The 115,343-nt window shown below is 71.7% G+C and carries 86 protein-coding genes (2 of these 86 only partly in view); 50 read left to right on the top strand and 36 right to left on the bottom strand.

Annotated elements, in window-relative coordinates; genetic code table 11:
• The 3 genes from AC07FA_RS07475 to AC07FA_RS07465 form a co-directional block, all read right to left on the bottom strand.
• Positions 1-1,480: the 5' portion of an AbfB domain-containing protein gene (locus AC07FA_RS07475; protein ID WP_479074251.1), read on the bottom strand. Its footprint begins 797 nt before the window's first position; 1,480 of the gene's 2,277 nt are visible here — the first part of the coding sequence; it begins with the start codon at positions 1,478-1,480; the stop codon falls past the left edge of the window.
• A 154-nt stretch (positions 1,481-1,634) separates the two neighbouring features.
• Positions 1,635-4,502, bottom strand: a complete 2,868-nt coding sequence (locus AC07FA_RS07470; RefSeq protein WP_479073765.1) for an RICIN domain-containing protein — start codon at positions 4,500-4,502, stop codon at positions 1,635-1,637.
• A 444-nt stretch (positions 4,503-4,946) separates the two neighbouring features.
• Positions 4,947-8,150 (bottom strand): glycosyl hydrolase family 95 catalytic domain-containing protein, encoded by a 3,204-nt coding sequence (locus tag AC07FA_RS07465; protein ID WP_479073764.1) that lies wholly within the window; start codon positions 8,148-8,150, stop codon positions 4,947-4,949.
• A gap of 458 nt (positions 8,151-8,608) precedes the next feature.
• Here AC07FA_RS07465 and AC07FA_RS07460 point away from each other — a divergent pair, with 458 nt between their 5' ends.
• The 3 genes from AC07FA_RS07460 to AC07FA_RS07450 all read left to right on the top strand — a co-directional run bounded on the left by AC07FA_RS07460 (position 8,609) and on the right by AC07FA_RS07450 (position 11,074).
• On the top strand, positions 8,609-10,009 hold the full coding sequence (locus AC07FA_RS07460) for a glycoside hydrolase family 76 protein (protein ID WP_479073763.1): 1,401 nt from the start codon (positions 8,609-8,611) through the stop codon (positions 10,007-10,009).
• 258 nt (positions 10,010-10,267) lie between these two features.
• A complete protein-coding gene (gene panD / locus AC07FA_RS07455) occupies positions 10,268-10,693 on the top strand; it encodes an aspartate 1-decarboxylase (RefSeq protein WP_479073762.1) in 426 nt (141 codons plus the stop codon).
• Positions 10,694-10,720: 27 nt separating this feature from the next.
• On the top strand, positions 10,721-11,074 hold the full coding sequence (locus tag AC07FA_RS07450) for a GNAT family N-acetyltransferase (protein WP_479073761.1): 354 nt from the start codon (positions 10,721-10,723) through the stop codon (positions 11,072-11,074).
• 368 nt (positions 11,075-11,442) lie between these two features.
• On the opposite strand, the gene AC07FA_RS07445 is transcribed toward AC07FA_RS07450, so the two are convergent.
• The 5 genes from AC07FA_RS07445 to AC07FA_RS07425 form a co-directional block, all read right to left on the bottom strand.
• Positions 11,443-11,778, bottom strand: coding sequence for a hypothetical protein (locus AC07FA_RS07445; RefSeq protein WP_479073760.1), 336 nt, complete (start codon positions 11,776-11,778; stop codon positions 11,443-11,445).
• Between the two features lie 113 nt (positions 11,779-11,891).
• Positions 11,892-12,383, bottom strand: a complete 492-nt coding sequence (locus AC07FA_RS07440; protein ID WP_479073759.1) for a MarR family winged helix-turn-helix transcriptional regulator — start codon at positions 12,381-12,383, stop codon at positions 11,892-11,894.
• Between the two features lie 36 nt (positions 12,384-12,419).
• Positions 12,420-13,805, bottom strand: coding sequence for a type III PLP-dependent enzyme domain-containing protein (locus AC07FA_RS07435; protein WP_479073758.1), 1,386 nt, complete (start codon positions 13,803-13,805; stop codon positions 12,420-12,422).
• 109 nt (positions 13,806-13,914) lie between these two features.
• Positions 13,915-15,540 (bottom strand): PucR family transcriptional regulator, encoded by a 1,626-nt coding sequence (locus AC07FA_RS07430; RefSeq protein ID WP_479073757.1) that lies wholly within the window; start codon positions 15,538-15,540, stop codon positions 13,915-13,917.
• A gap of 183 nt (positions 15,541-15,723) precedes the next feature.
• Complete coding sequence (locus tag AC07FA_RS07425; protein WP_479073756.1) at positions 15,724-17,022, bottom strand: helix-turn-helix domain-containing protein; 1,299 nt, start codon at positions 17,020-17,022, stop codon at positions 15,724-15,726.
• A gap of 321 nt (positions 17,023-17,343) precedes the next feature.
• Here AC07FA_RS07425 and AC07FA_RS07420 point away from each other — a divergent pair, with 321 nt between their 5' ends.
• A complete protein-coding gene (locus AC07FA_RS07420) occupies positions 17,344-18,753 on the top strand; it encodes a M64 family metallopeptidase (protein ID WP_479073755.1) in 1,410 nt (469 codons plus the stop codon).
• Between the two features lie 24 nt (positions 18,754-18,777).
• Here the strand turns inward: AC07FA_RS07420 and AC07FA_RS07415 are convergent, their stop codons facing one another.
• From AC07FA_RS07415 to AC07FA_RS07400, 4 genes are all read right to left on the bottom strand, one after another.
• Positions 18,778-19,575 carry a family 1 encapsulin nanocompartment shell protein gene (locus AC07FA_RS07415; RefSeq protein WP_479073754.1) on the bottom strand — a complete coding sequence of 266 codons (798 nt, stop codon included), beginning with the start codon at positions 19,573-19,575 and terminating at the stop codon, positions 18,778-18,780.
• Positions 19,572-20,645 carry a Dyp-type peroxidase gene (locus AC07FA_RS07410; RefSeq protein WP_479073753.1) on the bottom strand — a complete coding sequence of 358 codons (1,074 nt, stop codon included), beginning with the start codon at positions 20,643-20,645 and terminating at the stop codon, positions 19,572-19,574. The genes AC07FA_RS07415 and AC07FA_RS07410 overlap by 4 nt, the downstream gene beginning before the upstream one ends.
• Positions 20,646-20,753: 108 nt before the next feature.
• Positions 20,754-22,196 (bottom strand): NADP-dependent phosphogluconate dehydrogenase, encoded by a 1,443-nt coding sequence (gene gndA, locus AC07FA_RS07405; RefSeq protein WP_479073752.1) that lies wholly within the window; start codon positions 22,194-22,196, stop codon positions 20,754-20,756.
• Positions 22,197-22,283: 87 nt separating this feature from the next.
• Positions 22,284-22,793 carry a DUF5709 domain-containing protein gene (locus AC07FA_RS07400; RefSeq protein WP_479073751.1) on the bottom strand — a complete coding sequence of 170 codons (510 nt, stop codon included), beginning with the start codon at positions 22,791-22,793 and terminating at the stop codon, positions 22,284-22,286.
• 162 nt (positions 22,794-22,955) lie between these two features.
• On the opposite strand from AC07FA_RS07400, the gene AC07FA_RS07395 reads away from it, so the two are divergent.
• The 4 genes from AC07FA_RS07395 (at position 22,956) to AC07FA_RS07380 (ending at position 27,922) form a co-directional block, all read left to right on the top strand.
• Positions 22,956-23,108, top strand: coding sequence for a hypothetical protein (locus AC07FA_RS07395; RefSeq protein ID WP_479073750.1), 153 nt, complete (start codon positions 22,956-22,958; stop codon positions 23,106-23,108).
• Between the two features lie 239 nt (positions 23,109-23,347).
• On the top strand, positions 23,348-24,823 hold the full coding sequence (locus AC07FA_RS07390) for a UDP-N-acetylmuramoyl-L-alanyl-D-glutamate--2,6-diaminopimelate ligase (protein ID WP_479073749.1): 1,476 nt from the start codon (positions 23,348-23,350) through the stop codon (positions 24,821-24,823).
• A gap of 139 nt (positions 24,824-24,962) precedes the next feature.
• Complete coding sequence (locus tag AC07FA_RS07385) at positions 24,963-26,474, top strand: carboxylesterase/lipase family protein (protein ID WP_479073748.1); 1,512 nt, start codon at positions 24,963-24,965, stop codon at positions 26,472-26,474.
• 158 nt (positions 26,475-26,632) lie between these two features.
• Positions 26,633-27,922 carry a transglycosylase family protein gene (locus tag AC07FA_RS07380; RefSeq protein WP_479073747.1) on the top strand — a complete coding sequence of 430 codons (1,290 nt, stop codon included), beginning with the start codon at positions 26,633-26,635 and terminating at the stop codon, positions 27,920-27,922.
• Here the strand turns inward: AC07FA_RS07380 and AC07FA_RS07375 are convergent.
• Positions 27,892-29,049, bottom strand: coding sequence for a DMT family transporter (locus AC07FA_RS07375; protein WP_479073746.1), 1,158 nt, complete (start codon positions 29,047-29,049; stop codon positions 27,892-27,894). The genes AC07FA_RS07380 and AC07FA_RS07375 overlap by 31 nt on opposite strands.
• Before the next feature lie 232 nt (positions 29,050-29,281).
• Between AC07FA_RS07375 and AC07FA_RS07370 the strand changes: the two genes are divergently transcribed.
• Positions 29,282-29,989 (top strand): (2Fe-2S)-binding protein, encoded by a 708-nt coding sequence (locus AC07FA_RS07370; RefSeq protein ID WP_479073745.1) that lies wholly within the window; start codon positions 29,282-29,284, stop codon positions 29,987-29,989.
• A 21-nt stretch (positions 29,990-30,010) separates the two neighbouring features.
• Here AC07FA_RS07370 and AC07FA_RS07365 read toward each other — a convergent pair whose 3' ends face one another.
• Both AC07FA_RS07365 and AC07FA_RS07360 read right to left on the bottom strand, forming a co-directional pair.
• Positions 30,011-30,466, bottom strand: a complete 456-nt coding sequence (locus tag AC07FA_RS07365) for an ATP-binding protein (RefSeq protein WP_479073744.1) — start codon at positions 30,464-30,466, stop codon at positions 30,011-30,013.
• Between the two features lie 127 nt (positions 30,467-30,593).
• Complete coding sequence (locus AC07FA_RS07360; RefSeq protein ID WP_479073743.1) at positions 30,594-31,508, bottom strand: RNA polymerase sigma factor SigF; 915 nt, start codon at positions 31,506-31,508, stop codon at positions 30,594-30,596.
• 202 nt (positions 31,509-31,710) lie between these two features.
• Here AC07FA_RS07360 and AC07FA_RS07355 point away from each other — a divergent pair, with 202 nt between their 5' ends.
• Complete coding sequence (locus AC07FA_RS07355; RefSeq protein WP_479073742.1) at positions 31,711-33,195, top strand: SDR family NAD(P)-dependent oxidoreductase; 1,485 nt, start codon at positions 31,711-31,713, stop codon at positions 33,193-33,195.
• Between the two features lie 360 nt (positions 33,196-33,555).
• Positions 33,556-33,729: a hypothetical protein gene (locus AC07FA_RS07350; RefSeq protein ID WP_479073741.1), complete on the top strand. Its 174-nt coding sequence runs from the start codon at positions 33,556-33,558 to the stop codon at positions 33,727-33,729.
• 62 nt (positions 33,730-33,791) lie between these two features.
• Here AC07FA_RS07350 and AC07FA_RS07345 read toward each other — a convergent pair whose 3' ends face one another.
• The 3 genes from AC07FA_RS07345 to AC07FA_RS07335 are packed head-to-tail and all read right to left on the bottom strand — an operon-like array spanning position 33,792 to position 36,598.
• The gene (locus AC07FA_RS07345) at positions 33,792-35,222 is read right to left on the bottom strand and encodes a lipase maturation factor family protein (protein WP_479073740.1); all 1,431 of its coding nucleotides are present in this window, start codon (positions 35,220-35,222) and stop codon (positions 33,792-33,794) included.
• 33 nt (positions 35,223-35,255) lie between these two features.
• Positions 35,256-35,765: a DUF1990 family protein gene (locus tag AC07FA_RS07340; protein ID WP_479073739.1), complete on the bottom strand. Its 510-nt coding sequence runs from the start codon at positions 35,763-35,765 to the stop codon at positions 35,256-35,258.
• Positions 35,762-36,598 (bottom strand): YndJ family protein, encoded by an 837-nt coding sequence (locus AC07FA_RS07335; protein WP_479073738.1) that lies wholly within the window; start codon positions 36,596-36,598, stop codon positions 35,762-35,764. The genes AC07FA_RS07340 and AC07FA_RS07335 overlap by 4 nt, the downstream gene beginning before the upstream one ends.
• A gap of 177 nt (positions 36,599-36,775) precedes the next feature.
• Here AC07FA_RS07335 and AC07FA_RS07330 point away from each other — a divergent pair, with 177 nt between their 5' ends.
• The 7 genes from AC07FA_RS07330 (at position 36,776) to AC07FA_RS07300 (ending at position 44,846) form a co-directional block, all read left to right on the top strand.
• The gene (locus AC07FA_RS07330) at positions 36,776-37,882 is read left to right on the top strand and encodes a DUF6777 domain-containing protein (protein WP_479073737.1); all 1,107 of its coding nucleotides are present in this window, start codon (positions 36,776-36,778) and stop codon (positions 37,880-37,882) included.
• A gap of 89 nt (positions 37,883-37,971) precedes the next feature.
• Positions 37,972-40,041 (top strand): SpoIIE family protein phosphatase, encoded by a 2,070-nt coding sequence (locus AC07FA_RS07325; RefSeq protein WP_479073736.1) that lies wholly within the window; start codon positions 37,972-37,974, stop codon positions 40,039-40,041.
• A gap of 158 nt (positions 40,042-40,199) precedes the next feature.
• Complete coding sequence (locus tag AC07FA_RS07320) at positions 40,200-41,597, top strand: wax ester/triacylglycerol synthase family O-acyltransferase (RefSeq protein WP_479073735.1); 1,398 nt, start codon at positions 40,200-40,202, stop codon at positions 41,595-41,597.
• A 147-nt stretch (positions 41,598-41,744) separates the two neighbouring features.
• Entirely contained in the window at positions 41,745-42,752 is a 1,008-nt protein-coding gene (locus AC07FA_RS07315; protein ID WP_479073734.1) for an aldo/keto reductase, read from the top strand.
• A gap of 1 nt (position 42,753) precedes the next feature.
• Positions 42,754-43,065, top strand: a complete 312-nt coding sequence (locus tag AC07FA_RS07310; RefSeq protein WP_479073733.1) for an L-rhamnose mutarotase — start codon at positions 42,754-42,756, stop codon at positions 43,063-43,065.
• Between the two features lies 1 nt (position 43,066).
• Positions 43,067-43,930 (top strand): amidohydrolase family protein, encoded by an 864-nt coding sequence (locus tag AC07FA_RS07305; protein WP_479073732.1) that lies wholly within the window; start codon positions 43,067-43,069, stop codon positions 43,928-43,930.
• A gap of 55 nt (positions 43,931-43,985) precedes the next feature.
• Positions 43,986-44,846, top strand: a complete 861-nt coding sequence (locus tag AC07FA_RS07300; protein ID WP_479073731.1) for an Fpg/Nei family DNA glycosylase — start codon at positions 43,986-43,988, stop codon at positions 44,844-44,846.
• Between the two features lie 19 nt (positions 44,847-44,865).
• On the opposite strand, the gene AC07FA_RS07295 is transcribed toward AC07FA_RS07300, so the two are convergent.
• Positions 44,866-45,522 (bottom strand): zf-HC2 domain-containing protein, encoded by a 657-nt coding sequence (locus AC07FA_RS07295; protein ID WP_479073730.1) that lies wholly within the window; start codon positions 45,520-45,522, stop codon positions 44,866-44,868.
• Positions 45,523-45,639: 117 nt separating this feature from the next.
• Between AC07FA_RS07295 and AC07FA_RS07290 the strand changes: the two genes are divergently transcribed.
• The 4 genes from AC07FA_RS07290 to AC07FA_RS07275 all read left to right on the top strand — a co-directional run bounded on the left by AC07FA_RS07290 (position 45,640) and on the right by AC07FA_RS07275 (position 49,489).
• Positions 45,640-46,392: a LytR/AlgR family response regulator transcription factor gene (locus AC07FA_RS07290; RefSeq protein ID WP_479073729.1), complete on the top strand. Its 753-nt coding sequence runs from the start codon at positions 45,640-45,642 to the stop codon at positions 46,390-46,392.
• Positions 46,393-46,455: 63 nt separating this feature from the next.
• Positions 46,456-46,818: a hypothetical protein gene (locus AC07FA_RS07285; RefSeq protein ID WP_479073728.1), complete on the top strand. Its 363-nt coding sequence runs from the start codon at positions 46,456-46,458 to the stop codon at positions 46,816-46,818.
• Positions 46,815-48,305, top strand: coding sequence for a sodium/solute symporter (locus tag AC07FA_RS07280; protein WP_479073727.1), 1,491 nt, complete (start codon positions 46,815-46,817; stop codon positions 48,303-48,305). Before AC07FA_RS07285 ends, AC07FA_RS07280 begins: the two co-directional genes overlap by 4 nt.
• Entirely contained in the window at positions 48,302-49,489 is a 1,188-nt protein-coding gene (locus AC07FA_RS07275) for a sensor histidine kinase (protein ID WP_479073726.1), read from the top strand. Before AC07FA_RS07280 ends, AC07FA_RS07275 begins: the two co-directional genes overlap by 4 nt.
• Before the next feature lie 17 nt (positions 49,490-49,506).
• On the opposite strand, the gene AC07FA_RS07270 is transcribed toward AC07FA_RS07275, so the two are convergent.
• Entirely contained in the window at positions 49,507-50,016 is a 510-nt protein-coding gene (locus AC07FA_RS07270; RefSeq protein WP_479073725.1) for a hypothetical protein, read from the bottom strand.
• A gap of 111 nt (positions 50,017-50,127) precedes the next feature.
• On the opposite strand from AC07FA_RS07270, the gene AC07FA_RS07265 reads away from it, so the two are divergent.
• Positions 50,128-50,325: a zf-HC2 domain-containing protein gene (locus AC07FA_RS07265; RefSeq protein ID WP_479073724.1), complete on the top strand. Its 198-nt coding sequence runs from the start codon at positions 50,128-50,130 to the stop codon at positions 50,323-50,325.
• Here the strand turns inward: AC07FA_RS07265 and AC07FA_RS07260 are convergent.
• A complete protein-coding gene (locus AC07FA_RS07260) occupies positions 50,259-50,828 on the bottom strand; it encodes a sigma-70 family RNA polymerase sigma factor (RefSeq protein ID WP_479073723.1) in 570 nt (189 codons plus the stop codon). The genes AC07FA_RS07265 and AC07FA_RS07260 overlap by 67 nt on opposite strands.
• Before the next feature lie 258 nt (positions 50,829-51,086).
• Between AC07FA_RS07260 and AC07FA_RS07255 the strand changes: the two genes are divergently transcribed.
• Positions 51,087-52,298 (top strand): CapA family protein, encoded by a 1,212-nt coding sequence (locus AC07FA_RS07255; protein ID WP_479073722.1) that lies wholly within the window; start codon positions 51,087-51,089, stop codon positions 52,296-52,298.
• Here the strand turns inward: AC07FA_RS07255 and AC07FA_RS07250 are convergent.
• Positions 52,285-55,191, bottom strand: coding sequence for a glycoside hydrolase domain-containing protein (locus AC07FA_RS07250; RefSeq protein WP_479073721.1), 2,907 nt, complete (start codon positions 55,189-55,191; stop codon positions 52,285-52,287). The two genes, AC07FA_RS07255 and AC07FA_RS07250, sit on opposite strands and share 14 nt — an antisense overlap.
• A gap of 97 nt (positions 55,192-55,288) precedes the next feature.
• Between AC07FA_RS07250 and AC07FA_RS07245 the strand changes: the two genes are divergently transcribed.
• The 4 genes from AC07FA_RS07245 to AC07FA_RS07230 all read left to right on the top strand — a co-directional run bounded on the left by AC07FA_RS07245 (position 55,289) and on the right by AC07FA_RS07230 (position 60,154).
• Positions 55,289-56,428, top strand: coding sequence for an ROK family protein (locus AC07FA_RS07245; RefSeq protein ID WP_479073720.1), 1,140 nt, complete (start codon positions 55,289-55,291; stop codon positions 56,426-56,428).
• Positions 56,429-56,522: 94 nt separating this feature from the next.
• Entirely contained in the window at positions 56,523-57,551 is a 1,029-nt protein-coding gene (locus tag AC07FA_RS07240; protein ID WP_479073719.1) for an ABC transporter permease, read from the top strand.
• Positions 57,548-58,468, top strand: a complete 921-nt coding sequence (locus AC07FA_RS07235) for a carbohydrate ABC transporter permease (protein WP_479073718.1) — start codon at positions 57,548-57,550, stop codon at positions 58,466-58,468. The genes AC07FA_RS07240 and AC07FA_RS07235 overlap by 4 nt, the downstream gene beginning before the upstream one ends.
• A gap of 45 nt (positions 58,469-58,513) precedes the next feature.
• Positions 58,514-60,154 (top strand): type 2 periplasmic-binding domain-containing protein, encoded by a 1,641-nt coding sequence (locus AC07FA_RS07230; protein ID WP_479073717.1) that lies wholly within the window; start codon positions 58,514-58,516, stop codon positions 60,152-60,154.
• A 55-nt stretch (positions 60,155-60,209) separates the two neighbouring features.
• On the opposite strand, the gene AC07FA_RS07225 is transcribed toward AC07FA_RS07230, so the two are convergent.
• Positions 60,210-60,671 carry a universal stress protein gene (locus AC07FA_RS07225; RefSeq protein WP_479073716.1) on the bottom strand — a complete coding sequence of 154 codons (462 nt, stop codon included), beginning with the start codon at positions 60,669-60,671 and terminating at the stop codon, positions 60,210-60,212.
• 164 nt (positions 60,672-60,835) lie between these two features.
• On the opposite strand from AC07FA_RS07225, the gene AC07FA_RS07220 reads away from it, so the two are divergent.
• Entirely contained in the window at positions 60,836-61,678 is an 843-nt protein-coding gene (locus AC07FA_RS07220; RefSeq protein WP_479073715.1) for a polysaccharide deacetylase family protein, read from the top strand.
• Between the two features lie 28 nt (positions 61,679-61,706).
• Here the strand turns inward: AC07FA_RS07220 and AC07FA_RS07215 are convergent, their stop codons facing one another.
• Positions 61,707-62,366, bottom strand: coding sequence for a class F sortase (locus AC07FA_RS07215; protein ID WP_479073714.1), 660 nt, complete (start codon positions 62,364-62,366; stop codon positions 61,707-61,709).
• A gap of 347 nt (positions 62,367-62,713) precedes the next feature.
• Here AC07FA_RS07215 and AC07FA_RS07210 point away from each other — a divergent pair, with 347 nt between their 5' ends.
• Positions 62,714-63,256, top strand: coding sequence for a hypothetical protein (locus AC07FA_RS07210; RefSeq protein WP_479073713.1), 543 nt, complete (start codon positions 62,714-62,716; stop codon positions 63,254-63,256).
• Positions 63,257-63,351: 95 nt separating this feature from the next.
• Here the strand turns inward: AC07FA_RS07210 and AC07FA_RS07205 are convergent, their stop codons facing one another.
• Together AC07FA_RS07205 and AC07FA_RS07200 are read right to left on the bottom strand one after the other, a co-directional pair.
• Positions 63,352-63,909: a hypothetical protein gene (locus tag AC07FA_RS07205; protein ID WP_479073712.1), complete on the bottom strand. Its 558-nt coding sequence runs from the start codon at positions 63,907-63,909 to the stop codon at positions 63,352-63,354.
• 202 nt (positions 63,910-64,111) lie between these two features.
• Complete coding sequence (locus AC07FA_RS07200; RefSeq protein WP_479073711.1) at positions 64,112-64,879, bottom strand: bestrophin-like domain; 768 nt, start codon at positions 64,877-64,879, stop codon at positions 64,112-64,114.
• Between the two features lie 796 nt (positions 64,880-65,675).
• On the opposite strand from AC07FA_RS07200, the gene AC07FA_RS07195 reads away from it, so the two are divergent.
• From AC07FA_RS07195 to AC07FA_RS07185, 3 genes are all read left to right on the top strand, one after another.
• Entirely contained in the window at positions 65,676-66,638 is a 963-nt protein-coding gene (locus AC07FA_RS07195; RefSeq protein WP_479073710.1) for an SCO0930 family lipoprotein, read from the top strand.
• A gap of 203 nt (positions 66,639-66,841) precedes the next feature.
• A complete protein-coding gene (locus AC07FA_RS07190; RefSeq protein WP_479073709.1) occupies positions 66,842-67,660 on the top strand; it encodes an SAM-dependent methyltransferase in 819 nt (272 codons plus the stop codon).
• Positions 67,657-69,834, top strand: coding sequence for a putative bifunctional diguanylate cyclase/phosphodiesterase (locus AC07FA_RS07185; protein ID WP_479073708.1), 2,178 nt, complete (start codon positions 67,657-67,659; stop codon positions 69,832-69,834). Before AC07FA_RS07190 ends, AC07FA_RS07185 begins: the two co-directional genes overlap by 4 nt.
• Before the next feature lie 114 nt (positions 69,835-69,948).
• Here the strand turns inward: AC07FA_RS07185 and AC07FA_RS07180 are convergent, their stop codons facing one another.
• Positions 69,949-70,863 carry a LysR family transcriptional regulator gene (locus AC07FA_RS07180; RefSeq protein WP_479073707.1) on the bottom strand — a complete coding sequence of 305 codons (915 nt, stop codon included), beginning with the start codon at positions 70,861-70,863 and terminating at the stop codon, positions 69,949-69,951.
• A gap of 96 nt (positions 70,864-70,959) precedes the next feature.
• Here AC07FA_RS07180 and AC07FA_RS07175 point away from each other — a divergent pair, with 96 nt between their 5' ends.
• The 3 genes from AC07FA_RS07175 to AC07FA_RS07165 are packed head-to-tail and all read left to right on the top strand — an operon-like array spanning position 70,960 to position 74,361.
• On the top strand, positions 70,960-71,667 hold the full coding sequence (locus AC07FA_RS07175; RefSeq protein ID WP_479073706.1) for a succinate dehydrogenase: 708 nt from the start codon (positions 70,960-70,962) through the stop codon (positions 71,665-71,667).
• Position 71,668: 1 nt separating this feature from the next.
• On the top strand, positions 71,669-73,618 hold the full coding sequence (locus AC07FA_RS07170; RefSeq protein ID WP_479073705.1) for a fumarate reductase/succinate dehydrogenase flavoprotein subunit: 1,950 nt from the start codon (positions 71,669-71,671) through the stop codon (positions 73,616-73,618).
• Entirely contained in the window at positions 73,615-74,361 is a 747-nt protein-coding gene (locus AC07FA_RS07165; RefSeq protein WP_479073704.1) for a succinate dehydrogenase/fumarate reductase iron-sulfur subunit, read from the top strand. Before AC07FA_RS07170 ends, AC07FA_RS07165 begins: the two co-directional genes overlap by 4 nt.
• A 96-nt stretch (positions 74,362-74,457) precedes the next feature.
• On the opposite strand, the gene uvrA is transcribed toward AC07FA_RS07165, so the two are convergent.
• Both uvrA and AC07FA_RS07155 read right to left on the bottom strand, forming a co-directional pair.
• Entirely contained in the window at positions 74,458-76,881 is a 2,424-nt protein-coding gene (gene uvrA / locus AC07FA_RS07160; protein WP_479073703.1) for an excinuclease ABC subunit UvrA, read from the bottom strand.
• Between the two features lie 82 nt (positions 76,882-76,963).
• Complete coding sequence (locus tag AC07FA_RS07155) at positions 76,964-77,968, bottom strand: MsnO8 family LLM class oxidoreductase (protein WP_479073702.1); 1,005 nt, start codon at positions 77,966-77,968, stop codon at positions 76,964-76,966.
• 82 nt (positions 77,969-78,050) lie between these two features.
• Between AC07FA_RS07155 and AC07FA_RS07150 the strand changes: the two genes are divergently transcribed.
• On the top strand, positions 78,051-78,539 hold the full coding sequence (locus AC07FA_RS07150) for a phosphatase domain-containing protein (RefSeq protein ID WP_479073701.1): 489 nt from the start codon (positions 78,051-78,053) through the stop codon (positions 78,537-78,539).
• On the opposite strand, the gene AC07FA_RS07145 is transcribed toward AC07FA_RS07150, so the two are convergent.
• Positions 78,540-78,755 carry a dodecin gene (locus AC07FA_RS07145; RefSeq protein WP_328907291.1) on the bottom strand — a complete coding sequence of 72 codons (216 nt, stop codon included), beginning with the start codon at positions 78,753-78,755 and terminating at the stop codon, positions 78,540-78,542. It lies immediately after the preceding gene.
• Positions 78,756-78,956: 201 nt separating this feature from the next.
• Between AC07FA_RS07145 and AC07FA_RS07140 the strand changes: the two genes are divergently transcribed.
• From AC07FA_RS07140 to AC07FA_RS07125, 4 genes are all read left to right on the top strand, one after another.
• Entirely contained in the window at positions 78,957-80,210 is a 1,254-nt protein-coding gene (locus AC07FA_RS07140; RefSeq protein ID WP_479073700.1) for an extracellular solute-binding protein, read from the top strand.
• 225 nt (positions 80,211-80,435) lie between these two features.
• A complete protein-coding gene (locus AC07FA_RS07135; RefSeq protein WP_479074250.1) occupies positions 80,436-80,915 on the top strand; it encodes a nitroreductase family deazaflavin-dependent oxidoreductase in 480 nt (159 codons plus the stop codon).
• 282 nt (positions 80,916-81,197) lie between these two features.
• On the top strand, positions 81,198-81,989 hold the full coding sequence (locus tag AC07FA_RS07130) for a GNAT family N-acetyltransferase (RefSeq protein ID WP_479073699.1): 792 nt from the start codon (positions 81,198-81,200) through the stop codon (positions 81,987-81,989).
• On the top strand, positions 81,986-82,882 hold the full coding sequence (locus AC07FA_RS07125; RefSeq protein WP_479073698.1) for a lysophospholipid acyltransferase family protein: 897 nt from the start codon (positions 81,986-81,988) through the stop codon (positions 82,880-82,882). The genes AC07FA_RS07130 and AC07FA_RS07125 overlap by 4 nt, the downstream gene beginning before the upstream one ends.
• Here AC07FA_RS07125 and egtD read toward each other — a convergent pair.
• The 4 genes from egtD to egtA are packed head-to-tail and all read right to left on the bottom strand — an operon-like array spanning position 82,825 to position 87,204.
• Complete coding sequence (egtD, locus tag AC07FA_RS07120) at positions 82,825-83,787, bottom strand: L-histidine N(alpha)-methyltransferase (protein WP_479073697.1); 963 nt, start codon at positions 83,785-83,787, stop codon at positions 82,825-82,827. The two genes, AC07FA_RS07125 and egtD, sit on opposite strands and share 58 nt — an antisense overlap.
• Positions 83,784-84,539, bottom strand: coding sequence for an ergothioneine biosynthesis protein EgtC (gene egtC, locus AC07FA_RS07115; protein WP_479073696.1), 756 nt, complete (start codon positions 84,537-84,539; stop codon positions 83,784-83,786). The genes egtD and egtC overlap by 4 nt, the downstream gene beginning before the upstream one ends.
• A complete protein-coding gene (gene egtB / locus AC07FA_RS07110) occupies positions 84,539-85,897 on the bottom strand; it encodes an ergothioneine biosynthesis protein EgtB (RefSeq protein ID WP_479073695.1) in 1,359 nt (452 codons plus the stop codon). The genes egtC and egtB overlap by 1 nt, the downstream gene beginning before the upstream one ends.
• A complete protein-coding gene (gene egtA, locus AC07FA_RS07105; protein ID WP_479073694.1) occupies positions 85,894-87,204 on the bottom strand; it encodes an ergothioneine biosynthesis glutamate--cysteine ligase EgtA in 1,311 nt (436 codons plus the stop codon). Before egtA ends, egtB begins: the two co-directional genes overlap by 4 nt.
• Positions 87,205-87,352: 148 nt before the next feature.
• Here egtA and AC07FA_RS07100 point away from each other — a divergent pair, with 148 nt between their 5' ends.
• Positions 87,353-88,189, top strand: a complete 837-nt coding sequence (locus tag AC07FA_RS07100) for a TIGR02452 family protein (protein ID WP_479073693.1) — start codon at positions 87,353-87,355, stop codon at positions 88,187-88,189.
• Here the strand turns inward: AC07FA_RS07100 and AC07FA_RS07095 are convergent.
• Positions 88,174-88,641: a type II toxin-antitoxin system PemK/MazF family toxin gene (locus tag AC07FA_RS07095; RefSeq protein ID WP_479073692.1), complete on the bottom strand. Its 468-nt coding sequence runs from the start codon at positions 88,639-88,641 to the stop codon at positions 88,174-88,176. The genes AC07FA_RS07100 and AC07FA_RS07095 overlap by 16 nt on opposite strands.
• Before the next feature lie 50 nt (positions 88,642-88,691).
• Here AC07FA_RS07095 and AC07FA_RS07090 point away from each other — a divergent pair, with 50 nt between their 5' ends.
• From AC07FA_RS07090 to AC07FA_RS07075, 4 genes are all read left to right on the top strand, one after another.
• The gene (locus AC07FA_RS07090; protein ID WP_479073691.1) at positions 88,692-89,864 is read left to right on the top strand and encodes a glycosyl hydrolase family 18 protein; all 1,173 of its coding nucleotides are present in this window, start codon (positions 88,692-88,694) and stop codon (positions 89,862-89,864) included.
• Positions 89,865-89,961: 97 nt separating this feature from the next.
• Positions 89,962-90,984, top strand: coding sequence for a LacI family DNA-binding transcriptional regulator (locus AC07FA_RS07085; protein ID WP_479073690.1), 1,023 nt, complete (start codon positions 89,962-89,964; stop codon positions 90,982-90,984).
• A 61-nt stretch (positions 90,985-91,045) separates the two neighbouring features.
• The gene (locus AC07FA_RS07080) at positions 91,046-91,312 is read left to right on the top strand and encodes a hypothetical protein (RefSeq protein WP_479073689.1); all 267 of its coding nucleotides are present in this window, start codon (positions 91,046-91,048) and stop codon (positions 91,310-91,312) included.
• Positions 91,313-91,381: 69 nt separating this feature from the next.
• Entirely contained in the window at positions 91,382-91,804 is a 423-nt protein-coding gene (locus AC07FA_RS07075; protein ID WP_479073688.1) for a helix-turn-helix transcriptional regulator, read from the top strand.
• 105 nt (positions 91,805-91,909) lie between these two features.
• Here AC07FA_RS07075 and trxA read toward each other — a convergent pair whose 3' ends face one another.
• Positions 91,910-92,293, bottom strand: a complete 384-nt coding sequence (gene trxA, locus AC07FA_RS07070; RefSeq protein WP_479073687.1) for a thioredoxin — start codon at positions 92,291-92,293, stop codon at positions 91,910-91,912.
• A 115-nt stretch (positions 92,294-92,408) separates the two neighbouring features.
• Between trxA and AC07FA_RS07065 the strand changes: the two genes are divergently transcribed.
• The 4 genes from AC07FA_RS07065 to AC07FA_RS07050 all read left to right on the top strand — a co-directional run.
• Positions 92,409-93,848 carry a dihydrolipoyl dehydrogenase family protein gene (locus AC07FA_RS07065; RefSeq protein WP_479073686.1) on the top strand — a complete coding sequence of 480 codons (1,440 nt, stop codon included), beginning with the start codon at positions 92,409-92,411 and terminating at the stop codon, positions 93,846-93,848.
• A gap of 461 nt (positions 93,849-94,309) precedes the next feature.
• The gene (locus tag AC07FA_RS07060; protein WP_479073685.1) at positions 94,310-94,528 is read left to right on the top strand and encodes an MbtH family protein; all 219 of its coding nucleotides are present in this window, start codon (positions 94,310-94,312) and stop codon (positions 94,526-94,528) included.
• A 386-nt stretch (positions 94,529-94,914) separates the two neighbouring features.
• Complete coding sequence (locus AC07FA_RS07055; RefSeq protein ID WP_479073684.1) at positions 94,915-109,407, top strand: amino acid adenylation domain-containing protein; 14,493 nt, start codon at positions 94,915-94,917, stop codon at positions 109,405-109,407.
• Positions 109,404-115,343 carry the 5' portion of a non-ribosomal peptide synthetase gene (locus AC07FA_RS07050; RefSeq protein WP_479073683.1) on the top strand. It continues 1,623 nt past the right edge of the window, so 5,940 of the gene's 7,563 nt are visible here — the first part of the coding sequence; its start codon is at positions 109,404-109,406; its stop codon lies off the right edge, out of view. The genes AC07FA_RS07055 and AC07FA_RS07050 overlap by 4 nt, the downstream gene beginning before the upstream one ends.

The raw sequence follows: 115,343 nt of genomic DNA, 5'->3' as shown, positions 1-115,343 counted from the left end.
CGGTCGGTGTGGTGGTGCCCGGACCCACGTAGATGTGGTTGTCGATCACGTCGCCGTTGCCGCCGTCGACGGAACCGCAGCAGTTGACGCCACTCATGTTGTTCACCAGCCGCGAGGGGTCGTACGCCTTGACCTCGTCGGCGATGCGCGCCTGGTCGTACTGGCCCCAGCCCTCGTTCTGGTTGACCCACATCACCACGGACGGCGAACTGCGGTGCTGGTCGATGATGCGGTCGTACTCCGCCTCCCACTGGGTACGCGACGCGCTGTCGGAGGGGGTGTTGTCCATGGACGGCATGTCCTGCCAGACCAGCAGGCCCAGCTTGTCCGCCCAGTAGAACCAGCGCTGCGGCTCCACCTTGATGTGCTTGCGGACCATGTTGAAGCCGAGGTCCTTGTGCGCCTGGAGGTCGTACTTCAGCGCGGCGTCCGTCGGCGCGGTGTAGATGCCGTCCGGCCAGTACCCCTGGTCGAGGGTGCCGGTCTGGAAGACGAACCTGCCGTTGAGCAGGGTGCGTTGTACCCCGTTGACCTTGCCGACGGAGATGGAGCGCATACCCGCGTAGCTGCCGACGGTGTCGACGGTGGCGCTCCCGGAGAGCAGGTCGGCCTTCACGTCGTACAGGAACGGGTCCTCGGGGGACCACAGGTGGGGGTCGGGGACCGGCACCGGGATCTGGCTGCCGACCGGGCCGGTCGCGGTGGCCACGGGGCTGCCGCCGGAGGTCACCGTCACACGCGCGGTGTGGCCGCTGACACCGGCGCCGCGGACGGTGACCTTCAGGGTGCTGTCGGAGAGGCTGGGCACCATGTCGAGCCGCTCGATATGGGCCGAGGAGGTGGGCTCCAGCCACACCGTCTGCCAGATGCCCGACGCGGCGGTGTAGAAGATGCCGCCGCCGGGATGCGGCGCGACATCGCGGATCCGCTGCTTGCCGACAGCCTGGCTGCCCGTCTCGGTGGGGTCGTAGACGGAGACCACTACGGTGTTCGTGCCGCCGTTCAGGAACGGCGTGATGTCGTGGCGGAAGGAGTCGAACCCGCCGCTGTGGACGGCCCCGGCCTGCTGACCGTTGACCCACACCGTCGTACGCCAGTCACTGGCGCCGAAGTTGAGCTGGACGCGACGGCCGTTCCAGGCCGACGGGACGGTGAAGGTGCGCTTGTACCAGAGCTTGTCGTTCTGGGTGATCTTCCGCTGGATGCCCGAGAGCGCCGACTCGGCGGCGAACGGGACACGGATCTGCTCGGGGAACACCGCCGGCGGACCGGCGTCCGCCCCGGTCACGGCGAAGTCCCAGATGCCGTTGAGGTTCGTCCAGTCGGGACGGGTCAGCTGCGGGCGCGGGTACTCGGGCAGCGGGTTGTCGACCGACACCTGGCTGGTCCACGGTGTGGTCATGGGGGAGGGCTTGGGGGTCCAGGCAGCGAGGGGCGCCGCCTGCGCGGTGCCGTCGGTGGCCAGCAGGCCGAAGCACATCAGGACGAGCGCGCTCAGCCACGCCGTCGCGCGGGACCACCGCATTCTGTGGTGCGACGATGGCAGAAGGTGCATCAGGGCTCCTCGGTCTCGGTCGGATGGGGCAGTGCGGGTGCGGAGCAGGTACGAAGGAGTGCGGGGCCGCGCCCGCGCGTCAGCGCAGGCGCCACAGATGGTCGGCGGTGCCGTTGTCGGCGTACTGCACGATGTGGGCGCTGTCGGCCTGGGACATCCCGTCCACGCCCAGCACCTTGCCGCTGTGCCGGTTGCGGATACGGAAGTAGCCGCCCCCGTCGTGCAGCAACCGCCACTGGTGGTCGGGGGTGCCGTTGTCGGCGTACTGCACGACGTGGGCGCTGTCGGCCTGGGACATCCCGTCGACGCCCAGCACCTTGCCGCTGTTGCGGTTGCGGACGCGGTACCAGCCGTCGGCGTCGGGCACGAACGTCCACAGATGGTCGGCGGTGCCGGTGTCGGCGAACTGCACGATCTGCGCGCTGTCCGCCCCCGACATACCGGCCACCGCGAGGACCTTGCCCGAGTGCCGGTTCTCCAGGCGGAGTTCGCCGTCAGGCAGCCATCGCCACAGGTGTCCGGCGGAGCCGTTGTCCGTGTACTGGACGACGGGTGCGCTGTCCGCGCCGGAACCGCCGAGCACCGCCAGCACCTTGCCGCTGTTGCGGTTGCGCAGCCGGAAGAATCCGTCGTCCGTGTCGACCACCTCCCACAGATGGTCTGCGGTGCCGGTGTCACCGAACTGCACCACCCGGGCGTCGTCGTCCTTCGACATCCGGTCGACGCCCAGCACCTTGCCGGAATGGACGTTGCGCACCCGGTACCAGCCGGCACCGTCGTCCACCAGCCGCCACAGGTGGTCGGCGGTCCCCGTGTCACCGAACTGGACCACCTGCGCACTGTCCGCCTGGGACATGCCGTAGACGCCGAGCACCTTCCCACTGGACCGGTTGGCGATCCGGAAGGCCGCACCCGGTACGGACCAGGGGAGCCCGGTGGGCGAGGCGAGCGGAAAGGCGGAGATCCGGAGCCGTGCGGCGCCGAGCGGCACCAGGGTGACGTTCTCCACCACGGCTTCGGAGCGTGCCGGGCTCTGCTGCAGCGGGCTGACGACATGCTGGCTGTCGGCCTGCCACTCGGCGATCCGGCGGGCGGGCGCGGTGATGCGGTACGGGGTGGTGGCGTGGGTGAACGGGTTGGCCGCCAGGGCCCCCGCGGTCGCGGAGAAGGCGAGACCCGCCGTGAGATCACCGGGGTCCAGGGCAAGGCCGTAGTTCCACGGAGTGGTCGCGTGGACGTCGTACTCGGGAAAGCTGTCGCTGCCGCCGGTGCGCGCGTACTCCTCACCGATGCGCAGCGAGTAACTCAGCGGGCCCCGGTCGACGGTGACCGAGCCGCCGTTGGCCGTCCAGGTGCGGACGGCGATGCGCTGCGGCAGCCGGAGCGTGACGGTGTCGCCGGATGACCAGGTGCGCCGTACGACGGTGAACGCCGGACCTGCCGGAGCGCTGGCGGACTGCCCGGCCACGGTCAGCACCGGCTTGTCGCACCAGCCCGGGATACGCAGGGCGAGCGGGAAAGCCACGGGCCCGGGAGTGGTCACGGTGAAGGTGACCGTGTCGCCGAAGGGGTAGTCCGTGTCCTCCCGGACCGTGACCGCGACACCGTCGGCGACCTCGGCGGTGACCGAGCTGGGGGCGTACATCGTGGCGCACAGCCCGTTGTCGGGGGTGGCCGCCCACAGCTCCTGGGCGAACCAGGGCCAGCCCATGCCGTAGTTGTGGGGGCAGCACCGGTACTGGTCGATCCCGGGCCGGTAGGACTGCATCGCGAAGCCGTTCTGGAACTGACCGAGGGACTTCGGCACGTTGTCCAGGTCGACGCTGTTCGCACTGGTCACGTAGTGGACTGCCTTGCCCTGCGGGTCGAGCGAGGGGGGCAGTGAGTTGAAGGCCAGCTCCTCGCAGCGGTCCGCCCACACCGGGTCGCCGGTCAGCCGGGTCAGCAGTTCGTGGCTGGCCATGAACTCGACGACGCCGCACGTCTCGAAGCCCTGCCGGGGATCGGTACGGCCTTCACGGATGTTCTCGTCCCCGGCGAATCCGCCACCGGGGAACTGCCCGTAGCGGCGCATGACGTTCTCGTACGTCGTGTACGTGGCCCGGGTGTCGGCGGACGCTCCGGAGCGCAGGGCGAACTGGGCGGGTTCTCGGAAGCCCTGGGCGATGTTGACGTTGTGCGGGTCGGGCAGGGCGCCGGTCCAGTCGGCGCCATGGGTGTGGATCTTGTCCATGAGCGCGAGGAGGAAGGCGTCGCCGGTCCGGTTGTAGAGCCAGACCGCGGTGTCGAGACCGTCTCCCCAGCGCAGGGAGACCCAGCTCTGGTTGAACGCCGAGGGGCCCTGGGCGTTCATGAAGCGCAGGAAGCGGGTCAGGAAGGGCACGATCACGGTGCCCTGGGTGTGCTCCTGCCAGGAACGCAGTGCCTGGAGCAGCGGCAGGAAGGGCCAGAAGTCGGGACCGCCGCCCAGCGCGGTGCGCAGTGACTCGGGTCCGAAGAAACCGTCCGCCCGCTGGGTCGCGAGGATGCCGTCGATCCAGCGGCGGGAGGTGGCCAAGGCCTCGGGGTCCCGGGTGACGATCGCCAGGTCGACATAGCCGCGCAGCCAGTAGGGCACCTCCTCCCAGCCGGCCCGTTCAGGGTGCACCCAGCCGGAGTCGTCGAAATCGAGGAAGTGCGAGATCTCCTCGAAACGCCCGCACAGGCCGTCGAGTTGCAGACGCAGCTGGCCTGCCAGCCAGCCACGGGGGGTGACGGCGGTGGTCGGGAGTCTGAGCAGAGCGGTGGGCCCAAGAGGCGCCGCGTTGGGGTGGTACCGGCCCCCGGGCGCGGGGCTCAGCCCGGGGGCGGCGGCGTGGGCGGGAGAGGCCGGTGCCAGGCCGAGGCCACCGGCGGCGGCTGTCGTCAAGGCGGCCAGCTGGACGAACTGGCGGCGGCTCAGGGGCATGGAGGTCTCCGTGGGGGGCTGGGATTCGGGCCCGCGCAAGAGGGCGCGCGGTGGCGGAGCCGCGGTGCGGAGGTGGGGGCCGAGACGGGGGGACTCGGATTCCAACGTTGGAAAGAGGTGTCATGCGGAATGACAGCACGCTCTTTCTGGCGTGTCCATGCCTCGCGCAGAGATTCGTCGAGCGCCGAGCGCGACTCAACTGCTCTGTGGGGCCCCGGACTTCACATGGGTCCGGGGCATGACGGCGCGATATGAGCGAGGAAACTGGGTGTGCCCTCCGCGCGCGTGGCAGGGCAGCGGACAGCACCGCGACTGCTGCCATGTGCATGGCAGGGCGGCGGACAGCATCCCCACTGCTGCCAGACGCGCGGCGAGTCGGTCAGGGGACACGACACCTCGACCGACCACGCCCGGTCCGCGGTCCGCAGGCCGCGGACCATATCGTCACGGCTTGAGCGGCCGCACCTTGGTGTCGGTGCCGTTCACCCGCACGGCGACGCTCCCCTGACCGCGTGCCCGGTCGGCCACGATCCGGTAGGACGTCACCTTCCCGTCGCGCCACCGGCAGCTGACCTCGTAGCCGCCGCGGGCGCGGAGCCCCGTGAAGGAGCCCTCGGCCTTCCAGGCGTCCGGGCAGGCGGGCAGGAGGTGGATGACACCGTCGTGGCTCTGGAGGAGCATCTCCGACACGGCACCCGAGATGCCGAAGTTGCCGTCCATCTGGAAGGGCGGGTGGTTGCAGAAGAGATTGGGCAGGGTGTTGTAGGCAAGCAGTCCGCGCAGCATGGTGTGGGCGCGCTGCCCGTCACCCAGCCGGGCGAAGAGCGCGGCTCGCCAGGGCCAGGTCCACGAGCGACGGCTGTCGCCCGACACGGTGCCCGCCGTGAACGGGACACCCTCCTTCTCTCCGCACCGCGCCTTGAGCGAGACGAGCGCGGCGGCAGCGAACGCGGGGGTGCGTGGCGTGATCTGGCGACCGGGGTAGACCGCGAAAAGGTGCGAGGTGTGGCGGTGGATGTCCTTGGGGTCGTCGATGTCCGCCTGCCACTCCTGCAGTTGCCCCCACCGGCCGATCCTGTTCGGCGCCAGGCGGGCCTGCATCTCGGCGACCTTGGCCCGGTAGGCGGGGTCGGTGTTGAGAACCGCCTCGCAGTCGAGGTAGTTCTGGAAGAGGTCCCAGATGATCTGCTGGTCGTACATGACTCCGTCCTCGCGAGGGCCGTGCTCCGGCGACCACCCGTTCGGCGCGACGAGCAGACCGTCCGGCCGCTCCTTGAGCTGGTCTTCCCAGAACTCGCAGATCTCCTTGATCATCGGGTACGCGACGGCGCGGAGATAGCGCTTGTCCTGCGTGAACGCCCAGTGCTCGTAGAGGTGTTGCGCGTACCAGGCGCTGGCTACGGTGTTCCATTCCCACGCGTTGCCGCCGAAGACGCTTTGGCTGGTGCGCGCGGTCCACCCCCGCGTGTCCTGGCCGAAGGCATTGCGCGTCGCTGCGCGGCTGGGCACCGCCACCTGCTCGATGAACCCGACGAGCGCCTCGTGACACTCCGGCAGATTCGTCGTCTCCGCAGCCCAGTAGTTCATCTGTACGTTGATGTTGGTGTGGTAGTCGCAGGCCCAGGGAGGCTGGTTGCTGTTGTTCCACAATCCCTGGAGATTCGCGGGCAGGCCGTTCGCCCGTGAGGAACTGATCAGCAGGTAGCGACCGTAGTCGAACATCGTCTGTTCAAGCGTCGGGTCGTCCCCGCCTGCCGCGTAGCGCTCCAGCCTGGCATCGGTCGGCAGGGCGAGGACGGCATCGCCGGTCGTGCCCCAGCCCACGGACACACGTGACATGAGCGCGCTCATCTCGGCGGTGTGCTCGGTCCGCAGATCGCCGTAAGGCCGCCCGGCCACCGCGGCGAGGGACTGCGCCACGGCCGGCACGGGGTCCTCGCCGCGCCAGCCGGCGGCTGCGTCGAGTGCGTAGTCGGTGCGGGCGTCGAGGAGCAGGGTCAGTGTCGTGCAGCCGTCGAACCGTAGGCGCGACCCCTCGGTGCGGACGCTTCCGTCGGCGTGCACGACCTTGACGGTGCACGCGTACCTGAGGCCGTTGCCCAGGGCGCCGTGGAAGCCGACCTCTCGGGAGACGGCGTCGGCGGTCGACGGTGCTCCGTCCTGCCCGGACGTCAGGGAAACCGTTCCCGTCAGCCCCTGGACGCTGTCGGTGGTGTAGCGGAAGACCATGACGTCCGCGGACCGGCTCGCGAAGGCCTCGCGCAGGACGCGTCCTCCCGGGGTACCGAAGCGCGTGACGTGCATGCCTTCGACCGGGTCGAGCGCGCGCTGATAGTCGATGACCGAGCGCTGCGTACGGGAGTCGAATCCACCGGCGCCCGCGAGGGCGATCTCCGCGATCTGGAAGCCGTCGGAGGACGCGCCGCAGGTGAAGGCGAGCCGGTAGGAGCGGTATGCCGTGGTGTTGGCGAACGCGAACGTACGGTTCTCGCCCCTTCCCGCGAAGGGTGCTCCCGGGCTCCGCTCGTCGAGGACCACCCAGGTGCTCCCGTCCTGGGATGCCTCGAGCGTCCAGCCCAGGGGGTCCTCCTGCGGTGCGTCCGGCGCCGCCGTCAGCGCGTAGGAGGTGACGGCGACCGGGCGTGGCAGATCGGCCTGCCAGACGACCGCCGACGCCGGGGCGTCTACGCGCCACACCGTGGCCGGATCCCGGTCCACCGACCGCGAGAGGTCGGTGGACCGGGACTCGGAACCACCGGAATGCCCGCTCGGCGACGACAGGTACAGGGGGCTGGGCGCGCCGAGGTCGACGCCTGCCAGGCCGATCTCCGCCACTTGGAAGTGGCTCACTCCGTGTGCCGGGACGAAGTCGAACCGGTAGAAGCGGTAGGCCGCGGTGCCGGCGCACACGAACTCCTTCGTCTGGCGCCGGCTTTCGAAGGGGGCTGCCAGTGTCCTCCGGTCCAGCGTCACCCACTCGAATCCGTCGGCGGACCCGGTGAACGTCCACTCCCGTGGGTCCCGCTCGGGCACGTCGTCGGCGCTCGTCAGACGGTAGCTCGCGACCACGACGGGCTCCGGCAGCTCGACCTGCCAGTGCACGGTGGGGCCGGGGTCCACGACGCACCATTTGGTGCCCGGGTCTCCGTCGCACGCCTGGCCGAAGCCCTCCGTCGATGAGGTCTGGTACGGCCCGCCCGGCGCCGTCACCTTCGGTCCGGGCGCGAAGGAGACGACGACGTCACCGAAGGTGCGGTACGAGCCGAAACCGGTCATGCCGGTGTCGAAGGCGTCGTCGGGCACACCGGCGAGGGCGTTGTCGTAGTTGTTGCGACCGCCCCACAGGCTCTGCTCGTTGAACTGGACGCGTTCCTCGTCGGGGCCGGCGAAGAGCATCGCCCCGAGTCGTCCGTTGCCGATCGGCAGGGCCTGTGACTGCCAGTCGGCGGCAGGGGCGAGATACCGAAGGGCCTTGCGCGACAGGGACGGCCACCGCACCGCGGCCGGCACGAGACCGGCTTCCGGGGCGGCACCGAGGGCCTGTGCCGCGGGTGTCCCGCCGACCAGCTGACTGATCACAGGCGTGAGCGCGAGGGCGCCGCCGAGCTTGAGGATGTTCCGTCGCTGCGGTCCGTCTTCGGTGGTCAAGGCGAGGCCTCCCGAGCTGATTGATCGGCTCTTTGATGCGGTTGATCACGGCAGCACTGGCTCTTTTGGTGGGTCAACGCCATCTTTGCGGGCAAGGCATCCGATGTCTAGGCCCCTGCATCCGTGAGGCGCTCGAAGCCCTCATGGGCGGGCGCGACCTGGCCCGGACGCTCCTCCGCGGGCTCCCTCAAGCGGTGGGTGTGAGTGTGACCTTGCCGTCGGCCGAGTGTCGGGTATCGCGTGGGGTGCCCCGGCCCGGCGGGTTCGAACGACGTCGGGGAGCTGCTCCATTAGTCCAGACAATTGACGTGTACATTACTTTCGGTTAGCGTCTGCGCACGCCCTTTCCAAGGAACAGCCCCTGTGCCCCACCGCAGTGTTCGGCAAGCCTCGGGAGTCCTTCCATGCGCGCCAAGCGATCACTATCAGCCGCACTCCTGCTCACCGTTCTGACAACGATGTCAGTCTTCCTGGCGCCGACCGCCTCGGCAGCCGCCGAAGCGGCGGTGTGCAACACGTACTGCGACGCGCGGGACCCGGCCCTCAGCGGCCAGGACCGCACGCCCGTCACCGCCACGCTCTTCTCGCGCACCTTCGTGCTGCACTTCGACGACGCCGACGCCATGGGCTGGGCGTCCATAGGCAACGGCAGCTCCGGCGACGAGGTGTGGCTGGACCGCTCGTTCGACGGCGGTCGCAGCTGGTCCTCGGGCAGCAGAATCGGCGCCACCACCATCCCGGCGGGCCGGACCGGCTGGCGGACCATGATGTACAACGTCGACGACTGGGCGAACCACGGCGTCGGTGCCCTGCGCGCCTGCGGCAAGGCCGCCGACCGCTCCGACATCGTCTGCACGCCCTGGGCCCGCTCCACGTGGAACGCCGCCGACCGGCGCACCGCGGCGGCCACCGCGCAGATGCAGTTCTACGACTACGGCACCGGCCTGTTCAGCACCACCGGCTGGTGGAACTCCGCCAACGCGCTGCACGCCGTCATCGACAACGCCCGCGTGACCGGCATGAAGAGCTACACCTACGCCATCGGCCGCACCTACGACCTGCAGATCAACGCACAGGCCGGACAGTTCCGCAACGACTACATCGACGACACCGGGTGGTGGGGTCTGACCTGGATCGCGGCCTACGACCTGACCGGTGACAGCCGTTACCTGGCCACGGCCCGGGCCGACGCGGACCACATGGCCTCCTACTGGGACGGCACCTGCGGCGGCGGGGTGTGGTGGAGCACTGCGAAAACGGTGAAGAACGCCATCCCCAACTCCCTCTACATCGAGCTCAACGCCGCCCTGCACAACCGCATCCCGGGCGACACGACGTACCTTGCGCGGGCGAAGGCGGACTGGACCTGGTTCCAGGGCACCGGCATGGTCAATTCCGACAGCACGGTGGGCGACGGCATCAGCCTGAGCACATGCAAGAACGACAACGCCACCGTGTGGTCGTACAACCAGGGCCAGCTCGTCGGAGGTCTGACCGAGCTGTACAAGGCCACCGGCGACTCCTCCGTGCTCGCCGCCGCCCGTCGGACAGCCGACGCCAACACCACCTCCAGCAGGCTCAACACCTCGGCTGGCATCCTCAAGGACCCCTGCGAGAGCGGTGACTGCGGCGCCGACGGGCCTTCTTTCAAGGGCGCCGACGTACGCGGCCTGGCCAAGCTCAACGCGATCCTGCCCGACCGCCCCTACTCGGCGTACCTCACCAAGCAGGCCGCCCAGGCCTACGCCTCCGACCGCAACGCGCTCGACCAGTACGGCGTGCACTGGTACGGCCCCCTGGACAAGACCGACGCCGCCCGCCAGCAGAGCGCCCTCGATCTGATGAACGCCGCCTCCTGACCCCGCACCAGCCGCCGGCGCCCCCGGAGAAGAACCCCCAGGGGCCGACATGCGAGGAGTCCGCGAGATGCCGCAGTGACGGTAGTCACGGAGAGCCCGCGGGGGACGTTGCGTAGGCTTGGGCCGTCGCGACGGTGGGGGAGTGACTGGGTCGGCGAGACCTTGTGATCCCCTGCCCGGCGATGCGTCAGGAAAGTCGGGAAACAGCACTTGACCTGCAAAAACGCAGGCAGGTAGCCAACTGCCAGGAGTACCTCGATGATGCGAACCATGTTCAAGTCCAAGATTCACCGTGCCACCGTCACCCAGGCCGACCTGCACTATGTCGGCTCCGTGACGGTCGATGCCGCGTTGATGGAGGCCGCCGACTTGCTGCCCGGCGAGCTCGTGCACATCGTGGACATCGACAACGGTGCCCGCCTGGAGACGTACGTCATCGAGGGCGAGCGCGGCTCCGGCGTCATCGGGATCAACGGTGCGGCCGCCCACCTCGTCCACCCCGGCGACCTGGTCATCCTGATCAGCTACGCCCAGGTCGACGACGCCGAGGCCCGCTCGCTGACCCCGCGCGTCGTCCACGTCGACGCGGACAACCGCGTCGTCGCGCTCGGCGCGGACACCTCGGCGCCGGTGCCGGGCACCCGGACCGAGCGCGCCCCGCACGCCGTCCCCGCGCACCCCTGACCCGAACGTACGAGGGAGCAGTCCGCCATGGCAGAGAACGCCGCACCCGACATCCGTGACGACCGGGGCCGCGGCCGTCTCGTGGCCTACGAGGGCGGCGAGGCGGCCGGGGTCATCGCGTACTTCGTGACGGACCCGGCTCCCGGCGCTCTCGTGGCCGTCCACACGGTGGTCGAGCCGGAGCACGAGGGCAAGGGAATCGCGGGCGCTCTCGTGCGGGAGTTCTACGCCATGGCGGCGCGGGAGGGCGTGCCGGTCGTGCCGCTCTGTCCGTATGCGGCGAAGTGGGCGGCGCGCCACCCCGACGACGCCCCCGAGGCACCGGCCGAGCTGGTGCGGGAGGCCGAGCGGCAGCTCGGGTCGCACCCGGAAATGTTCTGAGACCGCCGGTTCACGTGTGTGGACTCGGCAGGCGCGGGCAGCCGCTCCGGGAGACGGTGGAGATGAGTTCCACCCGTACGAATCCGGAGGCTGAGGACCGAGATGACCCATCCCTACCCCGACCCGCTGCCGCCCCCGCCGACGCCCAACCCCGTCCCCGGCCCGCCGGGGCCGCTGCCGGGCCCGCCGCCCACTCCGCCCGCTCCGCCGGCGCCCGGACCGCCGGCCCCCGGCCCCACGCCGCCCAGTCCCACCCCGCCCGGTCCGGCGCCGGACCCGATTCCGCAGCCGCCCTCGCCCAATCCCGAGCCGGTGCCGGACCCCGAGCCCTCACCCCAGCCGGCCGGCTGAGGGGGAGTGCGGGCCGGTCACACGGCCTCGGCGAGTACGGCGTTCGCCCGCGCCGTCACCGCGGTGAGCACGCGGCCCGCCACTGCCAGCTCCTCCGCCGGCAGGTCGGCGTACAGCCGGGCGGTGACGGCCGCGGTTCCGGCCCGGATACCCGCCTGACGTTCGCGGCCGCTCTCGGTGAGCGCGACACGGGTCCCGTCGCCGGGCGCTTCGTGGAGCAGTCCGGCCGTGGTCAGTTCCGCGAGGGTGGCCTCGGCCGTCGCCGGGTCGATCTTGAGTGTGCCGGTCATCCGGGTGACGAGCCCGGCACGTTCGGTCGTGCCGCCGTCGTCCGCGGTCGCGTTCAGCGCCACGCACTGGTGGAACGTCGTCCCTGACCCGGCCAGCAGCCGTTCGAGAACGGCCCGGGTGGCCTAGTGGGCCTGGCCGATGATCTGGCCGTTGACGGTGGATGTGCTGGACATGGCTACTCCTCGTTCGTTGATGGTGCCTGCGGAGGTACGTCGAGCAGGGCGGTCAGATCGCGGGCGAAGGCGGCGGTGTCTGGGCCGCCAAGGCCGCCCAGCGGTTCCAGCAGCCGGTCCATGAGCTGCTGGACGAGCACCACCGCGCGCGAGACGAGCGCGCGCCCCTGCTCGGTGAGCGACAGCTGCACCGCCCGGGTGTCGGCCGGGTCCGGAGTGCGCTCCAGAAGGCCGGCGGTCTCCAGTGCCCGGGCCAGCTTCGACACGTAGAGCGGTTCCAGGCCGGTATGGTCCGCCAGCCGGCGCTGGCTGGGCCGGGTCCCGTCCCGCTGGAGTTCCAGCAGGGAACCCAGCAGCGAGTACTGCGCGTGGGTCAGCCCCAGGGGTGCCAGCGCGCGGTCCATGGCGACGCGCCACTTCATCGAAAGACGCCAGACGAGGAAACCAGGGGTCGGGCCCGCGGGCGGCCGGCTCGCGCCGTCATTGCTGCTCATGAGGAATAATGTACATGGATACTATGTACATGGCTACTAAATATGTGGCCCCCCGGCTCCGAGCCCGGTCAGCGCATCGGCATGCGCCAGCCCGCTCTCCGCCGCGATCGAGTCCAGCGACTGCGCGTCGCGCACGGGAGCGAAGCGCACCGTCTCCCCGCCCGCCCCACGGCTGAAGCCGTACACGGCGGGCCTGGGCAGGCTGTTGTACGCCCACGGGGTGGAGAAGTAGTACGCCCCGGTGTCGTACAGCACGACGAAGTCGCCCTCCCGCAGCTCGGGCAGTTCCCGGCCGTGCGCCACGACGTCTCCGGCGAAGCAGCACGGTCCCGCGATGTCCTGGACCACGAGCGGCCCGGTGGCGGGACGCCCCTGCGCGTCGAAGGCCCCGACGCGCAGCGGCCAGGCGCCGGGCATGAAGACCGTACGGGTGGCGGTCTGCGCACCCGCGTGGGTGAGGGCGATCCTGCGTCCGCCCGCGTCCTTCGTGTACTCCACGAGAGCCCCGATGAAGCCGTTCTTGGCAAGCAGCGACCTGCCGAATTCGGTGACCAGCTCGTAGCGGCCGTCGAAGAGGCCGGGCACCGCTTCCCGGAGCGCGGCCACGTAGTCGGCGTACGAGGGCCGGACCGTGTCGTCGGTGAAGTTGACGGGCAGCCCGCCGCCGATGTCGATGCTGGTGATCTGCTGGGTGCGCAGCGAACCGTTGATCTCCTCGGCGAGCGCGTACGTCTCCGCGATGCCCCGTGCGATCAGCTCCAACGGGCAGCCCTGGGAACCGACATGGGCGTGCAGGCGCGTCAGCCATGGCCGCCCGGTGAAGGCCCGTACGACGGCTTCGCGGGCACCCTCGTCGCGGAGCGCCACACCGAACTTCGAGGTCGCCGTCGCGGTGCTCATCGCTCCGATGGACCCGCTCCCCACCTGCGGATTGACCCGCAGCCCGAGGACGGACACCGAGTCCGGGGTGCGCAGTTCGTCGATCCGGCGCAGCTCGTCGAAGCTGTCGGCGTTCACGGCCACCCCGAGGGCGAGCGCGAGCCTGATCTCCTCACGGGTCTTGGCGGGGGAGTCGAGCACGATGTCCGCGGGGGCGAATCCGGCGTCGAGCGCGATCCGCAGTTCACCGGGGCTCGCGACCTCGCACCCCATGCCGCAGTCGGCGAGCAGGCGCAGGACGGGGATGAGGGAGGCGGCCTTCGCGGCGAAGGTGTGGAGTGTGCCGGGCAGGGCGGGGAAGGCGTCCCGCAGCGCCGCGACGGACTCGCGTACGCCGTCGGTGTCGATGAAGCCGGCGACGGGCTGATGTTCGCCCAGCAGGCCTCCCGACACGGCCTGGCGGACCGCGTCGGCGAATCGGGCGGAACCGGAGCCGGCTGGAGCGACCGGACCGACAGGAGTGAGAGGAGTCATCTGCGTCATACCGCGAGCGTCGTTGATGGCGGCCCCACAGGTCTTTGTCCAACGGGCCAAGAGTCGCGCCGAACCTTGGCCGTACGGGCAACGCCCCTGTCAAATCCTACCGAAACGCTCAGTTCTCCGCCGTCAGGCGGACGGCGAGCGTGAGGAGCAGCCGGGTGTCCGGGTCGTCGATGTCCACGCCGAAGCGTTCCCTGGCGCGCCGCAGCCGGTAGCGCAGGGTGTTGGGGTGCAGGACGAGGCGTTGCGCCGCCCGGGCGACATCGCCCGAGACGTCGAGATAGGCGGCGAGGGAGCGGACGAGCTCGCCGCCGGCCGCCAGATCGGTCCGTACGAGATCGTGCACGGGCCCGCTGCCCGCCTCCCACAAGGGCCGTACGGCGTCCAGGACCCGCAGGACGTCGAGCGAGGGACCGACCTCGGCGGCCGTCGCACAGCGCGGTTCGTCCTCCGCCCGGCCTCGGCTCTCACGCGCGCGCAGCACCCGTACGACGAGGACCGCCTCCTCGCACGAAACAGCGGCCGCCAGGGCGGAAGCGACGACGGAGCCCGCGCCCACCCGGACGGGGACGCCTCCGGGCAGCGAGACCGCGAGCGCGTCGAGTTCCCTGGCCATCCGTACGACATCGCGGTCCTGGGCGTTGCCCACGGGCAGCAGGATCAGTAACCGTTCCCGTTCGCGGAGCACCAGCACCGTGGAACGGTAGGAGGCCGCCTGCAGGGACAGCACGTCCAGGGTGCGATCGGCGGACGGCCGGGCGCCGTCGGCCCGCTCCACGACCAGCACCGCACAGGGGGCGTCGGGGGAGAGGCCCAGCGACCAGGCGTGCGTTCGCTGGTCACCCCGGCCGTACAGCAGTCCGCGCAGGGCGTGGTCGCGACGGCGTACGGCCGCGCTCTCGCGCAGCCGGTGCCGGACCAGATGCGGGGCCGCGACCTCAGCCGCCCGGCGCAGGGCGTCCGGCGCCTGCGGGGAGAGGCTGCGGCCGTCGGCGGCCACCCAGATCGAGCCGAGCACCTCCGGCCCGCTGCGGACGGCGATGATCAGACGTTCGGGGCTGTCGCCGTGTGCGGGGCGGTGGATCACGTCCCGGGAGGTCCACAGCGCGTGCAGAATCCCGCTGCGGCGCAGCTCGGCCACCCGCCACTCGGGGACGCGGCCGCCGAGAATCGTGGACCGGCGGACCCCGTCGGCCTCGGGCCGGGTGGCGGAATGGGCCAGTACGCGGAACCGGGTGTCCTCGATGGTGATCGCACCACCCGTGTACTCGGCGATGGCCGAGGCGAGCGCGCTCAGACCGCCCGCCGTGCCCTCGGATTCCCCGGGTGGCTCCTCGGCACGTGCCGTCCCCGCGTACGACAGCGCGGAGCGCAGCAGCGCCGAGGTGTCGGTCCAGTCCGCCCACGCGGCCCGGGTCAGCAGGGCGAGCCCCGACTCCTCGGCCGCCGCCAGGACTTCGGGCGCCGGGGGCCCGCCCTCCGTCTCGCGCAGCACCACGGCCGCCGCTCCGCGCCTGGCCGCCTCGCGCACGGGCGCCACGGCCTCGGCGGAGGAGACCGGCGGGCCGACCGCGAGCACGGCACACGCCTCGGCCGACTGCGCGCCCTCCTCGTCGCCGAACACCACACCCCGGACGGCGACGTCCTGGCCGGCGGGCGCGAGCAGGAGCCGCAGCGTCCCGCTGTCGTCGAACGCGAGAACGTCCCGAAGGGTGCTGCCGCGAGGCTGGCTTGTCACGCTCCCGAGCATAGGAGCGCGGCAGGGGCGGGGACCAGGAATGGCGACAGGCCGAGCGTGGAGAGTGACCGTGCACCAGCGGGGGCCCGCCCCGCGACAGGATGAGCGCGGAGAGCGGCCCGTGCGCCAGTCCCGGGGGCCCGCCCGGCGGTGGGCACACCGGGCAGCGGGGCCCGACCTGCTTCAGGGAGCGCCGTAGGGCTGCGGCTGCTGCGGGCGTACGGGCGCGGGGCCCAGGGTGGTGCTCCCCGGTGAGGCCCGGTGACCGAGCCCCGTGCGGTACGCGTCGAGGGCCGCCTCCGTACGGCCCGTTCTGCGCAACAGGTCGCCCAGCAGACGGCAGATGTCGGCGAGATCGCCTGCCGCCCCCGCCCGTTCCAGCAGCGCCAGCGCGTTGACGTAGTGCTCCTCGGCCGCTTCGAGCGCGTCGCTCTCCTCGCAGATCAGCCCGAGGAGCCGGTGCGCTCCGGCCGCGTGGACCGATCCCCGGTCCGGGTGGAGTTCCCCGATCAGGCGCTCCAGCAGCTCCTCGGCGTCCCGCGCCCGGCCCTGTCTGCGGAGCACGTCGGCCAGCTCGACCTCGACCTGCGCGGTGTAGAGCGCGGCGCGCTTGGACGCCAGCATGTCGCGGGCGGCGCGCAGTTCGCTCTCGGCGCCGTTCAGATCGCCGTCCTGGGCGCGGACGTAGCCGCGCATCCAGTGGCAGTGCGCCATCTCCGTCCGGATCTGGAGCTGTTGGTAGATCTCGGCCGCCTTGGCCAGTGAGGCGTCGGCCTCCGCGATACGGCCTGCCGCGATGAGTGTCCGGGCGACCCCGCGATGGAGCCCCGCGACCAGCTCCGGATCGGAGACCCGCGGAGCCAGGGCCAGCGCCAGTTCGCCCGCCTGGGCGGCGCGGGCGTGGGCGCCCATGTCCATGTACGGCGCGATCGCCGCCGTGTAGAGGAGCAGGAGCGCGCCCGGGTCCTGAAGGCCGGAGTGGTTGAGCTCGTCGATCGCGCTCTCCAGCAGATAGCAGGCGTACCGGAGTTCACCCGCCAGCAGATGGGCGACCGCCCGTCCCCGTACGGCCGGGGCCCGCTGGGGCAGCGGAGCACCGGCGAGCGCCTTCTCGGCCGCCTCGAAGTGCCGGCGGGCGGCGGGCAGATCCCCGGTCTCCAGTGCGCACTGCCCGAGCCCCAGCAGCGCGGTGGCACGTTCCGGGTCGAGCCGCAGCCGTCCGGCCTCGCCCAGCAGTACCGTGTACTCCTCGGCCGCGTCCTCGGCCGCTCCGGTGGCCAGGGTGCGCTGGGCCTCCACGAGCCTCAGCCGGAGTCCGGTGGCGAGATGGGCGGGGCGGCCCGTGGCCAGCTCGTCGTACGTGACTCCGAGGCGCTCGGCGAGATGGCGGACCGCGGCCTCCGAGGGGCGGACCCGGCCGGCCTCCAGGGTGGAGATGTACGCCGGTGTGTACGCGGGCTCCGCCAGTTGACGCTGCGTCAAGCCCCGTTCGGCGCGCAGGCGTTGAACGCGCCGACCGATGGCTCCCGGATCGTCGGAATGGTTGCGGCCGGGACCCTTCCCTGCCGTGTGCTGCTCGCCCACTGCGTCACCCTTCCCGCCCTGTCCCGCGTCCCGCCCCCGAGTGAGGACACCGCCCCCGGGGGTCAACCCCCTTGCTCCCAGGTCTTGTTCCGCGCCGCCACGGCCTCTAGGTTAAGCGGCACATTAAATCAGATTAACTCGCCGGTTACATGCCGGGACTTTCCGCTTCCCGTGCCCACTCGCCGCGCCGAACACCGCGGGGACTTGAAGGAGTTGTACATGCGCATACGCCTCGGCACGCGCCGAACCGCAGGATTGACGGCAGGATTCGCCCTCGCCGGTCTCCTGGCCACGGCCGCGGTCACAGCCGCCCCCGCCGCCTCGGCCGCCCCGTCGGACCGTGCGGCCCTGGCCGCCGGGGACACGTCGGACCGGCTCAGGGCCGAGTACTTCCCCGAACCCGGCGGCGAGGGCCGCACCGTGGAGGTGCCGGCGGACGGGCACGGACAGAGCCGACACGGCGGTCAGGGGGCTCGCACCACCGCACCGCTCTCCGCCGCGGAGGCCGCCGCGGACGGCACGGCGGGAGAGCTCGCGGTGACCGGCGGCACCGAGGACCGCCTCGACATCGTGATCGTGGGAGACGGCTACACGGCCGGCCAGCAGGACGACTTCCACGCGGACGCCACCGCCAAGTGGGCCGCCATCACCGCCATCGAGCCGTACAAGAGCTACCAGGGGCTCTTCAACGTCTGGACCGTCGACGCGGTCTCCAACGAGTCGGGAATCACCGGCGACCCGGCCGCCGGCCAGGTCAAGGACACCGCGCTCGGCAGCTACTTCTGGTGCGAGGGCATCGAACGTCTGATCTGCGCCGACATCGACAAGGTGGCGTCCTACGCGGCCGAGGCCCCGGCCGCGGACCTCGTGGTGGTCGTCGCCAACTCCACCAAGTACGGTGGCGCGGGCTACTCCGGCCTGACCGACGAGGGCTACCCCTTCAACGGCGTCTCCACGCTCTCCTCCGACCACGCCTCGTCCAGCCTGATCGCCGCCCATGAGATCGGCCACTCCGTGGGCCTGCTCGACGACGAGTACACGTACGACGCCTACGGCACGTGGACCGGCGGCGAGCCGGCCGGCATCAACTCCACCACCTACACACCGGCCCAGCTCACCGCCAAGCGGGCCAAGTGGTACCGCTGGCTGGGCCGCCCCGACCCCACCGGCGGCACGGTCGGCACGTACGAGGGCAGCTCCTACTACCCGTACGGCATCTTCCGGCCGACCGGGACCTCGATCATGCGTGAGCTGAGCAGCACCGAGTTCAACCTGCCGGGGCGCGAGGCGATGATCGCGGGCTTCTACCGCGCGGGCAACGCGCTGAGCAGCACCGTCGGCACGGACTTGGCCGTCGGCTCCGCACAGCGCATCACGGTGGGCGTGGCCCCGCTCGGCGCGATGGCCAGGCCCGAACTGCGTTGGTACGTCGACGGTGTCGAGAAGGCCGCAGCCCGGGGACGTACCACCGTCACGCCCGCCTCGCTCGGCGTACGCAAGGACGGCCGGGGCCACCGGGTGACCGCGGCCGTCACCGACCGCACGGACGCCGTCCGCGACCCCGCGGTCCGTGACCTGGCCACCAACCGGCTGAGCTGGACCGTCGCACCGCGCGCCCGCAGGGGCTGAGCCACCTTCCGACGGCCGTGGTCCTCACGCGATGAGGGGGACCACGGCCTCCGGCGTCAGCAGCCGGAAGGTGAACGCCTGGTGGAAGTAGAGATGGATGCTGGTCGCGTCGTGGGCCTCGTAGCCGATCGACAGGTCCTGGGCCAGGCGCAGTTCGAAGTCACCGCCCCGGGTGGACAGCAGCACGCCGCCGGTCACGGCGGGTGCCCACAGGATCTGGTCGTCGAGCAGCCGGCCCAGATGCGTCGCGACCGGATAGCCGTGGTCGGAGGTCTCCGTTGCCTCGGTGAACGCGTCCGCCCCCAGCAGCAGCCGGTACGGCCCGTCGACACCCGCCAGCCGCAGCCGGGTCAGCGCCTGGCTGACCGCGGCCGGATAGTCACGCGCATCGGCGGGCAACGGCTGCGGGGCGTGCGAGGAACCGGAACGCAGACCAGTGATCCCGGCCGCCTCGTACCCGTCGATGACGGCCATGTCCTCGGCGAACGCGCAGGTACGCGCGGCGTCCTTGACCGGCTGCCAGTCGCTGTCGTCGGAACCGCGCTCGACGTCGTCGACGGCGGCCCGGGTCACGGTGAACGGCACCCGCCACTCGACGACCGGCGTCGAGGTGCGGGCCCTGGCCAGTACGTCGGGAGCGGGCGGATCGATGTCGCGCAGATGACCGTCGCCGACGGCTGCCAGCGTCGGCCCGTCGGGGCCGGTGACATCGACGACCCGGCGGCCGGCCACATTGCGGCGGAAGGTGCGCCGGGCCTCCTCTTCGATCTGTTCCCAGGCGGCTTCCGTGACGGGGGCGAGTTCGCGGTGGAGGTTGTTCATCGCGGGGCGCTTTCTTGCAGGCTGCCGATTCGCAGCGAGCCCTCGTCCGGCACCGCCGGGGCCGTGGACCGCGGTTCCGGCGCGGACGCCGGTTCCGGCAGGGCCTCGGTCCCGGCGAGGGCGGGCGGGGGCGGCGGGGCGTCGAAGAAGTCGGCGCCAGGAGCGTAGAAGTTGGATCCGGTGATCGCGGTCGAGAAGTCGAGAATGCGGTCGTGCGTGGCGGGGGGCTTTCCCAGGAACATATTGCGGAGCATCTGCTCGGTGATATCGGGATCGGCCGCGTAGGAGATGAAGTACGTCCCGAACTCGCCCTCCTCGAAACTGCCGAACGGCATGTTGGCCCGCAGGATGTCGTGCTCGGTCCCGTCCGGATCGGTGATGGTGTTCAGGGCGAGATGGGAGTCGGCCGGCTTGACGTCGTCAGGCATCTCGATGTCGGTGAGTTTCGTGCGCCCGATGACCATTTCCTGCTGTTCGACGGTCAGTGAGTTCCAGGACGCCAGGTCGTGCACGTACTTCTGCACGATGATGTAACTGCCTCCCGCGAACTCCGGATCACTGTCCCCGACGATCGCCGCCGAGCGCGCGTCGGCACCGACCGGATTCTCGGTGCCGTCGACGAAGCCGAGCAGATCGCGGTGGTCGAAATAGCGGAATCCCTGCGTCTCGTCGACGATCCGCACCGCCCCGCCGAGCCGGTCGAGCAACTGCGCCGCCCACTCGTAACAGACGTCCATCCGCTCGGCCCGGATATGGAAGATGATGTCGCCCTCAGTCGCCGGTGCGTGGTGACGGGGCCCGCGCAGCTCACGGAACGGATGCAGTTGTGCGGGCCGTGCCCCTGCGAACAGCCGGTCCCACGCCTCGGACCCGAACCCCATCACACAGACCAGCCCCGAGTCCGGGTAGCGGAAGCCGAGCGACCGCGCCACCGCCGGGAGATCCGGCAGTATGCCGCGTACGGCGTCCTCGCCGCCCGGTTCGATCGTGGCGACCAGAATCAGCGCGGCGTTCGTGAGCGGGGCCACGACGGGCTGGACCGCCACGGGGTCGGGGACGGCGTCGGGCATGCGCGCACTCCAGGGGTCGTGTCGGCGGGACGGACAGCGGCACTCGTCTGCTACTAACGCACGCCCGGCGCCCGCCCGCACCCCGGGCGGGCCGCCCGGACGAACCGCTCAGCCCGCGGAGACCTCCGAGCGGTCACCGCCCCAGAGCGTGTGGAAGGCCCCCTCCCGGTCCGTGCGCCGATACGTGTGCGCGCCGAAGAAGTCCCGCTGGCCCTGGGTCAGTGCGGCGGGCAGCCGGTCGGCGCGCAGCCCGTCGTAGTACGAGAGCGCGGCCGCGAAACCGGGCGTCGGCACGCCCTGGCGCACCGCCTCGGTGATCACCGTCCGCCAGTCGTCCTGGGCGGCCCCGATCTCCTGGGCGAACTGCTCGTCGGAGAGCAGGCTCAGCAGCCCGGGGCGCGCGTCGTACGCCGCCCTGATCCGGTCGAGGAACGCCGCCCGGATGATGCACCCCGCCCGCCAGATCGCCGCGACGGCCCCGAGGTCGATGTCCCAGCCGTACGCCTCGCTGCCGGCCCGGATCTGGTGGAAGCCCTGGGTGTACGACACGATCTTCGAGGCGTACAGGGCCTGCTCGACCCGGTCCGCGAAGGCCGCGGCCGCCGCCCGGCTCAGCGGTACCGCCGTCGGGCCTTGCAGGCCCCGGGCGGCCTCACGGAGATCCGCGTGGCCGGAGAGCGACCGCGCGAAGACGGCCTCGGCGATCCCGGACACGGGAACGCCCAGGTCGAGGGCGATCTGCACCGTCCAGCGCCCGGTGCCCTTCTGCTCCGCCCGGTCCTGCACGATGTCGACGAAGGGCTTCCCGGTCGCCGCGTCCGTGTGGGCGAGGACATCGGCCGTGATCTCGATCAGATACGAGTCGAGGCGTCCGGTGTTCCAGGTGCGGAACACCTCGGCGATCTGCGCGGGGGAGTACCCCCCGACGGTGCGCAGCAGGTCGTACGCCTCCGCGATCAGCTGCATGTCCGCGTACTCGATGCCGTTGTGGACCATCTTCACGAAGTGCCCGGCGCCGTCCGGCCCGATATGGGTGGTGCAGGGGGTGCCGTCCTCGGCGCGGGCGGCGATCTTCTCCAGCATCGGGCCCAGGGACGCGTAGGACTCCGTGGAGCCGCCCGGCATGATGCTCGGCCCGTTCAGCGCGCCCTCCTCCCCGCCCGAGATGCCGACGCCGACGAAGTGGATGCCCTGCTCGCGCAGCTCCTTCTCGCGGCGGCGGGTGTCCTCGAAGTGGGCGTTGCCCCCGTCGATGATCACGTCACCCTCGTCCAGGAGCGGGGCGAACTCCTTGATCACCGCGTCGGTCGGATCGCCCGCCTTCACCATGACGACGAGGCGGCGCGGTCGCTCCAGCGCGGCCACGAACTCCTCCGGCGTGCGCGCGGGGACGAACGTGCCCTCGTCCCCGAACTCCTTGACCAGGTCGTCGGTCCTGGCGGTCGTGCGGTTGTGCACGGCGACGGTGTAGCCGTTCCTGGCGAAGTTGCGGGCGAGATTGCGGCCCATCACCGCGAGTCCCGTGACGCCGATCTGCGCAGTGCCGGTCATCTGTGGTGTGCTCCTGAGCTCTCTGGGGTTCCCGGTGGGTCTTGTGCCGGGACAGCCGAATGGATACGTGCGGGGGCGACGACGGGTTCAGTACGCCGTCACCTCCCCCGCGGGCGGGGACTCGTCGTCGAGCGGGGTGCCGTCGAGGGGTTCCTCGTCGTCCTCGACGACATGCATGGCGGCTTCCTCGGCCGAGGCGGCGGCCCCGTCGATCCCCACGTCCCGGGCGGTCAGCGTGGCGGGCACGCTGCCGTCCGCCTGCTGGGTGAGCCGGCCGGCACGGACGACGCCGACCTCGGCGTCCCAGAGCTCCCCGTCGCCCTCGACCAGGTCGCCGGGGCCCCGGTCCGCGTCGGAGACGTCGGGCAGCTCCCGGGTCAGTCGCCGGTCCAGGGACTCCCCGTCGTGCTGTTCGGACGCCGTGGTCCCCTCCTCGTCGACGGCCCACGGCCGCTCAGGCGGCGAGTAGCCCGCATCGAGGACATCGGTGACGCCCGAGGTGTCCAGGGTGTCCTCGACATCGAGAAGATCGTCGGGGTCGGAGGCCTCCGGTCCCTGGGGCTGGTAGACGTCGTCCCCCCGGTCGCTGTCAGTCATGGCATGTCCTTTCGGTCCGAGGGCGACGTTCCCCCTGTATGCAATTCCACTCCGGTCTAGGAGGAGCCGCCAACGGAAGGGCTCGGCATCCCCCGCTCCGTGGCGAGGGCAGCGGGACCGGGAGCGGAACCGGAAAGGTCCTACCGGACGTACACTCGGCCCATGGGTCGTACACGTGCCACGAGGGAGAGCCTGTCGCAGGCCGCCTCCGTGCTGCGCCCGGCCATGGCCCGTCCGGTGTGTACCGGAGCGGTGGACACCGCCGGCACCGGCACACCAGGGACCGGCCGGACCGCTCTGCACGGTCACGGCTAGCGATCTTCTCCCTCCGGTCACGTTCCGTGGCCACCAGCGGTTCATGCGGGGGCTCCGCCCCTGACCGCTGCCCCTCCACGAACACGGCGGGCCTCCTGTCCCGCTGAACTTCCGCGTCCCGTTCTCCGGACGCGCGATCCACCACCGGCTCCACATCACCACGCAGCCCCCGGAACACCGCCGGTGCTGCTGTCCGGCGACGGCCGCACCACGGGCCGAGCCACTTCGAAGGGATCACTGTGAAGCTGAGCGAGCTGCTGGCCGGACAGGAACACCAGATTCTCCAGGGCGACCCCGCGCAGACGTCGATCACGGCGGGCACCACCTTCGACGCCGAACTGGCCGCGCCGGGCTCGCTGTTCGTCGCCGTTCCCGGCTACCGGGGCGGCGGCCCCGAGGCTGTCGCACCGGCGGTCGCCCGAGGCGCGGCCGCGGTACTCGTCGGCGTCGGCACACCGGAGCAGCCGGCGCCCTCGGCGGACGTGTGTGTGGTCAGGGTGCCCGACATCCGGGCCGCGGCGGCCGTCGTCGCCTCGCGCTACTTCGGTGAACCCGGCCGTCAGATGGACATGATCGCGATCACCGGAACCAACGGGAAGACGTCCGTCTCGTACATGGTGGAGTCCGTGCTCCGGATCGCCGAAGGTGTGAAGGCGGGCGTCATCGGCACGGCGGGCAGCCGGATCGGCGACGAGCTGATCCCCATGCCGCAGTCGGTCCTGACCACACCGGAGACGCCGGACCTCCAGTACCTGCTGGGCCACATGCGGGACCGCGGTGTCGCCACCGTGGTGCTGGAGGCCACCTCGATGGGCCTGCTGACGCACCGCGTGGACCGCACCTTCATCGACGTCGGGGTCTTCACCAACCTGACCCAGGACCACCTGGACGACCACGGAACGATGGAGAACTACCGCGACGCCAAACTGCGGCTGTTCCAGGGGCTGTGCCGGCACGCCGTGATCAACGTCGACGACCCGGTCGGCGCCGCGATCCGGGACGCGGCGCCCGGCGCCGTGACCACGTACGCCCTCGACGCCGAGGCCGACTACCGGGCCACCGATCTCACGGTCGACGCCTCGGGCACGCGGTTCACCCTGCATCACGACGGCCGCAAGTATCCGGCCGCGATCCCCTCGCCGGGCCGCTTCTCGGTGGCCAACGCACTCGCCACCGTTGCCGCCTGCCACGTCCTCGGCCATGACCTGGCCGGACTGGTCGCCGCCCTCGAACAGATGCCGCAGATCCCGGGCCGCTTCGAGCGGGTGACGACCCCCGCCGGGGCCTCGGTGATCGTGGACTACGCCCACTCCCCGGACTCCCTGAGCAAGGTCCTGACGACCATTCGCGGATTCGCCCGTGGGCGGGTCATCACCGTCTTCGGCTGCGGAGGCGACCGGGACACCACCAAGCGGGCCGACATGGGAACGATCGCGGGGGCCGGCTCCGACCTCTGTGTCCTCACCTCGGACAACCCCCGCCACGAGGACCCCGAAGGCATCCTCGACCAGATCGCCCCGGCCCTCACGGCGACCGGGACCCCCTTCGAACGGTTCGTGGACCGGCGCGAGGCGATCGCGTTCGCCCTCGCTGCCGCAGGCCCGGACGACATCGTCCTGATCGCGGGGAAGGGGAGCGAACCGCACCAGATCGTCGGCGACGCGCTGCTCCCCTTCAGCGACATGGCGACCGTGCACGAGCTCACCGAAGCGTAGAACGCGCCGCGCCACGGGCCGACCCACAACCCGGATGCGTCAATCGCGACGATCAAGGTGTTGGCCGCCGCGCCCGGCCCCCTGACATGCTGATCCGGCGCCCGGGGGTGGCGCACGGGTGGTGAGTGGGGGAGTGGCGATGACGGTGTTCACGACGGCGGCCGGGCAGGTACGGGGAAGGCCGGCGGCCCCCGGCAGCGGGATCGTCGCCGTGCTCGGCATCCCGTACGCGGCACCGCCGTTCGGCGCCGGCCGTTTCCGGGCGCCGCGTCCGGCCCCCGCGTGGCACGGCGTACGGGACTGCGCGGAGTTCGGCCCCGTCGCACCGCAGTCGGCCGAACTCCCCGGCGCGCCCAGCTGGTCGCCCGGAGACGAGGACATCCTCACCGTCAACATCTGGACCCCGGGAGGAGCGGGCGACGCGCTCCCGGTCCTGGTCTGGATCCACGGAGGCGCCTACGTCTTCGGCTCCTCCGCGCAGCCCGACTTCGACGGTGCCGCGCTCGCCGGGCAGGGGCTGGTGGTCGTCACCCTCAACTACCGTCTGGGCTTCGAGGGATTCGGCCATGTTCCGGCCGCCGAGGGCGAGGACGCCTGCCCGGACAACCGGGGGCTGCTCGACCAGATCGCCGCACTGGAGTGGGTACGCGACAACATCGCCGCGTTCGGCGGAGCCCCCGGCCGGGTCACCGTGGCCGGTCAGTCCTCGGGCGCGACAGCGGTCGCCTGTCTGATGGTGATGGACCGGGCGCGCGGGCTCTTCCACCGTGCCATCGCCCACAGCGCCGTCAACGCCTGCGCCCCGTTGGACGCCGCCGCGCGGACCACCGCCGAGGTGGCCGCCGCGGCAGGCGTCTCCCCGTCCCGTGCGGGCCTGCTCGCCGCATCCCCGCAGGCACTCGTCGCCGCCGCCGACCAGGTCGTCGACGCCTACCGTCGAAACCCCGGGTCCGGGCAGCGCCACTACGATCCGGCGATCTACGGGCCGGTCGTGGACGGCGACTGGCTGCTCACCGACCCCCTCACCGCGATCGCCGCGGGGGCCGGCCGCGAGGTGGAGCTGATGGTCTGTCATACCGCCGAGGAGTCCTGGCTGCTCGATGCCGTGGGCAGCAGCGCGAAGATCACCACCGAAGACCGACTGGCCGCGTTCGCGACGGACTTCGGACTGGCGGCCGAGCTGATCGACGGCTACCGCACGCTCCTGCCGGGCGCTCCCGTCCTCGACGTCTTCCTCGCGGTGTACGGCGATCTGCTCTTCGCCGAATACAGCAGCAGACTGGCCGAGTCCCACGCCCGGGCGGGCGGCACGGCGTACATGTCGCGCTTCGCCCGCCGCCGCGGCGGCCGGGGCGGTCCGGTCCGGGCCTGGCACTGCGCGGACGTGCCCTTCGCCTTCGGCACCCTCGACGAGGAGAGCGTCCACTTCCTGATCGGCGGTCCTCCCGGTCCTGGCGACCACGCGCTGTCCGGGCGGATGATGCGGGCCTGGTCCGACTTCGCCGCCACGGGTGACCCCGGATGGGCCAGGACCGGCCCCTCCACCGGCGCGGTGATGGTCTGGGGGGCCGAGGACGACGCGGGTGAAGCGCCCGGCGACGCGTTCCGCGAACTGTGGCGCACGGCGGGATACCCCCTGCTGGCACCGTGAGCGCGTGCGTACGCCGACCCGTTCCGGAAAGGCGCCTCCATGAGCCGGGCGTGCGGGGAGCGGGCCACCGCGCGCCCCTGGCTCCCTTGTCATCACCCGTCCCGTGCGCCTAAGTTGGCCGATTGCGACATGTCCTTCTGTCAGTGGGGGAGCCACGTATGGCCGCGAACGGACGGCACCGCAGATATCAGCCCAGCCGCATCAACCGTGCCTCGCTCACGGTGACGGCGGGCGGCGCGGGCATCGCGCTCCCGCTCATCACCGCCGCGTCCGCGGGTGCGGCCCCGACGGATGTGTGGGAGAAGGTCGCCGCCTGCGAGTCGACCAGCAACTGGCACATCAACACCGGCAACGGCTATTACGGCGGCCTGCAGTTCAGCGGGTCCACCTGGGCCGCGTACGGCGGCACCGCCTACGCGCCGCGCGCCGACCTGGCCACCAAGGACCAGCAGATCGCGGTCGCCGAGAAGGTGCTGGAACGGCAGGGGCCGGGAGCCTGGCCGACCTGTTCCGTACGCGCGGGCCTGACCCGCGGGGGCGACGCCCCCGACATCGCTCCGCAGTCGCTGGGAACCAGGCCGGCCGACGCGCCGAAGAAGACCACCCCGCGCGCGCAGCCGAAGGCAGCCGCCCCCGCCACACCGACGACGGTGCCCGGTCAGTGGGAGTCGTACACGGTCGCCCGCGGCGACTCCCTGTCCGGCATCGCCACCACCGAACAGGTCCGAGGCGGCTGGCAGCGCCTCTACGCGGCGAACCGGCAGGTCGTCGGGGACGACCCCGACCTCATCCTCCCCGGACAGCGGCTCAGCCTGGACGTGACCACGGCGCCCGGCGCAGCCCCGAGACCCGCGGCGGCCGCCCCGAAGCGCTCGGCCGCTCCTGCGGCGAAGGAACAGGCGAAGCCCGCACCGAAGCGGTCGGCGGCCCCCAAGGCGAAGCCGGAAACGAAGCCGGAAACGAAGCCGGAACCGAAGAAGGAAGCCAAGCAGGAGCCGAAGAAGAACGCGCGTTCGGACCGGTCGTCGGACCGTGCCGAGAAGCAGTCCGGCCTCAGCGCGCCGGTGGCGGCCCGCACGGGCACGCCGTACCGCCAGTCCGGCTCCTGGGCCAGCGGCTACCACACGGGCGTCGACTTCCCCGTCGCCACCGGTACGTCGGTGAAGGCGGTCTCCGCCGGAAAGGTCGTCTCGGCCGGCTGGGCGGGGGCGTACGGCTACGAGGTCGTCATCCGGCACGGCGACGGCAGGTACAGCCAGTACGCGCATCTGTCGGCCCTGCACGTACGCGCGGGCCAGCAGGTCGGCACCGGCCAGCGGATCGCCCGCTCGGGCTCCACCGGCAACAGCACCGGCCCGCACCTGCACTTCGAGATCCGTTCGGGCGCGGGGTACGGCTCCGACATCGACCCGCTGGCCTACCTCAGGGCGGGCGGCGTCAAGATCTGAACCGAGCCGGCCTCCTGCCGGGTGCTCCCGGTCGGCGGCCCGCCGCCGAACTTCACGCTCCCCACACCGCGCCCCGGTGGCAGCGTCAGGGTCAGCGGCAGTGAGTCCGGCGCCGGAAAGGAACCCGCGGACGCCACCTCGGAAGATCTACGGCCGGAAGCTCCGGGGCGAGTGCCGACGGGCGACGACGGCGCGGGCGGGTCCACGGGCTCCGGCAGGCGACCCGCACGGCTCCGGGGCGTGGGCAGGGCCTCGCCCGGGTCGCCCGGCAGTGCGTCCGGCATCGCGTTCTTCCGTTCCGCCCCGAGCCGCTCCGTGGTCAGCAGGATCAGCCCGCCCGCCGTGACCGCCCCGGAGACCAGGGCGAGCACGGTGCCCGTCATGCCGTAACGGAACTGCTCCCCGAAGAGGGTGATGCCCACCGCCGCCGCGACCACCGGATTCACCACCGTCACGATCGCCAGCGGCGCGGTCAGGCCGGCGCCCCGGTACGCGGACTGGGACAGCAGGAGCCCGGCCGACGCGAGACCCGCGATCACCAGCAGGGTCGGCAGCCCCGAACCCACCGAACCCGACGTCCACTCCACGGCCACGGTCTTGGTGAACACCGAGCCCATGCCGAACGCGATTCCCGCACCGGTGGCCAGCAGGACGCTGCGCACCATCGGGCTGCGCAGGCCCTTCGCGAGGAGGAAGAGCGCCGCCACCCCGCCGAACGTCACCGTGGCCAGCATCACCTGCTCAGGTCCGCCCAGCGTGTGCGACCCGGCGCTCCCGGTCAGGGCCAACAGGCCGGCGAGGCCGACGGTGGCCATGACGGCGCCGCGCCAGGCCGTCGACCCCGCCCTGCGGCGCACGAACAGAGCGGCCATGGGCAGCGCGAAGACGATGGTCAGGGCACCGAGGGGCTGGACGAGGCTGAGGGGGCCGTACGCCAGGGCCACCACGTGGAGCACCGCGCCCACCCCGTTCAGAGCGACAGCGGCCCACCAGGCGGCGTTGCGCAGCAGGGCGGCGTACGAGCGGCCGTCCCGGCCCGCGGCGACGCGCTCCTGGACGATCGCCCCGGCCGCGTAGGCGACCGCGGAGACCAGTGACAGCAGCACAGACAGCGCGAGGGAGCTCATGTGGACCACGATGTCCTGTCGGGGCCGCCGAGTCGTCGTCCCAGAGGCGGCGATTCGACGTACTGCTCTAGTAGTACGAAAGCGGGTCCTGCGTCCTCCTCCCGACGGTAGTCCTCCTTGCCCAGGACCTCAGAAGTTCGCGCCCGGCGGGTACCGTGAGCTCCGGACCCGGCACAACGGGTGGCCGAACGGGGACGGACCGACAGGAAACGGGTCCGAGGGGGAGCAGACGATGGACCGGACCGAAGCGCCCGCGCCCGGAGGCTTCTTCGCCCTGCGTACCGCACCGGTACCCGGCGGCGCCCACCGTCCGCTGGCCGACCTCTACGCGGGGGACCTGGCACCCCTCACGGCCCGTGTCGACACGGTCGCCGGCCGGCTGCGCACCCCCGAGCGCAGAGTCGCCGCGTCCATCGCCCACCTGGGACTGGCCGCACGGCTCTGGTCCATCGCGCTGGGCCCCGCGGCCCTGACCGGCAGCCTGCCGGACCTCTCGCCCGCCCGGCTCTCCTGGGACCCGGCGCACACCTCGCCCGACGATCTGTGGCTGTCGGGCACCGTCACACTGGAGGGCACCGCCGAGCGGATCAGGGAAGCCGTCCAGTTCGGGCACCTCGTGCCGCTCTCCGACGCGCTGCGCGCCGAGGGAGCCATCTCCCCGCGCCTGTTGTGGGGCAACGCGGGCTCGGCGCTCGGCGGCGCCGTACGGGAACTGGTCGGGTGGGCGCGCGTACACGGGCGCCCCGACGTGGCGGCGCGGGCGCGGGCCCTGGCCGCCGAACTCTTCGGCCATCCGGACCTGTCCTCCAGCGGAGCCCCGCACGGTCCGGCGTTCCGGCGGCGCAGCTGCTGTCTGTACTACCGGTGCCCGGACGGGGGACTCTGCGGCGACTGCGTCTTCGACAGCAGGCCGGGGACCGCGATCACCGCGCGTGGGTGATCCGGTCCCCGGTCCGGCGTCTCACGTACTGAGCTGGAACTCGGCGCGAATGCGCTTGCCCACCGGCACGCGCTCGGCGGTGAGCCGGTCGCACAGGGCCACCACGATCTCCATCCCGTGGCCGCCGAGGCGGGCGGGGTCGGGAGCGTAGAGGACGGGAAGGGCGGTGCTGCTGTCGTACACCGTCACGCTGATGCTCTCCGCCGTGCCTTCCAGCTCCAGCAGGTACGGGCCGTGGCTGTAGCGTTCGGCGTTGGTGATCAGCTCGCTGACCGCCAGCATCAGATCGCTGCGCGTGTGCTCACGCAGCACCGCGCACCACTCCGCCACGAGACGGGTCAGGAAACGGTCTGCCAGCGCACGGGCCTGCGCTATGCAGCCCGGCTCGCCCGCGAACACCTCGGCGGTGTGCAGTACCTCCGTGCACCGCAACCCCTGACCGGGGTCGTCCGGCCGAGAGGTGGCCTGTTCATTCATAGCTCCAGCCAAGGCGCCGCAGGGAGGTCGGAGACCTTTTCTCGGCGTTCGTCTACCCGCGTCGAGAGATCCCACTCCGGGGGATGTCCCCAGATCTTAGACGGTTCACACGTGATCGCGCCGCTGTTCAGGCCTCCACGCACATTCCCGTACGCAGCCGCTTCACGATCCGGTTCAGCAGACGCGACACATGCATCTGGGAAACGCCGAGATGGTCACCGATCTGGGACTGCGTCATCTCCTGGCCGAAGCGCATCTGCACGATCTTGCGGTCACGGTCGTCGAGCTGCTCCAGCAGCGGCGCCAGCGTGTGGAGGTTCTCCACCGTCTCCATGCCGGGGTCGGGCTCGCCCAGCACATCGGCGTACGCCCGCTGGTCCTGACCGGAGTCGCTGTCCGCCGAGGGCGTGTCCAGGGAGCCCGCCGAGTAGCCGTTGGCCGCGACGAGACCCTCGATGATCTCCTCCTCGGGGAGGTCCAGATGCGCGGCGAGCTCCGCGACCGTGGGATCGCGGTCCAGCTCCGCCGACAGCTGCTCCTTGGCCTTCGCCAGATCGACCCGCAGCTCCTGGAGGCGGCGCGGCACATGCACGGCCCACGTGGTGTCACGGAAGAACCGCTTGATCTCGCCCACGATGTACGGCACCGCGAAGGTCGCGAACTCGACCTCCCGGGAGAGGTCGAACCGGTCGATGGCCTTGATCAGACCGATCGTGCCCACCTGGATGATGTCCTCGGCGTCGTCACCGCCGCGGTTGCGGAAGCGGGACGCGGCGTAGCGCACCAGGGAGAGATTCATCTCGATGAGGGTGTTGCGCGCGTACTGGTGCTCGCGCGTCCCCTCTTCGAGGGTCTGCAGCTCGTCGAAGAACATCCGCGACAGCGCACGGGCGTCCTGCGGGGCCACCTTGCCGGTGTCCTCGATCCAGGGAAGTACCCCTGTACCGGCAGCTGTTGCGGCATATGTCCCCGAACCTGCCTGGTGGTTCTCCGGCATCGCTGCGCCGACCGTTCCAGTGGTTCGCACTGACATCGCCGTCATGGTGTCACCCTCCTCGTTGCCGATCGTGTGGAACGGCGTATGCCCGCCCCAAACGAAATCATGCCTTCCGGATTCAAAGTTGTTCTCGGAGCGCGAAACGGAGCCGCGTCCGGCCGTGGCAAACTTGATCGGGGCGTTCGGCCCGTAGTAACGCGGCCTGGCGCAGCCTGTGGCCGGCATCTCCGAGTACAGAGGAACGGCCATGACGGTAACAGTGGACAGCCCGGAGCTCGATTCCGGTGCCGGGGAGTTCGGTCCCGGTATCGATCCGGAGCGGCTCGCCGTCTGTCTGAGCGTGCTCGACGAGCTCGACACCATCGACATCGACCACCCGGACGCGATCGCCGTACGCCGGGCCACCGCCGGTGTCTACCGCACGGTGAAGCAGCGCCGCCGCCAGGAGCGCAGGGCCGCCAAGACCGCCCACGACAAGGCGGTCACCGAAGCCACCGCGACCGGCTCCGCCGAGCGCATCGACGACGAGACCCAGGGTGTACTGCCCTCGTCCTCCGCCTCCGCCGAGATCGCCGGGATACTCCAGCGCCCGCGCTCCTGCTACATCTGCAAGACGCGGTACGTCGAGGTCGACGCCTTCTACCACCAGCTCTGCCAGTCCTGCGCCCGCGAGAACCGCGCACGGCGCGACGCCCGCACCGACCTCACGGGGCGACGGGCGCTGCTCACGGGCGGCCGGGCGAAGATCGGCATGTACATCGCGCTGCGGCTGCTGCGCGACGGCGCGCACACCACCATCACGACGCGTTTCCCCAATGACGCGATCCGCCGCTTCAAGGCGATGCCGGACAGCGCGGAGTGGATTCACCGGCTGAAGATCGTCGGCATCGACCTGCGCGACCCCGCCCAGGTCGTCGCCCTCGCCGACTCGGTGGCCGCCGAGGGCCCGCTGGACATCCTGATCAACAACGCGGCCCAGACGGTGCGCCGCTCCCCGCAGGCGTACAGCGAACTGCTGAGCGCCGAGTCGGCGCCACTGCCCGCGGGTGAGCTGCCCGCCGCCGAGGTCATCGGCACCTTCGGCAGCGGAACGGTCGACCGCGTCGCCGCTCTGCCCTCCGCCCGCAAGGAGGGGCTGACCGCGCAGGACGTCACCGAGCTGGCGCTCGTCACGGGCTCCGCCTCGCTGGAGCGGATCGCGGCCGGCACCGCGATCGACGCCGGCGGGCTGGTCCCCGACCTCCACCACACCAACAGCTGGATCCAGACCGTGGAGGAGGTCGAGCCGATCGAGCTCCTGGAGGTCCAGCTCTGCAACTCCACCGCCCCGTTCATCCTGATCAGCCGGCTGCGGCCGGCCATGGCCGCGACGGCGGCGAAGCGGGCGTACGTGGTGAACGTGTCCGCGATGGAGGGCGTCTTCGGGCGCGGGTACAAGGGTGCGGGCCACCCGCACACCAACATGGCGAAGGCCGCCCTGAACATGCTGACCCGGACCAGTGCCCAGGAGATGTTCGAGAAGGACAACATCCTGATGACGGCCGTGGACACGGGGTGGATCACCGACGAGCGCCCCCACCCGGACAAGATGCGTCTCGCCGAGGAGGGCTTCCACGCCCCGCTCGACCTGGTCGACGGCGCCGCCCGGGTCTACGACCCGATCGTGCGCGGCGAGGACGGCCAGGACCTCTTCGGCTGCTTCCTGAAGGACTACGCGCCCGCGAACTGGTAACCCCCGGCACAGCGAGTACGACGACGGCGGTCCGTGTCCACGGGCCGCCGTCGCTGTGTCCCGGTATGCCCCCGTACGGCCCCGGCCGAGTGTGATCGTTGGCTGAAAGTGACCCAGGCCATACGTTCTGTCGAGCGCAGGGGCGCTCATTTGGTTACTCTGGTGTGAACGGACGCCACCAAGGAATCCACAAAAATTCCTCGGCCGTCCTGGGACAGGTCTGCTAACCGGGCCGCCGTCCCGCCCCCTACGGGCGCCACCGCGACCGAACTGTTCCTGCCCCTGCCCCGGGGCGGCCGACGCAAGGTTTCGGCCGTGCGTCTTCATCGCCCGGGGTTACGCGACACAAAGGAGTGCGCGGTGACACCAGAACTGACGGAGTACGAGAAGCGACCGGACGAACGGTACGGAGAGCGGGCCCGCAGGCCCGAAAGACTCCGGAACATCGAGGTCTGGGCCAGATCCGCACCGATCCGGCTGGCCGGCTACGAGGACGACCTCGCCGAGCCGCACATCCTCCCCGGCATCGACTGACCGCTCGCACCGGTCCGCTGTTCTCCGAGCCCCGCCCTCCCGCACCAGCGGGAGGGCGGGGCTCAGTGCCGCATGCCCGGCCCGCCCGCCGACGAGGTGGGGCGCATGAACTCGCGCACATGGTCGCGGTGCCACCAGCTTCCGGTCTCGCGCAGCTCGCGCCAGGACGTGAACCGGTAGCGGTACACACGGGCTCGGACGTGTACGGGCGGGGCGCCAGGGAACGGGTTGTGCCGCAGCAGCCGCAGGGTGTCGCGGTCGTTCTCCAGGAGCCGTTCGACGAATGGCCCGAACCACGACCGGGCGTACGCGGGGGAGAGCGCGGCGAACCACATCATCCAGTCGAGCCGCAGGTGGTACGGGGCGAACTGGCGCGGCAGCCGCCGGGGATCGCCGGGTTTGCCGCGGAAGCCGTACTCCTGCCAGCGTGTGCCCTCGTGGATCACCGGTTCGGCCGTCCCCTCGACGACGACCTCCAGGCGTACCCGGCTGATGCTCCCGAACGCCCCGTAGGTGTTGACGAGGTGGAGCGGGTCGAAGGAGCGGTTCATCACCTGGCGGCGGGAGACCAGATTGCGCGCGGGCCGGTAGCTGAGGGCCAGGATCAGAACCGTGACGGCGATGACCACCACCTCGTACCAGAGGGGCGGCGCCGCCTGGGCGGGCGGCTCCCCGGCGATGAGGGACCAGTCGACGGCCGACAGGGCCAGCGTGATGGTGAGCCAGTTCAGCCAGGCGAAATTCCCCGACAGCACCAGCCACAGCTGGGTGACGATCATCAGTCCCGCGGCCGCGCTCGCCACCGGTTGCGGGGTGAACAGCAGGAACGGGACCAGGAGCTGGGTGACATGGTTCGCCGCCACCTCCGCCCGGTGCACGGGCTTCGGCAGCCGGTGGAAGAACCAGCTCAGGGGGCCCGGCATCGGCTGGGTCTCGTGATGGAAGTCCAGACAGGTGAGCCGTCGCCAGCAGGAGTCACCGCGCATCTTGATGAGCCCGGCGCCGAACTCCACACGGAACAGGAGCCAGCGCAGCAGCCACAGCACGAGCACCGGCGGTGCCGTGTCGCCGTTGCCGAGGAAGACGGCCAGGAATCCCGTCTCCAGCAGGAGTGACTCCCAGCCGAATCCGTACCAGACCTGACCCACCTGGACGATCGACAGATACAGCACCCAGGGCAGCACCCACAGGAGCATCGCCGCCCAGAGCGGAACGTACGCGTCCACGCCCGCTATCAGCGCCAGCGAGAGGGCGCATCCGGCCCAGGCCACGAGGGCGAAGAAACGGTCCGAGTAGTGGAGCCGGAAGAGGCCGGGGGCGGCGCGCCAGGAAGTGTGCCGCAGGAGGGCGGGGACGGGCAGCATGCCGCGTTCGCCGATCAGCGCCCGGAACTGGAGTGCCGCGGCGAGGAACGCGACCAGGTAGAGCACGGCCAGAGCCCGCTGGAAGATCAGCCGGCTCAGCCAGTAGCCATCTGCGGTGAACCACTCCATCGCTTCCAGTATCGGCCAGGCCGCGGCCGGCGCTCAGCGGTTGGCGACGATCCGGCGCAGGGTGCGTCCGAGGCGGCGCGCGTACCAGTGCTGGACCGGCGGCACCAGCGGGCCGGCGAGCCGGGCGTACCAGCAGGCGGGCCGGGAGAAGGCCATGACCGTGAACCACACCGACCCGTCGTCGGCGAGGTCCACCACGAAGCATTCCTCGCCGCGCTCCGGATGCCGGTCCAGGGTGCCGTAGGCGAAGCCGATGCGCTGACTCTCGTACACCGCCCAGACCACCTCGCAGGGGGCGGTGACGCGGAGCGGCCCGATGCCCAGGGAGACCGCGACGCCGGTGCCGGCCCCGGCCCGTGGTGCCGTCGCGTTCACGCCGGCTCCCGATGCGCGGTGCATGCGCCAGCCGGTGACGGCTGCCCCTGCCGCCTCGAAGTCGTCCCGGCCCCTGCCGACCAGGGTCCGGTGGTGGAGGTGGTGGTAGCCGTCGGGGAGCGGGCCGAGGAGCGTGGCGCCGACCTCGGGGTACGTGAGGGCGTTCATGCGGTCCTGCCTTCGGGAGGGGTGCGGTCCTGGAGCCGGCGCCAGGCAAGCACCGAGCAGAGCGCGAAGCCCAGGGCGTTGCCGACGCCGTGCGTGGCTGCCATCCAGGTCAGGGTGGGGTGGGGGATTCCGGTGGCCTCGCCGAGCGCCCAGCTCAGCGCGAGCACCATGGTGGCGACGAGGACCGCGGCCGAGGTGAGGAGCAGCATCCGGGTGGTGGGGTCCGGTCCGCCGGTGCGGACGGTGCGCAGCGTCAGCAGGGCGACCGTCCACATGCCGGCCGTCAGGACGACTGCCCCGGCCAGCTCCGCCCAGTCCCCGATGAAGTAGCCGACGAGTACGAGCAGCGTGCCGAGCGGCACACTCAGCGCGGCGAACCGGGCGGCCGGTGTACCGGTGGCCCGGCACACGAGTCCGGCGACCAGTGCGGCGGCGAAACCGGCGAAGTGGAAGTGCGGCACGGTGAGCGCGAGGATGCCGAGATCGAAGCCGAACAGCTCGTGCCCCGACCGCTCGGCGACCAGGGCGAGCGCGGCGACCGACGGGGCCGCGAGCGCGGTGTACAGGGCGATCTCCGTGGGATGCGCGTTGCGGGTACGGACCGCGCGGAGCGGGGCGTGCAGCGCCAGGGCCACGGCGCCCAGGGCGTAGACGGCGGCGAGCGCGGTGGCGGGGACGCCTCGCGGCAGCCAGAGAGCCACGGCGCCGGGGGCGGCGAAGAGCGGCCAGAGCCGCCCTGCCCGGTCCAGCTCGGGGGCGTTCATCAGCCGCAGCCCGGCGGGTACGACGACGAACATGCCCAGCATCACGATCAGGTTCACCAGCACGGACATGACACCCCCCATTTCTTGAACGCGTTCAACCCATAGCTGGAGACTAGAGCCTTTCTTGAACGCGTTCAAGTCCTCTTGGTCGACGGGGGGAGCCGGTCGTTCGGCTTGCGAAGGGGCCCGCGGTGCGGCACAGATGGGGGGACCCATCGGTTCGATGTGAACAGGCAGGAGAGCTCAGTGCGCTCACCCCAACGTCGGCGGCGTACGGCGCTCGCCGTCCTGTCCGTCGGTGCCCTCTTCGTCGCGGGCTGCGCCCAGGACGCGGGAGGCGGCGAGAACGGCACGCCGGGCACGGCAGCGGCCGGGGAGCTCTTCCTCCAGCCGGTCACGGCGCCCGGCCCCGGCCCGTTCACGGGGTCGACCGCCGGGCCCCCGCCCCCGGCGGCCACCGCGTCGCCCGCGCCTGTCACCGGGGTGAAGGCGCGTGCCGTGTCCGGGGCCACTCCCGGGCTCTACGGCGGCACCCGGGCGGTGGCGAGCTGCGACATCGAGGCGCAGGTGCGCCTCCTGGCCGCGGACCGGGCCAAGGGCCGCGCCTTCGCCGAAGCCGCGGGCATCCGGCAGAAGGAGATCCCCGTGTTCCTGCGCGGGCTCACTCCCGTACTGCTCCGGACTGATATCCGCGTCACCAGCCACCGGTACGGCGACGGGGTGCCCACCGCCTTCCAGTCCGTACTTCAGGCAGGCACCGCCGTGATGGCCGACCGGCACGGCGCGCCCCGCGTCCGCTGTGTGAGCGGCAACCCGCTCGGCGCACCGGTCGTCATGAAGGGCTCCCTGGTGCACCGCGGCAAGGAGTGGGCGGGCTACGACCCCAACCGGGTCCTCGTCATCGAGTCCAGCACGCGGGCGGTCACCGACTTCGTCCTCGCGGACGTCTCCGACGGCACCTGGATCGAGCGGCCGGCCGGCGACGACGGGGCGCGGGACCGGAGCCCCGACGATCCTCCGCCCTTCGGTCCGGGTGAGGGCATCGTGCCGAAACCGGACGCCCCCGCGGCCCGGCAGACGCAGACCCCCACGTCCCCGGCCCCTCCGGCGGAAACGAGCACTCCCCGCCCCTCCGCGCCGCCGAGCGGGGAGTCCACCGACGAGGTCGTGGAGACACCCCCGGACCTGCCGCCGGACGAGGTGGCGGAAGCGCCCGCCGAGGAGCTGTACGACATCCCGCCCGACCTTCCGGGAGAGCCGGGCGCGGAGGTGTCCGACGGGGGCCGGGGCCCCGACGGAGCGGCAGAGCCGCTGCCGGGCGGGCCCGACGCCGCGCCGCCCGCCGAGGGCTGAAGGCGGCCGGGCGGTGCGGAGAAGGAGCGATGGGGCGCCCACGTTCGGATCGCTCGAAGAATCAGACAATTGATGGCAGAGTGATCCATATGGATGATCGGGTAGCGGGTGCCCTGTCACTCCCGGACGACTGGCCCGCCCACCCGGACCTCAGCCTCGCCCTGAACCGAATGGGCAGCTTCGACTGGGATCTGGACAGTGGACTCATGCATATGGACGGAGCCGCGCTCGATGTGTTCGACGTGCGGCCCGACGAGTACGACAACCGGCCCACGACCCTGTCCGTGCGCGTACCGGCGGACGAGGGCGTGCGGCTCGACGGGATGGTCTCGGAGGCCCTCAAGGGCGGACGCAGCAACTACGGCGCGTACTTCCGCATCCTGCGGCGCGACGGCACCATGCGCTGGACCCACACGCAGGGCTTCATCCGCAGGGACGACACCGGCCGGCCCCGCCGCATCATCGGGATCGTCCGCGACGCCACCCAGGAGCTCTCCGACTCCAGGGCCCGCCGGGAACTGGACGAGGAGCGCCGTAAGCGGACCAGCGTGGTGGAAGGCACCACGGCCGCCCTCGCCCACGCCCGGACGGTCAAGGACGTCACCGACGTACTGAAGAACTCCCAGGGCGGCCTGGCCAACCTCGGTGCGGCCAGCCTCGTCATGGGGCTGCTGGAGGCCGGGCGCATCCATCTCGTGGCCGACGGACCCGACGGCGCCTATGTGCCGGGCACCCGGTACACCCGTACGGACGAGCCGTACCCGATGAGTGAGGTCGTCCGCACCCTCGCACCCCGCTTCATCGAGTCGGCCGACGACTTCGCCGCCTCGTACCCCATCCTGTGGCCGCACATCAGCCACCTCGGCATCACCGCGGCGGCCTACCTGCCCCTGATCGCCCAGGCCCGCCCCATCGGGGCGCTCGGGCTCCTCTACAGCGACAAGGCGGGGTTCACCGCCGACGAGCGCAATCTGCTCGTGGCCCTCGGCAGTTCGATCGCCCAGAGCCTCCAGCGCGCCATGCTGTACGAGCAGGAGCACGACCTCGCCGAAGGGCTCCAGCAGGCGATGCTGCCCCGCAGGATCCCCGAGGTGCCGGGGGCGCAGGTCGCCGTCCGCTACCGCTCCGCGCGGCTCGGCAGGGACATCGGCGGTGACTGGTACGACGTCATCCCGCTGCCCGGTGGCCGGGTCGGCGCCGTCATCGGGGACGTCCAGGGCCACGACACCCACGCCGCGGCGGTCATGGGGCAGCTCAGGATCGTGCTGCGCGCCTACGCCGCCGAGGGGCACAGCCCCGCCACGGTCATGGCGCGGGCCTCCGTCTTCCTGCACGAACTCGACACCGACCGCTTCGCGACGTGCAGCTACGCCGAGGTCGACCTGCGGACCGGCGTGGTGCAGCTGGTCCGCGCGGGGCACGTCGACCCGCTCGTACGGGACGTCGACGGAAGCTGCCGCAGGCTGCCGGTCGAGGGCGGGCTGCCGCTGGGGCTCTCCGCCGAGTTCGGGCAGCTCGACTACCCGGTCAGCACGGTCGAGCTGGACCCGGGCCAGACGATGGTGCTCTACACGGACGGCCTGGTGGAGCTGCCGGGTTTCGATCTCGACGAGGGCATGCGACTGGTGGTCGACCTGGTGACCCACGGGCCCAGGGACCTCGAACCACTGGCCGACCGTCTCTGCGAGGCGGTCGACGAGCGGGGCGGCGAGGACGACGTGGCGATGCTCCTGCTGCGCCGCAGGGCGGCGCACGCTCCGCAGCCCGGCGGCCGGCTCCAGCAGCATGTCGCACAGAACGACCCGGAGGCGCTGAGTTCCGCCCGGCACATGATCAGGGCCGCCGTGCGGGCGTGGGGTGCGGCGGAGCGGGCCGACGAGATCGAACTCGCCGCCGACGAGCTGATCACCAACGCGCTGATGCACACCGACGGCGGGGCGATCGTGACGATCCGGGTTCTCGCGGGCCCCGAACGGCGGCTGCGGGTCGATGTCGAGGACCGTTCCAGCGCGCTGCCCCGGCGCAGGGACGCGGGGGAGTCGGGGGTCTCGGGGCGGGGGCTGCTGCTGGTCGACCGGCTGGGCGATCTCTGGGGCGTGGAGTCCCGGGGCACCGGCAAGTGCGTGTGGTGCGAGTTCCTCGTCCCCGAGCGCACGTAGGCATCCGTGAAAGTAACGTTACGTGACATGTCTGTGCTTGACCGTAACCGTTGGTCAGCGATTGACTGCGAGGGTGCGGTGGAGCGCCCGGGCTGCGAGCCCGGCTCTCCGGTCCGCGTCCGGTCCTGCCGTTCTGCCTTCCCTGACATGAGGACCCCTTGGGTACCGAACTCCTGGCACCGCTTGATCTCGCCTTCTGGCACCTCGAATCCGACGCGCACCCGATGCATCTGGGCGCACTGGCCGTGTTCTCCCCCGCGCCCGGCGTCGGCCCCGCCGACATCCTGGACCTTCTCGGCACCAGGGCCGCCGCGATTCCCCGCCTGCGGATGCGCGTACGGGACGTCCTGCTGCCCGTCGGCGGCTCGGCCTGGTCGGTGCACAAGGAGTTCGACGTACACCGCCATGTCGTACGGGTGGTCCTGGACGACGGCGACTTCATGGCGGAAGCGACCCGGCTCGCCGGGGAGCTGATGGAGCAGCCGCTCGAACGCGGGCTGCCGCCCTGGCAGATGTTTCTGCTGAGCGGCGCCGACGACGGGCCCTTCGCCGTGCTCGTGAAACTGCACCACGCACTCGCCGACGGGATGCGCGCCGTCGCCATCGGCGCCGGGATCTTCGACCAGATCGCCGCTGCCGGAGCCGGCCGGGGCACGGTGCGCCGACGCGTTCCCGTGCCGCCTCGGTCCTGGATGCCCGGGCCGCGCCAGGTGGCGGGTATGGCCCTGGACCGGATCGGGGAGGTCGGGCGGGCGCTGGGGGTGGGTGCCTCCGTCGTCCGGGCCAGCCGTCTGGACCTGCACGTCTCGACCGCGCTCACCGCGGGCTCCAGCGGCACCCGGCGGCTGGCCACGGCGGATCTGGACGCCGACGCGGTCCAGGACGTCCGCCGGGCGGAGGGCGGGACGGCCAACGACGTACTGCTCGCCGTCGTCGCCGGAGGGCTACGACGGTGGATGGTCGAACGCGGCGAGGAGCTGCCGGGCGCGGACCCGCGCGCCCTGGTCCCCGTCTCCCGGCGCAGGCCGCGTACGACGACGGGCAACGGCAACAGGCTCTCCGCCTACCTCCTGGGGCTTCCGGTGCGCGAGCCCGATGCGCGCAGGCGCCTGTGGGCGGTGCGGACGGCCATGGACCGCAACAAGTCGGCGGGGCCGCTGCGGGGCGCGGGAGCCGTTGCCGTACTCGCCGATCAGCTGCCCGCGCTGGTGCACCGGTTCGGCGCTCCGCTGGCGGGGAACGCGGCGCGCATCCTCTTCGACGTCCTGGTCACCAGCGTGCCCCTGCCGCGCTCGGCGCTCTCGCTCGGCGGCTGCCCGCTGAGTGCCGTCTACCCGATGGCGCCCCTGGCCCGTGGCCAGGCGCTGGCCGTGGCCCTGTCCACGTACGGAGGGCGGGTCCAGGTCGGCCTGGTCGCCGACGGCAAGGCGCTGCCGGACCTCGACAGGCTGGCCGCCGCGATCGAGGACGAGCTCACGGAACTGCGGTCGCTGACCGCTTCCCCGGTCGTGGCCGCGGAGGACTCCTCCGACCGGCAGACGGCCGCCACCGTCTGATAGGTCGGACTGCTGCCCGGAAACATGCGGTAGTCCGTCCGTTCTTCTCCTGTTCAAGGTGTTGACGCGCCCCAGTGATCCGATGAATATTCGCTGTGAATGCCAAGCGATCATCGGCGGGACGGCAGAGACATGCACGGCAGGGACATGCAGCGGAACAGACTCGGGCGCAGTCAGGTCGAGATCACCCGGCTCTCCTTCGGGGCAGCGGCCATCGGCAACCTCTTCACCGCCGTCGACCCCGCCCAGGCCGCGGCGGCCGTGGACGCGGCCTGGGACGAGGGTGTCCGCTACTTCGACACCGCGCCGCACTACGGACTCGGTCTCTCCGAGCGGCGGCTCGGCGAAGCACTGCGGCCCAGGCCCCGTGATGCCTACGTCGTGTCCACCAAGGTCGGCCGGGTGCTCGACCCGGCGCCGGCCGGCGAGGCCGCGGCCGCCGACGGGCTCTCCGAAGGGTTCGCGGTACGCGCCACGCACCGGCGCCGCTGGGACTTCAGCGCCGACGGCGTACGGCGTTCCATCGAGGACAGCCTCCAACGGCTGGGCCTCGACCGCATCGACATCGCCTACCTCCACGACCCCGACGACCACGAGGAAGCCGCCTTCCGTGAGGGCTACCCGGCGCTGGAGAAGCTCCGGGCGGAGGGCGTCGTCGGAGCCATCGGCGCGGGCATGAACCAGACGGCGATGCTCACCCGTTTCCTGCGCGACACCGACGTGGACGCCGTGCTCTGCGCGGGCCGCCACACCCTCATCGACCACAGCGCCCTGGTGACGCTGCTGCCGGAGGCCGCCGCCCGCGGCCGGAGCGTCGTCGTCGGCGGCGTCTTCAACTCGGGCCTCCTCGCCGATCCGCGCCCCGGCGCGACGTACGACTACGCCGCAGCGCCCCTGTCCCTCCTCGACCGGGCCCTGCGCATGAAGGCGGTCGCCGAGGGGCACGGCGTCCCGCTGCGCGCCGCCGCCCTGCACTACCCGCTCGCCCACCCGGCCGTCGCCGGAGTGCTCGTCGGCACCCGCTCCGCGGACGAGGTACGGGACGCGGCCGCTCTGCTCCGCACGGAGATCCCGGACGCGCTCTGGGACGACCTGCGCGCCGAAGGACTCCTGGACGACGAGCCGGGCGGCGACGGCCACCGGGAAGGGAACTGACATGAGGATCGCGCTGCACACCAAGGTCCGCGCCGACCGCGTAGAGGAGTACGAGGCGGCGCACCGCGAGGTGCCCGGGGAACTCACCGCCGCGATCCGCTCGGCGGGCGCCACCTCCTGGACGATCTGGCGCAGCGGCACCGATCTCTTTCACCTCATCGAGTGCGAGGACTACGCCCGCCTCCTCGCCGAACTGGAGAGTCTGCCCGTCAACGTGGCCTGGCAGGCACGGATGGACCAGCTGCTCGACGTCGCTCACGACTACACGTCCGGCGGAGCCGATGCGGGTCTGCCGATCGCCTGGGAGCTGTGACGTGACCCCCGCCGAACCGGCCGCCGCGGTCGACGCCCACCACCATGTGTGGGACCTCTCCGTACGTGACCAGGACTGGATCACCGGCGAGGAACTGGCCCCCATCCGGCGTACGTTCACCCTCGCCGACCTGGAGCCCGAGGCACGGGCCGCCGGGGTGCGCGCCACCGTCCTCGTCCAGACCGTCACCGTCGCCGACGAGACTCCCGAATTCCTCGCACTCGCCCGGAGCAGCGGCCTGGTCGCGGGTGTCGTCGGCTGGACGGACCTCACCGCACCAAGCGTCACCGACACCCTCGCCGCTCTCCGCGCGCTTCCCGGCGGCGACCGGCTCGTCGGAATCCGGCATCAGGTGCAGGGCGAGCCCGACCCGGAGTGGCTGTTGCGCCCCGACGTACGGCGTGGCCTGACCGCCGTCGCCGACGCCGGACTCGCCTACGACCTGATCGTCCGGCCCCACCAGCTGCCCGCCGCCGCGAAGGCCGCCGCGCTGCTCCCCGGCCTCACGTTCGTACTCGACCACGCGGGCAAACCGCCCGTCGCGGCGCGGCGTACGCGCCCCTGGGCGGATGGCCTTCGGGCGCTGGCGGCCCACCCCAACACCGTCTGCAAGCTGTCCGGTCTGGTGACCGAGGCCGACCCCCGCTCCTGGACCGTCGAGGACCTGCGGCCGTACGCGGAGACGGTCATCGACGCCTTCGGCCCCGACCGGCTGATGTTCGGCTCGGACTGGCCGGTGTGCCGGCTGGCGGCGGAGTACACCGAGGTCGTCGAGGCCGCCCGCACGCTGACCGCCGATCTTTCCGGCCCGGAACAGCGGGCCGTCTTCACGGACACCGCCACCCGCGTGTACGGCCTGGGCTGAACCGCCGACAGCGCGCGGGGAGGCATCCGCCGCGGTGCTGCGGCAGGCTGGAGGCATGCCCGAACTGCCGGAAGTCCAAGCGCTGCGGGTCTTCCTCGACGACCACCTGGTCGGCAAGGAGATCGCCCGTGTCCTGCCGCTCGCGATCAGTGTCCTCAAGACGTACGACCCGCCGGTGTCCGCCCTCGAAGGCGCAACCGTCACGGCCGTGGCCCGGCACGGCAAGTTCCTGGACATCACCGCCGGGGACCTGCATCTGGTCACGCACCTCGCGCGGGCCGGCTGGCTCCAGTGGAAGGACAGCTTTCCCGCCACACCGCCCCGGCCCGGCAAGGGCCCCCTCGCGCTGCGCGTGGTCCTCGCCGGAGGCGATGGCTTCGACCTCACCGAGATGGGCACGACGAAACGGCTCTCCGTCCACCTCGTGCGCGACCCGGCCCAGGTGCCCGGCGTCGCGCGCCTGGGACCCGACCCGCTCGACGACTCCTTCGACCGCGAGGCCTTCGCCGCCCTGCTCGCCGGGGAACGCCGCCGGATCAAGGGAGCCCTGCGGGACCAGTCCCTCATCGCTGGCATCGGCAACGCGTACAGCGACGAGATCCTGCACGTCGCCAAGATGTCCCCGTTCAAACTCACCACGAGCCTGAACGAGAGCGACATCACCGGGCTGTACACCGCGCTGCGCACCACCCTCACCGATGCCGTCGAACGCTCCAGCGGCCTCGAAGCGGGCAAGCTCAAGGCCGAGAAGAAGAGCGGCATGAGGGTCCACGGGCGCACCGGCCTGCCGTGCCCCGTCTGCGGCGACACGATCCTGGAGGTCTCCTTCAGCGACTCCTCGCTCCAGTACTGCCCGACCTGCCAGACAGGCGGCAAACCGCTCGCCGACCGCCGCCTCTCGCGGCTGCTGAAATAGCCGGGCACGCGGTACGGGGTCAGCGGGTGAGCGTGACGAGCCGCTGACCCCGCCCCGTCCGTACCTCGAACCGGTCGATGGCGTCGGGCCGCAGGGCCGCGCCCCCGCTCACCCGCAGCGGCTCACCCCCGGAGCGGCCGGCCGACCAGGTGGTCACCGTCTGCTCGCTGCCGTCCCGCCCCACCACGACCAGCGCGCACACCCCGGTCACCGGAACCCGCGTCACCCGCAGGTCCACGTCCGTCCCCCACTCCCGCGCCCCGGTCGTCACCGCGGCCACCACCCCCGACGCCGCGTCCCGCCCGCCCCACCGCTCGGTCCGCGCCCGCCCAGGAGCGTCGTGGAAACCGGCCGCCACCAGAGGGCCGCCCAGCACGAGCACGGCCGCGGCCCCCACCAGCGCCGCCCGCCGCCACCGCGACCTCCGGCGCAGGGCGGCCACCGAGGCGACCGTCCGGTCCAGGAGCCCGGGCCCGGGCTCCCGTACCGGCTCCATCTCCTCGGGCGCGGGGCGGCCGTGCTCCGCCAGCAGCGCCGTCACCGCACCGAACTCACGCACCTGCCACCGGCACGCGGGACAGTCGGCCAGATGCTCCTCGAAGCGGAAGGCATGGGCGGCACCGAGCACACCGAGCGCATAGGCGCCCGATGCGCGACGGTGTTCCGGGGAGTGCATGCCGTCAGATACGCGGGCCGCACGCGAATCACTCAGGCCACGTCCACGCGGGCCGCACCTCACTCCCTCACGCCGTCCCCGCCCCGGCACGCTCCCGGGGCTCTACACTCCGGCCTCATGCTGCGCGTACTCGCCGTCGACGACGAACAACCCGCCCTGGAGGAACTCCTCTACCTCCTGCGCGCCGACCCCCGCATCCGCAGCGTGGAAGGAGCCACCGGGGCCACCGAGGCGCTGCGCCGCATCGGTGGCGCCGTCGACGCGGGACCCGACGACCCGTCCGCCATCGACGTGGTCTTCCTCGACATCCACATGGCGGGCCTCACCGGGCTCGATGTCGCCCAGCTGCTCGCCGGGTTCGCCGCGCCACCGCTCATCGTCTTCGTCACCGCCCACGAAGGCTTCGCCGTCCACGCCTTCGACCTCAAGGCCGTCGACTACGTCCTCAAGCCCGTGCGCCGCGAGCGTCTCGCCGAGGCCGTGCGCCGCGTCGCCGAGCAGGTCGGCGACCGGTCCGCACCCGTCCACGACGCAGCCACCGACCAGATACCGGTCGAGCTGGGCGGAGTCACCCGTTTCGTCCCCGTCGACGACATCACCTACGCCGAGGCGCAGGGCGACTACGCGCGGCTCCACACCGTCTCCGGCAGCCATCTGGTCCGGGTCCCGCTGACCACCCTCGAGGAACGCTGGCGCTCCCGGGGCTTCGTACGCATCCACCGCCGCCATCTGGTGGCGCTGAACCGCATCGACGAACTCCGCCTCGACGCGGGCGCCATGAGTGTCCGCGTCGGTACGGCGGAACTCGCCGTGAGCCGCCGCCACAGTCGCTCCCTGCGCGACCTCCTGATGCGCCAGACCGGCCGCTGACCAGCACCGACCCCGGGGCCGGCCCTTCCCAGAGCGCTCCCGCGACGCCTACACTCCGAGCCCATGTCCGCAGAGCCCATACCCCGGCGCGAAGTGGTGACGGGGGAGCCCAGGCGGGTGCGCCCGCTGCCCCGCTACCGCGCCCAGTCGGAGATCGACGAGCAGACCGCGCTCGGCGGTGCGTACGTCCGCTCGCTGATGCGCAGCCAGCTGCGCGCCGGACTCACCGCGTTCGCCGTGCTCGCCCTCGTCGCGGGCACCCTGCCCCTCGTCTTCGCCGCCCTGGACAGCGCCGCGGTCGTCTGGGCGGTGCTCGGCTTCGCCACCTGCCCGCCGCTCACCCTGATCGCCTGGTGGTACGTACGGCGGGCGGAGCGCAACGAACGCGACTTCGCCAGACTCGTGGAAGGCCGCCCCGCGCCGTGAGCCGGCCCGACCACCTGGCGTCGGTGGTGGCGGTCGCGCTCGTCGTGCTCGCCACCGTCCTCGTGGGCGGATTCGGACTCCGGATCTCACGGACCACGTCCGACTTCTACGTCGCGTCCAGGTCCGTACGGCCCCGCCTCAACGCGGCGGCCATCAGCGGCGAATACCTCTCCGCCGCCTCCTTCCTCGGCATCGCGGGACTCGTCCTCGTACACGGCCCGGACATGCTCTGGTACCCGGTCGGATACACCGCCGGCTATCTGGTCCTCCTGGTGTTCGTCGCCGCGCCGCTGCGCCGCTCGGGGGCGTACACCCTGCCCGACTTCGCCGAGGGCCGGCTCGAATCGCGCCAGGTGCGCAGGCTCGTCAGCGTGTTCGTCGTCGGCGCGGGCTGGCTCTATCTCGTACCGCAGCTCCAGGGCGCCGGGCTCACCCTCCAGATCCTCACCGGCGCGCCCGGCTGGCTCGGCGACGTGCTGGTGGCCTCCGTCGTGGTGATCGCCGTCGCCGCGGGCGGCATGCGTTCCATCACCTTCGTCCAGGTCTTCCAGTACTGGCTGAAGCTGACCGCCCTTCTCGTGCCCGCGATCTTCCTGGTGCTGGCCTGGCGGGGCGACGGACAGCCCCGTGTCTCGTTCGACGCGCAGCTCTCCGTCTTCCGCGCCGACCATCCGCTGTACGCGACCTACGGACTGATCGTGGCCACCTGCCTCGGCACGATGGGACTGCCCCACGTCGTCGTCCGCTTCTACACCAGCCCCAACGGGCGCGACGCCCGCCGTACCACCGTGGCGGTCCTCGCGCTGGTCGGCGGCTTCTATCTGCTGCCGCCCGTGTACGGCGCACTGGGCCGGCTGTACGCCCCCGAGCTGATGTACGGCGGGGACGCCGACGCCGCCGTACTCCTGCTGCCCGCACGGGTCATCGGCGGTACGGGCGGCGATCTCCTCGGCGCGCTCATCGCCGGTGGCGCCTTCGCCGCGTTCCTGTCGACGGCCTCCGGGCTGACGATGGCCGTCGCCGGAGTGATCACCCAGGACGTGCTGCCCTCGCGCGGTGTACGTCACTTCCGGCTGGCCACCCTTCTCGCGATGGCCGTGCCGCTGGCCGGCTCGCTGCTGGTGAGCCGCGTGCCGGTGGCCGACGCGGTGGGGATGGCGTTCGCCGTCTCCGCCTCCTCCTTCTGCCCGCTGCTCGTGCTCGGCATCTGGTGGCGGCGGCTCACCCCGCCCGGCGCGATCGCCGGACTGCTGCTCGGCGGCGGCTCGGCGCTGCTGTCGGTGGCCATCACGGTCAGCGGGGCGGTGCGCCCGCCCGGCTGGCCGCACGCCCTGCTCGCCTGGCCCGCCGTCTGGTCCGTCCCCGTCGGCTTCCTCGCGATGATCCTCGTCTCGCTGGCCACCCCTGGCCGGATACCGCCCGGCACCAACGCCGCCATGAGCCGCTTCCACCTGCCCGAAGCACTGACCTCGGGACGCGAGCGATGACCGGGGCCGGTATCGCGGTGGTCGCCGTGATCGTCCTGCTGCTGTTCGGCACGGGCTACCTGCTGGGCCGCACGGGCCGGCCCGTACGCACCAGTGACGTCGGCACGCCCGTGGAGCACGCCACGTTCGAGACCCTGCACACCGCCTCCCTCGCGGCGCCCCCGCTGCGCGCCGGCCTCACCGAGGAGAGCGCGCGACGGTCGGCGCGACGGCTGCGCTCCCTGCTGGGAACGGACGCGCTCTGCCTCACCGACCGCGACCGCATCCTGGTCTGGGACGGTGACGGGGACCATCACGGCAAGGGGGTGATGGAGCACGTCCAAGGGCTCCTCGCCAGCGGCCGGGACACCGCCTTCCACACCGGCTGCGCGGACCTCGACTGCCCGCTGCGCTGGGCCGTCGCCGTCCCGCTGACCGTCGACCACCGGGTGCTCGGCACGCTGGTCGCCTACGCCCCGCGCGAGTCGGCCGTGCTGGCGCGGGCGGCGGGCGAGGTGGCCCGCTGGGTCTGCGTACAGCTGGAACTCGCTGAACTCGACCGCTCCCGTACGAAGTTGATCGAGGCGGAGATCAAGGCCCTGCGGGCGCAGATCTCTCCGCACTTCATCTTCAACTCCCTCGCCGCGATCGCCTCGTTCGTCCGTACCGACCCGGAACAGGCACGTGAACTCCTGCTGGAGTTCGCGGACTTCACCCGCTACTCGTTCCGTCGGCACGGGGAGTTCACCACCCTCGCCGACGAGCTGCACTCCATCGACCAGTACCTCGCGCTGGTGCGGGCCCGATTCGGCGAACGGCTGGCCGTCACGCTCCAGGTCGCCCCCGAGGTGCTGCCCGTCGCGCTGCCGTTCCTCTGCCTCCAGCCCCTGGTCGAGAACGCCGTCAAACACGGCCTCGAAGGCGCCGTGACCGACAGCCGCATCACGATCAGTGCCCTGGACGCCGGGTCGGAGGCCGAGGTCGTCATCGAGGACGACGGCACCGGCATGGATCCGGAACGGCTGCGGCAGATCCTGCGCGGCGAGGGCGGCACGTCGACCGGTATCGGCCTGCTGAACGTGGACGAGCGGCTGCGGCAGGTGTACGGCGACGACTACGGGCTCGTCATCGAGACGGGTGTCGGCGCGGGGATGAAGATCACGCTGCGGCTGCCCAAGTACCGTGCCGGGGTGCACGGTTCATGATTGCGCCGCGCGGGAGTTCAGTAGAGGTGGACGGCCAGATGGCCCAGCGGCAGTCCCAGCTGCCAGGCCGGAGTCCACACCTGGGCGGTCTCCTCCTCCGCGTGGTCCGGCGGCGCCCAGGACGGCGCGCCGATCGCGTCCAGATCCGCGGCGAGCAGCTCGGTCTCCTCCAGCCACCGCCAGGCCGCGCGCGCCAGCGCCGGACCGGGGTCGGGCGGGCCGCCGGGACCGGTCCGCCGGTCCAGCTCGTCGAGGCGCTCGCAGATCCACTGCCGCCATTGCGTTCCGTACGCCGTCAGCAGCCGTAACTCGTTCACCCGGGCGGCGGGCAGCACGTCGGCCACCGTTCCGTCGGACAGGAAGATCGTCAGGGCGAGCGCATCCCGCCCCGCCCGGTATTCCAGTGTCGTCGGCTCCATGAGATCGCCGGTCAGCAGCAGTCCATCCGCGAGGTACTCGGCGTACAGCCAGGCCATCGGGATCACGAGCCCGTCCCCACCGGCCCCATCCGTGCGTTCCGGATGCATCCTGCCTCGCCTCTTTCCTTACTCGGCACAGGGCTTCACGGAGCATTGAACCGGGGGCGCATGCCCCGCGTGGGCAGAAGAGCAAGTTCGTTCAGGAGATACGAGGTGGAGATGACCGTCGACCGTGCCGACGTCCCGCATGTGCGCCAGCTGCTCGGCGCGTACGTCCTGGACGCCCTGGCCGACGGGGAGTGCGTCAGGATCTCCCGGCACCTTCAGCACTGTGACGGCTGTGCGGGCGCCTATGTCGAGGTCGCCGAGGCGGCGGCCATGCTCGGCCTGCTCAACGCGGAGGACCTGCTGGAGTAGCCGGGCAGACTGCGGGACAGCAGCCGCAGCGCGTAGTACGAACGCGACTTGACGGTGCCCGCGGGTATGCCCAGCACCTGCGCCGTCTCTCCCACGCTCAGACCGCGGAAGTAGATCTGCACCAGCACCGCGCGGTGCTCCGGGCTGAGCGTCTTCACCGCCTCGCGCACGTCGAGCGCGCGGACCGCCGAGTCGGCGGTGTCCTGCGGTGCGGGGGCGCTCTCCAGTACGGCGTCGCTCACCTCCGCCGGACGGGCGAGGCGCGAACGGCGGGCGTCGATGGCGAGGCGCCGTCCGACGGTGAAGAGCCAGGGGCGCATCGAGTCGTAGGGGGCGTCGAACGCCTCGGGGTGCTGCCAGGCGCGTACCAGCGTCTCCTGGAGCAGGTCCTCCGCGCGCTGCCGGTCGCCGAAGGTCAGACCCAGCAGGAAGTGGAACAGCGCGGGCCCGTGCTCCCGCTGGAGATCCGCGAGGGCCCGCTCGCCGGTCTTCGTCGTGGTCATGGTGAACGTCCCTTCCCGGAGAGGCCCCTGCCGCCTCGCTGCCGCCTGGCGTATACGAACGCATTCGGGCCGTGAGGAACAGGGAGCGCACCGAGCTGTGCGACGAGCGGTCGCACGGAGCGGCGAGTGGTGCGGCGAACGGTCGGACGACGGCGATACGACCGATTAAGGGAGACGCGAGCCGTTGATCCTTGACTCGGCGGTATGACTATATGTGTAGTCAGTTGTCCGAAATGGGTCGAACTGGGAGCCGGGCAGATGACGAAGCGCATCCGACAGGGCACGGTGGCCGCCATCACCGTGCTGCTCGCCGCGGCAACGGCGTGCAGCGGGCAGCAGTCTCCGGACCCGGGGGAGTCCGGGCGGCACGCGACCGCCGCACCGGGTGGCCGGGGAGCGGCCGGCACCGCCGCCGACAAGGCGCGCGCCTTCACCCTCGTGGCCTCGGGCGACGTCCTGCCGCACTCCTCGGTCATCGACCGGGCAGCGGCGGACGCCGGCGGCCCGGGCTACGACTTCGCTCCGATGCTCAAGGGCGCCGCACCGGTCGTCTCCCAGGCCGACCTGGCCATCTGCCACATGGAGACGGTGTACGGGGAGGAGGGCGGCCCCTACACCGGCTACCCGTCCTTCAAGTCGCCGCCCGAAGTGGCGCAAGGCCTGCGCGCCACCGGGTTCGACTCCTGCTCCACCGCCTCGAACCACACGCTGGACGACGGAGTGGAAGGCATCCGCCGCACCCTCGACGCCCTCGACAAGCAGGGCATCGCGCACGCCGGCTCAGCCCGTTCCGCCGCCGAGGCGGCCCGCCCCACCCTCCTGAAGGCGGGCACAGGCAAGCACGCCGCCAAGGTCGCCCACCTCGCCTACACCTACGGGACCAACGACGTCCCACTGCCGCGGGAGCGGTCCTGGGCGGTCAACCTGATCGACGAACAGAGGATCGTCGCCGACGCGCGGGCGGCCCGGAGGGCGGGCGCCGACGTGGTGGCCGTCTCCCTGCACTGGGGCACCGAGTGGCAGGACGAGCCCGACGAGGAGCAGCTTGCCCTCGGCCGGCGGCTCACCGCCGCCGGCTCCGCGGGCAGCCCGGACATCGACCTGATCCTCGGCACGCACGCCCATGTCCCGCAGGCCTACGAGAAGGTCAACGGCACCTGGGTCATCTACGGAATGGGTGACCAGATCGCCGGAGCGATGATCAACTACGAGGGCGTCCAGGACCCGCGGGGCAACCAGAGCTCGATCGGCCGCTTCACCTTCGCGCCGCCGGCGGAACCGGGGAAGCGCTGGGCGGTGAAGAAGGCCGAGTTCCTCCCGCAGTGGTTCGACACCACGGTGGGCCGCGTCGTCGACCTCAACGCCTCGATCGACGAAGGCGCCGGCCACCACCGCGAGGTACGCGACCGCATCCGCGCCGTCGTCCTCGGCCGCGGCGCCGCCGAGGACGGACTCCTCATGGGGAAGTGACGGAGGCGCCCCCCAGGACGAGCAGCCAGCCGCGTCCCGGGGCGACCGGGACCGGCTCGCCGGCCGCGAACGACCGCTCCGGCTGGAACCCCTCGATCGCCGATGCGTACGCCGCCACACGTTCCTTCGCCGCCGTCAGCACGCACTCCACCGGCTCCGCCGCCCAGGAGGCCAGCGCGGTGACGGTCCCGCCGGGACCCTGCCAGGTGGAGGCCAGGACATCGGCACGGCCGGTGGAGACGGGCCCGGTCTCCGCCCACCAGCCGGTCAGCTCGGCCTCCGGCAGCCGCAGCGCGTCGAAGGCCCGCCACAGCGGGCGCACATCCGTCATCGGGGCCCGCGCCGTCATCCCGAAGACCAGACCGCGCCACGGGTTGCCGCCGCCCTCCAGCATCTCGCCCATCAGACCGAACGGAATCCCGGACAGCTCCACCAGCCAGTACGCGGGGTCCGTGTTCTCGTAGTCGAAGAGCTCGCCGAGCCAGAGCCGGTCGGTGTACGGCATCAGCTCCGCGTACAGATTGGCGCTGGAGGCGAAACCGTCCGGTTCCCGGTACTGGTTGCACGAGTGGAGATCGATGACCGGCGGGTCGGAGTCCGGCCGAGTCAGTGCCTTGCGTACCCGCTTCATCGTCGTCCGGTCGTACGCCACGTCGTCGAGGTACAGTCCGTCGACACCGAGCCGGTTCCGCAGCCGGTCGATCCCGCACACATAGGAGTTGTGCCAGCGGGAGTCACCGGAGGTGACCACGGCGACGTCCCCGACGTCCGGCGCCACCCACCCCGGCACGTAGTCGCTACCCAGATGCTCGCGCAGCCAGGCGTGTCCGCCGCCGGGCCCCGGTGCGAGGACCTCGTCCCCGAGCGAGGCCAGCGCGGGCAGCTCGGGAGTGTGCCGGGTCAGTTCGCGCACGGTGTCGTACACCTTGACCCGGATGCCGAGCCGGTGGGCGTCCCGTGTGTAGGCGCGCAGCACGTCGGCGGCGAGCAGCGGGTCGTTGATGTACGGGTTGGGCGGTGTGGCGTGGTGCAGATTGACGACGTTGGCGCCGTACGCGGCGACCTCCGCCGGGGACGCGTAGGCGTGGTAGTAGCGGTCGGCGAGCTGGCGCGCGGGCCCGAGCGGCTTGAACGGGGTGAGCAGCAGCCGCAGTTCGAAGCGGCGGCGCTCCCCGGCGGCGAGCCGCAGCGGCCCGCTGAACGCGGTCAGGGTCCGTACGCCGCCGGCGGTGCGCAGCCGGATGCCGCCGTCCCCGTCCCCGGCCCAGGAACGCGGCGTGACCAGCGGCTTCTCGCGGTAGTAGTTGGTGTTGAGCGGGCGGGTGTAGTGCTCGTCGCGGAGCGAGAGCTGGAGACCGGCGGACGGTGCGCCGAGCCAGAGGGCGTCCTGATTGCGGGTCGGGGTGTCCCAGCTCCAGTCGAAGGTGTCCGGACAGTTCTGCCCCGGCAGCCCCAGACCCATGGCGTACCGCGCGACCGTCGCGTGGAGCGGCACATCGAGGCGCACCTCCGTGCCGAGCGTCTCGGTGGCCTCCAGGGTCGCCCGCACGACGAGGAAGCCGTCGGCCTCCAGCTCGCCCTCGGTGCGCAGCCGGAGCCCCGGGCCGGTCGCCGTGGTGGACCAGCGCACCCGGGCGGGGCCCGGCTGTTCGAGCGTCAGCGGCCCCCGGTCGAGAGGGCGGCCGACGGTGAGCGCCACCGGCGCCGCCAGGAGATCGAGATCCGGGCCGTCGGTGCCGGTCACCCCGGGGGTGAACGAGGAGGTGAGACGGTGCGGCAGGCCGTCGTCGCCCAGCTCCACGGACCGCCCGAGGAGGTCCAGGCGGCGCCCCGCCACCCGCACCGGGGTGAACGGCGTGACCACCTCGTCGTCCTGGCCGAGCGTCGAGTCCAGCCAGCGCAGCCGGGCCAGCCGCTCCGGCTCCCCGGCGCCGTGATCGTCGACGCTCTCCGTACCGACGGTGAGGCGGAGCGGCAGCACCCGTTCCGCCGTGCCGCGGGCGCGCACGGCGATCTCGCCCTCGTACGCACCGGGCTCGGCGTCCCGCGGCACATCGAGCCCGAACCAGAGCGCGTGCACCCGCCCCGCACCGACGTCGATCCGCTTCTCGAAGCGCAGGCCGCGCGCGTCGGTGCCCCCGGTGCTGAGGCAGCGGGCGGGGAACGGGAGACCGCGGAGTTCCGCGGTGACCTCCTCCAGCGCCGCCACCGCGTGGATCCCGGTCTGGAGCACGTAGAACTCGCCCCGCGCCGCGGTACCCGAGAAGGCGGCGAACGGCGCCGACCTCGCCCAGCGCGCGGGCAACCGCTCGATCCGGCCGAGCGGGTGCGCCCGGTCCTCGCCGAACAGCAGGAACGGCTCGTGCGGATGCGTCGCAGTCAGCGCCGCGCGCTCCTCGGCGGTGGCCGCGAAGCCCAGCGGTGCGAACGAGTCGACGGCGCTCACCGCCTCGTAACGGAAGGTCTCCGCCCGTTCGAGGTGGGACCAGCCGCGCTCCGGGTCCCGGAGTCCGCACCGGTGCACCCAGCCCGGATCGGCTGTGGGGGTGGGCTGTCGGTAGGCGGCCTGCGGATAGTAGGGGCGGCCGGTGTGCGCGTACGGCAGATAGTGCACGGCGTACGTGCCGGGGCCCTCGGCCGGCTCGAAGGCGATCCGGCCGCGCTCGGCCGTCACCTCCGCCGCCACCGTGTTGCGTATGCGGCGGCCCGAAGGGGCGAGCACCAGTACATCGACGGAGCCCGGGTCCGGATCGGTGCGCCGCCAGGGCAGCTCGGCCCCCACCCCATCGTGGGCCGAGGTCACGCGGACCAGCATCCGGTGATTGCCGTAGACATCGCTGTCCCATGAACCGAGCCCGCACTCCAGCTCGGGATGCCGATCCCGCTCAGCCATCTCCGCACTCCCTCAAGGGCGCTATTTATTAGGTAAGTTGCTCAATTGCCATGGGACACCATGGAGAGCCGACGATCACGCTGTCAAGGGAGCTGCCATGGACCGGGGTGGGGACGCCTCGCTGTTGCGCCGGCTGAACGCGGCCGCGGCGCTGAGGGTCGTACGGGAGCGGGACGAGGTCACCGTGCCGGAACTCGCGGGGCTGATCGGGGTGTCCCGGCCGACGGCCCAGGACCTCACCGCCCAGCTGCTGCGCGAGGGCCGCCTCGTGGAACTGGGCGCCAACAGCGGGTCCGTGGGGCGCCCGGCACGCCGCTTCCGCTTCCGGGCCGAGGCCGGGCACGTCCTCGGTGTCGACATCGGGGCCCACAAGATCCTGGTCCTGGCCGCTGATCTGCTCGGCCGCACGGTCGCCACGGAGCGGATCGCCGTCACTCCCGGACTCCCGGCGCGGGAGCGGCTGGACGCGGTGCGTGGGGCGATCGCGGGATGCCTGGCGCAGCCGGCGGCGGCCGGGGTCGCCCCGCTCGCCACCGGCATCGGCACGAGCGGCATGGTGGACACCGGGGGACGCGTCGCCGAGAGCGACTCGCTGCCCGGCTGGACGGGTCTCGACCTGGCCCACGAGCTGGCGGGCGCCGGTTGCGGCCGGGTCGTCGTGGGCAACGACATCCAGCTCGCGACGCTCGCCGAATGCACCACCGGAGTGGCGGTCGGGGTGCCGGACTGCCTCTATCTCTACATCGGCAACCGGCTCGGCATCGGCCTCTGGCTCCGCGGCGACCTGCACCGGGGACACCACGGGGCGGCGGGGGAGATGGTCTCCGACGACGGATGGGCGCTCTCCTACCAGCGCCTGCTCGACTGGTTCGCCGGACACCGGGGCGACGGGGAACCCACCCGGGAGAACGCCGCACGTGCCGTGGTGACGGCCGCGGCGGCGGGCGACGGGGGCGCTCGCTACACCCTGCGCGCCTTCGCCGAGGCCCTGGCCGACAGTCTGGCGCGGCACGTGGCCGTGCTGGACCCGCAGGCGGTGGTGCTCGGTGGGGGCATCTCACGGGCGGGAGACCTGCTCAGCGAGCCGTTCGCTCAGCGGCTCGCCTCCCGCTGCCCCCACGCGCCGGCCGTGCGGATCTCCGCACTCGGAGAGGAATCGACCGCAATCGGGGCAGCCCGGCTGGCATTGGAACACATCGAGCACGGCGCGCAGAAAAGTCCAACTTCTCAGGACTGATTGGCTGTTGACGTGGGCCTGCGGCGATTCGATGATGTGGCCACTCTTTTCGGCAAGTTGATTTCCAAACTCGTCGTGCCGTCAGGCCCCCGTCATGCCGCCAGGCCAGGGAGAACGTGTGACATCCCCTGCAACAACCACCAGCCCCCGGGCTGCCTCGCCACCGAAAGCCCCCGAGGGCCGGAGTGCCAGCGGCGGGCTGCCGCCCCTGCGGCGGACACCGCTGCGGGTCCGGCTGCGCAACAACTGGGTGATGCTCGCCCTGATGGCCCCCGGCCTGCTCTTCTTCGCCGTCTTCTTCTACGTGCCGATGCTCGGCAACATCGTCGCCTTCCAGGACTACCAGCCCTTCATCGGCTTCAAGGAAAGCCCCCTGGTGGGCCTCGCCAACTTCCAGGAGGTCTTCGCCGACCCCGCGTTCTGGGAGTCGGTACGCAACACGCTCGCCTTCGCCGCACTTCAGCTGATCTTCTTCTTCCCCGCGCCGCTGGCCCTGGCGCTGCTCATCAACAGCCTGGTGAGCAGTCGCGTCAAGAAGTTCGTCCAGAGCGTCGTCTACCTGCCGCACTTCATCTCGTGGGTGCTGGTCGTCGCCCTCTTCCAGCAGGTACTCGGCGGTGCGGGACTGATCAGCAACTTCCTTCGGGACCACGGGCTTTCGGCCCTCGACGTGATGACCGACCCCTCCACCTTCCCGATGCTGATCACCGCACAGGTGATCTGGAAGGACATCGGCTGGGGCATGATCATCTACCTCGCGGCGCTCGCCAACGTCGACCAGAGCCTGTACGAGTCCGCGGCCGTCGACGGCGCCGGACGATGGCGCCGGATGTGGCACATCACCCTGCCGGCCGTACGGGGCGTCACGGTCATGCTGCTGGTCCTGCGCCTCGGTGACGTACTGTCCGTCGGCTTCGAACAGTTCCTCCTCCAGCGCGACGCCGTCGGAGCCCGGGCCGCCGAGGTCCTCGACACCTACGTCTACTACCACGGCGTCGTCTACGGCGACTGGGGCGTCGGCGCCGCCGCCGGTCTGGTCAAGGGCGTCGTCGGCGCCCTGATGATCTGGGGCGCCAACCGGCTGGCCCACGCATTCGGAGAGCAAGGGGTGTACAGCAAATGAGCATCGGAGCACCCCTGTTGAAGCCCCGGCAGGCGGACCGCCGCCCCGCCTGGGAGGAACCGCCCACCCGGCTCGGCTCGACCGCCAAGGCCCTCGTCATCACCGTCGTCGTGATCGTCATGACGGTGCCCTTCGTGGTCGTCCTGTCCACGAGCCTCGCCTCGCGCGAGGAGATCACCGCGGCGGGCGGATTCGTTCTCTTCCCGACCGAGCCGACCCTTCAGGCGTACCGCACCATCCTCTCCGGGGGACTGGTCACCCGGGCGGTCACCGTCAGCGTGCTGATCACCGCGGTCGGTACGGCACTCTCCCTGCTCACCACCGTCGCGCTGGCCTACGCACTGAGCAAGCGCGGCGTGCCGGGCAGCAAACCGGTCCTGCTGCTCGTCCTGTTCACCCTGCTCTTCGCACCCGGCATGATCCCGATGTACGTCCTGGTCAAGGAGCTCGGCCTGCTGGACTCCTACTGGGCGCTGATCCTCCCCGGCCTGGTCAACGCCTTCAACCTGGTGGTCATGCGGGCGTTCTTCATGAACATCCCCGAGGAGCTCTACCAGGCCGCCCGGATCGACGGCGCGGGGGACTGGCGCATCCTGACCCGGATCGTCCTCCCGCTCTCCAAGGGCGTCATCGCCGTCGTCGGCCTCTTCTACGCGGTGACGTACTGGAACGCCTTCTTCAACGCGATGCTCTACCTCAACGACTCGGGCAAGTGGCCGATCCAGCTGCTGCTGCGCACCTACGTCGTGCAGAACAAGCAGATGGCCGCCGACCAGCTCGGCGTGGCCCACATGCCGCCGCAGCAGTCGATCTCCATGGCGGTGGTCATGCTCGCGCTGATCCCGATCCTGATGCTCTACCCCTTCCTCCAGAAGTACTTCACCAAGGGCGTCCTCACCGGCGCCGTCAAGGGCTGACCCACGTCTCCCGTTCCGTCCCCTCATCCCGTTGCGGAGATCCCCATGACAGGCATGTCCCGACGCACCTTCCTCGGCCTGAGCACCGCGGTCGCGGCGGGCGCGGCCACCACCGCGCTCACCGGCTGCGGATCGTCCACGGCCACCGAGGGCGAAGCGGCCTCGGCCAAGGTGAAGCTGCCCTCGTACGTCCCCTTCACCAAGGTCACCCCCGACCTCCCGGCCAACGCCAAGGGGCTCTCGGCGGGCTTCCTCTCCTACCCGAAGGAGCTGATCCGGAGCGTCGCGAAGGCCCCCGGTGACGGCTCGAAGGTCTCGGTGCTCACCGAGATCTGGACCCAGCCGCCGCTGCCCAAGGGCTCCAACCCGCACTGGCAGAAACTCGACGAGGAGCTGAACGTCGAACTCTCGGCGATCCTCGGCACCGACCCCGGCTACGAGGAGAAGTTCTCCGCGACGGTCGCGGGCGGCGAGCTCCCCGACCTGATGTGGATACCGCCGAACCAGGGCATCCAGCACATCTCCGAACTGCTCCACGCCAAGTGCGCGGACATCACCGAGTACGTCTCCGGAGACGCGGTCAAGGACTACCCGAACCTGGCCGCCATGACCCCCGCCCACTGGAAGACGGCAGTCGTCAGCGGCAAGATCTGGGGAGCGCCCAGCCCCTACCCCGCCTTCGGACAGGTCTACGCGGGCAACCCCACCGTCTGGGAGAAGGCGGGCGGGCTCTCCGCGAGCGGCCCCGACGAATTCCTCGCCAAGTGCAAGGAGGTCACCGGCGGCAAGGTATGGGCCCTGGAGCCGATCTACGTCAACGCAGTCAGCGTACTCAGCCAGTGTTACGGCGCCCCCAACAAATGGCAGCTGAACAAGGACGGCTCGCTCACCTGGTTCCAGGAGACCGACGCGTACATGGAGGCCCTGAACTTCGTCATCGGACTCAAGAAGGCCGGGGTCTTCTACCCGGGCGACCCGAAGATGGCCGACGCCTATCTGAAGATGGCCCAGGGCACGATCGGCGCCACGGTGTTCGCCAACCCCTCGGGGGCCCGCGCCAACCTCCGTACCAACGACCCGTCGCTCGGCGCCGAGATCATGGTCCCGTTCGCCGCCGGGGGCGGCCGGCCCAACCACCACTACCACCTGGGCACGATCGGCTACACGGCCATCAAGAAGGGCGACGAGAAGCGGGTCCGCATGCTGCTCGGCCTCCTCGACTACCTCGCCGCGCCCTACGGAACGAAGGAGCGCGAGTTCGTCGAGTTCGGCACCGAGGGAGCCGACTTCACCTACGACGCCAAGGGATTCCCCCAGCGGACGAAGAAGGGCAAGCAGCAGGTCGAAGGGCTCTACAGCGGCCTCGCCACCGCCACGATCGCGCCCTTCGTGCTCCAGCCGTCGCTGTTCCCGGGCACCCGGGGGCCGCAGGACGTCGAGACCGTCTACGCCGTGGAGCAGAAGCTCACCGAGACCGCGATCGCCAACCCGACCGTCGGGCACTACTCCGACGCGTACACCGAGCACTACGGCCGGATGTCGACGGAGGCCACCGACCTGGTCAACGACATCGTGAGCGGCCGCAAGAGGATCAGCGAGTGGAAGCCGTTCTGGTCCGAGTGGCACTCCAAGGGCCTGGACCGGATGGCCGGGGAGTTCCAGAAGTCGATCGAGCGGAACGCCTGACGGGCGGTGGCGCGGGCGGCCGTTCCCGGCGGAACGGCCGCGCCGCCCTGTCCCGCTACGGGACGACGGTGACCGGCCAGCGGCCGGCCTTCACCAGACGGACGGCCACCGAACCGACGAAGCGGTGCCCGGCCGACTCCGACGCACCGACCACGACGGCGTCCGCCTTCAGTTCGTCGGCGGCGGTGACCAGCCCGTTGTACGGATCGCCGCGGAAGGTGTGGAACTCCCACCGCACGTTCCATATGTCCTTGAGCCGCTCCGTGGACTCCCGGATCTCCCGCACCAGGCCGTCCGCGACCTCACCGGTGACATCGGCGACCGGCGCTCCGAGTGCCGCCCCGGCGGGCATCACCGGCTGGACGTAGACGAGGGCGAGCATGGCGTTCTGGCGCCGGGCCAGTCCGGCGGCGTACGCCGCGGCGCGCATGGAGGAGTCGGACCCGTCGATGCCCGCGACGATCACTTTGGGGCCGTCGGTGCCACGTTCGAACTGATGACGTTGCTGGTCTGTCACGGAGGTGAGGCTATCCGCTCCCCTCGCGGCCGTCCGGCCGGGTCGCACCGAAGCCCCCGCAGGGCCGCCGGTCAGCGGTGACGCGCTCGTCCCATCGGGTGCAAAACGACTCCCTCACGGTGTCGGGGGTACGAGCGGACGGACACCCGTGCGAGCAGTTGGCCATGAAATACGATCAGCATCCCCTGGGACGCCGCCCGCTGCTCCGGCTGGCTCTCGGCCTCGGAGCCGCCACCGCCGTCCATGTGATCGCCGCCGACCCCGCCGCCACGCCCGTCCGCCCCGGGGGCGCGCCGCCCGCGGGGGCCGCCGGGCCACCCGCACAGGCGCGGGCGAGGCCCTCCGCGTACCGGCTCCAGCCCATGACGGCCCAGACCCCGCCCCGGTTCCGGCGGGCGGCACCTCCCGTACGCACCAGACCGCTGGAGGAGCTGCCGGACCTCGGGCGTTCCATGGTGCTCAGCTTCGACGACGGCCCCGATCCCCGGTACACCCCGGGCATCCTGTCCACCCTGCGCAGGCACCGGGTCCGGGCGATGTTCTTCGTCTGCGGCGAGATGGCCATCGACAACCAGGACCTGCTGCGCGAGATGGCGGCCGACGGCCACGTCGTCGCCAACCACTCCTGGTCCCACCCGCTGATCCCGCGGCTGTCCCGGGCAGGCATCCGTGACGAGCTGGGCCGCACCAGCGACATCATCGAGAAGACGCTCGGTGAAGCGCCGCTCTGGTACCGGGCGCCGTACGGGGCGTGGAACCGCAACTCGTTCGAGATCGGCGCCGCCCTGGGCATGGAGCCCCTGGCCTGGACCGTCGACACCCTCGACTGGACGGAGCCGGGTGCCGGCACCATCGTCCGCCGGGTCCTGGACGGTGCGGCGCCCGGCGTCGTCGTGCTGTCCCACGACGCGGGCGGCGACCGTTCGCAGAGCGTCGCCGCGCTGCGCCGCTATCTGCCGGAACTGCTCGCCGACGGCTACCGCATCACGGTTCCGCACCGCAGGTGAGGACGGTGGCCGCGACGCGCTCGTACGCTCAGCGCGTCGCGACCATCCGGGCGAAGACGACCACGTTCCCGTCGTACCCGCCGGCCTTGGAGTAGCCGCCGCCGCAGGTGATCACCCGGAGCTCCGCATGGCCGGTGTCGCCGTACACCCGGGCTCCGGGGAAGTCGTTCTTGGCGAACACCTCGACCCCGTAGACCTCGAACACCGCGACCCGGTCGTCGTAGCGGGTCACCTCCACGCGCTGCCCCTTCTTGACGGCGCCGAGGCCGTAGAAGACGGCGGGCCCCGACGTGTTGTCGACGTGGCCGACGACCACGGCGGTGCCGCGCTGGCCGGGCGAGATGCCGTTCTGGTACCAGCCCGCGAGGTTGGGGTCCTCCGGGGGAGGCGCCGCGATCCAGCCGTTGGGTTCCAGGTTGACATCGATCATCGGTGCGTCCACCCGGATCGAGTCGATCTTCACGCGGGCGGCGGGCGCGTACGGCAGGGGCTGGACGGGCTCGCCGACGAGGGGCATCGCCGCGGGGTCCTGATGTTCTTTCAGCGAGGCGGCCGCCGCGGGCTGCGGTGGCCCCGCGGCGACGTCGGTGCCGTTCCGCATGAGGGCGAGGCCCGTGAGCAGCACCAGGGCGACCGCGCCCCACGGCGCGCGTCTGGTCCGCTCGGCTCCCCAGTGGTCCCGGCCCATGGTTCTCCCTTCGTCGCGACGATTGGAACGCTAAGCGCGGGACGGGGCGGCGGCGATCAGGGAAGGGCGAACGGGTGGCGGCCGGATGCGGGACCACCGGGGCGATCACTCCTTGTGGCCCTGGGAGCGGGCTCTTCGGAGTAATGAGCAGATAAAACTTCTGACGGTCTGTGACCTGCGGGTCCGTCAGATTCAGAGGCCCTCGCGCGGCGTGTCGGCTCACCAGGGTGGAGCAGTGCCGAAGTGCGACAACCGGAAGATCTGGTGAGTGTTCGTCATGGGACGCGTATCCGTCGATCCATCTCGGAGGACATGACTCCGGGGCGCTTCCCGCTGGAGGTTCAACGATGCGTGCTTCACGCGCTCTCGCGGTGACCGCGACCGCCTTCGCGGTTATCGGGCTCGCCGCGCCGATGGCTGCCGCGACCAACGGTTCGGGCGGCGCTTCGGGCGGCGGTCCGGGCAATGGTTCGAGCAACAGTTCCAGCAACGGTCCGACCAACGTCACCGTCAACCCGTCCTCGGTCCACCAGGGCGCCACGATGCAGGTCAGCGCCATGGGCTGCGGCCGCGCTGGTGGCAAGGTCTGGTCGAACGCCTTCCCGAAGGCGAACCTCTCCCCGGGCTCCACCGGATACGCCACCGTCCACATCCGGCCCGACGCCACCCCCGGTAACTACAACCTGTCGGTCAAGTGCAACGACAGCGACCGGATCGCCACGCACCAGTTCACCGTGCTCGCCGGCCAGGGCGCCGCGGGCGGGCTCGGCGGCTCCATGGGTCCGAGCTCGGTCGAGATGCAGATCGGTGGCGGACTGGTGGCCGCCTCGGCCATCGGTGGCGCCGTCTTCATCGTCCGTCGTCGACGGACGAGCCATGCGGCGATCTAAGGCGTCGAACCTCCCGCCCGGCCCGATACGCCCGTCGCCCCGAGTCCTGGATCAGGACCCGGGGCGACTGTCGTGTGTCCGGCGGTTCATGCCGGTCAGTGGCTGCCTCGCCGCCTGCGCACGACATAGACGGTGCCGCCCGCGGCCGCCAGCACCAGGGCGCCGCCGGCGGCGATCTCGCCGGCGTCGATGCCGTCGACGCTCCCGCCCAGACCACCCTGCACCCCGCTGGGGGCCAGAGCGGTGGAACTGACGGTCGGAGCCGTCCGGGTGGGCGTGCTCGTGGGGCTGGGTGTGCTCGTCGCGCCACCGGTGATGGTCAGGCTGACCATCCGTACGGTGCCGCCGCAGTTGAACGTGACTTCGTAGACGGCACCCCGCTTGGCGTCCCAGTCGACGGTGGCCGTGGCCGACTGTCCACTGGGGATCGTCGTCGTGTCGAACACGCCCGACGCCGCCGTCGCGACCTCGTCGCAGCCCATGGCGCCCAGGGTCACCTGGCCGCCCGGCGCGACCGCCGAGGGGGTGACCGAGGGGGTGAATGAGGTGGTCGTGCCGTCCGAAGCGGCGTATGCGGCCGTGGCCGGTGCCGTCAGTGCCAGAGCGACGGAGCCGAGCAGGGCTACGGGTGGTGCGACGCGTATCGCGCGCATGGTCAATCCTCCGGGTCCCCGAGGAGCAGTTGCGGAACGGTTCCACAAAGCAGCAGAAATGCACCTCGATGCCCGGAATGCTAGAAGTGCCCCTTATCACCCGCGATCGGGGTCCGGCGAATGGGGCAGCCTTGTCCCCCGGCCGGCGCACCGGAGAGGTGTCGGCCGGGGGCGAAGCGGGGCGTGGGGCGGGGTGGGGCGGCTATCCGCCGGAGGCGTGCGGGAACAGATCGACGAACGGTGCGGTGGTGGCCGAGATGCCCCGTCCGAAGGGTGAGTCGAAGTCCCAGATCAGGAAGAGCAGGAAGGCGATCAGCACGCTGAAGAGGCCCGCGAGCAGCAGTTCGCGGAACGTTCTGCGGATCTGCAGCGTGAAGATCAGCCCCACCGTGACCATCGCTCCGGTGATCAGACCGAACCACACCACCCCGGGCATCGTCGCGCCCGCGCTCTGCCCCCGGGAGCCGCGGGCGTCATCGGCGGCGGCCACCTGGTCCACCAGTGGCTGGTACGCCTGCCCCTCGTGGTCGGTCTTCGGCTCGTAGTCGGTGACATCGGCCCGTACGCGGTCCAGCAGCCGGGTGCCCTCGTCGGTGAGGCTTCCCGTCTCGGTCATGGCCTTCCACTCGTCGTCGATCACGTACGTGACATAGGCGTCGACATCGGCACGGATCCGGTCGCGGACCTCGGCCGGATAGACGGAGGACCGGGCGCTCACCTCGTGCAGGGCCTGGGCCTCCAGGCGTACGGACTCCTGGGCGGCACTGCGCCCCTCCCAGACGCCCGCGATGGCGAGACCGAGGACGATCGCGTACACCACGCCGATCATCATCGTCATGTACTCGATGACGTCCGGAGTCTCGGACGGGTCGTCGTCCTCGCCGATACGCCGGTTGTTGAGGACGGCGATCGTGAGGACAACAGCGCAGGCCGAGGCCATGGCAATGGTCAGAACAAGCCATTCCGACATGGGTATCTCCGTGGATCAACGGGACGAGCGCGGCCGCAGGACGGCGACGGCGAATACGGCGGGTGCGGTGATCACCAGGGTGAGCGAGACCAGGGACGGGCCGCTGCGGGGTGCCTTACGGGTGGCTTTGCGGTAGGTGGGGAGCGCGACGGGCTTGGGCGGTGCGGGCTTGGGGCGCGCGGACGGGGGCGGCGGTGTGGGTTTCGGTTGTGGTTCCGGCGGCGCGGGGGCCGGGGGAGGCGGGGGCGGAGGTGGCGGGGGCTCCGGGGCCGGTGGTGGCTTGGGAGCGGGCGGTGGCTCCGGGGCGGGCGGTGGCTCCGGGGCCGGTGGAGGCGGAGGCGGCGGGGGAGGCGGCGGTGGCGGTGGCTCCGGTGGAGGGGGTGGCGGTGGTGGTGGCGGTGGCTCCGGTGGTGGTGGAGGAGGCGGGGGCGGCTTACAACTTCCCCCGCCCGCGACGGCGATCGACGAACTGCCGTCGTCCTGCCCGATGGAGGCCACCGCGCAGCTGTCGCCGGCCGCGGGCACCGGCACCGCGCACAGCCATACGAGTGCGGCGGCTGCCGAGAGCCGCCCTATGCGTGATCCGTACACGAGCGGGAGCATGGACCGGGGCGGGGCCGGACACGCCCGGCCGGGCGATGATTCCCCTGATGGTGGGGATCTTGTTCGATTCGCGTTTGCGGGCGTGGGAACTTTCTGCGCGACCGTTGAACACGGAGCACCCGGCCGCCCGTACCTAGGGCCATGAACGACGCGGACTCGCGTCGTAACTGGCCGAAAGACAACGGGAGTCGACATGAATACCTGGCGCAACGCCTCGCTCGTGGTGACGGCGACGGCCCTGCTGGTGCTGACGACGGCGTGCGGTCAGGAGAAGGGAACCGCCTCGCCGAACGGCCAGGCCGTGGGCAACGCCGTCCCCGCCGAGCAGCCGGCCGACAGTGGCTACGGCTCCGACGGCGGCTACGGCTCGGACGCCGGAACGGAAGCCGCCGCACCCAAGGAGGCCGGGCAGCTCGCCGTGTGGGACAGCAAGAACCTGGGCAGGGTGCTGACCGACAGCGCGGGCTTCACGCTCTACCGTTTCGACAAGGACACCGCGAGTCCGCCCGCGTCGAATTGCGAGGGCGAGTGTGCGAAGACCTGGCCGGTGGTGCCCGCGGGCGATGCCGTGGCCGCGGCAGGCACCGATGCCGCACTGCTCGGAGAGGTCGTGCGCGCCGACGGAAGCAAGCAACTCACCGTCGGGGGCTGGCCGATGTACCGGTACGCCAAGGACACCGGCCCGGGAGACGCCAAGGGGCAGGGTGTCGGCGGGACGTGGTTCGCCGCCGCGCCGGACGGGAAGAAGGCAGCGGCGAACGCCGTGGAGGGCGGCGAGGCGGAGCCGGCGGACCTCGCGGGGCTTTCGGTCCGTAAGGACCCGGAACTCGGGGACATCGTGGTCGACAAGCGCGGTATGACGGTCTACCGGTTCAAGAAGGACAGCGCGTGGCCGATGAAAACAGCCTGTACGGGAGACTGCCTGGAGAAGTGGCCCGCGGTCGAACCGGTGGCGAAGAATGACGTCGCGGGCATCACCACGAAGGGCTTTGTCACCTTCGACCGGCCCGATGGAATCAAGCAGCAGACGCTCGACTGCTGGCCGATTTACACCTTCTCCGGTGACGCCAACCCCGGAGACACCAACGGGCAGGGTGTCGGGGGAACATGGTACGCGGTGTCGCCCGACGCCAAACTCGTCGGAGCGCCCAAGTAGGGGAATCCGAGTGCCGGGCGTGCCGGTCCGTCGCTGATTGTTCACCCGCAGCGACGGACCGCCGCACATGCTCCTGGTGTGTGACCAATAACGGACCGCGAATTTCCGTTTCCGCTCGCTCTCTTGGCGGTCGATCAGTAGCCTCTGGTCAACACTGACCATGAACATGGCCGGATCGCCGTGGCGACTTGTTGGAGACATCGATGGAGCGTCCCGCCTGGGCACCGCAAGGCATTGACATTTCAGTGCCGAGCGTGTCCCGCATGTATGACTTCTATCTGGGCGGCTCGCACAATTTCGAGGTGGACCGGGAAGCGGCCCGTAAGGCAATGGAGTTCATGCCGGGCCTTCCCAAGATCATGCAGGCGAATCGCGCCTTTATGCGCCGGGCCGTGCACTACGCCGCAACCGAGGGCATCAGTCAGTTTCTGGACATCGGTTCCGGCATTCCGACCTTCGGCAATGTTCATGAAGTGGCCCAGGCGGCCGACCCCGGGGCCAAGGTGGCGTACGTCGACCACGACCCGGTCGCCGTCGCCCACAGCCAGGCGGTGCTGGAGGGCGTCGGGAACACCGTGATCGCCGCCGCCGACCTGCGCCGCCCCCAGGACATCCTGAAGAGCCCCGAGATCTCCGGACTCCTCGACTTCGACCAGCCGGTCGCACTGCTCCTCGTCGCGGTACTGCACTTCGTCGAGGACGCCGACGCCCCGTACACCGCCGTCGCCGAACTGCGCGAGGCGCTCGCCCCCGGCAGCCTGCTCGTCCTGACCCACGCCTCGTACGAGGGAATTCCGCTCACCGAGGAGGAGGCGGGCGGCACCGTCGGTGTCTACCGCAACATCCGCAATCCGCTCGTCATGCGGTCGCGTGCCGAGGTGTCACGGTTCTTCGACGGATACGAGCTGGTCGACCCGGGCCTCGTGTCGATGCCCAACTGGCGTCCGGAGACTCCCGTGGTGGAGGGCCAGGAAGATCCATTCGCCTTCTCGGGCTTCGCAGGGGTAGGACGCAAGGCGTGAGCATCCCCGCCCAGGCGTCCGGTGCCCCGGACGCGGAACCGGACGGCCCCGAGGGCCGGCTCCGAAGATTCGCCACCATCTGGAGCCGGGCGATCTTTCCGTCCACGGCCACCTCCATGACACGCCAGGAGTTCGAACAGCATCTGCTGCCGCTGGCACGTGAGCTGAGCGAGATCCTGCACGCGCGGCCCTTCGACCCGGCGCCCGCGCACGGGGTCGGGGCGGCGCTCGTCGCCGCGCACTGCACGGACCCGGAGGCCCTCAGCTCCACGCTCGGCGTCATCGACTCGTACCTGGTGCTCTACTGCGGAAGCAACGGCCCGCTGGAGCTCTCGACCGAGGACAGCAGGGCCCGCTGCGCACGGATGCAGCACGCGCTCGCCGGTGGATTCACCCTGGCGCTGCGCGAGCGGACGCTCGCCGAGCAGGAGGCCATCGCCCGCTCGGCGCTCACCGCCCGCTCCCACGCCGAACACGCACTCCACGCGACCGAGGCACGGTTCCGCGCCGTGTTCAAGGACGCGGCGATCGGCATCGGCATCGCGGACCTGGACGGCAACATCCTGGAGGTCAACGACACCCTCACCCGGATGTTCGGCGGCCTCGAACACCACGTCCGCAGCCACAAGGTGAACGAGTGGGTCCACCCCGAGGACTCACCCCAGGTGTGGAAGTACTACAACGAGCTGGTACGCGGCGAACGCGAGCACTACCACGTCGAGAAGCCCTACTACCGCAACGACGGCACCGTCCTGTGGACCAACCTCACGGTGTCGCTGCTCCGCGACTCCGAGGGCCGGCCCGAATACCAGCTGGCGCTGATGGAGGACACCACCGAGCGCCGGCTGCTCAACCTGCGGCTGCGTTACGAGGCCACCCACGACGCGCTCACCGGGCTGCCCAACCGGACCCTGTTCTTCGAGCGGCTGGAGAAGACGCTCGCGGCGAAGGGCGGCTCCCGCTTCGGGCTCTGCTACCTCGACCTCGACGGCTTCAAGGCGATCAACGACAGCCTGGGCCACGCGGCGGGGGACCGGCTGCTCGTCGAGGTCGCGGACCGGCTGCAGAGCTGTGCGACCGCACCGGGCGAGATGGTGGCGCGGCTCGGCGGCGACGAGTTCGTGGCGCTGACGACCGGGCCGCACACCGAGGACGAGGTCGACGAGCTGGCCTGCCGGATCCTCGGGGTGCTCGCCACGCCGATCCGGCTCGACGGCCGTGAGCTGACCGTACGGGGGTCCATTGGCGTGGTCGAAGGCCCGGCCGCCGGTGCCCGCACCGCGGCCGAGGTGCTGCGCAGCGCCGACATCACGATGTACCGGGCCAAGTCGGCGGGTGGCAACCGCTTCGAGCTCGCGGACGCGGAGGCCGACGCGCGCGCGATCACCCGGCACGGGCTGACCACGGCGCTGCCGGCGGCGCTGGACCGGGGCGAGTTCTTCATCGAGTACCAGCCCCTGGTGCACCTCGGTGACGGCAGCGTGCACGGCGCGGAGGCGCTGGTGCGGTGGTGCCATCCGCAGCACGGCGTGCTCGGCCCCGACCGGTTCATCCCGCTCGCCGAACACACCGGTCTCATCGTGCCGTTGGGGCGGTGGGTGCTGGAGGAGTCCGTGCGGCAGGCCAACTTCTGGCAGGAGCGGCACAGCGACGGCGGCCCGCTGCGGATCAACGTCAACCTCTCGCCGACCCAGTTGCACCACCCCCGGCTGGTCGCCGAGACGGTGGACGTACTGGAACGCTCGGGTCTCGAACCGGGGGCGCTCTGTCTGGAGGTCACCGAGTCCGCGCTGATCGGCGCCGACGACGATCTGCTCAAGCCGCTGCGGCAACTCGCGGAGATGGGTGTCGACATAGCGCTCGACGACTTCGGTACGGGCTACTCGAACCTGGCCAATCTCCGGCGGCTGCCGGTGAGCGTGCTCAAGCTGGACCGGTCGTTCACGCAGGGCATGCAGCAGCACCCGGCCGACCCGGTCGACCTGAAGATCGTCGAGGGGATCGTCTCGCTCGCCCACAGTCTCGATCTGGCCGTGACGGTGGAGGGCGTGGAGACCGGCGCCCAGGCCGAGCAGCTCAGGCAGCTCGGCTGCGACACGGCCCAGGGCTGGTACTACGCCCGCCCGGGCGCCCCGGACCGCATCCACGCCCTGCTCCTGGCCGACGCGGTGTGAGAGACGCCCTCACACGCCGGACGGGCTGAAAAGCTGTCCTCAACGGCCGGACGGGCTTGGTTTCGCACCTGTCACGGGGCACCGGTCAAGCCCGTCCGGCGATCGAGGACCCAGTCATCCGGGCCGCCCCGGCCGGACCCGGTCCGGCCCGTGGGTCAGCAGCACCCGCTGCAGCTCCCGCGCCGCACGCGGCGGCGCGACGTCGCTGCGGTGGGCCAGCGCGATCGTCCGCCGCAGACCCGGCGACGCCAACGGCGTGGTCCGCAGATCCTGCCCGGCCCGGTTCGCGACCATGCTCGGCACCACCGCCACGCCGAGCCCCGCCCGTACGAAGCCCAGCACCGCGTCCATCTCGCCGCCCTCCACCGTGAACGACGGCTCGAAGCCCTCGGCGCGGCACGCGGCGACGGTCAGCTCCCGCAGGTCGTAGCCGTGCCGGAACATCACCAGCGGCTCGTCCTGGAGATCGGCGATCCTGACCCTGCCCTTCCGTCCGGGCGCGGGCTCCGAGGCCGACGACACGACGACCAGGTCCTCGTGCAGCAGCTCCACCGTGGTCAGCGCGGGCGACGCGGCCGGCAGGGGCAGCACGACGAGCGCGAGATCCAGCGCACCACGGGCCAGCTGGCGAACGAGGTCGTGCGAGCCGCCCTCCTCCAGGAGCAGCTGAATCCCGGGGTGCAGATCGTGGAAGGCCCGCAGGACGTCGGGCAGCAGGCCGGTGCACAGGCTCGGCGTGGCACCGAGCCTGATCCGCCCCCGGCGCAGCTGGACCAGCTCCTGCACCTCGTGCCGCGCGGTATCGGCGTCGGCGAGGATCCGGCGGGCCAGCGGCAGCAGCGCCTCGCCCGCGTCGGTCAGGGTGATGTTGCCCCGGGCCCGGCTGAACAGTTCGGCGCCCAGCTCGCTCTCCAGCGCCTTGATCTGCTGGGAGAGCGAGGGCTGCGAGACGTGCACGTCCTCGGCGGCGCGGGTGAAGTGCCGGGCCTCGGCCACGGCGACGAAGTAGGCGAGCTGCTGGAACTGCATGAGCCGACGATAGCCTCCCATGATAGGCGCAGGCTATGGATATGACCCATTCCATGTCTTGGACTGATGAGGCCTTCCGGCCCTAGCGTCGTGTCCATGGCATTGGCAACACGGACGGCCCGGCGGCCGTCCATGACGCGCACGCTCTGGGACTCCACCGTCGGCAAGAAAGTGATCATGGCTGTGAGCGGCCTGGTCATGCTCCTGTACCTGGTCGTCCACATGATCGGAAACCTGAAGATCTTCTTCGGGCCAGGGGAGTTCAACGGCTACGCCCACTGGCTGCGCACCATGGGCGAGCCCTTCCTCCACCACGAGTGGGCGCTGTGGCTCGTCCGCGTGGGGCTGGTCGCCGCCGTCGTCCTGCACGCGACGTCCGCGTACCAGCTGAGCCGCCGCGACATCAGGGCGCGCCCCCGCACGTACGTCCACAAGAAGCCACGCGCGAGCTACGCCACGCGCACCATGCGCTGGGGCGGAATCATCCTCGGCCTGTTCATCGTGTGGCACGTCCTCGACCTGACCACCGGCACCGTGCACCCGGGCGGATTCCAGTCCGGACACGCGTACCAGAACGTCATCGACACCTTCTCGACCTGGTACGGCAACGTCATCTACATCGTCGCGGTGCTCGCCCTCGGCCTGCACGTCCAGCACGGGTTCTGGAGCGCCGCGCAGACCCTCGGCGTGGGCAACGCGACCCGCGACCGCATCCTCAAGACGACGGCCAACGTCCTCGCGCTGGTGCTGACGGCCGGTTTCATCGCCGTGCCCGTCGCTGTCATGACCGGAGTGGTGAGCTGATATGAGCGACTACACGCAGTACGGGACGGGCGCGCCCCTCGTCGACGAGAAGGCCCCCGCGGGCCCCGTCGCCGACCGCTGGGACACCCGCCGCTTCGAAGCCAGGCTGGTCAACCCGGCCAACCGCCGCAAGCACACCGTCATCGTCGTCGGCACCGGTCTCGCCGGCGGCTCGGCCGGTGCCACACTCGCCGAACAGGGCTACCACGTCGTCCAGTTCTGCTTCCAGGACTCACCCCGCCGGGCCCACTCCGTCGCCGCCCAGGGCGGCATCAACGCCGCGAAGAACTACCGCAACGACGGCGACTCCGTGCACCGGCTCTTCTACGACACCGTCAAGGGCGGCGACTTCCGGGCCCGGGAGTCCAACGTCCACCGGCTCGCCCAGATCTCCGTCGAGATCATCGACCAGTGCGTCGCCCAGGGTGTGCCCTTCGCCCGCGAGTACGGCGGACTCCTCGACAACCGCTCCTTCGGCGGCGTCCAGGTCTCCCGCACCTTCTACGCCCGAGGCCAGACCGGACAGCAACTCCTCCTCGGCGCCTACCAGGCACTCGCCCGGCAGATCGCCGCGGGCAACGTCGAACTCCACGCCCGTACGGAGATGCTCGACCTGATCGTCGTCGATGGAAAGGCCCGTGGCATCGTCGCCCGCGACCTCGTCACAGGGAAGATCGACACCTACTTCGCCGACGCCGTCGTCCTGGCCAGCGGGGGATACGGCAACGTCTTCTACCTGTCGACGAACGCCATGAACTCCAACGCCACCGCCATCTGGCGTGCCCACCGCCGCGGCGCGTACTTCGCCAACCCCTGCTTGACCCAGATCCACCCCACCTGCATCCCGCGCACCGGCGACCACCAGTCCAAGCTGACGCTGATGAGCGAGTCACTGCGCAACGACGGCCGCATCTGGGTGCCGAAGGCGAAGCGTGACGAACGGCCGGCCAACGAGATCCCCGAGGACGAGCGCGACTACTACCTGGAGCGCATCTACCCCGCCTTCGGCAACCTGGTGCCCCGCGACATCGCCTCCCGTGCCGCGAAGAACGTCTGCGACGAGGGCCGAGGGGTCGGCCCCGGCGGCCAGGGCGTCTACCTCGACTTCGCCGACGCCATCGCCCGTATGGGAAAGGCGAAGGTCGAGGAGAAGTACGGCAACCTCTTCGACATGTACGCGCAGATCACCGCGGAGAATCCGTACGAGACACCCATGCGGATCTACCCGGCCGTGCACTACACGATGGGCGGACTCTGGGTCGACTACGACCTCCAGACCACCGTCCCCGGCCTCTTCGCGATCGGAGAGGCGAACTTCTCCGACCACGGAGCCAACCGCCTCGGCGCCTCGGCGCTGATGCAGGGGCTCGCCGACGGCTACTTCGTCCTGCCCTCCACGATCAACGACTACCTCGCCCGCAACCCGCACACCGACGAGGTCGACGCCACGCATCCGGCCGTCGCCGCGACGATCGCCGAGACCGAGGACCGGATCAACCTCCTTCTCTCCATCGACGGCGACCGGACCCCCGACTCCTTCCACCGCGAGATCGGTGAACTCATGTGGGAGTTCTGCGGCATGAGCCGCACGGAGGAAGGGCTGCGCAAGGCGCTCGGCCGACTCCCGGAGATCCGGGAGGAGTTCTGGCGCCGCGTCAAGGTGCCCGGCACCGGCGAGCAGTTCAACCAGTCGCTGGAGAAGGCCAACCGCATCGTCGACTACCTGGAGCTCGCCGAGCTCATGTGCCTCGACGCCCTGCACCGCGCGGAATCCTGCGGCGGCCACTTCCGTGAGGAGTCACAGACCTCCGAGGGCGAGGCCGCCCGCCGGGACGAGGAGTTCTCGTACGTCGCCGCCTGGGAGTTCTCGGGCACGGGCGACGCCCCCGTCCTGCACAAGGAAGACCTCGTCTTCGAGTACGTCCACCCCACTCAGCGGAGCTACGCATGAAGCTCACCCTGCGCGTCTGGCGCCAGCAGAACGCCGAAACGCCCGGTGCCATGGCCACCTACGAAGTCGAGGGCATCTCCCCGGACATGTCGTTCCTGGAGATGCTCGACACCCTCAACGAGGAGCTCATCCTCGACGGGGACGAGCCCGTCGCCTTCGACCACGACTGCCGCGAGGGCATCTGCGGCGCCTGCAGTCTCGTCATCAACGGCGACGCGCACGGCCCGGAGCGCACCACGGCCTGCCAGCTCCACATGCGGTCCTTCCAGGACGGTCAGACCATCGACGTCGAGCCGTGGCGGGCCTCCGCCTTCCCGGTCGTCAGGGATCTGGTCGTGGACCGCTCGGCGTTCGACCGGATCATCCAGTCAGGCGGCTACATCTCGGCCCCGACCGGCACCGCGCCCGACGCGCACGCGACCCCCGTGCCCAAGCCGGACGCCGACTTCGCGTTCGAGCACGCCGAGTGCATCGGCTGCGGGGCCTGTGTGGCGGCCTGCCCCAACGGCTCGGCGATGCTCTTCACCTCGGCGAAGGTCAACCACCTCAACGTGCTGCCCCAGGGCGCACCCGAGCGCGAGACCCGGGTCCTCGACATGGTCGCCACCATGGACGAGGAGGGCTTCGGCGGCTGCACCCTGACCGGTGAGTGCGCCACGGCCTGCCCCAAGGGGATCCCGCTGCCGTCGATCGCCGCCATGAACAAGGAGTGGCTCCGGGCCGCCCGCAAGGTCCGGCGGTAGCAGTGTGTCCTCAGTCGCCGGACCGGCCTGGAGATCAGGCCCGGTCCGGCGATCGAGGGCGAGGCGGCGGCCGGACGGCCCGGTGCGCCTTTCCGGTCACGCGAGCCCCATCGCCCGTGCCAGATACGGCGCCGTGCGGCTCCCAGCGGCCCGCGCGACCTCCGCCGGAGTGCCCTCGGCGACGATCCGGCCGCCCTGGGCGCCTCCGCCGGGTCCCAGGTCGATCACCCGGTCGGCGCCCGCGACCACGGCCATGTCGTGCTCGACGACCACCACCGTGTTGCCGGCGTCGACCAGCCCGTGCAACTGCCGCATCAGCACCTCGACATCGGCGGGATGCAGCCCGGTCGTCGGCTCGTCGAGCAGATACAGGGTGTGGCCGCGACGGGTGCGCTGGAGTTCGGTGGCCAGCTTGATCCGCTGGGCCTCACCGCCGGACAGCTCCGTCGCGGGCTGGCCGAGCCGCAGATAGCCGAGCCCCACATCGAGCAGCGTGCGCAGGCTGCGCCCGGCCGCCGGGGTCCCGGCGAAGAACGCGGCCGCCGACTCCACGGTCAGATCCAGCACCTGCGCGATCGTGAGACCGCTCAGGGTGACCTCCAGGGTCCGCGGGTTGTAGCGCGCGCCGTGGCAGTCCGGGCAGGGCGCGTACGTACTGGGCAGGAAGAGGAGTTCCACCGAGACGAAGCCCTCGCCCTGGCAGGTCTCGCACCGGCCCCCCGTCACGTTGAACGAGAACCGGCCCGCCTTGTACCCCCTCTCCCGTGCCGTGTCCGTCTCGGCGAACAGCTTGCGTACGACGTCGAAGAGTCCTGTGTACGTGGCCAGATTGGAGCGCGGCGTCCGCCCGATCGGTTTCTGGTCGACCTGGACCAGGCGGTCCACCGCCTCCAGTCCCTCCGCCGACGCGCAGCCCGCCGTGTCCGGGATGCCGGGGAGGTCCGAGGCCGCCGACGCCTGCCGGTCGGCGAGCACTCCGGCCAGGACCTGTCCGACCAGCGTGGACTTGCCCGACCCCGAGACCCCGGTCACCGCTGTGAACACCCCGAGCGGGAAGGCGGCGTCGACACCGCGCACATTGTGCCGGTCGACCCCGTTCAGCTTCAGCCATCCGGATGGCGTGCGGGGTTCCCGGACGGGAGCCGGGTCCTCGTCGAAGAGGAAGCGGCGGGTCGCGGACTCCGCCACGTCCGCGAGCCCGGCCGGGGGACCGCTGTGCAGCACCCGCCCGCCGTGCTCACCCGCCAGCGGTCCCACATCGACCAGCCAGTCCGCCTGCCGCACCACGTCGAGCTGGTGCTCCACGACGAACACCGTGTTGCCGGACTCCTTCAGCCGTCCGAGGACCGTGAGCAGGGACTCGGTGTCCGCCGGATGCAGTCCTGCGGAGGGCTCGTCGAGCACGTAGACCACTCCGAAGAGCCCGGACCTCAGCTGCGTGGCGAGCCGGAGGCGCTGCAACTCGCCGGAGGAGAGCGTCGGGGCCGTACGGTCGAGACTCAGATAGCCGAGACCCAGCTCCGTGACCGTCTCGATCCGGGCCAGCAGATCAGCGGTCAGTACGTGTGCCGTCTCCCCTCCGCCAGCCCGGTGGAGCACCCCGGCGAGAGCGGCGAGGGGGAGCGCGGCCAGTTCGGCGATCGTGTGTCCGGCGAAGGTGACGGCCATCGCCTCGGGCCGCAGCCGGCTGCCCCCGCAGACCGGGCAGGGCGCACTGGTCAGGAAGCGTTCCGCCTTCGCGCGCAGCGTCCTGCTCCGGGAGTCGGCGAAGGTGTGCATCACATAGCGCCGTGCGCTCATGTACGTACCCTGGTAAGGGCGTTGGATGCGGTTCGCGTCCCGTACCGGATGGACCGTCACCACCGGCTGTTCGTCCGTGAAGAGAATCCACTCCCGGTCCCGCGGGTCCAGCTCCCGCCACGGCCGGTCCACGTCGTAGTCCAGTGCGTCCAGCACATCGCGCAGATTCTTGCCCTGCCAGGCGCCGGGCCAGGCGGCGATCGCACCCTCCCGGATCGACAGGGAGGGATCCGGGACGAGCAGTTCCTCGGTGGTGCGGTGGATGCGGCCGAGCCCGTGGCATTCGGGGCACGCCCCGGCGGCCGTGTTCGGTGAGAACGCGTCGGAATCGAGCCGCTCGGCGCCCGGCGGGTAGTCACCGGCCCGTGAGAACAGCATGCGCAGGGAGTTCGACAGGGTGGTGACCGTGCCGACCGACGAGCGCGATCCCGGGGCGGAACGGCGCTGCTCCAGGGAGACGGCGGGCGGAAGTCCGGTGATCTCACCGACATCCGGAGCGCCGACCTGGTGGATCAGCCGACGGGCGTACGGGGCGACGGACTCGAAGTAGCGGCGCTGGGCCTCCGCGTAGATCGTCCCGAAGGCGAGCGAGGACTTGCCGGAACCGGAGACGCCGGTGAAGACGGTGAGCGTGTCGCGCGGGATGTCGACGTGCACATCCTGGAGGTTGTGCTCACGGGCGCCGCGCACCCGGACGTACGGATCGTGGGGGGTGTGCATGCGTGCGGCTCCGAACCGGTCGGCAACGGGATCGACGTTTGATTCCAGGGGGCGAGAGAGGGGGCCGGGTGGCGCCGCGGGTTCACGCACCGGTCAGGCCCGCGAGCCGCGCCAGTCGGCGCAACGAGTCCTCCAGGCCCTCCCGGTCGTACGAACTGGTGGTGACCAGGACCTCATCAGCCCCGGTCTCCTTGATGGCCAGGCCGAGTTCCGCGGCGACCTGCTCCTCCGTCCCGGCCACATGCCCGCGCAGCCCGCTCTCGTAGAGCTCCCGCTCCTTCGCGGTCATGGTCAGCGCCTCGATCCGCTCGGCGGGGGCGAGCGGCGGGAAGGAGCCGTGCGTGCGGGAGTACGCCATGGACCAGGCCTCCGGGACGAGCAGCCGCCGCGCCTCCTGCGCCGTTCCGGCGACGGCGACGGTGCCCGCCACGACGACGTAGGGGGCCTCCGACCAGGCGGACGGGCGGAAGTCCCTGCGGTAGCCGTCGACGGCGCGCACCAGTTTCTCCCGGCCGCGCAGATCGCCCACGACCAGCGGGAGACCGGCCGCCGCGGCGATGGCCGCACCCTCGCCGGTCGCCAGGACGTACGGCGGTACGCGGAGCCCCTCGGCGGGATGGGCGTGCACCTGCGGGTAGCTCCGCTGGGAGCCGTCCAGCCAGCCGAGCAGCTCGGTGAGCTGCCCGGCGAAGTCGTCGGCGTCCTCCTTGTCGCGGCCCAGAGCCCTGCGGATGCCGTCCGTGAAACCCACCGACCGGCCAAGGCCCATGTCGATCCGTCCGGGGAACAGGGAGGCGAGCACCCCGAACTGCTCGGCCACGACGAGGGGCTGGTGATTGGGCAGCATCACGCCACCGGTGCCCACCCGGATGGTGGAGGTGGCGGCGGCGACGGCCGCGGCGAGCACGGTCGGCGCCGAACCGGCGACACCGGGCACGCTGTGGTGCTCGGAGACCCAGAAACGGTGGTATCCGAGCGCCTCGGCCGTACCGGCCAGCCGCACGGTGTCGCGCAGCGCCTGCGCGCCGTCGTGCCCCTCGCGCGTACGGGAGCGGTCCAGGACGGAGAAACGGGTGCTTGCGATCACAGAGCTCACGTTCGGTTCAACGCGTGCGCTTCCGGAGGATTCCCCGGCGCGCCGGTCGTTCCCGTCTCCTAGGCTCGCCCATGTGAAAGACCACGCCCGGCCGCTGGCCGTATTCGACCTGGACGGCACCCTCGCGGACACCGCCCACCGGCAGCACTTCCTGGAAGGCGCCCGGCGTGACTGGCAGGGCTTCTTCTCCGCCGCCGTCGACGATCCCCCCTTGGCGGAGGGCATCCGGCTGGTACTGGCCGACGCGCGGGAGTGCGACGTCGTGTATCTGACCGGTCGGCCGGAGCGGTGCCGACGCGACACGCTGGCCTGGCTGGCGCGCCAGGGGCTGCCGGAGGGGCGCCTGCACATGCGTCGCGACGACGACCGTCGGCCGGCCCGCCGCACCAAGCTGGAGATCCTGAAGCGGCTGGGCCGGGAGCGTGACGTCCGGGTCCTCGTCGACGACGACGAACTGGTCTGTGACGCGGCCGAGGCGGCCGGGTTCACGGTGCTGCGCGCCCGCTGGGCGATGCCCTCGCCCGTGCTGGAGGAGGCCCAGGAACGCGAGGGGCGTACCTGATCAGGTGCCCTCATCGAGCCGGAAGCCGACCTTCAGGCCGACCTGGTAATGCGCGATCCGGCCGTCCTCGATATGGCCGCGCACCTGCGTCATCTCGAACCAGTCGAGATTGTGCAACGTTTCCGAAGCCCTCGCGATGCCGTTGCGGATCGCGGCATCGATGCCTTCCTCGGAGGTTCCTACGATTTCGGTGACCCGATACGTGTGATTGGACATCTTATGTCTCCTCTCGTGCCTCCACGTTGCCTCACCTGAGAGCGACGCGCGAGGGATCGGTTCCCGAGGGCCGTCGTCGACCGGGCCTTGACCTACCCATTGGTCCATACCAAAATCCAGCCACACGCCCGTGCGAGCGCCGCCCGCAGTCCCCCACACCGGGTTCCTGTTCCGTCGTGCCGTCTCGCAGAAGGTGACCGCGTGAAGAACCGCATGCTGGCCGGAGCCGTCGCGCTCGTCTCCTCCGTCGCGCTGAGTGGGTGCGGCCTGCTCCCGGGTGCGGGCGGCGGCGATGTGACGGTGACGATATGGCTGATGAAGGACAGCGTCTCCCGGGAGTTCCTGGACCGCTTCACGGAGTCGTACGAGAGTGAGAACCCTTCCGTCCAACTGGAGTTCAAGATCCAGGAGTGGGGCGGTATCGGCCCCAAGGTCACCGCGGCCCTCGAAAGCGACGACGCGCCGGACGTCATCGAGGTCGGCAACACCCAGGTCGCCCAGTACGCGGAGAGCGGCGAGCTCCGCGACCTCACCCTCGAATCGATGCGCGATCTCGGCAGCGAGGAATGGCTGCCCGGTCTCGCCGAGCCCGGCAGCATCAACGGCATGCAGTACGGAATTCCCTGGTATGCCGCCAACCGTGTGGTGATCTACAACAAGGAACTCTTCGCCCGGGCGGGCATCGAATCGGCGCCCAGGACGCGCCGCCAATGGATCAAGGACACCGAAAAGCTCAACAGCCACGGCAGCCAGGGCATCTATCTCGCCGGCCAGAACTGGTACGTACTCGCCGGGTTCATCTGGGACGAAGGCGGTGAACTCGCCGACGAGAACGGCGGCGACTGGAAGGGCGCACTCGACTCGCCCGCCGCGCTCAAGGGCATGAACTTCTACAAGGAACTCCAGTCCCACGGCAACGGACCCAAGGACGCCGACGAGGAGAAGCCCCCGCAGACCGACGTGTTCGCCAGGGGGGATGTCGCCCAGATCATCTCGGTGCCCGGCAGCGCCGCCCTGATCGAGCAGAAGAACCCCGAACTCAAGGGGAAGCTCGGCTACTTCCCGATTCCCGGCAAGACCGCCAAGGCGCCGGGTTCCGTGTTCACGGGCGGCTCCGACCTCATCGTGCCGAAGAAGGCGGACCACCGCAGCGCGGGCATCGAAGTGATCAAGGCGCTGGCGGGCGAGACCTGGCAGACCGAGCTGGCCAGGGCCATGAGCTACGTGCCCAACAAGCCGGGCCTCGCCCGTGTCATCGAAGGCCAGGAAGGCACCGCGGCGATGGCCGAGGGCGCCACCCGGGGCCGCGCCACCCCCAACGCGCCCCAGTGGGCCGCCGTCGAGGCCGCCAACCCGATCAAGCCGTACATGACCGCCGTCCTCGAAGGCGGCGATCCCGTCGCGGAGGCCACCTCGGCATCGGAGCGCATCACGGCGATACTCGCGCGCAGCTGACCGCCGGAGGCGGGGAAGAGGTGCCGCCCGCCGTGCTGTCGGTGTGGACGCCATCGAGTTTGCGGAAGGCAAGACGCGGGAACTCCTGGCCCAGGCCGAGGTCTCACGCGAGCCGGGCGGCAACCCGGCCTGCGGCGACACCCGCGCCCGGGCAACACGCGCCGCGCCCCGCCCGAGGCGGAGGCCGCGGCAGGGCGCATCTTCGACAGCATGGAGGTAGGGGCAATGCCGCTCAAGGGCGAGTACGAGCCGAGCACGACGCAGTTGGTACGTGACCAGGTGGAGCTGTACGAGAGCTCCGGCGGCACGGAGGGGACGACGCTGGGCAGCCTGATCGGTCCGGGCGACGAGAAGCGGCGGGATCTGCCCGTCGTCATCCTGACGACCGTGGGCGCGAAGAGCGGCAAGATCCGCAAGACCCCGCTCATGCGGGTGGAGCACGACGGTTCCTACGCAGTGGTCGCCTCCTTGGGGGGAGCCCCCACCCACCCGGTCTGGTACCACAACGTGGTGGCCGACCCGCGGGTGGAGCTCCAGGACGGCCCGGTGCGCCAGGACATGCTGGCACGCGAGGTGACCGGGGACGAGAAGGCCCTGTGGTGGGCCCGGGCCGTCGAGGCGTTCCCGGACTATGCCGAGTACCAGAAGAAGACGGACCGCGAGATCCCGGTCTTCGTACTGGAGCCGGCGGCCGAGGAGCACTGACCGGCACGGCGGGCCGGCTCGCGGATCTCCGCCGCCCCGGCCCCGGCGGCACCAGCTGAGCTGCGCCTTCACCCGCTCCCCAGCCCTGCCGCCACCCGCGGCCATGTCTCCGCGCCGCCGCGCCCGAGGAACCCTGAGCCCGGGATTCAGCCGTCGCACATCCCCGCTCTCCGTTGCGGTCACGTCGAGTCCAGCCGGTCACGGAAGAAGTAAGGGGCCGGGCCGTCGCAGCACCGCGGCGGCCCGGCAGCCGCCCTCGCTGATCCGTCCCCGGAGACTGCCATGACCGCGCTGCCGCTCACCTCCCTCGCCCCCGTGACCGCCCCCGCCTCCCACACCGTCCCCGCCTACCGGGTCTCCCTCGCCGTCGATCAGGCAGACGTACGCGCCGCCCAGCGACTGCGTCACCAGGTCTTCGCCGGAGAGCTCGGCGCCCTCCTCGACACCCCCGAACCCGGCCTCGACAGCGACGCCTTCGACGCCTACTGCGACCACCTCCTGGTACGCGAGACGGCCACCGGCGACGTCGTCGCCACCTACCGGCTGCTGCCCCCCGAGCGGGCCCGCATCGCCGGACGCCTCTACGCGGAGAGCGAGTTCGACCTCGACAGGCTGGCCCCCATCCGGGACGACCTCGTCGAGGTCGGCCGGTCCTGCGTCCACCCCGCCCACCGGGACGGCGCCGTCATCGCCCTCATCTGGGCCGGACTCGCCCGCTACATGGAACGCAGTGGCCACAGCTGGCTGGCGGGCTGCTGCTCCATATCCCTCGCCGACGGCGGCGCGCTGGCAGCGTCGAGCTGGGACACCGTACGGGCCAAGCACCTGGCGCCCCAGGAGTACTGGGTCACCCCGCACCGCCTCTGGAGCGCCACCGGGCCCGCCGGAGCGCCCGCCGCCCGCGCCGCCCTGCCGCCGCTGCTCCGCGGCTATCTGCGCCTCGGGGCCTGGGTCTGCGGAGCACCCGCGTACGACCCCGACTTCAACGTCGCCGACCTCTACGTCCTGCTCTCCCTGCGCCGTACGGACCCGCGCTACCTGCGCCACTTCCTCTCCCTCGCCCCGCTGCGATGAGCGGCTGGCTGCCCACCGCGCCCTGCACACCGCACGCCTGCGCAGGCCACCGCGGTGCGACGCGGGGGCCGCTGCCCGCCATCGTCCTGCTCGTCGCCGGCTGCGTACTCACGCTGACCGGAGTGGCGTGCGTCCCCGCCGTCCTGCTCCTCGGGGCAGCCCGCCGTGAACGGCTGATCCGCCGGTGGGCGTACCTGGTGGTGCGGGCCTTCGGCGTACGGGTGCTGATCACCGGAGAGCAGACGGAGCGCGCGGCGGCGGGCGAACTGGTGGTCGCCAACCACGTCTCCTGGCTGGACATCCCGCTCGTGGCGGCCGCGCTCCCCGGCCGGATGCTCGGCAAGAGCGAGATCCGCGGCTGGCCGGTGCTCGGCCCGCTCGCCTCCCTCGGCGGCACGCTCTTCATCGAACGGGACCGTCTGCGCGCACTGCCCGGCGCCGTGCGCACCGTGGCGCAGGCGCTGCGAGGCGGGTCCCGGGTGGTGGTCTTCCCGGAGGGCACGACCCGCTGCGGGCGGGGGCCCGGCGGACGGTTCGGGCCCGCCGTGTTCCAGGCGGCGATCGACGCGGGCGCCACCGTCCGGCCGGTACGCGTCGGCTACCGCGCCATGCGAAGGGGCCCCGTCCCTGGGGACGGGACCCCGGCCGGGCCCTGCGGCGGCCCGTCAGCGGGCCGCCCGGGTCATACGGGAGCGGTCGCGTTCGTCGGCGACGACCACCTCGCCGCGTCCCTCTGGCGCGTGGTGACGGCTGCCGGGCTCACCGCGGAGATCAGCCTGCTCCCGCCGATCCCCGCGGCGCGTGAACCCGGCAGACGCGCCCTCGCCCGTGCCGCTCAGAACGCCGTCGCCAGCGACAGCGCGAAGCGGCCCGCCGTATCCGTCCACCAGTGATCCAGCCGCAGCCCCGCATCGGCCAGTTCGCTCCGTACCCCCTCCTCGCGGAACTTCGCCGACACCTCGGTACGCATCTCCTCGCCCGCGGCGAACGTCACCACCAGATCCACCTCGGGAATCTTCACCGTGAGTGCCCGGCGGGCGCGCAGCCGCATCTCGATCCATTCCCTGCGCGGGTTCCACACCGCCACATGGTCGAAATCGCCGAGCTGGAAGTCGGCCCCCAGCTCGCGGTTGACGACGGACAGCACGTTCTTGTTGAACGCCGCCGTCACCCCGGCCGAGTCGTCGTACGCCGCGACGAGTGTCGCCTCGTCCTTCACCAGGTCCGTACCGAGCAGCAGACTGTCGCCGGGGGAGAGGAACTCCCGTACGGAGCGCAGGAACTCCTCCCTCTCCTCCGGCAGCAGATTCCCGATCGTCCCGCCCAGGAACGCGACCAGCCGCGGCCCCGGCGTGTCGGGCAGGCGCAGGGAATGGGTGAAGTCCGCGATGAGCGCGTGCACGGAGAGGCCCGGCCGCTCGGCGAGCAGGACGTCGGCCGCGCCCTTCAGCGCGCTCTCGCTGACATCGACGGGCACGTAACTGTGCAGCCCAGGAAGGGCGTCCAGCAGATGCCGGGTCTTCTCGGACGAGCCCGAGCCGAGCTCGATCAAGGTTCTGGCACCTGATGCCTCGGCGATCTCCGGGGCCCGGGCCACGAGGATCTCGCGCTCGGCGCGCGTCGGGTAGTACTCGGGGAGCCGGGTGATCTCCTCGAACAGGTCACTGCCGTGCGCGTCGTAGAACCACTTGGGCGGCAGTGTCTTCGGCTGCCGGTTCAGGCCGCTGAGCACGTCGGCGCGCAGCGCCGCGTCCGTCGCGTCCAACGGGAGGGTGCGGGTCAGCTGGAAGGGACTCACGCGGCGGGCTCCTTGAGCGGGGTCAGCAGTACGTCGGTGCGGGTCGCGGTCAGCAGGGTGCGGTCGGGAACCTCGCGCCACAGCGGATCGTCGTCGTACGGCTCCGAGGCCACCACCGCGCGGCGGCCCGGCTCCGTGAGATACCAGAGGGTGTCGCCCCAGGCGGTCGCCACGATCGTGGAACCGTCGGTGAGCAGCAGATTCAGCCGCGACCCGGGTGCCGAGGCCGCGACGTCGAGGACGGTGTCGGCGACGGCCTGCGCGGTGGTGTCGCCCTCGGCGATCCGGTGGCGCACGAGCGCCCAGATCAGTGCCGAGTCGCTGCGGGCGGCGAGGGTGAGCAGTGCGGCGGCGGGCAGGGTGCCGGCCAGCGGCGCCAGAGAGGCCGGCCAGCCCTTCACCGCTCCGTTGTGGCTGAACAGCAGACCGTCCGCGGCGAAAGGCGCGGCAGCCGCCTCGCCGTCCGCGCCCGCCTCGGTGGCGTCACGGACGGCGGCCAGTATCGCCGTGCTCCGGACGACCCGGGCGAGGTCGGCGAACGTCTCGTCGCCCCAGACCGGCCCCTGCCGCCGGTACCGGCCCGGTGCCGGGTCGCCGTCCGCGTACCAGCCGACGCCGAAACCGTCCGCGTTGACGGTCCCGTACCTCTGGCGGCGCGGCTCCCAGGACTGGCGCACCAGGGAGTGCACCGGCGACATCAGCACAGCTCCGAGCGGCACCGGAGCTCCCACGTAGGCGATATGACGGCACATCAGGCATCCCTCGCGGTACGGAATCCGGAGAAGATCTGCCGGCGCACCGGAAGGTCCCAGTTGCGGAACGTACCGCGGCAGGCCACCGCGTCCACGGCGAAGGAACCCCCGCGCAGCACCTTGTGCTCCGGGCCGAAGAAGACGTCCGAGTACTCCCGGTAGGGGAACGGCGCGAAGCCGGGGTACGGGAGGAAGTCGCTCGACGTCCACTCCCACACGTCGCCCATCAACTGCCCCACACCGAGCGGCGAACGGCCCGCCGCGTAGGCGCCCGCCCCGGCGGGGCGCAGATGCCGCTGGCCCAGATTGGCGCGGTCCGGGGTCGGGTCCTCGTCGCCCCACGGATAGCGCAGCGAGCGCCCCGAGGCCGGGTCGTGGCGTGCCGCCTTCTCCCACTCGATCTCCGTGGGCAGCCGCCTGCCCGCCCAGCGGGCGTACGCGTCCGCCTCGTACCAGCTGACGTGGAGCACCGGCTCGTCGTGGGGTACGGCCTCGGTCACCCCGAAGCGGCGGCGCAGCCACTGCCCGGCGTCCCGGTGCCAGAACAACGGCGCGGTGAGACCACGCTCGTTGATCATGTCCCAGCCCTCCGGAGCCCACCAGCGGCGCTCGGAGTATCCGCCGTCCTCGATGAACCGCTGGTAGTCACCACAGGTGACCGGAGAGGTGTCGATGAAGAATCCCGCCACCTCCCGCCGGTGTGCGGGCCGTTCGTTGTCCAGTGCCCAGGGATCGGCCGACGTGCCCATCGTGAACGGCCCCTCGGGGATCAGGACTTCGGCGGGCAGCCCGGCCGCGTCGGTGGGCGCGGGAGGCTCGGGCGCGGAGAGCGCGGCGGGCCCCGAACGCAGCTGGTGGGTGATCAGCATCGTCTCGTCGTGCTGCTGTTCGTGCTGCGCGATCATCCCGAAGGCGAACCCGGCGCGCACGAGCGGCCGGCCGCCCTCGTGCAGCGGGGTCCCTTCGAGGAGGTCCAGAGCCCGGCCCCGTACGTCGGCGGCGTAGGCCCGTGCTTCCGCGGGCGGCAGCAGCGGCAGCGAAGGACGGCTCGCCCGCGGGTGCTCGAAGGCGTCGTACAGGCCGTCGATCTCGGGGCGCATCGCCTCGCGGCCGCCGACGGCCCGAAGCAGCCACTGCTCCTCCTGATTGCCGATGTGTGCCAGGTCCCAGACCAGAGGAGACATCAACGGGGAATGCTGCGCGGTCAGTTCGCCGTCGTCCACGCAGTCGGTGAGGAGCGCGGTGCGCTCGCGCGCCGTCAGGAGCGCGGCGAGCGCCCGCTGCCTGAGAGCTTCCGGGTCCAGGTCCACGGCCTCGGACGGGATGTCCGGGAAGCCCTCGGCGGAGAGGTCGGTCATGAGCGGATGCCCCTTCCCTGGAGCGGTGCGAACCCGTCGGGTGTGCGGTCGGTCAGATCGTCGGCCGGACATCGTCCCCGGGCGACGTACCGTTCGTGGAAGGCCGCGACGGCGTCCCGCACGGTCTCGCTCGCCCCGATGCGGGGCAGGGCGTCCAGAGCCACCTCGAAGCAGGTGATCGCCGCGGCCCCCAGTTCCGGGTCGGTCAGACCGTCACGGGCGGCGGCGGTCCACAGCGGATTGCGCGGTGCGGCCGGCGGGCCCGCCGTCTCGGACAGCGGCTTCACGGTGCGGTACACGGTCTCCGCGGCCTCCGGATCGTCGAACAGGGCAGTGGTGACGGCGAGCGGCACCAGCCACCCGTCGGCACCGCTCTGCGCGTCGATCATGCGCAGCTCAAGATGTCCGCGCGGCCGGACCGGCGGAAAGAGCGTGGTGAGGTGGTAGTCGAGATCGGCCTGTACCGGTGGCCGCGGGCCGCCGCCGCGAATCCAGTCCCGGAAGGTGAGCCCGTCGGGCACCTCCCAGGGCCCCTCCCCGCCCCGTACGCACATGACGGGGGTGTCGAGCGCGTGGGCCGCCCAGGCCTCGCGCGGCGCGAGACGGCCGGACGGAGCGAGCGTCCGTGCGGGATCGAGCTCGGCCCAGAGGGCCTGGCGGGTGGAGCGCCAGCCCGTGGCCCGGCCCTGCTGGAACGGCGAATTGGCGAACGCCGCCACGAGCACGGCACCCAGCAGATGGGCCAGCTGCCAGCGCCGCCCGTACCCGAGCGGTCCGGGCTCCTCCTCGCCGGCGTCCAGGCAGACCTGGATGGACGCGGAGGTACACATCATGGCGCGCCCCGAGGGACCGGACCGGTCGAGGGCGCACTCCATGGCCGCGTAGCGCGGTTCCCGCAGCAGACGGCGCGGGGGGTGCCACGGGTCGACTCCGAGGCCGACCAGGACGAGGTCCGCGCGCCCGAGCGTGTCGCGTACGGCGGCGAGATCCGTGGCCATGGCGTCGACGCACTCCGTCAGGGAGTCCGCAGGCACGGAGCTGAGCTCCAGCTGACCGCCGGGTTCGAATGTCAGGGACGAGACCAGGGGCAGGGCCCGTACGGCGTCGGCAGCCGCGCCGAGCCGGTCCTCCGCCACCGGGACGTCGGAATGCTCACGGTCGTGAATGAGCCATTCGAGTTCCACGCCGACCTTGCGCGGGGGGCCTGTCTTGAAGCAGATACATCGCAGTAAATCCTCGGCCTCCCCCTCACCGAGGGGTACGCCGCGCGCCGCCTGGCCGTCTGCTCCGGGGTTTTCCGGGGGCATGTTCGGTCCTCCTGTCCGGGTACGTCCGTACCACCCAAACCCCTTCCGGGAGATCGCACAAGGGTGCCCCCGCGGTGCGTTAATCCGCTTGCGTCCATGCCGGTAGAACGCCGAGCATGCCCCGTATGCACCACATGGGGGCGCGCCGATGAGCGCGAGACTGCGCGGCATCGCGCGCGAGACCGAGGCCATCGTCGAAGCCGGCCGCTACCGCACGTCCGACGGCCGTGAGGTGAGTATCGAACGCGCGCTGACGGCCGCGCTCTCCGGCACCCGGCTCTACGGCCCCGAGCCGGTCCCCGTCGCCGTCCTGGACACCGGCCGTGTCACCGCCTTCGAGGTGACGGGCGAGAGCAGTCTGCAGGCCGCACACCGGCTGACCAGCGAGGCGGCGTCCAAGGTCGCCGTCCTCACGTACGCCTCCGCACGCAATCCCGGCGGCGGATACCTGAACGGTGCACAGGCCCAGGAAGAGGCCCTGTGCCGTGGCTCCGCGCTCTACGCCACCCTGCTGCGAGCCCCCGAGTTCTACGCCCACCACCGCGCGGAGCGCAGCACCTTCTACACCGACCGGGTGATCCACTCACCCGGCGTCCCGGTCTTCCGGGACGACCGGGGCCACCTCCTCGACACCCCGTACACCGCGGGCTTCCTCACCTCTCCGGCACCCAACGCGGGAGTGATCCGCAGCCGGACACCCGAGGAGGGGGACCGCATCCCGGCCGTGCTCGCGCGCCGCGCCGAACGGGTCCTCGAAGTGGCGGCCGTGCGGGGCTACCGCAGGCTCGTGCTCGGAGCCTGGGGCTGCGGCGTGTTCCGGAACGACCCCGCGGAGGTGGCCGGCGCGTTCCACACGCTGCTCGCCGGCGGTGGCCGGTTCGCGGGCCACTTCGACCGGATCGTCTTCGCCATCCTCGACCGCAGCCCCGACTCCGCCGCCCGGGCGGCGTTCACCCGGACCTTCGCCGGTCAGCTCCAGCCGTAAAGCTCCCGCAGCCGCACGGCCACTCGATCGAACCGCTCCCGGTCCAGCGCACAGGCCTCCCGTCGCATCCCGTCCTCGTGCACCCGCAGCAGCCGGTCCAGATCCACCCAGGACTGACGGCCCGAGCTGTCCCACGGCCCCGCCCCGAGCGCCACCCACTCCCGGTCCAGGTCGTGCTGCTTGCTGGAGAGCTGGACGGCGAGCAGCGTCCTGCCCTCCTCGCGCGCCACGACCAGCACGGGCCGGTCCTTGCCGCGCCCGTCGTTCTCCTCGAACGGCACCCAGGTCCAGACGATCTCGCCCGGGTCGGGATCGCCGTCCCGGTCGGGGGCGTACGAGGTGCGGACCGGGCCCGCGTCGCGCGGGTCCGCCTCCCTCGTGGCGGTCGGGCCGTTGCGGCCGGGAAAGTCGGACGAGCTGTCAGTGGTGGCTGTGCCGTGCGGGAACGTCATCCGAACACCGTAGAACCTGTACGGCCCATTCCATGGAGCGGGGCGGCTGAATGGGCATCAGGCTCGACCTCATGGTCATCGGAGTTCTCACACATCCCTCCCGTACCGTCGCCCTCACCGTCGCCGGTCTGCTCGCAGCGGCCCTGCTCCCAGCGGCTTCTGCCGCGGCGTCAGCCCCGCTGCCGTCCCAGCCGCTCCCGCCCGCCTCCCTCTCGACGAACGAACCGGGCACGGAGCCCGGGCCCCACCAGGGCGGCGGCGCCGCCCTGCCCCGCACCGTGTCGGCATGGCTGCCCTACTGGGACCAGGAGGGCGCGTACCAGGACGCGCTGCGCCACTCGGAGCAACTGCACACCGTCAGCCCCTTCTGGTACCAGGCGATTTCGGCCAGCCGGATCGACCCGCACCCGGGCGCGGGCGAGCGCCGCATCATCGACGGACTCCATCGGGCCGGGGCGAAGGTCGTGCCCACCGTCATGGAGACGATGAAGAAGGGAGACCTCGCCGCGATCCTCACCGACCCCGCGCAGCGCGAGGAACACGCCGACGCGCTGATGCGTACCGTCGGCACACGCGACTACGACGGCCTCGACCTCGACTACGAGTCCATCGCGGCCACCGGCGAGAGCACCTACCGCCAGGTCCGCGACGGCTTCACCGCGCTCGCCACCGACCTGTGCGGACGCCTCCACACGCTGGGCAAGCAGTGCGTGATCACGGTCTTCCCGAAGACCAGGACAACCGGCCGGATCTGGGACTACGAGGCGATCGGCCGCGTCGCCGACCGGATGCGGATCATGGGCTACAACCTGCACTGGTCGAGCGGCACCCCGGGCCCCATCGCCGACACCGCCTGGTACGACGACATCCTGACCCGCGCCACCGCCCTCGTCCCGGCGGACAAACTGGAGATGGGACTGCCCGCCTACGGCTGGGACTGGCCCGCCGATCCCGACAGCACGTCCAAGACCGGGCACGTGACGTGGAAGACCGCCGAAGCCCTCCGCCTCAAGGAGGGAGCGCCGTACCAGCTCGACGAGGTCTCCGGAACGCCGCACTTCAGCTACCTGGACGGCGACGAGCGCCGCGAGGTCTGGTACCAGGACGCCCGCGGAGTCGCCGCGCACATGCCGGTGCTGCGCCGCCACGGCGTCCGCAACACCGCGATCTGGGCCCTGAACTTCGAGGACCCCGACCTGTGGCCGGTTCTCGCCCGAGGATGACGGAGCAGACCCGGACGCGGCCCTTCCGAGTGGCCGCGTCCCCGGGTGCCCCCGGCACACGGACCCCGCGAACGGGTCTGGAAGACTGCCGGACGCCATGAGCCAGTTACCCGAGCAGCCCGCCGAGACCTCCGTCCCGACCAGCGCCGACGTGGCGCGCCTGGCCGGAGTCTCCCGGGCCACCGTGTCCTACGTACTGAACAACAACGTGACCGTACGGATCAGTGAACAGACCCGCCGCCGGGTCAGGGAAGCGGCGTCCGACCTCGGCTACGTCCCGCACGCGGCGGCCCGCAGCCTGCGCGCCGGACACAGCCGGATGGTGCTCCTGCCCACCTGGCACATCCCCGCGAGCCCGCTCCACCAGCGCTTCTTCCATGAGCTCCAGTCGGATCTGCGCCGACTCGACTACACCGTCGTGCAATACGGCAGCGCGGGGCTCGACGCCGACGGGGCGGCCAGGGCCTGGGCCGAGCTCCGCCCCGTCGCAGTGGTCTCGCCCGGCGGGCCCGCCCTCACCCCGTACGGCATAGACGTCCTCACCCGTTCCGGCGCCAAGGCCGTCATCACGCTCGGACCGCAGCCGGTCGACGGCGCTCACGCCCTGGTCATGGACCAGCGGGTGGTCGGCAGCTGCGCGGTCGCCCATCTGCTGGCCCGGGGCCGCCGCCGGATCGGTGTGGTCGTGCCGCAGGAACCGGGCCTCGCCCTCTTCGGCGAACCACGACTGGAGGGCGCACGCCGCACCGCGGAAGCGGCCGGTGCGCGCGTCCATCCGCTGCCCCTGCGGTACGAGGAGGAGCCGGCGGCCGAACTCGCCGCCGAATGGCGCACATTGGGGCTGGACGCCGTGTTCGCCTACAACGACGAGTACGCGATGCTCCTGATGACGGCGCTCCAGGACGCCGGCATCTCGGTCCCGGGGGAGACGGCCGTGATCGGCGCGGACGACCTCATGCTCGGCAGACTGCTCCGCCCGCGGCTCAGCAGCGTCCGGATGGAACTGGCGGCCGGGCAGCCCCCGGCCGAGCTGATCGACCGACTGGTGCGTCGGCCCGGCGGAAGCCCGGAGCGCCACGACCTGCTGCGCGCCGGGGCCGTACCCCGCGAGTCCAGCTGAACCGGTCGCCCCGAGGCGCGACGACATGCGCCGCAGACACCGGATGTCTAGCGTCGTGGGCATGAGCCATCCGCAGAGTTACGAGATCCTGCTGATCCCGGAGTTCGCCGAGTCCGGCGACCAGGGTCCCCGGCCCGGCACCGCCATCCGCTCGGCGGTCGTGGCGGCCACCGGCGACACGGGGGCTTCCGGCTACCCCCGCTACGCCGGGGACGGCATGGAGGCCGACATCGACCCGGCGACACATACCGTGGAGGCGCTGCTGGTGGACGGTGCGGAAGTGGACTACGGGCTCACGGTCCGGATCGCCGAGAAGCCCCAGGACTAGAACCCGGCGTCGGGACCTGCCCCGCGAAACGGCGGCCCGGCGCGCGTGCGGCCGTGCGATCCTGGACGGGTGACGCTTTCGGACCTGGTCCGGCTCCGCCGGGCACGCGACCAGATGGACCGCGACTACGCGGAACCGCTCAACGTGCCCGCACTGGCACTCACGGCCCACATGTCAGCCGGCCACTTCTCCCGCAGCTTCCGCGCGGCGTTCGGGGAGACGCCGTACAGCTATCTGATGACCCGCAGGATCGAGCGGGCCAAGGCCCTGCTGCGGCGCGGCGACCTGTCGGTGACGGATGTCTGCTTCGCGGTCGGGTGCACATCCCTGGGGACGTTCAGCACGCGGTTCACCGAGCTGGTGGGCGAAAGCCCGAGTGCCTACCGGGCGCGCGGGCACGAACAGGGCGACGGCGTCCCGGCGTGCGTCGCCAAGATCCACACCCGACCCGTCAGGCACAGGGCCCCGCTCGGCGACCCGGACACCCGGTAACCGCGACCCGGACGGCCCCATGCCGCGCGGCCCGGTCGGCGCACACCCTCGACCGGGCCCTCACCGCGCCAGAGGAACACGCGGTCACCGCAGCATCGGCACGGCCTACTGCTGACCCTGCTCCTGAGCCTTCTGCTGCTCCTCGACGGACTTGCGTACCTCGTCCATGTCGAGATTCCGGGCCTGCCCGATGACATCCTCGAGAGTCGCCTCGGGGAGCGCCCCGGGCTGGGCGAAGACCGCCACGTTGTCCCGGACGATCATCAGCGTGGGAATCGACTGGATCTCGAAAGCCGCCGCCAGCTCCTGCTGGGCCTCCGTGTCGACCTTGGCGAACACCAGGTCGGGGTGACGCTCGGAGACCGAGTCGTACACCGGGGCGAACTGCCGACACGGGCCGCACCAGGAAGCCCAGAAGTCGATCAGTACGAAGTCGTTGTCGCTCACGACCTGATCGAAGTTTTCCTTGGTGAGCTCTACGGTGCTCATGCTCTGATACCTCTTCCTGGGCCCGTTCGGACCTGTCGGGCACAACGGTGACTGCACTGGCGCTATTCCGCATGCCCATGTGGCCATCACGCACACCCACGACCAGACTGTCCGCATGACTGAAGCTGTGGAGAACGCTGAATACGACGTCGTGGTGATCGGCGCGGGTCCCGTCGGCGAGAACGTGGCGGACCGGGCCAGGGCCGCAGGGCTGAGCACGGCCGTGATCGAGTCGGAGCTCATCGGGGGCGAGTGCTCGTACTGGGCGTGCATGCCGAGCAAGGCGCTGCTGCGCCCCGTCGTCGCCCGGGCGGACGCCCGCCGGGTCCCGGGCCTCAGCGCCGCCGCGCAGGGACCGCTGGACACCGATGCGGTCCTGGCCCACCGCGACACGTACGCGTCCCACTGGAAGGACGACGGGCAGGCCGACTGGCTGGAGGGCATCGGCGCACACATCTACCGGGGCGTGGGCCGCCTGACCGGCACGAGGCAGGTTTCCGTCACCACGCGTGAGGGCACGGAGCACCGGCTCACCGCCCGGCACGCCGTAGCCGTCTGCACCGGCAGCCGGGCCGTGATCCCGGACCTGCCCGGAATCGCCGACGCCCGCCCCTGGACCAGCCGTGAGGCGACCAGCGCCAAGGAGGTCCCCGGCCGGCTGATCGTGGTGGGCGGTGGCGTGGTGGGCGTCGAGATGGCCACGGTCTGGCAGGCACTCGGCGCCGAGGTGACGATGCTGATCCGCGGGAAGGGGCTGCTCCCCAAGATGGAGCCGTTCGCGGGTGAACTGGTCGCCGAGGCACTGACCGAGGCCGGTGCCCATATCCGTACGGGCGTGTCGGCCACCGCGGTGCGGCGTGCGGCCCCGGACGGTCCGGTCACGGTGGACCTGGACAACGGGGAACGACTGGAGGCCGACGAGATCCTCTTCGCCACCGGCCGTGCCCCGCGCACCGACGGCCTCGGCCTCGAAACGGTGGGCCTGGAACCCGGCTCCTGGCTCGACGTCGACGACAGCTGCCGCGTCCAGGGGAGCACCTGGCTGTACGCGGTCGGAGACGTCAACCACCGGGCGCTCCTGACGCATCAGGGCAAGTACCAGGCCCGCGTCGCGGGCGCCGCGATCGCGGCGCGCGCCGGAGGCGTCCCCCTGCTGGAAACCGACCGCTGGGGTGCCCACGCGGCCACCGCGGACCACGCGGCCGTTCCCCAGGTCGTCTTCACCGACCCCGAGGCGGCCTCGGTCGGCCTCACCCTCAAGGAGGCGGAAGGCGCGGGCCACCGGGTGCGGGCGGTCGACTACGACCTGGCCTCGGTCGCGGGCTCCGGCCTCTACGCACAGGACTACCGGGGCCGCGCGCGCATGATCGTGGATCTCGACCGCGAGATCCTCCTCGGGGTCACCTTCGTCGGCCCCGGCATCGGCGAACTGCTCCACTCCGCCACCGTCGCGGTCGCGGGCGAGGTCCCGATCGACCGCCTGTGGCACGCGGTGCCGGCCTACCCGACGATCAGCGAGGTGTGGCTGCGGCTCCTGGAGACGTACCGGGGGTGAACCTCCGGCCATCTCCCCTCCGGCGGGTTTGCCGGGCTCGACGGTCGCGTGGGGGCGCGCACCCGGCGCACGGGGGGTCGGCGTGATCTCCGGGTGTAACAGAAGTGCGCGGGCGCACACCGGCGCATATCCGAAAGTGCATGGTTCATATCAAGTTCTACCCGCACTATAGGGACATCGGGTGGCTGATTGTTTCTCCACAAGGCCGGCCGAAATATGTCACGGGCATGCGCGCTCCCGGGCGACTGGTTTAGTACCTGTGAGTAACCAGGCGCATACGGGCCTTTCTTTGCCCCGAATCCTCTAATGTGATTGGCGTGAACCGGTGAAGTCGGGCTAACCCTGGATCGGTCATGGGGCCGGGGCTCGGCGATGTGTCGCGGAAACGACCGAAGCGGCATGCCCGGACACAGCTGATGAACATGTCGTGGAACGTGTGAGAACAGGTGGGGGGAACAGTCGTGACCAATCCTTTCGATGATGAGTCGGGACGGTTCGTGGCGTTGGTGAACGACGAGGGTCAGTACTCGCTCTGGCCCGCGCACATCGAAATTCCGGGTGGCTGGCGTGCCAGCGGGCCCGAAGGGTCGCGTCAGGAATGTCTGGACGTGATCGAAGGGGCCTGGACCGACATGCGTCCCGCCAGTCTGGTGCGGGCGATGGAGGCCGACGCCGGATAAGCCCCCGATCGGGCCGTCGAGGTGACCGCCCAGGTCGAAGCGCTGTGTGGGTACGTCACCCTGATCGATTTCGCTGTCATTTTGAGCGAAATCGATCAGGTGTGATCAGGTGATTGCCGCGTCTCGCTCGCGCGTGCTCATGCCTCCTTCATGTGGCGTTCATAAATCCCGAGGGTCGCCTCGTGGCTGCCCTTGTGAGGCGGCGAAGTCCCCCGTCGGGTCGGCATGACCCGATAGGCGATCCCCTGCACCCGGAGCCGTGGGTGCGCATGTCCCTTTCCGCTTACGCCGACCCCAGGCGTCGACGAGCGGTGCACTGGCGTGGTCGGTTGTGGCCGGCCCTTCTTCACCGTCCCCGAAAACTCTCCCCAAAGGTGTGGATCGGCATGCAGGAAAACAGTTCCCCTCCGACGGACACGGTTCCCGGCGAATTTCTCGAACTGACCACGGCTCAGCAGGGAGTCTGGTACGGGCAGCTCGTCGACCCGGACAGCCCGAAATACAACATCGGGGAATGCTTCGAGATCCGCGGAGACCTCGACGGGGAATTATTCGCCGCGGCGTTCGGCCGCGCCGTCGCCCTGTGCGACAGCCTTCACGTCGAGTTCGTAACGCGGGGCGAGACCGTGCGTCAGCGCGTCGCCCACCGCCCCACGGCCGACACCGACCGGCTCCACCGGGTCGATCTGTGCGGCGCCGACGACCCCGCCGCGGCGGCCGAGCGCTACATGGCCGACGACATGTCCACCGTCGACCGGCTCGACGCCCCGCGCCACCACTTCGCGCTGCTGCGTCTCGGCACCCGGCTGCACTACTGGTACGTCCGCTTCCATCACATCGCCGTCGACGGCCTCGGCGGCGCCGTCTTCGGGCGCACCGTGGCCGACCTCTACGGACGTGCCGTACGCGGTGAGAACCTTGCCGCGGCCGAGCTGCCCGCGGCGTCCCTGCGCGACCTCGTGGCCGACGAGGCGGCCTACCGCGGCTCCGACCGCTACGAGGCCGACCGCGCCTACTGGACCGGCAAGTTCGCCGACCTGGCGGGCACCGACGCGGCGCACCCGGCCGGTGCCGGGGCCGACTCGCCCGCGCGCGGCGGCACGGCGCTCATCCGTCGGCGCGCCGGCACACCAGCACCCGCCGCGGCCGCCGGAGCGGACGTCCGGATGCACACCGGCGAGACGCTTCCCGTCACCGTTCACGACGACCTGCGCAGGCTCGCCGCGGCCGGCCGCACCCGGTGGAGCGCCGTCCTCGTGAGCGCGGTCGCCGCCTACGTCGGCCGGGTCACCGGCGCGCAGGACGTCACCGTGGGCCTGGCATCCAACGGCCGTCACGGCGGACTGCGGCACATCGTCGGGATGACCTCCAACATCCTCCCGCTACGCCTGACCGTCACCGCCGACATGACGGTCGGTGCCCTGGTTAGTTCAGTCGCCGCCGAGATGGGCGCTGCCCTGCGCCACCGCCGCTTCTCCCGCGAACAGCTCGCCCGTGAACTGAATATGACCGACGGCGGGGCGCACCTGACCGACGTCGTCGTCAACATCATGGGCTACGACTACGACCTCGACTTCGCCGGCAGCCCCGCCCCCTCGCGCGTCCTGTCCATCGGCCCGGTCGACGACGTGTCGCTCTTCGTCTCCGAACGGGCGGAGGGCAAAGGGCCGTTGATCGGCTTCGACGCCAACGCCGAGCTGTACCACCCCGAGGACGTGCGGCTGCTCCAGCAGACGCTCGTATCCTTCCTGACGGCCCTGGCCCAGGCAGACACCGACACCCCTCTCCGTGACCTGCCGTTCCTCGACGACACCGCCGCCAAGACGCTGCTCGCTCAGGGACAGGGCACCGGCCTGCCGCCCCTGAGGACGGCTTCGAGCCTGCCGGAGGCCTTCGGCGTGCGGGCACGGCTGACCCCCGACGCCCCGGCAGTGGTGGACGGTGCCGTCACGCTCTCGTACGAGCAGCTGGCGAGGGCGGCGGACGACCTCTCCGGCGCCCTGGCCGGCTGGGGCATCGGTGCCGAGGACGGCGTCGGTGTCCTCCTGGGCCGGTCGGCGGCCCTGGTGACCGCCACCGTCGCCACGGTCGGCGCGGGTGCCGCGTACGTACCGATGGACGCGGCCTGGCCGGCCGAGCGGCTCGGCCGCGTCGCGGAAGTGGCGCGCGTCCGCGCTCTGGTGGTCGACGAGGCCACCGCCACTCGGCCCTGGGTCGAGGAGATGGCCACCACCCTGCCGGTCGTCGTCGTCGACGGTCTGGGCGGCGTCGTGCGCGGCGCCCCACCACGGCCGCGACCGCTGCCGGGAGTGATCCGGGCCGACCGGCTCGCCTACGTGATGTTCACCTCCGGCTCCACCGGTCTGCCCAAGGGTGTCGGTGTCACCCACGCCGACGTCCTGGCGCTCGCCGCCGACACCGCCTGGACGGACGGTGCGTGTGAGGCGGTGCTGCTGCACTCGGCGTACGTGTTCGACGCCTCCACCTTCGAGATCTGGGTGCCGCTCCTGAACGGCGGCTCCGTGGTCGTCGCGCCCGGCGGCGTCCTGGAGGCGCCGGCCCTCAGAGACGCGGTGGACCGGCACGGGGTGACCGCGCTGTTCCTGACGACGGCTCTGTTCAACGTGGTGGCCGAGGCCGACCCCGCGGCCTTCGCCGGGCTGCGCCTCGTCGCCACGGGGGGCGAGGCCGCCACCCCGGGTCTCATGCAGCGGGTGACCGCGGCCGCGCCCGGCACACGTGTCCTGCACGTGTACGGGCCCACGGAGACCACGACCTTCGCCACCCGCCACCAGGTCGCACCCGGCACGCAGGGCGTCCCGCCCATCGGCCGGGCCCTCGACGGGATGCGCCTGTACGTGCTCGACGGCGCGCTCGGACTGGTGCCGCCCGGAGTCGTGGGGGAGCTGTACGTCAGCGGCCACGGTGTCGCTCGCGGCTACCAGGGCCGCGCTGCGCTGACCGCCACCCGGTTCGTCGCCGACCCGTACGGCCCGCACGGTGGCCGCATGTACCGCACCGGCGACCTCGTGCGCTGGACCGCGCGCGGCGACATCGAGTACGTCGGACGCGCGGACGGGCAGGTAAAACTCCGCGGGTTCCGCATCGAGCCGGCCGAGATCGAGAACACCCTGCTCGCCGACCCGGATGTGCGTGCCGCGTGCGTCCTGGTCCGCGAGGACACTCCGGGCGACCGGCGGCTCGTCGCCTATGTCGCGCGGACGCCCGGCGCCCCGCTGGACGACGCCGCCCTGGCCCGCCGCGCAGGACGCACGCTGCCCGCGTACATGGTGCCGTCCGTGTTCGTCCACCTCGACGCGCTGCCCCTGAATCCCAACGGCAAGGTCGACCGCCGCGCCCTGCCGGCCCCGCGCGCCGCCGCCACCACGGGCCGTGCCCCGCGCACGGCCTACGAGGAGGTCGTGGCCGGCCTGTTCGCCGATGTCCTGGGCATGGCCGTCGTCGGCATCGACGACAACTTCTTCTCCCTGGGCGGCAACTCCCTGCTCGCCACCCGCCTCACCGGCCGGCTCAGGGCCGTCCTGGGCGCCGAACTCGATCTGCGTACCCTCTTCGACCATCCCACGGTCGCCTCGCTGGCCGCCGCCCTCGACACCACCGTCGCGGCCCGGCCGGCCCTCACCCCGCAGCAACGGCCCGAAGCGGTGCCGCTGTCCTTCGCGCAGCAGCGCCTCTGGTTCCTCAACCGCGTCGAGGGCCCCAACGACACCTACACCGTCCCGCTCGTCCTGGAACTCGAAGGCGCCTTGGACACGGACGCACTGCGCGGCGCCCTGGCCGACGTGGTCGTCCGGCACGAAAGCCTGCGCACCGTCTTCGCCGAGCACGACGGTGTGGCCCGTCAGGAGGTTCTGGACGCGTCCGTCGCCGCGGCGCTCGTCCCCCTCGTCGTCGAACCGGTCCCGGACGGGGAGACCGCCGACGTCTGGGCCGGGGAAACGGTACGCCGCCTGTCCGCGGTGCCCTTCGACCTCACCGGCGACCTCGGCGTCCGCGCGCATCTGCTCCGCCTGGGCCCGGCCCGCCACGTTCTGGTCCTGGTCCTCCACCACGTCGTCGCCGACGGCTGGTCCCTCGCCCCGCTCAGCCGTGACCTGGGCGCCGCCTATCGCGCGAGGAGCTCGGGTACGGGTACGCCCGACTGGCCCGTGCTGCGTGTGCAGTACGCCGACTACGCGCTCTGGCAGCGCCGGCTGCTCGGGGCCGACGACGACCCGGACAGCCTGGCCGCACGCCAGCTCGCCTTCTGGCGGGAGGCGCTGCGGGGCGCCCCCGACCTGCTCGACCTGCCCCTCGACCGGCCACGCCCGGCCGTGTCCAGCCACCGGGGCGACGCGGTCCCCTTCGACCTGCCCGCGCCCGCGCACGCCGCGCTCACCCGGCTCGCCCGCGCCACCGGCTGCACCCCCTTCATGGTGATCCAGGCCGCCCTCGCCGTGACCCTGCACGCCCACGGCGCCGGTACCGACATCCCGCTGGGCACCGCCGTGGCCGGGCGCACCGACGAGGCGCTCGACGACCTGGTCGGGTTCTTCGTCAACACCGTCGTCCTGCGCGCGGACCTGTCAGGCGACCCGACCTTCCGCGAACTGCTGGAGCGGGTCAAGGAGTTCGACATCGCCGCCCTGAGCCATGGCGACATCCCCTTCGAGCGGGTCGTGGAGGCGCTCAACCCGGAGCGGTCCGGCGATCACCACCCGCTCTTCCAGACCATGCTGGTGCTCCAGAACCAGGAGCGGGCGGGGCTCGATCTCCCCGGAGTCACCGTCCACGACCGGTCCCGGCACACCGGGGTCAGCAAGTTCGACCTGACGTTCGCGCTCACCGAAGTCACGGAAGCCGCCGACGCCACCGGGCTCACCCGTGCCACGGGAGCCGGACCCACCGCACACACCGGCCCGGCCGAGCGCGCGTCCGCGGGCACCCCCGCCGGCGGCATCGGCGGGTACCTCGAATACGCCACCGACCTCTTCGACGCCGCCACCGCCCGCGCTCTGTGCACCCGCTTCGCCCGCGTCCTCACCCTGGCCGTGACCGACCCCGACCGCGCGGTCGGCGACCTCGACCCCCTCGCCCCGGGCGAGCGGGACCTCCTCCTCGGCCAGGGACGTGGTGCGGAGCTTCCGCCGCCCTCCCGCACCGCCCCCGAAGCGGTCAGGGAGTGGGCCGTGCGCACCCCTCACGCCGTCGCCGTGCGTGACGCGCACACGAGCCTCACCTATGCCGAACTCGACGCCCGCGCCGACGCGCTCGCCCACGTCCTGCGCGAGCGGGGGGCGGGCCGTGAGGACCGGGTGGCCCTTGCCGCGCCGCCGTCCGTGGACACCGTCGTCGCCATGCTGGCCGTGCTGCGGGCCGGTGCCGCCTACCTGCCCGTCGACCCGCAGTACCCGCCCGCCCGCATCCGGTACATGCTCGACGACGCCCGCCCCGTGCTGCTGCTGACCACCGCGGACGTCCACGCGGGCCTGCCCGGCTGCGACATACCGTGGCTCGCCCTCGACGACCCGGCCGTCCGCCGGCCCACGGGCCCCACTCCGCCCGTCCTGGACACCCCCCACCCCGCGGACCCCGCCTACGTCATCCACACCTCCGGCTCCACCGGCCGGCCCAAGGGCGTCGTCGTCACCCACGCCTCCCTGACCAACCACATGGCGTGGATGGCGCGGCACCTGGCCATCACACCGGACGACCGGGTCCTCGCCCGTACCTCCACCAGCTTCGACGCCTCCGTGTGGGAGCTGTGGCTCCCGCTGATGAACGGAGCCGAAGTCTGTGTGCTGCCCGACGACGCCAATCGGGAACCGGCCACGCTCGTCTCCTGGATGAGCCGATTCGGCGTCACCGTCGCCCAGTTCGTCCCCTCGCACCTGGCCCTCGTCCTCGCCGAGGCGGCGCACGCCTCGCCGCTCCCCGGCCTGCGCGCCGTCCTGTGCGGCGGCGAACCGTTGCCACGTACCCTCGCCGACGACGTCGCCGAGCTGTGGCGGGCCGAGGTGCACAACCTCTACGGGCCGACCGAGGCGACCATCGACGCGACCGCCCACCGCGTCGGCGGCCCGGAGACCGGCGGAGACACGCCCGCCCGGACGCCGTCCGAGACCGTGCCGATCGGCCTTCCCGTCGACAGCACGCGCGCCTACGTCCTGGACAGCCGGCTGCGGCCGGTACCGCCCGGCGTCACCGGGGAGCTGTACCTGTCGGGTCCCAACCTCGCCCGTGGCTACCTGGAACGCCGGGGCCTGACCGCCACCCGGTTCGTCGCCGACCCGTTCGAAGCCACCGGTGCCCGCATGTACCGGACGGGCGACCTCGTACGGTGGAACCGCCATGGCCTGCTCGACTACGTGGCCCGCGCCGACGACCAGGTCAAACTCCGCGGCTTCCGCATCGAGTTGGGCGAGGTCGAGGCCGCACTCCTGGCGAGGCCGGGCGTCACCGCCGCGTGCGCCGTGATCCGTGAGGACATACCCGGCCGGCGCGGACTCGTGGCCTACGCCGTCACGGGAGACCACGCCCCCCGCCCCGCCACTCTGCGCGACGGCCTCGCCGAGGTCCTGCCGCACTACATGGTGCCGGGGGCCGTCGTCGTCCTGGACAGTCTCCCGCTCCTGCCCAACGGCAAGGTGGACCGGCGTGCCCTGCCGGAGCCCGAGGCGGGCGGCGGCACTCCCGCCGGACCGGGCGGGAACCTCCAGGAGGACATGCTCGCCGGCATCTTCGCCGACGTCCTGGACCAGCCCCTCGTCGGCCCGCACGACAGCTTCTTCGACCTCGGCGGGCACTCGCTCCTGGCCATGCGCGTCGTCAGCCGTGTCCGTGCCGTCCTGGGTGCCGAGATCGCCGTGCGCACCCTCTTCGAGCACCCGACGGCCGCCCGGCTGGCCCGCGTCCTCGGCACGCCGGGCCGGACCCGCCCCCCGGTGGTGCCCGTGACGCGACGGCCCGACCCGCTGCCGCTGTCCTTCGCGCAGCAGCGTCTGTGGTTCCTGGGCCGGCTCGAAGGCCCCAGCTCCACCTACAACATCCCGCTCGTCCTCGAACTCGGCGGCGCCCTGGACACGGACGCCCTGCGTGCCGCCCTGCTCGACGTCGCGGAACGGCACGAGGCCCTGCGCACCGTCTTCCCCGAACGGGACGGTGTCCCCTACCAGATGGTGCTTCCCGCCGACGCCGCCTCGCTCCCGCTGCCCGTCGTCGTCTCGGCGCCCGCCGAGCTGGAGGACGCCGTCCTGGCCGCCGTGCGCGAGCCGTTCGACGTCCTCACGGACCCGCCGTTGCGCGCCCTGCTTCTGCGTGCCGCACCCGGCCACCACGTCCTGGTACTCGTACTGCACCACATCGCGGCCGACGGCTGGTCACTCGCCCCGCTCGCCCGCCAGCTCGGCGAGGCCTACCGGGCCCGGCTGGCGGGCCAGGAGCCCGCGCAGGCGGCCGGCACCCCGCTCCAGTACGCCGACTACACCCTCTGGCAGCACGAGGTCCTGGGGGACGGCGTCGCGCCGCAGAGCCTTCTGCGCCAGCAACTCGACCACTGGCACACCGCGCTGGCGGGACTGCCGGGCCTGATCGACCTGCCACTGGACCGGCCTCGCCCGGTCACGACCGACCCGAGGGGCGCCGTCCACACCTTCGACGTTCCGGACCACCTGCACACCCGTCTTCTGCGTCTCGCGGCGGAGTCGGGCAGCAGCATGTTCATGGTGCTCCAGGCGGCGGTGGCCGCCCTGCTGCACCGGCACGGCGCGGGTGACGACATCCCGCTCGGCTCACCCGTCGCCGGCCGCTCGGACGAGGCCCTGGAGGATCTGGTCGGGTTCTTCGTGAACACGCTCGTCCTGCGGACGGATCTGTCGGGCAACCCGACCTTCCGTGAACTGCTCGTACGCGTGAGGGAGTTCGACCTGGCCGCGTACGCGCACCAGGACGTCCCCTTCGAGCGCCTCGTCGAGAGTGTCAACCCCGTCCGGGCGCGCAACCACCACCCGTTGTTCCAGACCATGCTGGTCCTGCAGAACCAGGAGACGGCCCGCGCCGACCTGCCCGGTCTCACGGTCGAGGACCGGCTCGTCCACAACGGCCTGAGCAAGTTCGACCTCACCTTCGCCTTCACCGAGGAGCGGGCCGGGGGCGGCCTCAGCGCCGGGATCGAGTACGCCACCGCGCTCTTCGACCGGACCACCGTCGAGACCCTCGCGGACCGCCTCGTCCGTCTCCTGGAACGGGTGGCGGACGACCCCGGTCTGCCGCTGGCGGCCTACGACCTGATGACGCCCGACGAACACGCCCGTGTCACGCGCTGGGGCACCGGCCGGCGCCTGCCGGCGGACACCGTGGACGCCACCCTGCCCGCGCTCTTCGCGGCCCAGGCACACCGCACACCCGGCGCCGTGGCCGTGACCGGCGGCGACGCCACCCTCACGTACGCCGAGCTCGATGGAATCTCCGCCGACCTCGCCTGCACCCTGGCGGGCCTCGGCGTCGGCCCGGAGTCCGGGGTCGGCGTGCTGCTCACCCGGTCGCCGGCCGTGGTGTCGGTCTCCCTCGGCGTGGTCCGCGCGGCCGGCGCCTACGTCCCGCTGGACGCGCGCTGGCCCGGGGAACGGCTCGACCAGGTCGCCGGGGTGGCGGATGTGCGCGTCCTCGTCGTCGACGAGGAAGCCTCCACCACCCCCTGGGTCACCGCGACGGGACGCCGGGTGCCGCTCGTGGTCGTGGACGGGCTCGGCCGCGTCCTGCGGGGTGCGCCCCGGCAGCCGGGCCGCCCGGCAGCCGTACCGGGCCCGGGCGCGCTCGCCTACGTGATGTTCACCTCCGGCTCGACCGGCCTGCCCAAGGGCGTCGGCGTCACGCACGCCGACGTCGTCGCGCTCACGGCCGACTCCGCCTGGGACGGCGGCGCCGCCGATGCGGTCCTCATGCACTCGGCGTACGTCTTCGACGCCTCCACGTTCGAGGTCTGGGCACCGCTCCTGCACGGCGGCCGGATCGTCGTCGCACCGGACGGCGTCCTGGAGGCCGACGTCCTCGGCGACGCCGTCCATGAGCACCACGTGACCGCCGTCTTCCTGACCACGGCCCTGTTCAACGTGATCGCCGAGACCGATCCGGGCGCCTTCGCCGGCCTCCGGCTCGTGTGCGCCGGTGGGGAACTCGCCTCACCGGACGCGATGCAGCGGGTCGCGGGCACCGCGCCCGGGGTGCGCGTCCTCCACGTGTACGGGCCCACCGAGACCACCACCTTCGCCACCCGCTACGACGTGGCGGCCGACCTGCCGTCCGGCCCGCCACCCATCGGCCGCGCCCTGGACGGCATGCGCCTGTACGTCCTCGACGGCTCCCTGGGTCCCGTTCCGCCGGGCGTCGTGGGCGAGCTGTATCTCGCCGGGCGTGGTGTGGCACGCGGATACACCGGGCTGCCGGGTCTGACCGCCGCGCGCTTCGTGGCCGACCCGTTCGACGCGGCGGGCGGACGCATGTACCGCACCGGCGACCTCGTCCGGTGGACCCACGACGGTCAGATCGCCTACGTCAACCGCGCCGACGGGCAGGTGAAACTGCGCGGCTACCGCATCGAACTCGGAGAGATCGAGGGCGTGCTCGCCTGCTGCGACGGCGTCGCCGACTCATTCGCCGTCGTCCGCGAGGACACCCCGGGCGACCGGCGGCTGGTCGCGTACGTGGTGCCCGCCCGCGGGGCGCGCCCCGAACCGGGCGACCTCGCCCGCGCCGTCGGCCGGTCCCTGCCCGCCTACATGGTGCCCTCCGCGTTCGTCCTGCTCGACGCGCTGCCGCTGACCCTCAACGGCAAGGTGGACCGCCGCTCCCTGCCCGCCCCGGCACACCAGGCTCCGGCCCGCGGACGCGCCGCCCGCACCGCCCGCGAGGAGATCCTGTGCGGCCTCTTCGCCGACGTGCTCGGCCTCGACGGGGCGGGCGCCGACGACGACTTCTTCGCGCTGGGAGGCCACTCGCTGCTCGCCACCCGCCTCACCGCGCGCATACGCCCCGCGCTCGGGGTGGAGGTCCAGGTCAAGACCCTCTTCGAGCACCCCACGCCGGCGGCGCTCGCCGCCGCGCTGGACGGTGCCGAAACGGCCAGGAGCTCCCTGGAGCGCGCCCCGAGCCGTCCCGATCCGCTGCCGCTGTCCTACGCACAGCAGCGCCTGTGGTTCCTCAACCGGTTCGAGGGGCCCAGCGCCACGTACAACGTGCCGCTCGTGCTCCGTCTGCGCGGCCCGCTCGACGCGGACGCCCTGGAGAGCGCCCTCGCGGACGTGGTCGAACGCCACGAGAGCCTGCGCACCGTCTTTCCCGACACCGATGGCGTGGCACGTCAGGTCATCCGCGACGCGGCCGGAGCGGACCTCGACCTGACGCCCCGTGACACGGTTCCCGCCCGCCTCGACGAGGTCCTGAGCGCCGAGGTGGCGCACACCTTCGACGTGGGTGCGGACGTCCCCGTACGGGCCCGGCTGGTGCGGCTGGGCGCCGAGGACCACGTCCTCGTGCTGGTCGTCCACCACATCGCGGGTGACGGCTGGTCCCTCGCCCCGCTCGCGCGCGACCTGGGCGAGGCGTACCGGGCACGTACCGAGGATGTGGAGCCCTCCTGGACGGAACTCGCCGTCCAGTACGCCGACTACACCCTGTGGCAGCGCGCGCTGCTCGGCGACGAGAACGACCCGTCCAGCCAGGCCGCCCGCCAGCTGGAGTTCTGGCGCACCGCGCTCGCCGGCGCTCCCGACCTGCTCGACCTGCCGTGCGACCGGCCGCGACCCGCCGTGACGGCGCACCGCGGCGACGCGTTCGCCTTCCCCGTCGACGCGGACACCCACCGGGCCCTGGCGGAACTCGCCCGTGCCCGCGGGTGCAGCCTCTTCATGGTGCTCCAGGCGGCCCTGTCAGTGCTCCTGTCCCGGCACGGCGCCGGTGAGGACATCCCGCTCGGCACCGCCGTCGCCGGACGCACCGACGAAGCCCTCGACGATCTGGTCGGCTTCTTCGTCAACACCCTTGTCCTGCGCACCGATCTGAGCGGCGACCCGACCTTCGACGAGGTGCTCGACCGTGTGCGGGAGTTCGACCTGGCGGCCTACGCCCACCAGGACGTACCGTTCGAACGACTGGTGGATGCCCTCAGCCCGGTCCGGGCCCAGAACCATCACCCGCTGTTCCAGACCATGCTCGTCCTCCAGAACCAGGGGGACGCGGTGGTCGATCTCCCCGGGCTCACGGTGACGGAACAGCCCGTGCGCACCGGCATCAGCAAGTTCGACCTGACCTTCACCTTCACGGAGACCCGTGACGGCGCGGGCCTGCCCGCCGGCCTCGACGGCGTCCTGGAGTTCTCCACCGAACTCTTCGCCCACGCCACCGCGCACACGCTGGCCGCCCGGCTGACCCGTCTGCTCGCCTCGCTCGCCGCCGCCCCCGGCCGGCGCGTCCGCACGGTCGACGTCCTGGACGCGGCCGACCTGCGGAGCCTCGACCGCGCCGCGCGGGGCCCGGTGCGGCGGGTGGAGGCCCGCACGGCGCCCGAGGCGTTCCGCGCCCAGTGCGCACGCACCCCCGCGGCGATCGCCGTGCTGGACGGCGCGCACCGCCTCACCTTCGGCGAACTCGACGCGCTCTCCGACGATCTGGCGCACCATTTGCACAGCCGGAACATCGGCCGGGGCGACCTCGTCGCCCTCGCCCTGGAAGGCACCGCCGACCACGTCGTGGCGATGCTGGCGGTGGCCAAGGCCGGGGCCGCGTACCTGCCCGTCGACCTGGAGTACCCCGAAGCGCGCATCACCCACATGCTCGACGACGCCCGCCCGGCACTGCTCCTCACCCACGGCACCGCGCGCACCGCGCGGTACGGCCCGTCCGTGCCCTGCCTCGCCCTCGACGACCGGGCCGCCTGGTCCACCGGGCACACGGCGCCGCCGGCCGCCGCGCCGGATCCGCGCGACGCGGCGTACGTCATCTACACCTCGGGATCCACCGGCCGCCCCAAGGGCGTCGTGGTCACCCACGCGTCCCTGACCAACCACATGGCGTGGATGGCGGACCACCTCGGCCTCACCGACGAGGACCGGGTCCTCGCCCGTACGTCGCCGAGCTTCGACGCCTCGGTCTGGGAGACCTGGCTGCCGCTCCTGCACGGAGGCGCCACCTGCCCTGTGCCCCCCGCCGTCAACCACGACCCGGCGGAGCTGCTGGCCCGCATGCGCGACACGGGCACGACGCTCGCCCAGTTCGTGCCCTCCCACCTCTCGCTCGTCCTCACCGAGACCGCTCGCGAGGAAGCGCCCCCGACGCTGAGGGCCGTCCTGTGCGGCGGAGAACCCCTGACCCGGAGCCTGGCGGAGCGAGCCGGCTCGGCCTGGCGGGTCGAGGTGCACAACCTCTACGGGCCCACCGAGACGACCATCGACGCCGCCGCCCACCACTACCGAGGCGGCACGGCGGAGGCGGGGGAGGGGACCGTCCCGCTCGGCCGCCCCGTCGACAACACCCGCGCCTACGTCCTGGACGCCGGCCTCCAGCCGGTGCCGCCGGGGGTCACCGGTGAGCTCTACGTCGCGGGCGACGGCCTCGCGCGCGGCTACCTGGGGCGCCCGGGCCTGACCGCCGCGCGGTTCGTCGCCGACCCTTACGGCCCGGGCGGGAGCCGCATGTACCGCACGGGCGACCTCGTCCGACGGGACGCCGACGGCCTGCTCACCTACGTCTCCCGCGCCGACGACCAGGTCAAGCTGCACGGCTTCCGCATCGAACTCGGCGAGATCGAGGCCGCTCTCACCGCGCTCGACGGTGTGGCCGCCGCCTGTGCCCTCGTCCGCGAGGACAGCCCCGGAGAGCGGCGTCTGGTCGCCTACACGGTTCCGGACGAGCACGGCGGCACGGCTCTCACCGACAGTGAGCTGCGCGCCCGGCTGATGGCGGTCCTGCCGCCGTACATGGTGCCCGCCGTCCTCGTCCCCCTCGACGCGCTGCCGCTGCTGCCCAACGGCAAGACCGACCGGCGCGCCATGCCCGCCCCGGAGCGCCCCGCCGCCGGCCGGCCGGGCGGCCGGCCGCGCACCGCCCAGGAAGGCGTCCTGTGCGAGGTGTTCGCCTCCGTCCTGCGCACTCCCGCCGTCCGCACCGACGACGACTTCTTCGCGCTCGGCGGTGACAGCATCCTCTCCATCCAGCTCGTCAGCCGCGTCCGCGAGGCCGGCCTCGGAGTCACCCCGCGCGATGTCTTCGTCCACCGCACACCCGAGGCCATCGCGGCCGTCGCCACCTCCCTGGACACGGAGACCACGGAGCCGGCCGGGCAGGGCACCGGCGAGATGCCACCGACGCCCATCGTCGCCTGGTTCCTGGAACGGCCGGGCACCACGGACGGATACAACCAGTCCGGCGTTCTGCGCACGCCCGTGGGAGCCGACGAGGACTCCCTCGTCGCGACCCTCCAACTCCTCATCGACCACCACGACATGCTCCGCCTGCGGACCACCCGGTCGGCCGACGGCGCACCCCTCCTCGAAACCCTGCCACCCGGCTCCGTGCCCGCCCGGCGCCGCTTCACCCGGGTCGACGTCGCGGGTCTCGACGACGACGCCGTCCGCGCCGCCGTCACCGAGGCGGGGGAACAGGCACGCAGACGGCTGCGGCCCCCGCACGGCGAGGTGGTCGAGGCCGTCTGGTGCGACGCGGGGCCCCACGCCCGCGGCCGGTTGCTGCTCGTCGTGCACCACCTGGCCGTCGACGCGGTCTCCTGGCGCATCCTCGCCTCCGACGTGGCCACCGCCTGGCAGGCCGCCACCGAAGCCGCGACCGCCGACGGACGGCCGGCGGCGCTGCCCCCGGTCACCACCTCCTACCGGCAGTGGGCGCGGTTCCTGTCCTCCCAGGCGCACGAGTCGGCACGCAGGAGCGAACTGACGCTGTGGCAGACGGCGTCGAGTACGCCCGATCCGCAGCTGGGATACAGGCCGCTCAACCCCGACCTGGACACCGCCGACCGGACGCGCACCCTCGTCACCCAGCTGCCCGCCACATGGACGACGTCCCTGCTCACCACAGCCCCCGCCGCCTTCCACGCCGGAGTGGACGACGTCCTGCTCACGGGCCTCGCTCTCGCCGTCTGCTCCTGGCGTGCGGAACGGGCCGCCGCCCCCGGCGGTTCCCAGCCGGCCGGCACCGCCGTCCTGCTCGACCTGGAGGGACATGGCCGCGAACAGATCGCCGACCACCTGGACCTCTCCCGTACGGTCGGCTGGTTCACCAGCCTCTACCCGGTCCGGCTCGACCCCGGACCCGTCGACGCCCGCGACCCCGGACGCTTCGACGCCGCACTGGTCGAACGCGCCCTCAAACGCGTCAAGGAGCAACTGCGCACCATCCCCGACCACGGTGTCGGCTACGGAATGCTGCGCCACCTCGACCCGGCCACCCGCCCCCTGCTGGCCGCCGCGCCGGACCCCCAGATCGGCTTCAACTACCTCGGCCGGTACGCCGCTTCGCCCAAGGCGGCGGACGGGGGCGACGGCGCCGACTGGGACGTACTGCTCGACGGCGGCGGACCGCGCAGCCAGGACCCCGACATGCCCGTCCACCACGTCCTCGACATCAACGCGCACACCGAGGACCTGCCGGACGGGCCGCGCCTGGTGACCCGCTGGACCTGGCCCAGTGACCTCCTCAAGGAGGAGGACGTGGAGTCCCTGTCCGACGCCTTCACCCGCGCTCTGCGGGCCGTTGCCGAACACGCCGAACGACCCGACGCGGGCGGCTACACGCCGTCCGACCTTCCCCTGGTCTCGCTCGACCAGGCCCAGATCGACCGACTGCAGAACAAGTGGGGTGGCCGCAAGTGACCGGGTTCCAACTGGAAGACGTACTGCCGCTGACGCCGTTGCAGGCAGGCATGCTCTTCCACGCGCTGTACGACTCCCGCGCCGTGGACGTCTACACCGCGCAGTTCGTCTTCGACCTCGAAGGCCCCGTCAGCGTCCCGGCCCTGCACGCCGCCGTCGGCGGTCTGCTGCGGCGGCACGCCAACCTGCGGGTCGGCTTCCTCCACGAGGGACTGGACGAGCCCGTGCAGGCCGTCGCCGCCGAGGTTCCGGTGCCGCTGGAGGAACTGGACCTGACCGGGGCGGACGGTACGGGCACGGCACAGGAGCGCCTCACCGCGTTCCTCGCAGCCGACCGCACCCGCCGCTTCGACCTCACCACCCCGCCGCTAATGCGGTTCACCCTCGTGCGTACCGCCCCGGAGAGCCACCGGCTCGTCATGACGAGCCATCACATCCTGCTCGACGGATGGTCGATGCCTCTGCTCGTGCGGGAACTGTTCGAGCTGTACGCCCACCGGGGCGACGACAGCACACTGCCGCGTGTCGTCCCCTATCGCACCTACCTCGCCTGGCTCGCCCGCCAGGACCGTCCCGCCGCCCTGGACGCCTGGCGCACCGCCCTGGCCGGCATCGAGGCGCCCACCCTGCTCGCCGGGCGCGGTGCGGGGGGCGTCCCGGGCTCCGGCGATCTGCCCGACACCCTCGTCCTCGACCTACCCGCGGCCACGACGCACCGGCTGCGCGAGACGGCCCGCACCCACCGGCTCACCCTGAACACCCTGGTCCAAGGTGCATGGGGTCTGCTGCTCGCGTACCGCACCGGACGCCCGGACGTCGTGTTCGGCACCACGGTCTCCGGCCGCCCGCCGGAGATACCCGGCATCGAGTCGATGGTCGGCCTGTTCATCAACACCGTGCCGGTACGGCTGCGCCCGGCGCCCGGCGAGACGCTGGCCGCGCTCCTCACCCGGCTCCAGGAGGAACAGAGCCGCCTCCTCGGCCACCAGTACGTGGGCCTGACCGAGATACGTGACGTCACAGGCCTGGACGAACTCTTCGACACCCTGGCCGTGTTCGAGAACTACCCGATGGACGCCGAGGCCCTGCGCACCGCGCAGCGGGGACTGTCCGGTCTCGCCGTGACCGGATTCAGCGGCACGGACGCGGCCCACTACCCCCTCACCCTCACCGTGGCTCCGGGGGACACCCTGAGGATCACCTTCGGTTACCGGGCCGCCGTCCTCGACCGCGACGAGGTGGCCCGTACGGTCGCCCGCATGCGGCGTCTGCTGACTGCGATGGCGGACGGGCTCGACCACCGCGCCGACGCCGTCCCCGTCCTCCTGGACGGTGAGCGCGAGACGCTGCTCTCCCAGGGGATCGGCGCCGAGCTGGCATGCGCCACCCTGGGTGAGAGCATCCCGGACGCCGTTGCCCGGCGTGCCGCCCGCCACCCGGATGCGGTGGCCGTTTCCGATGCCGACAGGCAGCTGACCTACCGGCAACTGGTCGACGTGTCAGCGGAGTTGGCCGGGGTCCTGACGGGCACCGGCACCGGCGCCGAGGGCGGCGTCGGTATCCTCATGGGCCGTTCGACGGCTCTGGTCACCGCCTCCCTGGCGGCCCTGCGCGCGGGCGCCGCCTATGTGCCGCTCGATCCGCGCTGGCCCGCCGAGCGACTCTCCCGCGTCGCAGAGGTGGCCGCCCTGCGCGCCGTGATCGTCGACGAGACCACCCGCACGCACCCGTGGGTGCGCCTGCTCGGGCCCGACGTACAGGTAGTGACCGTGGACGCCGCGGGCCAGGTCCGGCACGGAGGACCCGCGGCCCCGGGGGGCCTCCCCACCGTCACGGGCGGCGACCGGCTCGCGTACGTGATGTTCACCTCCGGTTCCACCGGGCTGCCCAAGGGCGTCGGCGTCACCCACGCCGACATCACCGCCCTCGCGTCCCACCGGACATGGGGTGACGGCGCGGCCGACGCCGTCCTGCTGCACTCCGCGTACGTCTTCGACGCCTCCACCTTCGAGATCTGGGTCCCCCTCCTCAACGGCGGCCGTGTCGTCGTGGCGCCCGAGGGCGTTCTCCAGCCGGCCGCACTCCGCGACCTCGTCGCCAGTGACGGCGTGACGGCGGCGTTCTTGACGACGGCCCTGTTCAACGTCATCGCCGAGACCGATCCCGCCGCCCTCGGCCTGCTCCGTCTGGTCGCCTCAGGAGGAGAGGCCGCGGCGCCCGGCGTCCTCCAGAGCCTCGCCGCGGCGCACCCGGGCACCGCCTTCCTGAACGTCTACGGGCCCACCGAGACCACCACTTTCGCCACTCTCCACCGCGTTGGCCCCGGAGACGCTCGCGGCGGTGTGCCGCCGATCGGCCGGCCGCTCGACGGCATGCGCGCCTACGTCCTCGACGCGGCGATGCGGCCCGTGCCGCCCGGCGCCGAGGGCGAACTGTATGTCGCGGGACCCGGTGTGGCGCGCGGCTACCTGGGGCGCCCCGGCCTCACCGCCTCCCGGTTCGTCGCCGATCCGTTCGCCGGCACCGGGACACGGATGTACCGCACGGGCGACCTCGTACGCCGGGACTCCGACGGCACCCTGCACTACGTGGCCAGGGCCGACCAGCAGATCAAACTCCGAGGCCACCGCATCGAGCCCGCCGAGATCGAGGCGGTGCTCCGCAGCGACCCGTCCGTGCGCGCGGCCTGCGTCCTGGTCCGCGAGGACCTGCCCGGCGACCGCACCCTGACCGGTTACGTCGTCCCGGCTCCCGGGCACACTCCGGACCCGGACCAGCTCGCCGCCCACGTCGGCCGCCACCTGCCCGCCTACATGGTGCCGACCGTCATCCAGCGACTCGACGCACTGCCGCTGACCACCAACGGCAAGCTCGACCGCTCGGCCCTGCCCGCGCCCGCCACCCCGCCCGGCGCGGCGGGCCGGCCGCCGCGCGGTGCCCACGAGGAGATCCTCGCCGGGCTGTTCGCCGACGTACTGGGTGTGGCCCGCGTCGGCATGGACGACAGCTTCTTCGCCCTGGGCGGCCACTCCCTGCTCGCCACCCGGCTCGTGGGCCGCATCCGCACCGCGCTGGACACCGAGACCGAAATCCGTACCCTCTTCGAGAACCCCACCGTCGCCACGCTCGCCACCGCCCTGCAGGAGGCGGACCGTCCGGCCCGTCCCGCCCTCGTGCTACAGGAACGACCGGCCGTCCTCCCGCTGTCCTACGCCCAGCAGCGCCTGTGGTTCCTCCACCGCCTCGAAGGCCCCTCCGCCACCTACAACATTCCCTTCGCCCTGCGCGTCGACGGACCGCTCGACACGGAAGCCCTGCGCCAGGCCCTCCGCGACGTCATCGACCGGCATGCCGCCCTGCGCACCGTCTTTCCGGAGCGCGACGGCCGGCCACGCCAGCACATCACCGCCCCGGACGCAGTCCGCCTCCCGCTCGCCCTCGAAACCGTCGAGGAGGAACGCCTCCAGGAAAGCATCAGAGCCGCCGCGACCACACCGATCGACATCGAGCGGAGTCTCCCGCTCAGGGCGACCCTGCTGCGTCTGGCCGACGACGCCCACGTCCTCGTCCTCGTGATCCACCACATCGCCGCCGACGGCTCGTCCCTGGCCTCCCTCGCCCGCGACCTCGGCGTCGCCTACCGCGCCCGCGTCCGCGCCGAGGCACCGGCATGGACGGAACTTCCCGTCGACTACGCCGACTACACCCTCTGGCAGCGCCGCCTCCTGGGCGAGGAGCTCGACTCCGGAAGCCTTGTGGCCAGACAGCTGGCCTACTGGAAGAGCGCGCTGGACGGGCTGCCGGAGATGGTCGACCTCCCCTGGGACCGGGCGCGTCCCGCCACGCCCCGGCACACAGGCGCCACCCATGACTTCGCCCTCGACCCCGCCACCGCCCGGCGGGTCGCCGACCTCGCCCGCACCAGCGGATGCAGCGTCTTCATGGTGCTCCAGGCCGCCCTGTCGACCGTGCTCTCCCGGCACGGCGCGGGCGACGACATCCCGCTGGGGACGGCCGTCGCCGGACGCACCGACGAGGCCGCGTCGGACCTCGTCGGTTTCTTCGTCAACACACTCGTCCTGCGCACGGACCTGACGGGTGACCCCACGTTCCTCGAACTCCTCGACCGTGTGAAGGAGTTCGACCTCTCGGCGTACGCACATCAGGACGTCCCCTTCGAGCGCCTCGTGGAACTGCTCAACCCCGCACGCTCGCAGAACCACCACCCGCTCTTCCAGACCATGCTCATCCTCCAGAACCACACCCCCGCCGCTCCCATGGACCTGCCCGGCCTCACCACCGAGGGTGTCCCGGTCGACCCCGGAGTCAGCAAGTTCGACCTGTCGTTCACCTTCACCGAGACGTACGACGACAGCGGCGCGCCCAGCGGTATGCGGGCGGCCGTCGACTACGCGACGGAACTCTTCGACGAGGCCACGGTCCGCGACCTCGTCGGACGGCTGGTCCTCCTGCTTACCGCCGTCACCGCCGACCCGGACCGCCGGCTGAGCACGTACGACGTGTTCACCGCCGCCGAGCGCGCCCGGCTCGCCGTATGGGAGACCGGTCCCGTCGAGAACGTGCCCGAGTCGACGGTCCCCGCGCTCTTCGAGCTGTGGGCCCGGCGTACCCCGGACGCCCCGGCCGTCCGTGACGCGAGCACCACCCTCACCTACGGCGAGCTCAACACCCGCGCCGATGCTCTCGCCCGTCACCTCGTGGCGCGGAACATCGGCCCCGAGGACCGGGTGGCCGTCGCTCTGCCCCGCACCCACGACCTCGTCGTCGCTCTCCTCGGCGTGCTCAAGGCCGGGGCGGCGTACGTACCGCTCGACCCGGACTACCCGTCCCAGCGCCTCTCCTACATGCTCGACGACTCCCGGCCACGCCTGCTCCTCACCACACCCGCCGTCCGCGGCCGCCTCCCGGCATCCCCGGTGCCCTGCGTGTACGTCGGCGACCCCAGCACACCGACGTCCGGCCGCTCCGGCCCCGCTTCGGTCCTGCTCCCGGCGCACCCGGCGTACGTCATCTACACGTCAGGCTCCACCGGCCGCCCCAAGGGAGTCGTGGTCACCCACCGGGGCGCCGGCGCCATGGCCAGGACCCAGAGCGAGCGGCTGCGCGTCGCCCCGGGCAGCCGGGTGCTGCACATGGCGTCCGTGAGCTTCGACGCCGCGTTCTGGGAACTGTGCATGGGGCTGCTCTCCGGCGCCTGCCTGGAGATCGACGAACGCGAAGCCCTGCTGCCCGGCCCCACCCTCGCCGCCCTGGTCCGCGAGCGGGGCGTCACCCACCTCACCCTGCCGCCCGCCGCTCTGGCGGTGATGCCGCCCGGCTCCCTGCCCCCCGGGACGACGATGGTCCTCGCCGGCGAGGCGTGCCCGCCGGCCCTGGCGCGCGCATGGGCGGGGGACCGGTTCCTCGTCAATGCCTACGGCCCGACCGAGACCACCGTCTGCGCGACCATGAGCACCTTCCAGCACGCCGACGGGCCGCTCGCCCCCGACCGCGCCGTGCCCATCGGCGTCCCCGTCAACGGCACCCGCGTCCATGTCCTGGACGGCCGGCTGGCACCTGTGCCGCCGGGCGTCGTCGGCGAACTGTACGTCGCCGGTGAGGGAGTGGCCCGGGGGTACCACGACCGGGCCGCCCTCACCGCGTCCCGCTTCGTGGCGGACCCCTTCGACCGCGCGGGGGGCGGCCGCATGTACCGCACCGGTGATCTGGTGCGCTGGACGGCCGACGGGGAACTCCTCTACGTCTCCCGCGTCGACGACCAGGTCAAGCTTCGGGGTTTCCGCATCGAACTCGGTGAGATCGAAGCCGCGCTCACCGCGTTGCCCGGCGTCGCCTCGGCCTGCGCCGTCGTCCGTGAGGACCGGCCCGGCGACCGGCGTCTGGTCGCCTACACCGTGCCCGCGGCGGGCGCGGCC

It is taken from the genome of Streptomyces sp. NPDC045968 (assembly GCF_056430475.1).
Note: the sequence above shows the minus strand (reverse complement) of the source record. Positions and strands in the feature narration are given on the sequence as shown.

Excerpts from the sequence above, each read along its gene's own strand:
- AC07FA_RS07460 (WP_479073763.1), top strand. The coding sequence starts at position 8,609 with ATGTCAGTCTTCCTGGCGCCGACCGCCTCGGCAGCCGCCGAAGCGGCG.
- AC07FA_RS07355 (WP_479073742.1), top strand. The coding sequence starts at position 31,711 with ATGACGGTAACAGTGGACAGCCCGGAGCTCGATTCCGGTGCCGGGGAG.
- AC07FA_RS07260 (WP_479073723.1), bottom strand. The coding sequence starts at position 50,828 with ATGACCACGACGAAGACCGGCGAGCGGGCCCTCGCGGATCTCCAGCGG.
- egtA (WP_479073694.1), bottom strand. The coding sequence starts at position 87,204 with ATGCCCCCGGAAAACCCCGGAGCAGACGGCCAGGCGGCGCGCGGCGTA.
- egtC (WP_479073696.1), bottom strand. The coding sequence starts at position 84,539 with ATGTGCCGTCATATCGCCTACGTGGGAGCTCCGGTGCCGCTCGGAGCT.
- AC07FA_RS07210 (WP_479073713.1), top strand. The coding sequence starts at position 62,714 with ATGCGTGCTTCACGCGCTCTCGCGGTGACCGCGACCGCCTTCGCGGTT.
- AC07FA_RS07085 (WP_479073690.1), top strand. The coding sequence starts at position 89,962 with ATGAGCCAGTTACCCGAGCAGCCCGCCGAGACCTCCGTCCCGACCAGC.
- gndA (WP_479073752.1), bottom strand. The coding sequence starts at position 22,196 with ATGACCGGCACTGCGCAGATCGGCGTCACGGGACTCGCGGTGATGGGC.
- AC07FA_RS07170 (WP_479073705.1), top strand. The coding sequence starts at position 71,669 with ATGAGCGACTACACGCAGTACGGGACGGGCGCGCCCCTCGTCGACGAG.
- AC07FA_RS07065 (WP_479073686.1), top strand. The coding sequence starts at position 92,409 with ATGACTGAAGCTGTGGAGAACGCTGAATACGACGTCGTGGTGATCGGC.
- AC07FA_RS07360 (WP_479073743.1), bottom strand. The coding sequence starts at position 31,508 with ATGACGGCGATGTCAGTGCGAACCACTGGAACGGTCGGCGCAGCGATG.
- AC07FA_RS07145 (WP_328907291.1), bottom strand. The coding sequence starts at position 78,755 with ATGTCCAATCACACGTATCGGGTCACCGAAATCGTAGGAACCTCCGAG.
- AC07FA_RS07195 (WP_479073710.1), top strand. The coding sequence starts at position 65,676 with ATGAATACCTGGCGCAACGCCTCGCTCGTGGTGACGGCGACGGCCCTG.
- uvrA (WP_479073703.1), bottom strand. The coding sequence starts at position 76,881 with ATGCACACCCCCCACGATCCGTACGTCCGGGTGCGCGGCGCCCGTGAG.
- AC07FA_RS07290 (WP_479073729.1), top strand. The coding sequence starts at position 45,640 with ATGCTGCGCGTACTCGCCGTCGACGACGAACAACCCGCCCTGGAGGAA.
- AC07FA_RS07340 (WP_479073739.1), bottom strand. The coding sequence starts at position 35,765 with ATGAACGCCCTCACGTACCCCGAGGTCGGCGCCACGCTCCTCGGCCCG.
- AC07FA_RS07090 (WP_479073691.1), top strand. The coding sequence starts at position 88,692 with ATGGGCATCAGGCTCGACCTCATGGTCATCGGAGTTCTCACACATCCC.
- AC07FA_RS07435 (WP_479073758.1), bottom strand. The coding sequence starts at position 13,805 with ATGACGCAGATGACTCCTCTCACTCCTGTCGGTCCGGTCGCTCCAGCC.
- AC07FA_RS07130 (WP_479073699.1), top strand. The coding sequence starts at position 81,198 with ATGACCGCGCTGCCGCTCACCTCCCTCGCCCCCGTGACCGCCCCCGCC.
- AC07FA_RS07315 (WP_479073734.1), top strand. The coding sequence starts at position 41,745 with ATGCAGCGGAACAGACTCGGGCGCAGTCAGGTCGAGATCACCCGGCTC.
- AC07FA_RS07165 (WP_479073704.1), top strand. The coding sequence starts at position 73,615 with ATGAAGCTCACCCTGCGCGTCTGGCGCCAGCAGAACGCCGAAACGCCC.
- AC07FA_RS07380 (WP_479073747.1), top strand. The coding sequence starts at position 26,633 with ATGGCCGCGAACGGACGGCACCGCAGATATCAGCCCAGCCGCATCAAC.
- AC07FA_RS07395 (WP_479073750.1), top strand. The coding sequence starts at position 22,956 with ATGGGTCGTACACGTGCCACGAGGGAGAGCCTGTCGCAGGCCGCCTCC.
- AC07FA_RS07100 (WP_479073693.1), top strand. The coding sequence starts at position 87,353 with ATGAGCGCGAGACTGCGCGGCATCGCGCGCGAGACCGAGGCCATCGTC.
- AC07FA_RS07095 (WP_479073692.1), bottom strand. The coding sequence starts at position 88,641 with ATGACGTTCCCGCACGGCACAGCCACCACTGACAGCTCGTCCGACTTT.
- AC07FA_RS07440 (WP_479073759.1), bottom strand. The coding sequence starts at position 12,383 with ATGAGCAGCAATGACGGCGCGAGCCGGCCGCCCGCGGGCCCGACCCCT.
- AC07FA_RS07080 (WP_479073689.1), top strand. The coding sequence starts at position 91,046 with ATGAGCCATCCGCAGAGTTACGAGATCCTGCTGATCCCGGAGTTCGCC.
- AC07FA_RS07365 (WP_479073744.1), bottom strand. The coding sequence starts at position 30,466 with ATGAATGAACAGGCCACCTCTCGGCCGGACGACCCCGGTCAGGGGTTG.
- AC07FA_RS07310 (WP_479073733.1), top strand. The coding sequence starts at position 42,754 with ATGAGGATCGCGCTGCACACCAAGGTCCGCGCCGACCGCGTAGAGGAG.
- AC07FA_RS07300 (WP_479073731.1), top strand. The coding sequence starts at position 43,986 with ATGCCCGAACTGCCGGAAGTCCAAGCGCTGCGGGTCTTCCTCGACGAC.
- AC07FA_RS07325 (WP_479073736.1), top strand. The coding sequence starts at position 37,972 with ATGGATGATCGGGTAGCGGGTGCCCTGTCACTCCCGGACGACTGGCCC.
- AC07FA_RS07410 (WP_479073753.1), bottom strand. The coding sequence starts at position 20,645 with ATGCCCGACGCCGTCCCCGACCCCGTGGCGGTCCAGCCCGTCGTGGCC.
- AC07FA_RS07370 (WP_479073745.1), top strand. The coding sequence starts at position 29,282 with ATGGACCGGACCGAAGCGCCCGCGCCCGGAGGCTTCTTCGCCCTGCGT.
- AC07FA_RS07450 (WP_479073761.1), top strand. The coding sequence starts at position 10,721 with ATGGCAGAGAACGCCGCACCCGACATCCGTGACGACCGGGGCCGCGGC.
- AC07FA_RS07200 (WP_479073711.1), bottom strand. The coding sequence starts at position 64,879 with ATGTCGGAATGGCTTGTTCTGACCATTGCCATGGCCTCGGCCTGCGCT.
- AC07FA_RS07285 (WP_479073728.1), top strand. The coding sequence starts at position 46,456 with ATGTCCGCAGAGCCCATACCCCGGCGCGAAGTGGTGACGGGGGAGCCC.
- AC07FA_RS07335 (WP_479073738.1), bottom strand. The coding sequence starts at position 36,598 with ATGTCCGTGCTGGTGAACCTGATCGTGATGCTGGGCATGTTCGTCGTC.
- AC07FA_RS07220 (WP_479073715.1), top strand. The coding sequence starts at position 60,836 with ATGAAATACGATCAGCATCCCCTGGGACGCCGCCCGCTGCTCCGGCTG.
- AC07FA_RS07470 (WP_479073765.1), bottom strand. The coding sequence starts at position 4,502 with ATGCCCCTGAGCCGCCGCCAGTTCGTCCAGCTGGCCGCCTTGACGACA.
- AC07FA_RS07230 (WP_479073717.1), top strand. The coding sequence starts at position 58,514 with ATGACAGGCATGTCCCGACGCACCTTCCTCGGCCTGAGCACCGCGGTC.
- AC07FA_RS07245 (WP_479073720.1), top strand. The coding sequence starts at position 55,289 with ATGGACCGGGGTGGGGACGCCTCGCTGTTGCGCCGGCTGAACGCGGCC.
- AC07FA_RS07215 (WP_479073714.1), bottom strand. The coding sequence starts at position 62,366 with ATGGGCCGGGACCACTGGGGAGCCGAGCGGACCAGACGCGCGCCGTGG.
- AC07FA_RS07175 (WP_479073706.1), top strand. The coding sequence starts at position 70,960 with ATGGCATTGGCAACACGGACGGCCCGGCGGCCGTCCATGACGCGCACG.
- AC07FA_RS07400 (WP_479073751.1), bottom strand. The coding sequence starts at position 22,793 with ATGACTGACAGCGACCGGGGGGACGACGTCTACCAGCCCCAGGGACCG.
- AC07FA_RS07205 (WP_479073712.1), bottom strand. The coding sequence starts at position 63,909 with ATGCGCGCGATACGCGTCGCACCACCCGTAGCCCTGCTCGGCTCCGTC.
- trxA (WP_479073687.1), bottom strand. The coding sequence starts at position 92,293 with ATGAGCACCGTAGAGCTCACCAAGGAAAACTTCGATCAGGTCGTGAGC.
- AC07FA_RS07235 (WP_479073718.1), top strand. The coding sequence starts at position 57,548 with ATGAGCATCGGAGCACCCCTGTTGAAGCCCCGGCAGGCGGACCGCCGC.
- AC07FA_RS07135 (WP_479074250.1), top strand. The coding sequence starts at position 80,436 with ATGCCGCTCAAGGGCGAGTACGAGCCGAGCACGACGCAGTTGGTACGT.
- AC07FA_RS07055 (WP_479073684.1), top strand. The coding sequence starts at position 94,915 with ATGCAGGAAAACAGTTCCCCTCCGACGGACACGGTTCCCGGCGAATTT.
- egtB (WP_479073695.1), bottom strand. The coding sequence starts at position 85,897 with ATGACCGACCTCTCCGCCGAGGGCTTCCCGGACATCCCGTCCGAGGCC.
- AC07FA_RS07190 (WP_479073709.1), top strand. The coding sequence starts at position 66,842 with ATGGAGCGTCCCGCCTGGGCACCGCAAGGCATTGACATTTCAGTGCCG.
- AC07FA_RS07420 (WP_479073755.1), top strand. The coding sequence starts at position 17,344 with ATGCGCATACGCCTCGGCACGCGCCGAACCGCAGGATTGACGGCAGGA.
- AC07FA_RS07270 (WP_479073725.1), bottom strand. The coding sequence starts at position 50,016 with ATGCATCCGGAACGCACGGATGGGGCCGGTGGGGACGGGCTCGTGATC.
- AC07FA_RS07250 (WP_479073721.1), bottom strand. The coding sequence starts at position 55,191 with ATGGCTGAGCGGGATCGGCATCCCGAGCTGGAGTGCGGGCTCGGTTCA.
- AC07FA_RS07345 (WP_479073740.1), bottom strand. The coding sequence starts at position 35,222 with ATGGAGTGGTTCACCGCAGATGGCTACTGGCTGAGCCGGCTGATCTTC.
- AC07FA_RS07415 (WP_479073754.1), bottom strand. The coding sequence starts at position 19,575 with ATGAACAACCTCCACCGCGAACTCGCCCCCGTCACGGAAGCCGCCTGG.
- AC07FA_RS07255 (WP_479073722.1), top strand. The coding sequence starts at position 51,087 with ATGACGAAGCGCATCCGACAGGGCACGGTGGCCGCCATCACCGTGCTG.
- AC07FA_RS07295 (WP_479073730.1), bottom strand. The coding sequence starts at position 45,522 with ATGCACTCCCCGGAACACCGTCGCGCATCGGGCGCCTATGCGCTCGGT.
- AC07FA_RS07125 (WP_479073698.1), top strand. The coding sequence starts at position 81,986 with ATGAGCGGCTGGCTGCCCACCGCGCCCTGCACACCGCACGCCTGCGCA.
- AC07FA_RS07275 (WP_479073726.1), top strand. The coding sequence starts at position 48,302 with ATGACCGGGGCCGGTATCGCGGTGGTCGCCGTGATCGTCCTGCTGCTG.
- AC07FA_RS07385 (WP_479073748.1), top strand. The coding sequence starts at position 24,963 with ATGACGGTGTTCACGACGGCGGCCGGGCAGGTACGGGGAAGGCCGGCG.
- AC07FA_RS07265 (WP_479073724.1), top strand. The coding sequence starts at position 50,128 with ATGACCGTCGACCGTGCCGACGTCCCGCATGTGCGCCAGCTGCTCGGC.
- AC07FA_RS07375 (WP_479073746.1), bottom strand. The coding sequence starts at position 29,049 with ATGAGCTCCCTCGCGCTGTCTGTGCTGCTGTCACTGGTCTCCGCGGTC.
- panD (WP_479073762.1), top strand. The coding sequence starts at position 10,268 with ATGATGCGAACCATGTTCAAGTCCAAGATTCACCGTGCCACCGTCACC.
- AC07FA_RS07240 (WP_479073719.1), top strand. The coding sequence starts at position 56,523 with ATGCCGCCAGGCCAGGGAGAACGTGTGACATCCCCTGCAACAACCACC.
- AC07FA_RS07180 (WP_479073707.1), bottom strand. The coding sequence starts at position 70,863 with ATGCAGTTCCAGCAGCTCGCCTACTTCGTCGCCGTGGCCGAGGCCCGG.